This is a genomic window from Streptomyces sp. NBC_01498, from assembly GCF_036327775.1.
In the GTDB taxonomy this organism is placed as follows: Bacteria; Actinomycetota; Actinomycetes; order Streptomycetales; family Streptomycetaceae; genus Streptomyces.
The window spans coordinates 4,885,926-5,001,268 of the sequence record NZ_CP109598.1 but is presented as its reverse complement, the minus strand read 5'-3'; the positions used below and the strand labels follow the sequence as shown (position 1 = coordinate 5,001,268).

Sequence of the window (115,343 nt, the reverse complement as noted above, 5' to 3'; positions counted from 1 at the left end):
AACCCGGCCCGGCTGTACGTCGAGGTGTGGGACGGCGCCGGGGACTTCCTGGCCGCCGCGCGGGCGCCCGGTCCCGACGACGAGGGCGGGCGGGGGCTGCTCCTCGTCCAGAGCGTCGCCTGCGACTGGGGCATCGTCCGGCCGCCGGTCGGAGGGAAGATCGTGTGGGCCGAGCTGGCGCTCTTCGGCGCGCCGCAGCTCACCACTCGTCGGCCGGCGCTGCCGCATCGCGTGCCCACGAATGTCCGCGTACCCCCGGGCAAGGCCCGGGAGCAGGTCGAAACGGCCCTGATGGAAAGGCTGTTGGGCGGGCTGCGGGCCTGGGAGTGAGGCCGGCGTTACGGCCCCCGCCGGTCCCCGGTCCCGTTGGAGCGGGGACCGCGGCTCAGGCGGTCGGCAGGCCCAGTGCGCGCAATGTCCCCGGGCTTGGTGTCGCCCTTTGGAAATCATGCGCAGACAGTACCCAGAGCTACGAACAGGGCACGTTGAGCGACAGAAGCGCCGACTCCCCACCCTTCAGGCGCAGTTCCGACACCGCCCCGTTCCGCAGCCCCGGGAACACCCGGCGGTAGTCGCTCAGCGGGATCGACAGCAGGTCGCAGAGCACCAGCCGCAGCAGGGTGTTGTGGGCCACCACCAGCACCCGGCCACCCGCGTGCGCTGCCGCGATCCGGCGCAGGGCGCCGACGCCGCGGGCCGCCGCCGCGCGGGGGTCCTCCGCGCCCGGGAAGGGGTTCAGCACCGGGTCGGCGCGGAAGGCCGCCGCGCCCGTCGGGTCCTCGGCCTCGAACTCGGCGAGGGTACGGCCCTCCAGCACCCCGAAGTCGCATTCCCGCAGGTCGTGTTCGCGTTCCGGGACCAGGCCCAGCGCCCGGCAGGCGGGCTCGGCGGTGGCGATCGCGCGGGAGAGCGGTGACGTGCGCACCGCGTCGATCGGCGCGCCCGCCGCGGTCTGCCGCCCGGCCCACTCCCCCAGCCGGGCCGACTGGGCGCGCCCCTCGTCGGTGAGGCCAATGTCGCTCACGCCCGCGTAGCGGTTCTCGGCGTGCCAGAGCGTCTGGCCGTGCCGGGCCAGCAGCAGGGTCGTACTCACGGAGCCTCCGGGTCGCCCGGGTCGTCGGCGCGGACGGGCCGGGCGGCGCGCGTCCGGGCGTGCGCGGCGACCGGGGCGGGGAGCCAGCCGCGCTGTTCCAGTTCGCCGACCATCTTCAGGTACGGCTCCAGGAAGCGCGCGGTGCGGGCCGGTCGGGGGCGCAGGACGTGGCCGGTTCCGACCATGCGCGTGGCGGCGTCCGCGAGGGTGGGGGCGGCGCCCGCGCCGTACGCGGCGAGGACGGCCATGCCGAGTGCGGGTTCGCTCTGCCGGGGGAGGTGCACGGTGCGGCCGAGGACGTCGGCGCGCAGCTGGTTCCAGTACGCGCTGCGGGAGCCGCCGCCGGTGAAGGTGAGCGGGCCGTCCTGGGGGGCGCCGAGGTGGTCGAGGTAGTCGAGGCAGAGGCGTTCGGTGTGGGCGACGCCCTGGAGGAGGGCCGCCCAGTGGTCGGCGGCGGACCGGGGTTCGCCGAGCAGCAGGGCGGTGGCGTCGGGTGCGAGGAAGGGGAACCGCTCGCCGTGCGAGACCAGCGGGTAGGCGAGCGTGGTGGCCGGTTCGTGGTGGTGGGCGAGGGCGTCGAGGCGGGCCGGGTCGGCGTCGGGGAAGGCCCTGCCGAGCGCCCCCGCGCCGACGTTGGAGGCGCCGCCGGGCAGCCAGCCGCCGTCGGGGGAACGGTGGTTGTAGACGACGCCGGTGCTGTCGTGCACGGGTTCGGGGGTGACGCCCTTGAGGACGAGCGTGGTGCCGAGGACCGAGTTCCAGGATCCGGGGGTCAGTGAGCCGGAGGCGATCTGGGCGGCGCAGCCGTCGGTCATCCCGGCGACGACGGGGGTTCCGGCGGGCAGTCCGGTGACCGCCTCGCCGGCGGCGCCGATCTCACCGAGTCTGGTGCCGGGCCGTACGACCTGCGGGAACATCTCCGCGCCGAGACCGAGCGCGGCCAGTTCCCGGTAAGGCCAGGTGTCGCCCGCCAGGTCGTAACCGGTCTTCAGGGCGTGGCTGGAGTCGGTGGCGACGGGGCGGCCGACCAGCCGGGAGACCACGAGGTCGGTCTGGTGGGTGACGCGCACGCCGGTTGCCCCCGCGTGCTCCTCGGCCCCGGCGTACTCCTTGAGCAGCCACATGACCTTCGGCAGTGCCCAGGTGGGCTGGACGCGCAGCCCCCGTTCACGGGCGAGGGCGGCCTCGGCGGTGGCGCGTCCGTCGTCGTACATCAGGCCGGGGGTGAGAGGGCGGCCCGCGCCGTCGGTGAGCAGGACCGTGCCCGAGGTGCCGCACACCGCGAGGGCCCCGACCCGGCGGGAGCGGCCGGGCGGCACGGCCGCCAGGGCGCCGCCGATCGCGGTGCGCACGGCCTGCCACCAGTCGTCGGGCGACTGCTCGTGGCGTGCCCCGTCGCGGCTGCCGGTCAGGGGCGCCGCCCCCGCGCCGAGCGTCTCGCCGTCGTCGCCGGCGAGCACCGCGCGGACGCCCTGTGTCCCGAGATCGACACCCATCCACATGTTCGGCTCCCTCCGCGAAATTCCCACTGTGCACCCGGTTGTTCCGTTGCGCGTGGGATTGACGCGCAACTACCGGTGTTACAGGCTCGGTTAACCACTCGAAGGAACGCGTCGTCCGGCGCGTGCGCCGGGGCGGGACGTCCACGGCCGGATCACGGGGCCGCGCCGCCCGGCGTCCCGCGGCGGTCCGGGGGTCCGTCCGGCGGACCGGGGCTGACCCGGGCGGGTGAGTGGGGGGCCGGGACCGGGGACACCGGGCGGGACGCGGACCCGGGGGACGGCGTACGGGCTACGGTCGGCGCCCATGAGCCGTTCCTGGAAGGGCGACACCGTGCGCGTCACCGCCGGCCACCAGCGTACGCACGTGTCCGACGCCGAGACAGGAGACGACCAGACGTGAAGATCCTCGCCGCGGGTGACCACTTCGTCCTCAACTCCCTGATCACCGACGCGATCACCGAGGCCCTGCGGCGCGAGGGCGCCGCCCCGGCCGAGATCACCGAACTCACCCTCCCCTGGCCGCTCGCCCCCTTCGGCCCGGTCGCCGAGGTCGAGGAGGCCGACGACTCGGAGGACGCGCTGATCGAGGCGCTGGACGGGGTCGAGGTCTGTGTGACCCAGATGGGCCCGTTCACCGAGCGGGTGCTGGCGGCGGCGCCCGCCCTGCGGATGATCGCCGTGTGCCGGGGCGGCCCGGTCAACGTCAATGCCGAGGCGGCGCGGGCGCGCGGCGTGAAGGTCTGCTTCGCGCCGGGGCGCAACGCGGCGGCCACCGCCGAGTTCACGGTCGGGATGATGCTGGCGGCCCTGCGGCGGATCCCCGAGGCGCACAACTCCCTTGCCCTGGACGGGAAGTGGGACGCCACGCACTACACGTACGAGCGGTGCGGCCCCGAACTGGAGGACACCCCGGTCGGGCTGATCGGGTACGGCGCGGTCGGCAGCCGGGTCGCGCGGGTGCTGACGGCGTTCGGCGCGGAGGTGGAGGTGTACGACCCGTACGTACGCGGTGACGTGCACGGCATGCGCGCCCCGTCGCTGGACGCGCTGCTCGCCCGGTCGGCGGTCGTCAGCCTGCACGCCCGGCTCACCCCGGAGACCCGGGGGCTGATCGGCGCGGCCGAACTCGCCCGGATGCCAGGGGGATCCACCCTGGTGAACGTGGCACGCGGCGGGCTGCTCGACACCGACGCCCTGTGCGACGCGCTCGACGACGGGCAGCTCGCGGCGGCGGCGCTCGACACGTACGAGCAGGAGCCGCTGCCCGCCGACTCCCGGCTGCGCCGCACCCCCAACGTGGTGCTGACCCCGCATCTGGGCGGCGCCAGCAGGGCCGTGGCGCGCAAGGCGGCACGGATCGCGGCGGCCGAGGTGGCGCGCCACGCGAAGGGCGAGCCGCTCGCGCACTGCCTGACCTGAGCGCGCTCGCCGCGCCCCGGAATCTGAGGAGAGCGGATGTACGTCGGGATCGATGTCGGGACCTCCGCGGTGAAGGCCGCGGCCTTCGGCACGGACGGGACGGCGCTGGCCGTCGAGGCGCGCCCGGTGCGGCTCGGCATCCACGGCGGCCGGGTCGAGCAGGACATGGACGAGCTGTACGGCGCGGTGCTCGACGCCTACGACACACTCACGGCCGCCCTGCCCGGACCGGTCGAACTGGCCGGGCTCACCGGGCAGGGCGACGGGGTCTGGCTGGTCGACGCGCGGGGGCGTCCGGTGCGGCCCGGGATCTCCTGGATGGACGGCCGGGCGTACGCGTTCGTGGACGAGTGGCGGGCCTCCGGGGTCTTCGAGTCGGTGTTCCGGCGCAGCGGCAGCGCGATGTTCCCCGGCTGTCCGGGGCCGGTGCTGGCGTGGCTGGACCGGCACGAACCCGCCGCGCTGGAGGCGGCGGAGACGGCGCTGTACTGCAAGGACATGGTCTTCCAGCGGCTGACCGGGGTGCGGGCGACGGATGTCTCCGACGCGTCGATGCCGTTCCTGGACCCGAGGACGCGCGCGTACTCCGCCGAGGTGCTCGCGGAGTTGGGGCTGTCCCACCGGGCGTCGCTGCTGGCCCCGGTGAGCGATCCGGTGGCGACCGGCGTGCTGCCCTCGGGGGTGCGGATCGCGAACGGGCCGTACGACCTGCCGGCGAGCGCGCTCGGCGCGGGCGTCACCGAACCGGGCGACGGGCTGCTCATCATCGGCACCTGTCTGGCGTCGCTGGTCGCGACGGACACCCTCGGCCTGGACGGCGAGCCGGGCGGGCTGCACATCTCGACGGACCGGCCGGGGCACTGGCTGCGCGCGATGCCCGCGATGGTGGGGACGGCCGCGCTGGACTGGGTGCTGGCGACGACGGGCCGGCGCCACGAGGACGTCGACGCGCTGCTCGACTCCGTGGAGCCGGGCGCGGGAGGCGTCCGGGTGCTGCCCTACTTCGCCCCGTCGGGCGAGCGCGCGCCGTTCGTCGACCCGGCGCTGCGGGCCCAACTGACCGGCGTCTCCCTGGAGTCGACGCCCGCCGATCTGATCCGCGCGACCTGCGAGGGCATCGCGTACGCCGCCCGGCACTGTCTGGAGGCGGCGGGGCTGACGGGCACCCTCGCGGTGTGCGGCGGCGGCACCCGGAGCCCGGCGTGGACGCGCCTGTTCGCGGACGTGCTGGGCAGGCCCCTGCGGATCGTGGAGGGCGAGGTGGGCGCACGGGGCGCGGTCCTGGCGTCGGCGGCCCGGCACGGGGTGCCGCTGGACGTGGCGGCGTGGACGGCCCCGACGACGGTGGTGCACCCGGACCCGGGGCGGGCGGCGTACTACGCGCGGGGGTACGAGGACCATCTGGCGCGCCTGGGGGCGGCGCGGGCGGGGCACGACCGACCCCGGGCCGTGTCCGACACGTAGTGCCTGGCGCGCGACGCCCGGCACGCACGCTCGCCGTGTGGGCGGGGTCGGGGTCGGGATCGGGCGGACACGTGGTGCCGTCCGCCCTCAGGGCGGGAGTGCGCCCGTCGCGGAGCGGCTGATGTCCCCGCCGGTGCGTGCCATCGCCAGGCGGCGGACCGGCGTGGTGGACGGCCGGGCGCACTCGGACACGGCCCGGGTCCGGCCCCTGGCCTCCGGCTCCCGGCTCCCGGTGAACCCTCCGTGTCCGTGTGCCGCACAGCCGATGAACCGGCGCGGCCCGGCGTGCGGCCCCGTCTATCGTTCCGGGCGCCGACCACGAGCCTCACGAGGGAGATCCGTATGTCCGCGTCCGCACAGCCCAGGCGTCGTTCGTTACTCCTCGCCGCCGGCGCGGCCACGGCGGCCACCGCCGCGGGCGCCGTCAGCGCGCTCCCCGCGGCCGCCGCGAGCCCGCGGCGGCCGGGCGGTTCCCGGCGGCCGGTCGTCATCGGTCACCGGGGGGCCGCCGGCTGGCGGCCCGAACACACCGCCGCCGCCTACACGTACGCCGTGCGGAACGGCGCCGACTGGATCGAGCCCGATCTGGTGGCCACCAAGGACCATGTGCTGGTCGTCCGGCACGAGAACGAGATCTCGGGGACCACGGACGTCGCGGCGCACCCGGAGTTCACCGGGCGCCGGACGACGAAGACGGTCGACGGGCGGGCGGTGACGGGCTGGTTCACCGAGGACTTCACGCTGGCCGAGCTGAAGACGCTGCGCGCGGTCGAGCGGCTGCCGCTGGTCCGCAACCGCAACACCGTCTTCGACGGCCGCGAACCGGTGATGACCTTCGAGGAGGTCGTGCGGCTGGCCCGCGCGCTGTCCCGACGCCACGGCCGCCGGATCGCCGTCTTCCCCGAGACCAAGCACCCCACGTACTTCCGCTCGCTCGGGCTGCCCCTGGAGCCGGCGCTGGCGCGGATCGTGCGGCGGTACCGGCTGGGCGCCGAGGACTGCGTGGTCCAGTCGTTCGAGCCCACCAGCCTCGCGGCGTTCGCCGGGGAGCGGCTGCGGCTGCCGCTGTGGCAGGCGCTGGGCACGAGCGGCGCGCCGTACGACCTGGTCGCGGCGGGCGACCCGACCACGTACCGGGACATGATGACGCCGGAGGGGCTGCGGAGGATCGCGCGGTACGCGGACTGGATCGGCCCGGACAAGTCGTCGGTCGTGGAGCCCTTCACCCTGCTGGCGGACGCGCACCGGGCGGGGCTGAAGGTGGGGGCGTACACCTTCCGGGCGGAGAACCAGTACCTGCCGGCGCGGTTCCGGCGCGGCGGCGACCCGAACGCGTTCGGGGACGCCTTCGCCGAGTACGCCCTGCACTACGGCCTGGGTGTGGACGCGGTGGTCACGGACTTCCCGGACATCGCGGCGATGGCGCGGGACACCGCGGACACGCCCTGACGGCCGGGAACACACGACCTCCGGAACGCATCGCGACGGCCGGGGACAGACAACCGCCGGGCGCATCGTGACGGCCGGGGACAGACAACCGCCGGGGGCATGGTGACGGCCGGGGACACACGCGGGTCGTAGGTCCGAAGCCTGATCAACAACGGGCCCTCTTGCTGTTAGCGTGCAGTTGCATAAGATGCGCAATAAGCAGCAGGAGGGCTTGTCCATGGCCATCTACACACTCCCCGAACTCCCCTACGACTACGCGGCGCTCGAACCCGTGATCAACCCGCAGATCATCGAGCTGCACCACGACAAGCACCACGCCGCGTACGTGAAGGGGGCGAACGACACCCTGGAGCAGCTGGACGAGGCGCGCGACAAGGGGTCCTGGGGCGCGGTCAACGGTCTCCAGAAGAGCCTCGCGTTCCATCTGTCCGGCCACATCCTCCACTCGATCTACTGGCACAACATGACGGGTGACCACGGCGGCGGCGAGCCGCTGGCGGCCGACGGGGTCGGGGACCTGGCGGACGCGATCACCGAGTCGTTCGGCTCCTTCGAGGGCTTCAAGGCCCAGCTCACGAAGGCCGCGGCCACCACGCAGGGCTCCGGCTGGGGCGTCCTCGCGTACGAGCCGCTCAGCGGGAGGCTGATCGTCGAGCAGGTCTACGACCACCAGGGCAACGTCGGGCAGGGATCGGTGCCGGTCCTGGTCTTCGACGCCTGGGAGCACGCGTTCTACCTCCAGTACAAGAACCAGAAGGTGGACTTCATCGAGGCGATGTGGCGCGTCGTCAACTGGCAGGACGTGGCGAAGCGTTACGCGGCGGCCAAGCAGCGGGACGACGTCCTGCTGCTGGCTCCCTGACGGGACTCGCCCCGGCCCGTCGCCCCCACAGACGTCCTGCTCGTGATCGTCTTCTCAGCCTTCACCTGCGGACGGAATGACGAAGGACCCCCGCGAGGACATGACTCGCGGGGGTCCTTCCAGGTATTCGAAAGCGGGTCCGGACCGGGTCCTTCCGTGCGCCCGGAAGCAGGTCCGGACCGGGTCCGGCCGCACCGGGCCCGGCCGCATCGAGCCCGGAGCGGGCCTCAGTCGAAGACCGGGCCCTGCGTCCGGGTGCGCTTGATCTCGTAGAAGCCGGGGATCGAGGCGACCATCAGCGTGCCGTCCCAGAGCTTCGCGGCATCCTCGCCCTTGGGCGCGGGCGTCACGACCGGACCGAAGAAGGCGATCTGCTCGCCGTCCGCGCCGGGGACCGCGATCACCGGGGTGCCGACCTCCTGGCCGACCTTGTCGATGCCCTCCTTGTGGGAGGCGCGCAGCTCGGCGTCGTAGGTGTCCTTGTCCGCGTAGTCGGCGAGGTCCGCGGGCAGGCCCGCGTCCGCGAGCGCCGCCACGACGGCCTCACGGGTGTTGCCCTCACCCCGGTTGTGGAACCGGGTGCCCAGGGCGGTGTAGAGCTTGCCGACGACCTCGTCACCGTGCAGCTGCTGGGCGGCGATCACGACACGCACCGGGCCCCAGGCGGCCTTCAGGCCCTCGCGGTACTGCTCCGGAAGCTCGTCGAGCTTCGGCTCGTTCAGCACGGCCAGGCTCATCACGTGCCAGGTGACCTCGACGTCCCTGACCTTCTCCACCTCCAGCATCCAGCGGGAGGTCATCCAGGCCCATGGACAGACCGGGTCGAACCAGAAGTCGACCGGCGTCTTGGTGCTCGTCTCACTCATGGGCGTGTCTCTCCTCGTGAAGAAGCGGTGCGGTCCGGCGTTACTCCACCTCGGTCAACACCGTCGGTCTCCCCCGCCATTCCCCGCACGGGCCGGACGGTCGGCGCGTGGGAGAATTCGAACCGTTGTCGGCAAAGAACACGCAGAGGATTTGCACGAAGGAGTGCCCGTGCCCGGTGAGAATCTGTCCCGCGACGAGGCCCGTGAGCGGGCCGGTCTGCTGTCCGTCGACGGGTACGAGGTCGCCCTCGACCTGCGCTCGGCGGTCGACGCCGCGCCGGACGCGGTGCCCGGCCGCGGGCCGCGCGCCGGAGGGGACGACGGACCGGACGGAACGGGCGACGGGCCGAGCGCCGGAGCGGGTGCGGGTGCGGGCGCGGTGCGCACCTTCCGTTCCGTGACGACGATCCGCTTCCGTTCGGCGCGGCCGGGTGTGGCGACCTTCGCCGACCTGCTGGCGCCGAGTGTCACGTCGGTCACGCTGAACGGCCGCTCCCTCGACCCGTCCGTCGTCTTCGACGGTTCGCGTATCGCGCTGTACGGCCTGGCCGAGGACAACGTCCTGGTCGTGGACGCCCAGTGCGCGTACAGCCGTACGGGCGAGGGCATGCACCGCTTCGTCGACCCGGAGGACGGCGAGGTCTACCTCTACACGCAGTACGAGCCGGCCGACGCCCGCCGCGTCTTCGCCACCTTCGAACAGCCCGATCTGAAGGCGCCGTTCAGCTTCGAGGTGACCGCGCCCGAGGGCTGGACGGTCTGGAGCAACGGCGCGCCGACCGGGGACGGCGGGAGCACGGGCGTCTGGACGTTCGAGCAGACCCGGCCGATCTCGACGTACATCACCGCCGTCGTGGCCGGTCCCTACCACCACGTCACCGATGTGTACCGGCGGGAACTCCCCGACGGCGGCACCCTGGAGATCCCGCTCGGCGCGCTGTGCCGCAAGGGCCTGGCGAAGCACTTCGACGCCGACGACATCTTCCTGGTGACCAAGCAGGGCCTGGACTTCTTCCACGAGAACTTCGACTACCCGTACCCCTTCGGGAAGTACGACCAGGCGTTCGTGCCGGAGTACAACCTGGGCGCGATGGAGAACCCCGGCTGTGTGACCTTCCGCGAGGAGTACATCTTCCGGGGCAAGGTCACCCAGGCGTCGTACGAGCGCCGGGCCAACGTCATCCTGCACGAGATGGCGCACATGTGGTTCGGCGACCTCGTGACGATGCGGTGGTGGGACGACCTGTGGCTGAAGGAGTCGTTCGCCGACTTCATGGGCGCGCTGTCGCTCGCCGAGGCGACGCGCTTCGGCGACGCGTGGGTCACCTTCGCCAACAACCGCAAGGCGTGGGCGTACCGGGCCGACCAGCTGCCGTCCACCCACCCGATCACGGCCGACATCCGTGACCTGGAGGACGCCAAACTCAACTTCGACGGCATCACCTACGCCAAGGGCGCGTCGGTGCTGAAGCAGCTCGTCGCGTACGTGGGGCGCGAGGCGTTCCTGGAGGGCGCGCGGCGCTACTTCACCCGCCACGCGTACGGCAACACCGAACTGGGCGACCTGCTGTCGGTCCTGGAGGAGACGTCCGGGCGCGACCTCGGGTCGTGGTCGCGTTCCTGGCTGGAGACGGCCGGCGTCAACTCGCTGACCCCGGCGGTCACCTACGACGCCTCGGGGCGCGTGACGGAGCTGGCGGTGCTCCAGGAGGCCGCCGCGTCGCACCCCGAGCTGCGCCCGCACCGGGTGGCCGTGGGGCTGTACCGGCGTACGGGCGTGGACGCCGAACTGGTCAGGTACGCGCGGGCGGAGGTCGACGTCGACGGGCCGCGCACGGTCGTCACGGAGCTGGCCGGGGCCGAGCGGCCCGATCTGGTCCTGGTCAACGACGACGACCTGACGTACTGCAAGATCCGTTTCGACGAGGGCTCGCTGGACACGCTGCGCGCACACCTCGGCGAGCTGACCGACCCGCTGGCGCGGGCGCTGTGCTGGTCGGCGCTGTGGAACCTGACGCGCGACGCGCTGATGCCCGCCCGGGACTTCATCGCCCTGGTGCTGCGTTTCGCCGGGCGCGAGTCGGACATCGGTGTGCTCCAGATGCTGCACGCCTGGGCGCAGGGCGCGCTGATCCACTACGCGGCCCCGGACTGGCGCGAGGCGGGCGCGCGGGCGCTGTCGGAGGGCGCGCTGGGCGAGCTGCGGCGGGCCGAGCCGGGCAGTCAGCACCAGCTGACCTGGGCGCGGTTCTTCGCGTCGGTGGCCGCCTCGGACACCGACTTCCAGCTGCTGCGGAGCCTGCTGGGGAACACGGCGAAGATCGACGGTCTCGATGTCGACCAGGAGCTGCGCTGGAGCTTCCTGCGTCCGCTGGCCGCGCACGGTCTGGCCGACGAGTCGGTGATCGCGGCGGAACTGGCCCGCGACGACACCGCGTCCGGCAAGCGCCACCAGGTCCGCTGCCTGGCCGCGCGGCCGTCCGGGGAGGTCAAGGCGGGCGCGTGGGCGGCTGTCGTGGAGTCCGACGCGCTGTCCAACGCGCTGGTGGAGGCGACGATCGCGGGCTTCGCGCAGCCGGGGCAGCGGGAGCTGACCGCGCCGTACACGGCGAAGTACTTCGAGGCCATCGGGCGGGTGTGGGCCGAGCGTTCGATCCAGATCGGCATGGACGTGGTGCGGGGGCTGTACCCGAGCCTCCAGGACCGCCCGGAGACGCTGCGCGACACGGACGCCTGGCTGGACGGGCACCCGGACGCGCCACCGGCCCTGCGCCGGCTGGTACTTGAGGCGCGGGACGACCTGGCGCGCGGGCTGGCGGCGCAGGCGTGCGACACGGCGGCCGGGGCGGCGTCGGTCTGAGCCTTACGGGTGGATGAGCGGGGCGGCCCCGGACCGGTTCGGTCCGGGGCCGCCCCCTTCCGGACCGGTCGGGCGGCGGCCGTGGAGGGAGCGGGCGAGCGCGCCACCGAGGGGACGCCGCCGGGGAACGGGAAGGGCACGGGCGGGACACGGGCAGGACACGGGCGGGTCGAAAGAAGCCCTGATATAAGGCGATTGGTCCTCGATGGCGGAATGCGTGTGGTGGCGGATGTATGCCACCGCCATGTCCTGAGCCTGACAGCTCTCCACAAACCCTGGTCATTTGGGCCAAGCTGAGCGGTCATCCGGTACCGAATTCCGGACTGTCTCTTTCACAACCAGGGATGCTGATGACCTCCGAATCCGAGAGCTCCAAATCCGGGCCGAGACGGGTGGCTCGGATCGCCGCCGCCACCGGCCTGGTCGCCGCGCTGATAGCCACCGGCGCGATGCCCGTCCTCGCCGCGCCGGCTGCCGACGACCCGGCCGCCTCCGCTCCAGTGAAATCCGCCAAGTCCGCCACTGAGAAGCTCGGTTCGGCCGACGTCGACCTGCTCGACAAGGCCGTCGCCGAGGGCGACAAGAACGTCACCGTCATGGTGGCGACGGCCCCGGGCCAGACCGAGCAGGTCGCCGACCAGTTCGACGCCGTCTCCGGCGCCGTGGTCGGCAAGACGTACGACCAGCTCGGTTACGTACGGGCGACCCTGCCCACGGGCAAGGCCGAGGCCGCGCTCAAGGCGGCGCAGAAGCTCTCCTCCGTGCACGGCATCGACCTCAAGCACGAGATCGAACTGGACGACCCGACGCCCGCCGCCGACACGGTGAAGGGCGCGGCGAAGGCCCAGGGCGCCGCCGCCTCGACGGCGCCGGGCAAGAACACCCCCGCGAAGAACCCGTACAACCCGTCCTTCGAGACCGGTGCGGTGGACTTCGTCAAGGAGAACCCGAAGGCCGACGGCCGAGGGGTCACCATCGGCATCCTCGACTCGGGCATCGACCTGGGTCACCCGGCGCTCCAGAAGACCACCACCGGCGAGCGCAAGATCGTCGACTGGGTCACGGCGACGGACCCGGTGGCCGACGGTGACGGCACCTGGCGTCAGATGCAGTTCGACGTCAAGGGCCCGTCGTTCACGGTCAACAACCGCGCGTACACGGCCCCCGCCGGCAACTACAAGTTCAACCTGTTCGCCGAGTCCGCGACGCGCGGCGGCGACATGGCCGGGGACCTGAACCGCGACGGTGACACGACCGACGTGTGGGCGATGCTGTACGACGCCGGCACCCGGACCGTGCGCATCGACCTGAACAACGACGCCAAGTTCGGCAACGACACGATCATGAAGCCGTACCGCAACGGCTTCCAGATCGGCCACTTCGGCGAGGACAACCCGAAGACGGAGATCGTCGAGAGCATCCCGTTCGTGGTCGAGGTCCGTGAGGACGTCGTCTACAACGCGGCGGGTGCCAAGGCGGACTACGTCAACATCGGTGTCATCGAGGGCTCGCACGGCACGCACGTGGCCGGCATCACCGCGGCCAACAGCCTGTTCGGCGGCAAGATGAACGGCGCGGCGCCCGGCGCCAAGCTGGTCTCCTCGCGCGCCTGCACCTGGAGCGGCGGCTGCACCAACATCGCCCTCACCGAGGGCATGGCGGACCTCGTCATCGAGCGCGGCGTGGACATCGTCAACATGTCCATCGGCGGACTGCCCGGTCTCAACGACGGCAACAACGCCCGCGCCGAGCTCTACACCCGGCTCATCGACACCTACGGCGTCCAGCTGATCATCTCGGCGGGCAACGACGGTCCGGGCACCAACACCATCAGCGACCCCGCGGTCGCGGACAAGGTCATCTCCGTCGGCGCCACGATCTCCAAGGAGACCTGGGCGGCCAACTACGGCTCGGTCGTCACGACCGACTACGACATGATGCCGTTCTCCGCCCGCGGACCGCGTGAGGACGGTGGCTTCGCGCCGATCATCTCGGCCCCCGGCGCCGCCATCAACACCACGCAGACGTGGACCGCCGGCGGCCCCGTGGCCGAGGCCGGCTACTCGCTGCCGTCCGGCTACTCGATGCTCCAGGGCACCTCGATGGCCTCCCCGCAGGCGACCGGAGCCAGCGCGCTGCTGCTCTCCGCCGCCAAGCAGAAGGGGATCGAGCTGACCCCCGCGAAGCTGCGGACGGCGCTCACCTCGACCGCCACCAAGATCGCCGGCAAGAAGGCGCACGAGCAGGGCGCCGGTCTCATCGACGTCGTCGGCGCGTGGGACGCGATCAAGGACGGCGCGAAGGCGTACGAGTACAACGTCAAGGCGCCGGTCGACACCTCGATCGACTTCGCGCTGAAGACCCCGGGCTTCGGCCAGGGTCTGTACGACCGTGAGGGTGGCCTCCAGGCCGGCAAGGGCCGGACGTACGACGTCACGGTCACCCGTACCACCGGTCCCGCGGGCCTGGTGCAGCACTCGCTGAACTGGAAGTACAACGACGGCACCTTCAAGCTGCTCAGCAGCAAGAAGGTCAAGCTGCCGAAGAACCAGCCGGTCACCGTGACCGTGCAGGCCAAGGCGGACCAGGCCGGCGCGCACAGCGCCATCCTGGAGCTGGACGACACCGCCACCACCGGTGTGGACAAGCAGATCCTCGCCACGGTGGTCGTCTCCAAGAAGCTGGCCGCGCCGTCCTTCGCGTACTCGTCGCTGGGCTCGACCGAGCGCAACGAGACCGCGTCGTACTTCGTCACCGTCCCCGAGGGCGCCAAGACCCTCGAGGTCGCGCTCGGCGGACTCGCGGCGGGCAGCCAGACCCGCTTCATCAGCCTCCACCCGCAGGGTGTGCAGATGGAGGACAGCGCCACGATCAACTGCTACCCGAACTACAACAACCCGGCCAACACCTGCCGTCCGGACCTGCGTTCGTACACGGACCCGACGCCGGGCGTCTGGGAGATCGAGGTCGAGTCGCGTCGTACGTCGCCGCTGCTCAACAACCCGTACAAGCTGGATGTCAGCGTGCTCGGTGCCACCTTCGACCCGGCGGTCACCACGCTGCCCGAGGCGAAGATCGGTACACCCTCCCCGGTCGAGTGGACCGTGACCAACGGTGGCGCCGCCATCGACGGCAAGCTCGCGGGCGGCTCGCTCGGCTCGGCCAAGGTCGGCCGGCCGACGATCGCCGACGGTGAGAGCCAGGAGACGACCGTCACCATCGGTGCGGGCGTCGAGCGTCTGGACGTCGCCATCGGCGGCGTCTCCGACGCTGCGGCCGACCTGGACCTCTCGGTCTTCCGGGACGGCGTGCTCGTCGGCCAGGCGGCCGACGGGGACTCCGAGGAGGCCGTCAGCCTGGTCTCGCCGGCAGCCGGTGTCTACACCTTCGTGGTGGACGGCTACTCGGTTCCGGCCGGGACCACCGCGTACGACTACCGTGACGTCTTCTACTCGGCCTCGCTCGGCGAGGTCACGGTCGGCGACGCTCCGGTCAAGCTCGCCAACGGCGCTTCGGCGGAGGTCTCCGCCGAGGTGACGGTGGCCGGCGCGGCTCCCGAGGGACGTCAGTTCTTCGGCGAGGTGCGGCTGCTGAACGCGCGCGGTACCGCCGCGGGCACCGGCAGTGTCGTGATCGAGAAGGTCCTTCCGTAACGGTCCCGCCGTGACGGGTTCCGTAAGGAAGTGACACGTACGAAGGGGGCGGGCGTCCGCGAGGGCGCCCGCCCCTTACGTGTGTCCCGGCGCCCGCCCCTTACCTGTGTCCCCGGCGCCGCCCGTGCGCCCGGTGCACCCGTTGGTGTGACCGATGCCGCACCCGTCCCGACCTGCGGAACGGATTGGACAAGGCGGGTTCGGTCAGACGCATCATGGACGCGGCACCCGGGCCGCAGGTACGTAGCGAGGAGTCACTGTGAAGGTCGGAATCGTCGGAGCCACCGGTCAGGTCGGCACAGTCATGCGCGCCATCCTGGCCGAGCGGAACTTCCCGGTGGACGAGCTGCGGCTGTTCGCCTCCGCGCGCTCCGCGGGGACGTCCCTCGACTGGCGGGGCGAGCCCGTCACCGTCGAGGACGCGGCCGACGCCGACTACACCGGCCTGGACATCGTGCTCTTCTCCGCGGGCGGCGCCACCTCGCGCGCGCTCGCCGAGAAGGTGGCCTCCCAGGGCCCCGTGGTGATCGACAACTCGTCCGCCTGGCGCGGCCACCCCGAGGTCCCGCTGGTGGTCTCCGAGGTCAACCCGCACGCCGTCGCGAACCGCCCCAAGGGCATCATCGCGAACCCGAACTGCACCACCATGGCCGCCATGCCCGTGCTGCGCCCGCTGCACACCGAGGCCGGGCTGACGGCGCTGGTGGCCACCACGTACCAGGCGGTGTCCGGCTCCGGGCTCGCGGGCGTCGCGGAACTGCACGACCAGGCCCGCAAGGTCGTGGAGAGCGCCGACCGGCTGACCTTCGACGGCGAGGCCGTGGACTTCCCCGAGCCGGCCGTCTACAAGCGCCCGATCGCCTTCAACGTGGTGCCGCTGGCGGGCTCGCTCGTCGACGACGGCTCCTTCGAGACGGACGAGGAGCAGAAGCTCCGCAACGAGTCCCGCAAGATCCTGGAGATCCCGGAGCTGAGGGTGTCCGGGACCTGTGTACGGGTGCCGGTCTTCTCCGGGCACTCCCTCCAGGTCAACGCCCGCTTCGAGCGGCCGATCAGCGTGGAGCGGGCGTACGAGCTGCTGAAGGACGCCCCCGGCGTGGAGCTGTCCGAGATCCCCACCCCGCTCCAGGCGGCGGGCAAGGACGCCTCCTACGTAGGACGCGTCCGGGTGGACGAGACGGTCGACCACGGGCTGGCGCTGTTCGTCTCCAACGACAACCTGCGCAAGGGCGCCGCGCTCAACGCGGTGCAGATCGCCGAACTGGTCGCCGCCGAACCACGCTGACCGGCACCCGCCGGACATCCGCCGGACATCCGCCGACAGACTCCCGGGCCCCGCGCGACCGCGCGGGGCCCGGCGTTTTACCGCCGGGCGGTCGACCGGGTCCGCATGGAAGGATGGGCGAAAACGTACCGATCCGAGGAGATGACCGGGTGCCTGGCACAAATCTGACCCGTGAAGAGGCGCAGCAGCGGGCGCGCCTCCTCACCGTTGACTCGTACGAGATCGACCTCGATCTCAGCGGCGCGCAGGAGGGCGGGACCTACCGGTCCGTCACGACGGTGCGCTTCGAGAGCGCGGAGGCCGGGGCGGAGACCTTCATCGACCTGGTGGCCCCCGCCGTGCACCAGGTGGTGCTGAACGGCGAGACGCTGGACGCGGCCTCGGTCTTCCGGGACTCGCGCATCGCGCTGCCGGGGCTGCGGCAGGGCGCGAACGAGCTGACGGTGACCGCCGAGTGCGAGTACACCAACACCGGTGAGGGGCTGCACCGGTTCGTCGACCCGGTCGACCAGCAGGCGTACCTGTACACGCAGTTCGAGGTGCCGGACGCGCGCCGGGTGTTCGCCTCCTTCGAGCAGCCGGACCTCAAGGCGGCGTTCCGGTTCACCGTGACGGCCCCCGAGGGCTGGACGGTGATCTCCAACTCCCCCACGCCGGAGCCCGAGTCGAACGTGTGGCGGTTCGAGCCGACGCCGCGGATCTCGACGTACATCACCGCGCTGATCGCCGGCCCGTACCACTCGGTGCACAGCACGTACGAGAAGGACGGTCAGTCGGTCCCGCTGGGCGTCTACTGCCGGCCCTCGCTCGCCGAGTACCTCGACGCGGACGCGATCTTCGAGGTCACGCGGCTGGGCTTCGACTGGTTCCAGGAGAAGTTCGACTACGCGTACCCGTTCGCCAAGTACGACCAGCTCTTCGTGCCCGAGTTCAACGCGGGCGCGATGGAGAACGCGGGCGCCGTCACCATCCGCGACCAGTACGTCTTCCGCTCGAAGGTGACGGACGCGGCGTACGAGACCCGCGCCGAGACGATCCTGCACGAGCTGGCGCACATGTGGTTCGGCGACCTGGTCACCATGGAGTGGTGGAACGACCTGTGGCTGAACGAGTCGTTCGCGACGTACACCTCGATCGCCTGCCTGGCGCACGCGCCGGGCTCGCGCTGGCCGCAGTCGTGGACGACGTTCGCCAACTCGATGAAGACCTGGGCGTACCGGCAGGACCAGCTTCCGTCGACGCACCCGATCATGGCGGACATCCGCGACCTGGACGACGTGATCGTCAACTTCGACGGGATCACGTACGCGAAGGGCGCCTCCGTCCTCAAGCAGCTCGTCGCCTATGTCGGGCAGGACGAGTTCTTCCGGGGCGTGCAGGCGTACTTCAAGGCGCACGCGTACGGCAACACGCGCCTGTCGGACCTGCTGGGCGCGCTGGAGGAGACCTCCGGGCGTGATCTGAAGACCTGGTCGACGGCGTGGCTGGAAACGGCCGGCATCAACGTCCTGCGCCCGGAGATCGAACTGGACGAGGCGGGGCGCGTGGCCTCCCTGTCCGTACGGCAGGAGGCGCCCGCGCTCCCGGCGGGCGCCAAGGGCACCCCGGTGCTGCGCCCGCACCGCATCGCGATCGGCTGCTACGACCTGGACGCGGCCGGGGCGCTGGTCCGCACCAGCCGGATCGAGCTGGACGTCGAGGGCGAGCTGACCCGGGTGCCGTTCCCGGAGAACACCCCGCGCCCGGCGGTGATCCTCCTCAACGACGACGACCTGTCGTACGCGAAGGTCCGGCTGGACGAGGAATCGCTGCGGGTCGTGACCGCGCACCTCGGGGACTTCACCGAGTCGCTGCCGCGCGCGCTGAGCTGGGCGTCGGCCTGGGACATGACACGCGACGGCGAACTGGCCACCCGTGACTACCTGGCGCTGGTGCTGTCGGGCATCGCCAAGGAGAGCGACATCGGTGTGGTGCAGTCGCTGCACCGCCAGGTGAAGCTCGCGCTGGACCTGTACGCGGCGCCGGAGTGGCGCGAGGCGGGGCTGGCCCAGTGGACCGAGGCGACCCTGGCGCATCTGCGCACGGCGGAGCCGGGCAGCGACCACCAGCTGGCGTGGGCCCGCGCGTTCGCGACGACGGCCCGTACGCCGCAGCAACTGGACGTGCTCCAGGGGCTGCTGGACGGTACGGAGTCCGTCGAGGGCCTGGCGGTGGACACCGAGCTGCGCTGGGCGTTCGTCGAGCGGCTGGCGGCGGTCGGGCTGCACGACGAGGAGGAGATCGCGGCGGAGTACGAGCGCGACCGCACGGCGGCGGGCGAGCGGCACGCGGCGACGGCCCGCGCGGCGCGGCCGACCGAGGAGGCGAAGGCCGAGGCGTGGGCGTCGGCCGTGGAGTCCGACAAGCTCCCCAACGCGCTTCAGGAAGCGATCATCAGCGGCTTCGTCCAGACGGACCAGCTCGAACTGCTCGCGCCGTACACGGAGAAGTACTTCGCGGCGGTCAAGGACGTGTGGGACCAGCGCAGCCACGAGATGGCCCAGCAGATCGCGATCGGCCTGTACCCGTCGCTCCAGGTCGCGGAGGCCACGCTGGAGGCCACGGACGCGTGGCTGGCCTCGGCGGCCCCGAACGCGGCGCTGCGGCGTCTGATGTCGGAGTCCCGCGCCGGCGTCGAGCGCGCCCTGCGCGCCCGAACGGCGGACACCACGTCGGCCTGACGGCGAGGGGGCCGGGGGCGGCGTTACGGGGCGCCCCCGGCCCCGCGTGCGTATCGGGCGGGTGAGCGGGGCGGGGTCCGGCGGAGCCGGAGGTTCGGGCGGGTGGGCGCCGAGGGCACGCCGGTACGGGTGAAGGGGCGGGCCGCACCGTACGGGTCCGGGAGCCCCGGGAGCGGCGCGGCTCGGCGCGCGGCGTGGCGGGACCCCGGGGACGGGCCGGGCGCCGAGGGCACGCCGGTACGAGTGAAGAGGCGGGCCGCACCGTACGGGTCCGGGAGCCCCGGGAGCGGCGCGGCTCGGCGCGCGGCGTGGCGGGACCCCGGGGACGGGCCGGGCGCCGAGGGCACGCCGGTACGGGTGAACGGGCGGGCCGCACCGTACGGGTCCGGGAGCCCCGGGTTTGGCGCAGCGCGCGGCGTGGCGGCCCCCGAGGCGGGGTGCGCCGGGGGCGCGTCGGTACGGGTGAACGGGCGGGCCGGTCGTGGCGGGGCCGGCTCCGGCCACGGGCCGGTCGGGTTCGTGGCCCTCGGCGGGGCAGGAGGTTCGGGCGGGCCCGCCGTAACGATGTGCGGGCCGGCCGCACCCCGTACGGGTTCGGAAACGCGCGCGTCGTGCGCCGCCCCGAGCGACGGGCCCCGGGCCGGACATGCCGGAGCGCCGCGGGGCACCTGGGCCGCGCGGCGTCTGCGGGAGAGCGGGGGACGCGGGAGCCGGTCCCTGGGTGTCAGGCTCGCTGCTGCTTGCGGGACTTGTCGAGGACTACCACCAGTCCGGCGATGATCGCGAAGATCACCAGCGGCATGGCCACGTACAGACCGAGGGTCTCGGCCACGGTGAGGCCCGGACCCGGGTCGTCGCCGTCGTCGCGGCTGACGGCGAGCACGGGGGACGACATGAGCAGCGTCATCAGCGTCGTTCCGGCCACGAGGGCGCCGGCGCGCAGGGTGTTCTTCTTGTCCACGGTGCCAACGTAGCGAACGCGCGGGACCCCCGCGCGCGCGGGGGTCCCGTACAAGGGGTCACATCGGTACGGAGGGCCGCAATACGCCCATCAGGCCGTGCAGCCGGGGCGAGGCGGCCAGGTCCTCCAGCGTCACCGGCCGGCCCTCCGCGTCGGCGACGGGGAGCCGCCAGTTCGGGTACTGGTCCCAGGTGCCCGGCAGGTTCTGCGGCCTGCGGTCGCCCACCGCGTCCGGCAGCCAGACACCGACCATCCGGGCGGGGGTGCGCAGCAGGAAGCGGTAGACCGCGCGGATCCGCCCCTCCTCGTCGCCCCCGCCGGCCGGCAGCAGGCCGAGCGCGCCGAGTGTGGCGAGCCAGTCGGTGACCTCGGCGGAGTCCTCGCGCCGCTCCTCCTCCAGCGGGCGGCCGAGCAGCCCGAGCCGGTGCCGCAGTTCCACGTGTTCGCCGCTCAGGCGCGCGGCCGTGGAGGGCAGGTCGTGGGTGGTGGCGGTGGCGACGCAGTCCTCGCGCCAGCTCTCCGGGGCCAGCGGGCGCCCGGTGCCCTGCCAGTCGCGTTCGAACCAGAGCACGGACGTGCCGAGCACACCGCGCCGGTGCAGTTCCTCCCGTACGCCGGGCTCGACCGTGCCGAGGTCCTCGCCAATGACGACGGCGCCCGCCCGGTGGGCCTCCAGGACGAGGACGGCCAGCATCGCCTCGGCGTCGTAACGCACGTACGTGCCCCGCGTCGGGTCGGCGCCCTCGGGCACCCACCAGAGCCGGAAGAGGCCCATCACGTGGTCGATGCGCAGGGCGCCCGCGTTCCTGAGCAGGCCCCGGAGCAGGCCCCGGTACGGCGCGTAGCCGGAGTCGGCGAGGACGTCGGGGCGCCAGGGCGGCAGCCCCCAGTCCTGGCCGTGGGCGTTGAAGGCGTCGGGCGGGGCGCCCACGGACATGCCCTCGGCGAACGCGCTCCGCTGCGCCCACGCGTCGGCTCCGCCGGGGTGCACGCCGACGGCGAGGTCGTGGACGATGCCGACGGCCATGCCCGCGTCGCGGGCCGCCCGCCCGGCCGCGGCGAGCTGTTCGTCGGTGAGCCAGGCCAGCCGGCAGTGGAAGTCGACGCGGTCGATGAGTTCGTGCCGTGCCCGGCCCGTCTCGGCGGAGCGCGGGTCGCGCAGCGCCTCCGGCCAGTCGTGCCACTCGGAGCCGTGCACCTCGGCGAGGGCGCACCAGGTGGCGTGGTCCTCCAGGGCCTGGCCCTGCTCGGCCAGGAAGTGGTGGTAGGCGGCGCGGCGGCCGGGGCCGAGCGGGACCTCGCGGACGATCTCCAGGGCCTCGCGCTTGAGCCGCCACACGGCGTCCCGGTCGATCAGCTCGCCCTTGTCGAGGACGGCGGAGCGCAGCGTGGCGCCCTGTTCCCGGAGGGCGGCGAGCCGTGCCGCGCCGGGGCCGGTGACGTACGCGTACTCGGGGACGGCCTCGACCCGCAGATGGACGGGGTCGGGGAAGCGGCGCGAGGAGGGCCGGTACGGGGAGGGGTCGGTGGGCGCGCCGGGGACGGCGGCGTGCAGGGGGTTGATCTGGACGAACCCGGCGCCCAGTTCCCGCCCGGACCAGACGGCGAGGTCGGTGAGGTCGCCGAGGTCGCCCATGCCCCAGGAGCGGCCGGACAGCAGGGAGTAGAGCTGGACCAGGAAGCCGTGCGTACGGGGCGGTGGCTGCGGGACCTCGCGGGGGGCGACGACGAGCACGGCGCCCGCCGTACGGCCGTCGGGGGCGACGGCGGCGAGGCGGTGGACGCCGAGCGGCAGACCGGGCCAGGAGCGGCCCGTGGAGCCGCCCGCGACGGCGTCGGGCGCGGCGACGGCGTCGGGGGCGTCGTCGGCCGGGGTCGTGGCGTCCGTGGATGTGGCGACCGGGCGTGCGCCGGTGGCAGACGTGCCGGAAAGGCGCGCGCCGGAGTGCGGGGTGCCCGGCAGGGGCCCGCCGGGCGGGAGCGTGTCGGCCCCCGGCCAGTCGACCGTCTCGCCCTGCTCGGTCTCGACCCGCAGGACCGTGCCGGGCGGCAGTGCGGCCAGGGCGGCGGGCAGCGCGGGCGGCAGCACCGCCCCGGAGGCGGCGGCGCCGTCGGGGTCGTGCGCGTCGCCGGGAGTGGTCCAGACGACCACGGTGGGCGGCAGCAGGCGGTTCGCGGCGGCGGACTCGGCGGCGGCCAGCGCGGCGCCGACGGCGGCGTCGGTGGACGCGTCGACGCCCAGGGCGGCGAGCACGGCGACGACGGTCTCGTCGGGTACCGGTACGGCGACGTCGGGGCCGGGTGAGTGGACGGTGGCGACACCGTGCAGCGCCGCGAGCCTGGCCAGGCCCATTCAGACTCCTGAGAACTCCGAGCCACCGGCCGTACCGGGCGCGGTCGGCTCGCTGGTGAGGGGGGCGGCCTCGGCGAGCGGGGGCTCGCTGGTGAGGGGGGCGGCGTCGGCGAGGGGCGGTTCGCTGGTGAGCGGGCCCGGGATGTCACCGGTCAGCGGTCCGGGCAGGGTGACGGTGAGGGGTTCCCCGTCGGCGGGCTCACCGGGAACCACCTGTTTGGAGAGGGCGGAGAGAAGCAACTGCGCGGATGCGGCCATGGCGGCGCCTCCAAGAACGGCTCGGACTACGGGACACATCAGCCCTACCCCGTCGGCACGCCCGCAGACGTGCCGACCGCCTTTACGTGCCCCGGGGTCACGGTGCGTCCCCGAGCGGGAGTTGATCCTCCCTGCCTATCACAGGACGGCAAATGGGGCAGAACGGCCGCGCGCATTGACACCTCCTGCCCGGGGTGGTGGGCTCGTCCGCGATCGGCCGGACCACGTGGGGCCCACGAGGGGAGCAGAGCGTGCAACTCGGGCGCGGACAGCGGACGGCGACGGCGGTCGTGGCCGCCGTGATCGGCGGGCTCCTCGGTACGGCGCCCGGCGCGACGGCGGCTCCCGTCGACCCGGGCTCCCCGGCGGCCAGCACACCGGACGGCGGGACGCGGTCGGGCCCGCCCGCCGTGTGGCCCCGCCCCCAGTCGCTGAGAACGCACGGCGCGGCCGTCGCCCTCGGGGACCACGTGACGATCGTGGCGGCCACCGACGCGGACCCGTACGCCGTCGACGCCCTGACGGACACGCTGCACGAGGCGGGGGTCCGTACGGTGCGCACCGTCGCCCCGCCCGTCGCCGGCCGCCCGGCCACCCCGCCGCCCGCCACCGGCACGGTCGTCCTCGTCGGCGGGAGCGGCGCCCAGGAGGCGCTCAGGGCCCTGCGGGCGCCCGAGCGGGCCGATCTGCCGCCCGGGGGCTACCGGATCGCCGTGGGCACCGTCGGCGGCCGGGAGACGATCGCGCTCGACGGCGCCGGCGACGACGGCCTCTTCCACGCCGCGCAGACACTGCGGCAGCTGATCACGGGCGCGCCGGGCCGGGCGAAGGTCCCCGGCGTCCAGGTGCGCGACTGGCCGGGCACCGCCGTACGGGGTACGACGGAGGGGTTCTACGGGGAGCCCTGGGGTCACGCGGAGCGGCTGGCGCAGCTCGACTTCATGGGGCGGACCAAGCAGAACCGCTATCTGTACGCGCCCGGCGACGACGCCTTCCGCCAGGCGCGCTGGCGCGAGCCGTACCCGGCGGCCCGGCGGGCCGAGTTCCGCGATCTGGCCGCGCGCGCGGCCCGCAACCATGTGACGCTCGCCTGGGCGGTCGCCCCGGCGCAAGGCATGTGCATGACCTCCGCCGACGACGTCCGGGCGCTGAACCGCAAGATCGACGCGATGTGGGCGCTGGGCGTGCGGGCCTTCCAGCTCCAGTTCCAGGACGTCAGCTACAGCGAGTGGCACTGCGACAGGGACCGGGACACGTTCGGGTCGGGTCCGGACGCCGCCGCGAAGGCGCAGGCGCGGGTCGCCAACGCGGTGGCCGGGCATCTCGCGGCGCGGCACCCGGGCGGTGAGCCGCTGACGGTGATGCCGACGGAGTACTTCCAGGACGGCGCCACCGAGTACCGCACGGCGCTGGCGCGCGCGCTCGACGGCCGGGTGCAGGTCGCGTGGACCGGCGTGGGCGTGGTGCCGCGCACCATCACCGGGCGTGAACTGGCCGGTGCGCGCGAGGCGTTCGGGCACCCGCTGGTGACGATGGACAACTACCCGGTCAACGACTACGAGCAGGGCCGGATGTTCCTCGGCCCCTACACCGGCCGGGAGCCCGCTGTCGCGTCCGGTTCCGCCGCGCTGCTCGCCAACGCGATGGAGCAGGCGTCCGCGTCCCGTATCCCGCTGTTCACGGCCGCCGACTACGCGTGGAATCCGCGCGGCTACCGGCCGCAGGAGTCGTGGCAGGCGGCGATGGACGATCTCGCGGACGGTGATCCGAAGGCGCGTGCGGCCATCGGGGCGCTGGCCGGGAACGAGTCCTCGTCGATCCTGAGCCCGACGGAGTCGGCGTATCTGCGCCCGCTGCTGGCGGAGTTCTGGAAGGCCCGGACCGGGGCGCGGGCGGCGAAGGACCCGAAGGGGAGGGACGCGGCGGCGGGCCGGCTGCGGGCGGCCTTCTCCGTGATGCGGGAGGCACCGGAGCGGCTGTCGGGCCCGGCGGACGGGCGGCTGGACGACGAGGTGCGTCCGTGGAGCGAGCAGTTGGCGCGCTACGGCCGGGCCGGTGAGCTGTCGGTCGACATGCTCCAGGCGCAGTCGCGGGGCGACGGCGACACCGCCTGGCAGGCGTCGCTGGCCCTGGAACCGCTGCGGAAGGCGCTGGACGCGAGCCCGGTCACGGTCGGGAAGGGTGTCCTGGACCCGTTCCTGGACCGGGCGGCCGAGGAGTCGGCGGCGTGGACGGGCGCCGGGCGCCCGGCCGGGCCGCAGGCGCGGGCCACCCGCAGTACGGAGGCGTACACGGTCGGCGTGGGCCGCCCCCGCCCGCTGGGTGTCGTCACGACCATGACGGAGCCGGGCACCGGCGACGGCGCCTCGGTGGAGGCGCATGTGCCCGGCGAGGGCTGGCGGACCCTGGGCCCCGTGTCGCCGACCGGCTGGACGCAGACGGACGCGAAGGGGCTGCGGGCCGACGCCGTACGGATCAGCTGGCCGGACGTGCCGGGCCGGACGGCGCCCTCCGTACGGAGCGTGGTGCCGTGGTTCACCGACGAGCCGCAGGTGGGCTTCGAGCTGGCCCGGGACGTGGTGGACGCCGAGATCGGCGGGGAGCCGGCGACGGTCGGGGCCGAGCTGGAGGCGCGGCGCCCCGGCCCGGTCAGCGGCCCGCTGACGGCGAAGGCACCGGACGGTGTGGAGGTGGCGGTGCCCGCGCGGGTGACGGTGCCGCGCGGGGTCCGCACGACCGTGCCGGTGCGGGTCACCGTCCCGGCGGGCACCCCGGCGGGCAGTTACCGGGTGCCGCTGTCGTTCGGCGGCGAGGAGCGGGTCCTGACGGTGCGGGTGTCGCCGCGTACGGCCGGGCCCGACCTCCTGGGGAGGACGGCGGTGGCGATGTCGTCGGGCGACGAGACGCCCGCGTTCCCGGCCGCCGCGGCGACCGACGGCGACCCGGGGACCCGCTGGTCGTCACCGGCGGAGGACGGTGCCTGGTGGCAGGCGGAGCTGGCGGAACCGGCCCGGCTGGGCCGGGTGGTGCTGCACTGGCAGGACGCGTACGCGCGCGCCTACCGGGTGCAGGTGTCCGCGGACGGCCGGGTATGGCGGGACGCGGCGCGCGTCACGGACGGCGTGGGCGGGGTCGAAACGGTCCGGACGGACGCGAAGGACACCCGCTTCGTACGGATCCAGGGTGATCGCCGCGCGACGGAGTTCGGTTACTCGTTGTGGTCGGTGGAGGCGTACGCGATCGCGGAGGCGGCCCCGCCTGCGTAAGGAGGCCGCAGGTTCCGCCTCCGTAAGGAGGCCGCGAGCCCCGGCCTGGGCGAGGGCCGGGGACGCGAACGAGCCCCGGCATCCGCGAAGGCCCGGAACTCCCCGGGCCCCGGCATGACAAAGGCCCGGTCTCAGGCGGAAATGCCGTCGATCCGGGCCACCGCGTCATCGGCGCCGAACGGTTGGAGGTACGGCATCCAGCGTGGATCGCGGTGCCCGGTGCCGATGATCCGCCAGGCGAGGCCGGACGGCGGGGCGGGCTGGTGGAGCAGTCTCCAGCCCAGTTCCCGCAGGTGCCGGTCGGCCTTCGTGTGGTTGCAGCGGCGGCAGGCGGCCACCACGTTGTCCCACACGTGCTTGCCGCCCCGGCTGCGCGGAATCACGTGGTCGACGCTGGTGGCGACACTGCCGCAGTACATGCAGCGCCCGCCGTCCCTGGCGAACAGCGCCCGCCGGGTCAGCGGGACGGGTCCCCGGTACGGGACGCGGACGAACCGCTTCAGCCGTACGACACTGGGCGCGGGCAGCACCCGGGTCTCGCTGTGCAGGAAGGCGCCGGACTCCTCAAGGCAGATCGCCTTGTTCTCCAGGACGAGGACGAGCGCGCGACGGAGCGGTACGACGCCGAGCGGCTCGTACGACGCGTTGAGGACCAGAACATGTGGCACGGTGCCTCCTTGTACGCCGGCGGCGCGTGGCTCGCGCCGGGACGATCTGTCTCAGTCTCTCCTCATGGCCGGTCGAAACGCCACCACGTCTTGGTAACGGGCTCGGAGTGTTTTCGCGCACACCCCCTGCGCGGCCCCGAACAGCGGCCTTCCACGCCCCGTACCTTCCTGCGGCTTCGTCCCGCGCCGGGCGTGAGGAGCGTCTCTTGCCGCCGCACGGCGGCCGGGCGGACGCGATGCCCCGTTAGTGTGGTTGGTCCCGCCCGTGTTCCCAGGAGGTTTCCGACGTGTCCCTGTCCGCCGACCCGGTCCCGGCCCCGTCGTCAGGGACCGTCACCCTCGACGAGGCGGCACAACACGCCAACGACGCCGCGGGCTGGGTGGAGCAGAACTGGTCCACCTGGCTGAGCGTCGGCCTGCGCATCCTGCTGATCCTGGTCATCGCGCTGGTCCTGCGGCATGTGCTGCGGCGCACCATCACCAAGCTGATAGAGCGGATGAACCGCAGCGCCACGGCCGTCGAGGGCACGGCTCTCGGCGGGCTGCTGGTCAACGCCGAGCGGCGCCGCCAGCGCTCCGAGGCCATCGGGTCGGTGATGCGGTCGGTGACCTCGTTCACGATCCTCGGCACGGCCGCGCTGATGGTGCTCGGGGCGCTGAACATCAATCTGGCGCCCCTGCTGGCGTCGGCGGGCGTGGCCGGTGTCGCGCTGGGCTTCGGCGCCCGCAACCTGGTCACCGACTTCCTGTCCGGGGTCTTCATGATCCTGGAGGACCAGTACGGGGTGGGCGACACCATCGACGCGGGTGTGGCGTCCGGCGAGGTCATAGAGGTCGGGCTGCGGGTGACCAAGCTGCGGGGCGACGACGGCGAGATCTGGTACGTGCGCAACGGCGAGGTGAAGCGGATAGGCAACCTCAGCCAGGGCTGGGCCACGGCCGGTGTCGATGTGACGGTGCGGCCGAGCGAGAACCTGGAGCGGGTGCGCGACGTCGTCACCGCGGTCGCGGAGAAGATGGCGAAGGAGGACCCCTGGGCCGAGCGGCTGTGGGGTCCGGTGGAGATCCTGGGTCTGGACTCGGTGCTGATCGACTCGATGACGCTGCGGGTGAGCGCGAAGACCATGCCGGGCAAGGCCCTGGGCGTGGAGCGCGAGCTGCGCTGGCGGATCAAGCAGGCGTTCGACGAGGCGGGGATACAGATCGTCGGCGGGCTGCCCCTCGCGGGTACCGAGGCGGCGCCGGCCGATCCGTCGGCGGGCGTGGCCGCGCCGTCGGCGCTGGCGAGCCCGACGTCGCCGCAGTCCCTCGCGGCGTCCCCGATACCGCCGCAGCAGGGCGCCCAGCAGAGCCCCGGCCTCAATCCCAATCTGACCAAATAGGGCTGAAAATCCGGCGGAGACGTCCGGTTCCGCTCGAACACCGCTCGTACGCGCGCCCCCGCCGGTAACGCTTTGGTTGCCACGGGGGCGTTGCGCGCCGTACGGGTATTGACTGCTCAGCGAACCCGGCCTAGCTTTCCCCCCATCAAACAGGAAACTTTCCTAACAGTGTCGCGAACATGACACCGGGAGAGATGTCGCCGAAAGGCAGGTTCACCCGTCGTGAGCGACCCGTCCACGCCGTCCCCGGGCACCCCCCGCGTGCTGCGCGCGATGAACGACCGCGCCGCGCTGGACCTGCTGCTGGCCCACGGAACCCTCTCCCGGACCCGCATCGGCAAACTGACCGGTCTCTCCAAGCCCACGGCGTCCCAGCTGCTGGCCCGGCTGGAGGCCGCCGGCCTGGTCGTCGCCACCGGCACCACCGAGGGCCGGCCGGGACCCAACGCGCAGCTGTACGCGGTGAACGCCGGCGCCGCCCACGCCGCCGGGCTCGACGTCAACCCGGGGCGCGTGCTCGCCGCCGTCGCGGACATCACCGGCGCCACCGTCGGCCGCTTCGAACTGCCCACACCGGGACGCCGGCCCGCCGAGGCCGTCGTGTCCCAGGTGACCCGCGCGCTGGAGGGCGCCGTCAAGGACGCCGGACTCACCCGGGGCGACCTGCACCGCGTCGTCATCGGCACACCGGGCGCCTTCGACCCGTCCACCGGTCGGCTGCGCTACGCCTCGCACCTGCCGGGCTGGCACTCCCCCGCGCTGCTGGACGAACTGGCCGCCGCCCTCCCGATGCCCGTCGAGTACGAGAACGACGTGAACCTCGCCGCCGTCGCCGAACAGCGGCTCGGCGCGGCCCGCGGCCACGACGACTTCGTCCTCCTGTGGAACCAGGAAGGTCTCGGCGCCGCCCTGGTCATCGGCGGCCGGCTGCACCGGGGCTTCACCGGCGGCGCCGGCGAGGTCGGCTTCCTGCCGGTGCCGGGCACTCCCCTCGTACGCCAGGTGGTCCGGGCCAACAGCGGCGGCTTCCAGGAACTCGCCGGTGCCCAGTCCGTGCCGCGTCTCGCCCGCGAACTCGGCATCGAGACACCGGAGCAGCCCTACGCCGACGTCGCCGCCGGGCTGCTGGCGCGGGCCGCCGCCGGGCACGGGGAGGACCCGCTCCTGGCCGAGCTGCTGCGGCTGTTCGCCCAGCGCCTGGCCACCGGTCTCGCCTCCGTGACCGCCGTGCTCGACCCCGAACTCATCGTCCTGGCGGGCGGGTTGACCGCCGCCGGGGGCGAGCCCCTGCGCGCCCTGGTCCAGGCCGAACTGGCCGAACTGGCCGCCTCCCGGCCCCGGCTGGTCGTCGGCGAGGTACGGGAGAACCCCGTGCTGCGCGGCGCGCTGGAGAGCGCGCTGGCGACCACCCGCGACGAGGTGTTCGACACCTCCCGCTGACCCGCCCGCCCCGCCGGGCCCGGCACCGTCCCTCCAGACCCCCCAGCGTCCCCTGTCCCCCCGTCAGCACCGACCCGTCAGCACCGACCCGACAACGGGAGTTCCGTCATGCCCAGAAACCGCCGTCTGACCGCCTCCGCCGTCGCGGTCGCCGCCCTCTCCGTCCTCACCGCCGCCTGCACGGGCCAGTCCGGCGGCGCCGCCTCGGACGACCCCGGCGCCCGTACGACGATCACCTTCTGGCACGGCTGGAGCGCGCCCGCCGAGGTGAAGGCCATCAAGGAGAACATCGGCCGCTTCGAGGACGCCCACCCCAACATCAAGGTCGACGTCGTCGGCAACATCAACGACGACAAGCTCAACCAGGCGCTGCGCGCGGGCGGTTCCAAGGGCCCGGACGTGGTGTCGTCCTTCACGACCTCCAACGTCGGCAAGTTCTGCTCGTCCGGCGCCTTCGCCGACCTCGCCCCCTTCATAAAGAAGGACAAGATAGACCTGGCGAAGACCTTCCCGAAGGTGCTGCTCCAGTACACCCAGTTCGAGGGCGACCGCTGCGCGCTGCCGCTGCTCAGCGACGCGTACGGGCTGTACTACAACAAGGACGCCTTCGAGGAGGCGGGCGTCACGGCCCCGCCGAGGACGATGTCCGAACTGGCCGCCGTCGCCAAGAAGCTCACCGAGCCCAAGGGCGACAGCTACGAGCGGGTCGGCATGATGCCCACCTACCACGGCTACGAGACGGTCGTCGACCACTACATGTCGAGCTGGGACCACGCGTACTTCGACCAGGACGGCAAGTCCAACGTCGCGAAGGACCCGGCGTTCGCCAAGATGTTCACCTACCAGAGGAAGCTGGTCGAGGACCTCGGCGGCTTCACGAAGCTGGAGAAGTTCCGCAGCACCTTCGGTGACGAGTGGGGCGCCACGCACCCCTTCCACACCGGTCAGGTGGCCATGCAGCTCGACGGCGAGTGGCGGCTCGGCATGGCCGAGGACGCGGGCGTCGACTTCGAGATCGGCGTGGCGCCGATGCCCGTCGCCGACGACGAGGCCGACAGCTACGGCAAGGGCTTCCTCTCCGGCACGATCATGGGCATCGCGCCGCGCAGCCGGAAGCAGAACGCCGCGTGGGAGCTGGTGAAGTACATGACCACCGACACGAAGGCGGTCGTGGAGTTCGCCAACGGCATCCGCAACGTGCCCTCCACGCTCGCCGCGCTGAAGTCGCCCGACCTCGACTTCGACCCGCGCTTCAAGACGTTCCTCGACATCGCCCAGCACCCGGCGTCCAGCACCCCCGACGGCGCGGTCAACGGCGCGACGTACCAGCAGATCCTTCAGGACTTCGGCTACCAGTACGAGAAGGGCGCCGTGAAGGACCTCCAGGAGGGCCTGGAGAAGACCGCGGCGCAGATCGACCGTGACATCGAGCAGGCCAAGTAGCGGGCCGGGTCGTCCGCCGATGTCCGCCAACACACTCCGTTCGAAGCGCCGCAGGGGGGCGCTGCGGACCGCCGCGTTCATGTCGCCGTGGCTGATCGGGTTCTCGGTCTTCTTCGCGTACCCGCTCGTGTCGACCGTGTACTTCTCCTTCATGAAGTACGACGGCTTCAACGCCCCCGTCTGGAACGGGCTCGGGAACTGGTCGTACGTCTTCTCCGACTACCCGATGTTCTGGCCCTCGCTGCGCAACACCCTGTGGCTGGTCGTGGTGATGGTGGCCTGCCGGGTCCTCTTCGGGCTCGGCGTCGGCCTGCTGATCACCCGGATCAAGACGGGCACGGGGGTCTTCCGGACCCTGTTCTACCTGCCGTACCTGGCGCCGCCCGTCGCCGCCACGCTGGCCTTCGTCTTCCTCCTCAACCCCGGTACGGGGCCGGTCAACACGATCCTCGGCGATCTCGGGCTGCCCGCGCCGGGCTGGTTCAACGACGCCTCCTGGTCCAAGCCCGCGCTCACGATGCTGGCGGTCTGGGGCATCGGCGACCTGATGGTGATCTTCATGGCGGCGCTGCTCGACGTGCCGAAGGAGCAGTACGAGGCGGCCGAGCTGGACGGCGCGTCGGCCTGGCAGCGCTTCCGGTTCGTGACGCTGCCGAACATCTCGCCGATCGTGCTGTTCGCGGTGGTCACCGGGGTGATCCAGGCGATGCAGTACTACGCGCAGCCCCTGGTCGCGGGCAAGGTCGCCTCCGGCATCATCGGCGGCTCCGGCCAGCAGTTCGAGCCCGGCTACCCGGACAAGTCGACGCTGACCCTGCCGCAGCTCGTCTACAACCTCGGCTTCCAGCGCTTCGACTACGGCGCCGCCTGCGTCGTCGCGCTCGTCCTGTTCGCCCTGGCCATGGGCTTCACCGCGTTCCTGATGCGGCGGCGCGGCGGACTGATCGGAACGGGTGACTGACCATGTCCCAGCAACTCCTGGACGCGCCCGGCCGGCCCGTGAAGCCGTCCGCGGGGCACACGCCCGCGGCGCGGACCGCGCGCCGCCGCGCGGCGCTGCACTGGATAGGCGTGCACGCGCTCGGTGTCGCGGCGGCACTGTTCTTCGTACTGCCCTTCGTCTTCCTGTTCCTGACCTCGGTGATGAGCGACCAGCAGGCGCTCACCCGGGACCTCACCCCGAACAGCTGGGAGTGGGGCAACTACGCCAAGGTCCTCGACACACCGGGCTTCCTGACCTGGTGGAAGAACACCCTGCTCTACGCGGGCCTGGGGACGCTCCTGTCGGTGGTCTCCTCGGTCCCGGTGGCGTACGCGCTGGCCAAGTTCCGCTTCCGCGGACGGCGGTTGTCGCTGATGCTCGTGATCTCGATGATGATGCTGCCGCCCCAGGTGATCATCATTCCGATGTACCTCTTCTGGGCGAAGCAGTTCGACCTGTCGGGCACGCTCTGGCCGCTGATCATCCCGATGGCGTTCGGCGACGCGTTCTCCATCTTCCTGCTGCGGCAGTTCCTGCTGACGATCCCCGACGAGTATCTGGACGCGGCCCGGGTGGACGGCTGCGGCGAACTGCGCACCCTGCTGCGGATCGTGCTGCCGATGGCGAAACCGGGCATCGCGGCGGTGGCGCTGTTCCAGTTCTTCTACGCCTGGAACGACTACTTCGGGCCACAGATCTACGCGTCGGAGAACCCGGCGGCCTGGACACTGAGTTACGGGCTGGAATCCTTCAAGGGCGCGCACCACACCGACTGGAACCTGACCATGGCCGCGACCGTTCTGGTCATGGCCCCCGTGATCCTCGTCTTCTTCTTCGCACAGAAGGCGTTCGTCGAGGGAGTCACACTGACCGGAGTGAAGGGCTAGCGGACACACATGAAACTGACGGTAGTGGGTGGCGGGTCCACCTATACACCCGAGTTGATCGACGGCTTCGCCCGGTTGAGGGACACGCTCCCGATCAGTGAACTCGTCCTGGTCGACCCGGCGGCCGACCGGCTGGAGCTGGTGGGCGGCCTCGCCCGGCGCATCTTCGCCAAGCAGGGCCATCCCGGCACGATCGTCACCACGTCCGACCTGGACGCGGGTGTGGCGGACGCCGACGCCGTCCTGCTCCAGCTGCGGGTCGGCGGGCAGGCCGCCAGGCAGCGGGACGAGACCTGGCCGCTGGAGTGCGGCTGCGTCGGCCAGGAGACGACGGGCGCGGGCGGTCTCGCCAAGGCGCTCCGTACGGTCCCGGTGGTGCTGGACATCGCCGAGCGGGTCCGGCGCGCCAACCCGGACGCCTGGATCATCGACTTCACCAACCCGGTGGGGATCGTGACCCGCGCCCTGCTCCAGGCCGGGCACAGGGCGATCGGGCTGTGCAACGTCGCGATCGGCTTCCAAAGGAAGTTCGCGGCGCTGCTGGACGTCGCGCCGTCCGAGGTCCATCTGGAGCACGTCGGGCTGAACCATCTGACCTGGGAGCGCGCCGTCCGGCTCGGCGGGCCCGACGGCAAGGACGTGCTGCCCGAGCTGATCGCCACGCACGGGGAGGCGATCGCGGCGGATCTGCGGCTGCCGCGCCGGGTGCTCGACACACTCGGGGTGGTGCCCTCCTACTACCTGCGCTACTTCTACGCGCACGACGAGGTCGTCCGGGAGCTGGGCACGAAGCCGTCGCGGGCCGCCGAAGTGGCCGAGATGGAGGCGCGGTTGCTGGAGATGTACGGCGACCCGGCGCTGGACGAGAAGCCGGAGCTGCTGGCGAAGCGGGGCGGCGCCTTCTACAGCGAGGCGGCGGTGGACCTGGCCGCGTCGCTGCTGGGCGGCGCGGGCGGCGGCAGCCCCGTCCAGGTCGTCAACACCTACAACAACGGCACGCTGCCGTTCCTCGCCGACGACGCGGTGATCGAGGTCCAGGCGCGGATCGACGCGTCGGGGGCCGTGCCGCTGGACGTGCCCGCGCTCGACCCGCTGTACGCGGGGCTGATCGCGAACGTCACCGCGTACGAGGACCTGGCCCTGCGGGCGGCGCTGGACGGAAGCCGGGACAACGTCTACAAGGCGCTGCTGGCCCACCCGCTGATCGGGCAGGACGCGTACGCCGAGGGATTGACCGACCGTCTGATCGCGCACAACCGGGAGCACCTCGCGTGGGCATGAGCCGGGGCGGACCGGCGGCGGGGCGCGGCAGCGTCCTGGCTGTCGACGCCGGGAACAGCAAGACCGACGTGGCCGTGATCGGCGCCGACGGGTCGGTGCTCGGTTCGGCGCGCGGCGGTGGCTTCCAGCCGCCGGTGGTGGGCGTGGAGCCGGCGATCGACGGGCTGGCGGCGATCGTCGCCGACGCGGCGGCCGACGCCGGCCTTCTTACGGAGGACGGCGGCGACGGCCTCGTCACGGTCTCGGGGGGCGTCGCCGGGCATGTCTCGGCCTGTCTGGCCAACGCGGATCTCCCCGTGGAGGAACGGGAGTTGGCGGCGGCGCTGCGGCGGCGCGGCTGGGCCCGCAGTACGGAGGTGCGCAACGACACGTTCGCGATACTGCGCGCGGGGCTGCCCGCCGGCGCCGAACCGCGCGGGGTCGCCGTGGTGTGCGGCGCGGGCATCAACTGCGTGGGCATGCTCCCCGACGGCCGTACGGCGCGCTTCCCCGCCATCGGCCGGATCTCCGGCGACTGGGGCGGCGGTTCCGGGCTCTCCGAGGAGGCGCTGTGGTTCGCGGCGCGCGCCGAGGACGGGCGGGGCGAGCCGACGGAGCTGGCGCGCACGGTGCCGGGGCACTTCGGCCTCGACTCGGTGTACGCGCTGATCGAGGCGCTGCACCTGGGGCGCATCCCGTACGCGCGCAGGCACGAGCTGGCGCCGGTCCTGTTCGCGACCGGCGCGGCGGGGGACGCGGTGGCCAGGTCGCTGGTGGACCGGCTCGCCGCCGAGGTCGTGGCGCTGGCCGGGGTGGCGCTGGAACGGCTGGGGCTGCTGGACGAGGAGGTGCCGGTGCTGCTGGGCGGCAGTGTGCTGGCGGCGCGTCATCCGCAACTGGACGACGGAATCAGGGAGTTGCTCGCCGCCCGCGCGCCGAAGGCCGTGGTGGACGTGGTGGTGGCGCCGCCCGTGCTCGGTGCCGGGCTGCTGGGGCTGGACCACACGGCCGCGCCTGCGGAGGCGCACACCCGGCTGAGGGCGCACTACGGCGGCTGAGGGGCGTACGCGCCGGGCGGACCCGGGCGGGACGGGTGACCGGACGTGCACGCTCGGGAACCGATCACCGGTTTCGGGCGTATTGACTGGAGGGAGCCCGTCGGGGAGTTGACACTCCGTCGGCGGGTTTCGTCCGGACAAGATCCAGTCAGGTCTTGTGTGGAGGCCGGTGCCTGCGGCCATACTGCTGGCCGGGAGAGGCCCCGTGCCCGCCGAGGGGCCCGACGCCGTCCACAAGACCCAGGGGGAGGTCGAGTGACACACCCGCCGAACGCGCGCCCGGCGCCCGCACCGGCGTCGGTGCCCGCACCGGCGCCGACGCACCCGCCGGCAACCCCGCCTGCCCCGCCGTCCGCACGGCCGCCGGCGCGCCACGGCGCGTGGGCCGAGGGCCGGGAGCGGCTGCGGGCGGCGGCGACGACCGAGCCGGGCCGGCTCCAGATCATCGGCGCCCTGCTGGCCCTGCTGGTGGTGGTGTCCGGCGCGCTGACGGCGTTCGAGGTCACGGACCGGGCCTCCGCCGCCGGGGACGTCGTCGGGCGCAGCCAGCCGCTGAGCGCGGACGCGGCGAACATCTACCGTTCGCTGGCCGACGCCGACACGGCCGCCGCGAGCGGCTTCCTGGCGGGCGCGCAGGAACCGGCACCGGTGCGCGAGCGGTATCAGAAGGACATCGAGACCGCGTCGCGACTGCTGGTCAAGGCCGCGACCTTCACCGAGAGCACGGGTGAGTCGGGCCGTCAGATCGCCACGCTCAACGAGCAACTCCCGCGCTACACCGGCCTGATCGAGCGGGCGCGGGCCAACAACCGGCAGGGACTGCCGCTCGGCGGCGCCTATCTGCGCTACGCCAACCAGCAGATGACGAAGGAGATCCTGCCGGCGGCGGAGAAGCTGTACGAGTCGGAGACGGCCCGGCTCGACCGGGACCACGACGACGCCCGGGTCTGGCCCTTCCTCGCGCTGACCGCCGGGGTGGCCGCGCTGGCGGTGCTGGTGTGGGCGCAGCGCCGTACCTACGCGCGGACGAACCGGGTGTTCAACCACGGTCTGCTGGCGGCGACGGCCGCGTCCACCGTGGTGCTGCTGTGGCTGGCGGTGGGGCACACGGTGGCGCGTATGCAGCTGGACGACGCGAACGCGCACGGCCAGGCGTCGCTGAAGGTCCTCAACGACGCCCGGATCAGCTCGCTGAAGGCCCGCGCGAACGAGAATCTGACCCTGGTCGCCCGGGGCGCCGTCCTCACGAAGGACGGCAAGGGCGACCAGTACGAGACGGACCACCGGGCCGACATGCGGGCTCTGGGCGCGTCGCTGGCGGACGCGCGGCGGCTCGCCGACGACGGTGCCGGGTCGCGGCCGGTCGAGCGGGCCCGCGCGGCGGCCACCGAGTGGGGTGAGCGGCACCGGTCGGCGAACGCCACCGACAGGGCGGGCGACTACGAGGGCGCCCTGGCCAAGGTCATCGGCGGCGCGGACTCCACGGGCGAGTCCTTCGACCGGGTGGACACCGCGCTGGCGGAGGCGATCGGGCACGAGCAGGCGGAGTTCAGCGCCTCCGCCGGGAGCGGCCGTGACGCGCTGTCCGGCCTGGCGGTCGGCGCGGTCGTGCTGGCCCTGCTCGGCGCGGTCGGCGCGATCCTGGGCATCAACCGCAGGCTTTCGGAGTACCGGTGACAGGGGGAGGAATGACCAACCACGCCGACACCGGGGGGACGACGTACCCGGACGGCCCGCGCGGGCCGGGGCGGCTCCGCCGCCGTACGGGCGTGACGGTCGCCGCCGCCGTCGCGCTGACGGCCGCCCTCGCGCTGCTCCCGGGGACCCGGGAGAACCGCGCGGAGGACGCCCCGCGGGGGCTCTCCGCCGGGGCCGTGCCCGCCGTCGAGGCGGCGCCGGACTGCGCGGCCCCGGAGCGGAGCCTGCGTCCCTCCACGGCGGACGGACCGAGCATCGCGGCCATCAGGAAGCGCGGCAGTCTGGTCGTCGGCGTCGACCAGAACAGCTTCCGCTGGGGCTACCGCGATCCCGCCACCGGCACCCTCGAGGGCTTCGACATCGACCTGGCGCGGGCCATCGCCGCGGACATCCTGGGCTCCCCCAACGACATCATCTTCCGCGCCATCCCGACCAACCAGCGGGTCGGCGCCCTGGAGAACGGCACGGTCGACCTGGTCGTGCGGACCATGACGATCAACTGCGCCCGGATCGAACAGGTCGCCTTCTCCACCGCCTACTTCGAGGCCGGCCAGCAGGTCCTCGCGCCCCGGAACTCGGGCATCACGGGGTTCGACGCGTCGCTGTCCGGCAAGCGCGTCTGTACGGCGGAGGGCTCGACGGCGTACGAGGCGCTGGCCGAGAACTCGTACGGGGCGATCTTCAAGGACGAGGCCGACGGGACGGACGCGGACGAGGACCGGCTGACGGTGCCGAACCAGCTGGACTGTCTGGTCCGGCTCCAGCTGGGCGAGGTCGACGCGGTCGTCACCGACAACGCCCTCGCGGCCGGGCAGGCGGCCCAGGACCCGGCGGTCGAGCTGGTGGGGAAGCCGTTCACCCAGGAGTACTACGGCGTCGCCGCCAAGCTCGGCAACAACGACCTGGTGCGCCGGGTCAACCAGGTGCTGGTGGAGTACCGGGCGGGCGGCGCGGGCAGCCCCTGGATGCGGTCGTACGAGAAGTGGCTGAAAGCCGGGCTGCCGGACATCACCGCGCCGCCCGCGGCGACGTACCGGGACTGAGAACCGGGTAGCGGGACCGGGGAGAGCGGAACGCGCACGGACGGACAACCGCACCGGTGACGGGGGCGGTCGGGGCAGAGCGGAGGAGTGATCGATGGGCGACGCGGGCTCCTTCCCCGGCGTGACGGGGAGGTCGGCGGGTGCGGTCATGGACCGGGACGAGGCGGACCGTGCTCTCGCGCGCCTCGGCGCCGAGCACGAGGCCGTCGAGACGTCCCTGCTCGCCCTCCAGGACCACGCGGGCCGGCGGCTGCTCGAAGGGGCCGCGCTCACCGGGGTCACCCAGGACCGCTGGGCCGCCACCGAGCAGACGATCTCCCTGCTGTGGAGCTACTTCGACGCCTACTCCGCCGGTCTGAGGAGCGCCCGTGAGGCGCGCGCCCGGCTGCGCCGGCTCAATCAGCAGGATCTGGTGGACCTGACGGAGAAGCTGCGCGGGCGCAGCGTCACGGTCGCGGGTTCCGCCGGTGCCGCCGCCTCCCTCACGGGTCCGGCCCGGCTCTCCGAGGAGTTCACGCTGGCCGAACTGGTCGCGCGGATGAACGAGTTGTACGCGCGGTCGCTGGACATGGTGGTGGCGTCGGACGCGGTCTGGTCGGCGCTGCCCGCCCGGATCGATCTGCTCGCCGCCGAGCTGAACCGCACCCGTTCGCTGGCGCGCTCCGCCGGGGTGCGGCCGGGCGAGCACCCGGCCGGTGACGAGCTGGAGGAGATCACCGAGGAGCTGACCGCGCTGCGCGCCCGGGTGATCTCCGATCCGCTGGCCTTCTGGCAGCCGGTGCACGGCAGTTCGGCGCCCGGCGGTGGCCGGCCCGACACCGGGCGCTACGACCGGGCGGCGCGCGCCCTGGAGGACGTACGCCGGGAGATCGACGCCGTTCTGACGGTACGTCAGGATTCCGAGGCGCGGCTGCTGCGGGTGCGGGACGTGCTGTCGCGGGCCGACCGGACGCTCACCGAGGCGCGGGCGGCCCGCGGCGAGGTGCTGGCGAAGATCGCCGCCTCGGAGGTACCCGCGGTGAGCGGTCCTTCGACGGCGCTGCACGAGCGGCTGTCGGCGGCGGCCGAGCACCGCAGGCACGCGCGGTGGCACCGGCTCTCCCCGCTGCTGGAGTCGCTGGAGCGGGAGGCCGACGACGAACTGCTGCGGGCGCGCGAGTCGTTGACGGCCGTCACGGCGCCGCTCGCGGTCCGGGCCGAGCTGCGCGGCAGGCTCGACGCGTACAAGGCGAAGGTGGCACGGAACGGGCTGGCCGAGGACACGGTGCTGACCGAGCGGTACGACGCGGCCCGCCGGATGCTGTGGAGCGCGCCCTGCGATCTGCGGGTGGCCGAGCAGGCGGTGCTGCGCTATCAGCGTGCGGCGGCCGAGGCGCTGGCGCAGGAGCGGCCGGGGCCCGGCGACGGTGTGAGCGAGCGGGGGGAACGATGAGCGGGACGAGGCGGTGCCAGCGGCCCGGCTGCGAGGGGTCGTACGAGGACATGGGCGGCGGTGAGCTGTACTGCGACACCTGCGGTCTGGCGCCGGTCGTCTCACCGACCGGCATGGTGTCCTCCCCGCCCACCGGGATCACCGGGGGCGGCGCGGAGAAGGGCGGCGGCAAGGGAAGAGGCGGTACGGGCACCGGCACCGGCACCGGCACCGGCCGGGGTACGGGCGGGAGTTCGGGCGGCTCCCGGTCCGGCGGCGGCTCGGCGGGCAGCGGCTCCGGCGGCGGGTCCGGGTCCGGTGACTCGACCCGCGCGTCCTCGCGTTCCTCCTCGCGCTCGTCGACGTCGCGGCGCTCGGTGTCGGGACGGCTCTCCCGTTCCCTGTCCGGCCCGCTCTCCACCCGCTCGGTCTCGGTGCGCAGTTCGGGCGCCGCCACCGGCAGCTCGGCGCGCAACCGGCTGGGCGCCGGTCTGGTCTCCGTACCGGACATCCCCAGGTCCGACCCGCACGCGGCGGTGATGACGAGCGCCGAGGTGCCCGAGCGCAAGCGGTACTGCTCGCGCTCCGACTGCGGGGCGCCGGTGGGCCGTTCGCGCGGTGAGCGGCCGGGCCGCACGGAAGGCTTCTGCACCAAGTGCGGGCACCCGTACTCCTTCGTGCCGAAGCTGCGCGCGGGCGACATCGTCCACGGGCAGTACGAGGTCGCGGGCTGTCTGGCGCACGGCGGACTCGGCTGGATCTATCTCGCCGTCGACCGCGCGGTCTCCGACCGCTGGGTGGTCCTCAAGGGCCTGCTCGACACGGGCGACCAGGACGCCATGGCGGCGGCGATCTCCGAGCGCCGCTTCCTCGCCGAGATCGAGCACTCCAACATCGTCCGCATCTACAACTTCGTGGAACACCTCGACCAGCGCACCGGCTCCATGGACGGGTACATCGTCATGGAGTACGTCGGCGGCAAGGCGCTCAAGGAGATCGCCAACGAACGGCGCTCCCCCGACGGCAGGCGCGACCCGCTGCCGGTCGAGCAGGCGTGCGCGTACGGCATAGAGGCGCTGGAGGCCCTCGGCCATCTGCACAGCCGCAATCTCCTGTACTGCGACTTCAAGGTCGACAACGCGATCCAGACCGAGGACCAGCTCAAGCTCATCGACATGGGCGCGGTCCGCCGGATGGACGACGACGAGTCGGCCATCTACGGCACCGTCGGCTACCAGGCGCCCGAGGTCGCCGAGGTCGGCCCGTCGGTCGCCTCCGACCTCTACACGGTGGCGCGCACGCTCGCGGTGCTGACGTTCGACTTCCAGGGCTACACGAACGTGTTCGCGGACTCGCTGCCGGACCCGGACAACATCGACGTGTTCCGGTCGTACGAGTCCTTCTACCGGCTGCTGGTGCGCGCCACGGACCCCGATCCCGCGCGGCGGTTCGCCTCGGCGCAGGAGATGGCCGAGCAGCTGACCGGGGTGCTGCGCGAGGTCGTGGCGCTCCAGACGGGGCGGCCCCGGCCTGCCCTGTCGACGCTGTTCGGGACGGAACCGCGCGTCACGGACACCCGGTTGTTCGCCGACACCGGCAACCACGTGTCGCGGCTCGGGCCACGGCCGGAGCCGGTGCGCACGGGACTGCTCGGGCGGCGCGGCAAGGGCGCGGGGAGTGCGGGGAGTACGGGTGCCGTCGCGCGGGCGGTGCCGGCCGGTCCCGGCGGCGCCCCGGCGCCCGGGGGCCGCCCGTTCCCGGGCCGGGCCGGGAGCCCGTTCACCGGTCCGGGTGTGCCCGCGCCGCCGCCCGGCGCCCCGGTGCTCCAGCCGCCCCCGCCGCCCTTCGGGGCGCCGCCCCCGCTCCCGCCCGGCGCTCCCTGGAGCACCGGGGAGATCCTGGAGACGGGCGCCCCGCTCGCGCGCGTCGACGCGCCCGCCACCGCACTGGCGCTGCCGGTGCCGCGTGTCGACGCGAACGACCCCAACGCCGGTTTCCTGGCCGGTCTGATCGCCGCCGCCCCCGCCGAGCTGATCGCCGCGCTCGCCTCCGCGCCCGCCGACTCCGTCGAACGCCGGCTGCGCGAACTGCGGGCCCGGCTGGAGATGGGCGATCTGGTCACCGCCTCCGGGACGCTGGCGGAGCTGGAGGCGCGCCACGCCGACGACTGGCGGGTGGTCTGGTACCGGGGCCTGGCCTCGCTCGTGGCGGGTGAGAACGAGCTGGCCGCGCTCTCCTTCGACGCGATCTACGACGCCTTCCCGGGCGAGGCGGCCCCGAAGCTGGCGCTCGGGGTCTGCGCCGAGGTGCTCGGCCAGTTGGACAACGCGGCGGAGTACTACCGCCTCGTATGGATGACGGACCCGAGCTATGTCAGTGCCGCCTTCGGTCTCGCCCGGGTGCGGAACGCGGCCGGTGACCGGGCCGGAGCCGTACGGACGCTGGAGTCGGTCCCCGAGGCGTCGATCCACTACACGGCGGCCAGGATCGCGGCCGTACGGTCCCGGCTGCGCCGTCCTGACCTGCGCGCGCTGTCGCCGCTGGCCACTCCCGGAGCCGCGCCGGAGACACCGCTGATCGACGATCTGCGGGCGGCGGCCGACCAGGTTTCGCGGCTGGGCCAGTTCGGTCTGGACGCGATGCGGCGCGAGCAGCTGTCGGCGGAGGTTCTGGGCACCGCTCTGGACTGGGTACTCTCCGGTGGTCCGGGGAAGCCGCCCGGACAGACCTCGCTGCTCGGCTGTGAACTGGACGAGCGCGGTCTGCGCCTGGGCCTGGAACGCTCGTACCGGGTGCTCGCCCGGCTCGCTCAGCGTGGCGAGGAGAGGATCGACCTGGTGGAGCGGGCAAACCGTTTCCGCCCCCGGACGTGGGTGTGAGTGATGTCGCAGATGCACCAGCCGACAGCCCTTTCGAGGTGTCCCGGTTGCGAGGAGCCACTGGAGTCCGGCGACCTGTTCTGTGGTGTGTGCGGGTACGACCTGTCGGCCGTGCCCCCGCCTCCGCAGGACCACCCCACGATGGTCATCAGCGGCGCCGGGGCGTTCGCCGGGTCCGGAAGGGACCACGGCGGGGGCCCGGACGCGGGTGGTGCGGCGGGTTCGGTCGACTGGCCGTCGGCCGCCGGGACGGCGGGCGGGGCCGCCCAACTGCCCGGTGAGCTGCCGGGGCTGGACTCGACCGGGGTGCCGCTGTCCGGGCCCACCGGGGCCGGGCCGCTGCCTGCGGCGTGGGCCGCCACACCCGACAGGCCGGCGGCCTCGGGTGAGGCCGGACTTCCCGCGCCCACACCGGCGCCCGGGTCCGTGCCGGCACCGGCCGGCGCCGTCCCCCATGTCACCGATGTCCCCCCGGCCGAGCCCGCCGACCCGCGTACGGCGCCGCCCGTCGCCCCGGCCGGGACGAAGCTGTGCGTGGCCTGCCGGGCCGGCCGGGTCGACACCGACGGCTACTGCGAGAACTGCGGCCATGCCCAGCCCCGCGAACGCGACCATGTGGAGCAGGAGTTGGACGCGGTGGCGGCGGTCAGCGACCGCGGACTGCGCCACCACCGCAACGAGGACGCGTTCGCCGTGTCGTCGGCCGCGCTGCCCGACGGTTCACCGGCCGTCGTCGCGATCGTCTGCGACGGCGTGTCGTCGGCGACCCGCCCCGACGAGGCGTCGGCCGCCGCCTCCGCCGCCGCCAACGAGCTGCTGCTGACGGCCCTGCCGCGCGGCACCCACCCCCAGCAGGCGATGCACGAGGCGATCGTCGCCGCCGCCGAGGCCGTCAACCTCCTGGCGGGCGGCCCGGACCGGGCGGGCGAGGAGCCCGCGCACCGCGCGCAGAACGCGCCCGCGTGCACGATCGTCGGCGCCGTCGTGGCGGGCGGGCTGCTGATCGTCGGCTGGGTGGGCGACAGCCGCGCCTACTGGGTGCCGGACGACCGCTCGGGCCCGCCGGCCCGGCTCACCGAGGACGACTCCTGGGCGGCCCAGATGGTCGCCGCGGGGCTGATGAACGAGGCGGAGGCGTACGCGGACGAACGCGCCCACGCCATCACCGGCTGGCTCGGCGCCGACGCCTATGAACTCGAACCGCACACGGCGGCCTTCAAACCGGACCGCCCCGGGGTGGTCGTGGTGTGCACCGACGGTCTGTGGAACTACGCGGAGAGCCCGCACGACATGGCGCGGGTCCTTCCGCCCGACGCCGCGAGGCGGCCCCTGCACAGCGCCCGGGTGCTGGTCGGCCACGCGCTCGACGGCGGGGGCCACGACAACGTAACGGTGGCTCTGCTGCCGTTCGCCCTGCCGCGGCAGGGGGCAGGATCGGGCTACCACCCGGCCTGAGCACCCACTGCCCGGACCACCTTGAGCGGACGGCCCGACGGTCGTCCCGCCCTTCTTTCGTTGTGCCAGTGGAGCGTCAAGGAGCCGATACAGATGGCGAAGTTCTCCAAGTCGAGCGTGCCGCGGTTCTCCGTCGAGGTGTACCAGAACGAGTTCCTGCCCGAGGGCGGGCGCGAGGTGAACGCGATCGTGACGGTCACCGCCACCGGGGGCGGTACGACCGGCGGGATACCGCTGCCGGGAGCGTCCTCGGGGCCGGCCGACCCGCCCGGCCGGAACCCGGACGCGGCCGTGGTGATCATGGTCGACTGCTCGGGGTCGATGGACTACCCGCCGACGAAGATGCGCAACGCGCGCGACGCCACCTCCGCCGCCGTCGACACCCTGCGCGACGGTGTCGCCTTCGCGGTGGTGGCCGGGACGCACGTGGCCAAGGAGATATATCCGGGCGGCGGCGGGCTCGCGATCGCGGACGCCGCCACCCGCGCGCAGGCGAAGAACGCCCTGCGGAAGCTGAGCGCGGGCGGCGGCACGGCCATCGGTACCTGGCTGGGTCTGGCGGACCGGCTGCTGTCCTCGGTGGACGTGACGATCCGGCACGGCATCCTGCTGACCGACGGCCGCAACGAGCACGAGACGCCGGAGGAGCTGCGGGCCGCGCTCGACGCCTGCGCGGGCCGCTTCACCTGCGACGCCCGCGGTGTCGGCACGGACTGGGTGGTGAAGGAGGTCACCGCGATCGCCTCCGCCCTGCTCGGCACGGCCGACATCGTCGCCGACCCCGCCGGTCTGGCCGCCGACTTCACCGCGATGATGGAGAACGCGATGGGCAAGGAGGTCGCGGACGTCTCCCTGCGGCTCTGGACACCCGTCGGGGTCGAGATCCTGTTCGTCAAGCAGGTCGCGCCGACGGTCGAGGACCTGACGGAGCGTCGTACGGAGGCCACCGTCCGCGCCGGGGACTACCCGACCGGCTCCTGGGGCGACGAGTCCCGCGACTACCACGTGTGCGTCCGGGTCCCGGAGGCGGGCCTCGGCCAGGAGATGCTGGCGGCCCGGGTCTCGCTGATCCTGCCCGCCCCCGACGGCACGTCACCGCCGCTGCCCCACGGTCTCGTACGCGCGGTGTGGACGGACGACATGGCGGCGTCGACGGCCATCAACCCCCAGGTCGCGCACTACACCGGCCAGGCCGAGCTGGCGCAGGTCATCCAGCAGGGCCTGGAGGCACGGAAGTCGGGGGACATCGACGGGGCGACCGCCAAGCTGGGCCGCGCCGTCAAGCTCGCCTCGGACTCCGGGAACACCGATACGGCGAAACTGCTTTCGAAGGTGGTGGACGTGGTCGACGCGGCGACAGGTACTGTGCGACTGAAGGCGAAGGTGGCGGACGCGGACGAGATGACCCTGGACACTCGTTCGACGAAGACCGTCCGCGTCAAGAAGTAGCGTCAGGGCGTGCGCCGCAGGACGGCGCGCGCCCGTACACAGTGATCAGCGGCGGCCTGCGGGCCGGACGAGGAGAGGGGGAAGCGCCGACATGCCGACCTGCCCGAACGGACACCAGTCGGGTTCCGACGACTGGTGCGAGGTCTGCGGCCATCGCATGGCCGGAGCCGGAGCCCCGGCCGGTTCGGTGCCGCCACCGCCTCCGCCACCACCCGCGCCCGGCTACGGGTATCCGCAGGACCCGGGCGCGACGGCGCAGGCCCAGCTGTGCCCGCAGTGCCGGACCCCGCGCGAGGGCAACGCCCTGTTCTGCGAGGAGTGCCGGTGGAACTTCCTCACCAACACGGCGACCTCGTACACCCCGCTGGCACCGCAGCACCAGGCGCCCGGTGGCGGGCCCGGGGGCCCTCCGCCGCCCGGACTGAACCTGCCGCCGGGGTTCCAGGCGCAGCAGTCGCCGCCCCGGCCGCCGGAGTCGTACGACTACCAGGGCTCGCGCCCCTCCCAGGTGAACCGGCCCGCCGAACCGCTGAGCCCCGACCAGCAGGGCCGGCCGGGCGGTCCCGGTCCGCTGGGCGGCCCCCCGGGTCCGCCCGGTCCCCCCGGACCGCACCACGGCCACCAGGGACCGCCGCCCCCGCCGTACCAGCAGCAGGGCCCGCCGTCACCGCCCTCGTTCCAGCAGTCGGGTCCCCCGGCGCCGCCGCAGCAGACCGGCGGGGACGACTGGGTGCTGCCGCCGCCCTCGCAGGCGCAGGCGTCGGCGCCCCCGGGACACTTCCAGCAGGGCCCGCCGCCCCAGCAGCACCAGCAGCAGCACGACCCGATGCGGCAGCAGCCGCCGCACCAGTACCAGCCGCCCGGCAACTGGACGGCGGTCGTCGCACCCGACCGTGACTACTTCATGGCGATGATGCAGCGCAGCGGCCCCGAGGCGACGGGCCTCAACCTGCCCGCGTACTCACCGGAACAGCACCTTCCGATGACGGGCAGCCAGATCACCATCGGCCGGCGGCGGCACTCCACCGGGGAGTCGCCCGACGTCGACCTGTCGGTCCCGCCGGAGGACCCGGGCGTCTCGCACCAGCACGCGGTACTGATCCAGCAGCCCGACGGCAGCTGGGCGGTGATCGATCAGAACTCCACCAACGGCACGACGCTGAACGGCGCCGAGGACCCGATCCAGCCGTACGTGCCCGTCCCGCTCAAGGACGGGGACCGCGTACACGTCGGCGCCTGGACGACGATCACGATCCGCCGAAGCTGAACCCGCCGGGGCTGAGCGGCCAGACGTACGGCCCCGAGGGGTCGTCCAGCCAGGCCCACTGCCGGTCCGGGCCGACCGTGAGGCCGAACCTCTCCCGCTGCGGGCGCCCCTCGCGCTCCCAGAGGGAGAGGGTCTCGTGCGGGTCCATCCTGCCCGCCGTCAGCGCCAGCATGAAGCGGAAGAGATCGTTCTCCAGCGCCCGCCGGGGCAGTCCGCCGATCCGCGGGACCACGGCGGGCGGTCCGGGCTCGCTCACGCCGCCCCGCAGCGGGACGAAGAAGGCGGACGTGTGCAGGAAGCGCCCCTCCGCGTAGCGGCCGTACGCGTCCTCACCCACGTCCAGCGCGATCAGGCCCGTGGCGAGCGGCGCCAGGACGCGCGCGCCCGGGGCGCACTGCTCCAGCCAGCCGGACGGCACCGAGGGCAGCGTGCAGGTGGCGATGATCCGGTCGAACGGGGCCCGCGCCCGGCAGCCGACCGCCCCGTCCCCGGTGACGACCGAGGGCCGGTATCCGGCGGTGGCGAGATGCGTGCGGGCGGACTCCGTGATCTCCGGATCGAGATCGACGGTCGTCACCCGCCGGTCGCCGACCCGGTGCGAGAGCAGCGCCGCGTTGTAACCGGTGCCCGCGCCGATCTCCAGGACGTTCTGCCCGTCGCGCACGTCGAGCTCGGCCAGCATCCGGGCCATCAGGGAGGGCTGGCTGCTGGAGGAGATCAGTTCGCCGTCCCGTACGCGGGTGGCCAGCGCCCCGTCCACGTACGCGCCGCGCAGCCAGCTCAGCCGCCGGACCGGGTCGGGGTCCTCGCACCAGAGCCGGTCGTGGCCGCCGGGCCTGCTGACGAAGTAGTACGGCACGAACAGATGGCGCGGCACCTCCTCGAACGCCGCGCGCCAGGCCGGGTCCGCCAGCTCCCCCTCGTCCCTCATGGCCCGCACCATGGCGGCACGCGCCTCGACGGCGACGGCTTCCTCCTCGCCCCGCCCGTACACCTGGTGCTGCTCGCGGTGAACGCCCATACCCCCACTGTCCTGTCTCCCGCGCGCGGAAGCGAGCGATCCGACTCCGCTCCGAAAAGTCCCGCCCGTTCCGAGCGCCGGGCGGATTTCGGGTGAGGGCTTCCGTGGACCCAGGGTCTGTCGTTTGGATCAGGCCGGATCAGTGAGCGGGGTCTGGTGCCGTGGATCGCAAGGCGGAGGAGGGAGGCATGGCGGAGCCATGCCGACTGACGACAACGCGGCGAGGCGTGGTGCCAGGGCATGCGAGCCCGGCAAGATCCAGACGACAGGCCCTAGGTCCCAGGTCCTCGGCCGGTGGGTCTGAGACCATGGAGGGGTGAACGAGATTCCGCGCGGCACGCTTTCGGAGCAGACCTTCTACGAGCAGGTCGGCGGCGAGGAGACCTTCCGGCGCCTGGTGCACCGCTTCTACCAGGGGGTCGCCGACGACCCGCTGCTGCGGCCCATGTACCCGGAGGAGGACCTGGGCCCGGCCGAGGAGCGGTTCCGGCTGTTCCTGACGCAGTACTGGGGCGGTCCGCGGACGTACAGCGACAACCGCGGCCATCCCCGGCTGCGGATGCGGCACGCGCCGTTCAAGGTGGATCAGGCGGCCCACGACGCGTGGCTGCGGCACATGCGGGCGGCGATCGACGAGCTGGGGCTCCCCGAGCAGTACGAGACGCAGCTCTGGGACTACATGACGTACGCCGCGGCCTCGATGGTCAACAGCTGACCGAGGGGCGTACGCGGCCTGTCCCGGGTGGCGTGGAGGTGTCGGCCGGGGCGGCTGCGGCGTGCGCGGGCCGCTCTTCGCGGGCGCGGGCGGCGGGGTGTGCGGCCGGCGTTGTACGTACCCGGGTTCGGCGGGTCGCGAAGGCGCCCGCCCGCCCGCCGCCTCGGGAACTACCACCACCCCGGCGGGGTGCTGGCTCACCGGCAACGCGCCCGGCAGGGCCTACGCCGGGGTGACGCTGAGGCCGCCGACCGTCGCCGCGCCGTCCGCGCGCAGGGCGATCGAGCCGTACGGGGTACGCAGGCGCATCCAGGCACCGGCCCTGAGCAGGGCCACGGGAGCGTTCTCCGGCATCGGGCGCAGGAAGCCGACCGACTGCGCCGCGTGGACGGCACGCAGCGGGAGGCCGGTGTCCCCGACCGGGCGGGACCAGATCTCGCGGCCGATCCTGTCCCGTTCGGCGCGGTCCCGGTGCGCGGCGGGCAACGCCTCGTCACGCGTGCGGAATTCGGCGACGGCCGCCGCGACCGCCTGGCGCAGCCCGGCCGGTGACGGCAGGCCGGGCACGGGCTGCCAGCCACCGCGCGGGGGCAGCACCCCGGTCCACGGCGGGCCGGTGACGGCGGCGGGCAGCGCGAACGCGCCCGCCGACTCGTCGACGGTTTCGAGCAGTTCACCGGCGGAGACGGTGATGTCCCGTTCACCCGTCCCGGGCCCGAGCCGCGCCGTACGGATGGCGAGCACCTCGAACGCGGGCGGGCGGCCGAACACCGCCAGTGCCCCGCCGCCCATCTGGAGACGCACCGCGGCCGCCCGGTCGTAGCGGATCAGCCGGCCGAGGAAGGCGGCGAGATCCGCCGCCTCCGCCGTGTCGGCGAGCCGCAGGGTGCTCGCGGTGGTGGTCGTCATGCCGCGAGAGCCCCCGCGCCGTCCAGGTACTTCACCAGGAAGGACCGCTCCTCGGCGGTGATCCGCCGGGGCCGGCCCGCCTGGAGGTCGTACGGCACGATGACCGTGGAGGCCCGCACGTACACCTGGTCCCCGTCCTTGATCTCGTACGCGATGGTGAGCGTCGCCGCGCCGATCTTCGTCACCCACAGCTCGACCGTCACCGGCTCGTGCCGGTGGACCAGCGGCAGCTTGTAGTCGATCTCGTGCCGGGCCACGACGGACCCGCCCGAGAAGGACGGCGAACCGCCCCCCGGTGCCAGCCGGAACATGAAGTCGATGCGCGCTTCCTCCAGGTACCGGATGAAGACGACGTTGTTGACGTGCCCGAAGGCGTCCATGTCCGACCAGCGCAGGGGGCAGCTGTAGAGGTGGCGGGCCATGTCAGCCTCGGGTCAGCTTCTTGTACGTGGCGCGGTGCGGCCGGGAGGCGTCGGCGCCCAGCCGTTCCACCTTGTTCTTCTCGTACGACTCGAAGTTGCCCTCGAACCAGAACCAGGTGGAGTCGCCCTCGTACGCCAGGATGTGCGTGGCGACCCGGTCCAGGAACCAGCGGTCGTGGGAGATGATCACGGCCGCGCCGGAGAACTCCAGCAGCGCGTTCTCCAGGGAGGACAGCGTCTCGACGTCGAGGTCGTTGGTCGGTTCGTCGAGGAGCAGCAGGTTGCCGCCCTGCTTGAGCGTCAGCGCCAGGTTGAGGCGGTTGCGCTCACCACCGGAGAGGACCCCGGCCGGCTTCTGCTGGTCCGGTCCCTTGAAGCCGAACGCGGAGACGTAGGCGCGCGAGGGCATCTCGACGTGGCCGACGTTGATGTAGTCCAGCTCGTCGGAGACGACGGCCCACAGCGACTTCTTCGGGTCGATGTTGGAGCGGCCCTGGTCGACGTAGCTGATCTCGACGGTCTCGCCGACCTTGATGGAGCCCGAGTCCGGCTGCTCCAGGCCCTGGAGCATCTTGAAGAGCGTGGTCTTGCCGGCGCCGTTGGGGCCGATGACTCCGACGATGCCGTTGCGCGGCAGCGAGAAGGAGAGGTCGTCGATCAGCACCTTGTCGCCGAAGGCCTTGTGCAGCTTCTCGACCTCGACCACGACACTGCCGAGCCGGGGCCCCGGCGGGATCTGGATCTCCTCGAAGTCCAGCTTCCGCATCTTGTCCGCCTCGGCGGCCATTTCCTCGTAACGGGCCAGCCTGGCCTTGGACTTGGCCTGGCGTCCCTTCGCGTTGGAGCGGACCCACTCCAGCTCGTCCTTGAGCCGCTTGGCGCGCTTGGCGTCCTTCTGGCCCTCGACCTTGAGCCGTGCCTGCTTGGTCTCCAGGTACTTGGAGTAGTTGCCCTCGTAGCCGTGGAGACGGCCGCGGTCGACCTCGCAGATCCATCCGGCGACGTTGTCGAGGAAGTACCGGTCGTGGGTGACGGCGACGACGGCGCCGGGGTACTTGGCGAGGTGCTGCTCCAGCCACTGCACGGACTCGGCGTCCAGGTGGTTGGTGGGCTCGTCGAGGAGCAGCAGGTCGGGCGCCTCCAGCAGGAGCTTGCAGAGCGCGACGCGGCGGCGCTCACCGCCGGAGAGGTTGGTGACGGCCCAGTCGCCGGGCGGGCAGCCCAGCGCGTCCATGGCCTGCTCCAACTGGGTGTCCAGGTCCCACGCGTTGGCGTGGTCGAGGTCCTCCTGGAGCTTGCCCATCTCGTCCATCAGGGCGTCGGAGTAGTCGGTCGCCATCAGCTCGGCGACCTCGTTGAACCTCCTGAGCTTGCCCATGGTCTCGGCGGCGCCGTCCTGGACGTTCTCCAGCACCGTCTTGGTCTCGTCCAGCGGCGGCTCCTGGAGGAGCATGCCGACCGAGTACCCGGGCGTCAGGAACGCCTCGCCGTTGGACGGCTGCTCCAGCCCGGCCATGATCTTGAGCACGGTGGACTTACCGGCGCCGTTGGGGCCGACCACACCGATCTTCGCGCCCGGCAGGAAGCTCTGCGTCACGTCATCGAGGATGACCTTGTCGCCGTGCGCCTTGCGCGTCTTGCGCATCGTGTAGATGTACTCAGCCAAGAGAAACCGTCCGGCAGATCGAGAAGGGCCAATGTGCGGCTCCACCGCGTGAGGGCAGATGCATCCATCTTGCCGCACGTGCCTCCCTGGGGAGAAACCGTGTGTCCAGCTCTCGGACAGACCGTCCCGGCCCCCGGTCCGGCCGGCCCGCCCGGTGCCGGGCGGGCCGATGTGCGTGCGCTGTACGGGGGGCGGCGGTCAGTCCTCGGTGGAGGGCGCGCCCTTCTTACGGAAGAAGAAGACCGCCGCGCCGCCGAGTACGACGAGCCCGATCGCGACGCCCGCGATCACCGGGGTGGCGTTGGACGCTCCCGTCTCGGCCAGGTCCAGTCCCTCGGTGCCCGCCACGCCGCCCGCGGTGGCCGGGGCCAGCTGGGTGCTGGTCCCGTCCTCGGGCGCGCCGGGGTCCCCGGTGGTCCGGCAGTCGAGCACGCCCTGGAAATTCTCGGTGAGGCCGCCGGGCCCGGTGATCGTGAAGTCGTACGCCTGGTCCTCGGTGACCGGGACGGTGACGGTCCGCGAGGCGCCCGCCTCGACCGTGTACTCCTGACCGGCGAGGGTGAAGGTGAACGGCTTGTCGCCCTTGTTGGCCGCCGTGACGTCCACGCCGCCCTTCGCGCAGTTCTTCTCGGCGGTGATCGCCGGTATCGCGCCCTTCGCGGCCCAGGTGGCGGTGGCCGTCGCCGAGACGGTGGACTCGCTGGAGCCGGCCAGGATCTGCGTCTGGCTCTTGGTGACACCGGCGAACGCCCGGCCCACCGGTACCGAGGTGGTCGCCTGCACGCTCAGCGCGGCGGTGCCGTCGGCCGTGTCCTCGGGGACGTCGAAGTACAGCTGGGCGCCGTCGGACACCTGGGTGACGGGCTTGCCGTCCTTGTCGGTCACGCCGATGCCCAGGGCGGCGGCGTCGGCGGGCGGGGAGACCTCGACCGTGTCCGCGTCGGTGCGGACGGTGACCGGGCCGATGCGCTCACCGCTGCGGCCCGAGACCGCGCCCGGCTCCAGGGTGAGTGACGCCCTGGGCTCGCCGAGGTGGTCGGCGCTGCGCTCCAGCCAGTCGGCCAGCTTCTCGGCCTGGGGGTCGACGGCGTCGACGTCCGCGTTGTCGGAGTGGCGCCAGATGGCGACCTGCGTACCGGCCGCGGCGGTCTGCGCCGTGAGCGGCCCGGTGCCCGCGCTCCTGGCGAGCGCCGCGAGGTCGTCGACCTGGGGGTAGGAGTTCTGAAGGATCCAGCGGATCCTGCCCGCGTTCTTGTTCGCGCCGAGCGAGGTCTGCGCCCAGGGGGTCTCCAGATACTTCGCCTGGTCCTGGGTGGGGTTGTGGATGTCGATGCAGTACGTCTTGAGCTTGCCGCCGCCGTCGACGGTCATCTCGAAGAGTCCGGCGGGCAGTTCGTGCTGTTCGCCGTCGGTGGTGAGCACCGCCTTGTCGAACGTGGTGAGGCCGTCGAGTGTGGCGGCGGCGCCGCCCCGGTGCTGGAGCGTGTCGTCGGCCGCGGCCGTACCCGCGCCGGCCACGGCGCCCGCGACGACGAGGCCCGAGGCGGCGATGGAGGCGGCGAGACGGGCGGCGGCCCGCCTCCGGGCGGTGGGAGCGAAGAACTCGGACAGCGCAGACAACACAGATTTTTCCCTCCGAGCGAGGTCCTCCGCGTGGGAAGTGTGGGGGGATTGCCTCGCCAGCAGACTCAAGTGCCCCATGAGTACCCGGGAATCCTATGAACGGCGAACACCCCCCGTGCCCCTTCCCGTGGTCGGACAACCGTTCCGAATCGGAATCGTTATCGCCCACACCTTCGAACATGTGGGTCTGTCGACAAATCCCCTCGGCTCCCGGCTCAGGACGGTCCGGCCGGCCACCCGACCGGTCCGGCGGGCGTCGGTGAGTCGTCCGGTACGGGCAACCAGGGTTGCGCGGGCCGCGGTTCATCCGCCGCTCCGCCCCCGGCCGGACCCCGGCCCGCACCCCCGCTTGCACCCGCGCCCGCGCCCACCCGCTCGCCCGCTCCCGCGCTCGCACCGGCGCCCGTGGCGGCGTTCGCGGCCGTGGCCGCCGCCGACGTGGCCGCCGGACGCTCCGTCAGCGTCGGATCGGCCCGCGCCACCCGCTTGAACGCCGAGGTCCCCCAGGTCAGATCGTGACCGATCGACACCGCGTCGATGTCCACGAACGTCCTGCGCTGCCCGTCCTTCGCTTCTTCCCGCACCCGCAGCCGGCCGTGCACGACCAGTGGATCGCCGACATTGACCGACGCGGTGAGATTCGCGCCGAGATTCCGCCACGCGCAGACCGTGTAGAAGCTCGTGCTCCCGTCCGCCCAGGCGGAGTTCCGGCGGTCCCAGCGGCGCGGAGTCACCGCGAACCTGAACCGCGCCACCCCGCCCGTCGGTGTTTCCCGGTACTCCACGCCCGTCGCGGCGTTTCCGACCAGCGTCACCACGGTGTCGTTCATGACAACCCCCATTTCCCCGGCCCCGTCGACCGACCCCCTCATGCTGGACCGGAACGAAATTCCCCGCCGAAGCCTGTGGATTACTCACCAGTTGTGAATAACTCCGCCACCCGTTCGTGGCAGCCCCGCCCGGCCATTGACGCCCGCTCACCCGCTGCCCCGGCCGGCCCCGCCCCGGGGGCCCGGCGGCTATCTCCGTACGCCCGACACCGTCGAGAACTGCTCCCGCACCTCCCGGTACCGCATCAGCTCCGCCGCGACCGGATCGAGCACCTTGGCCCGCCCGCATCCCGCCGCCGCCTCGCGCAACCGCCGCTCGGCGTCCTGCCCGTACCGCCGCGCCGGTCCCCGCGCCGCCGCCACGCACGTCCACTCCACCAGCGGCCCCCCGACGATCCCGGCCAGCATCACCAGCACGGGCGGGATGATGCCGGGCTGGAGCATGCCGACGATCTGGCCGACCAGCCACAGTCCGCCGTAGATCTGAAGCAGCGTCATGGACGCCTGGGCGAGCACCGCCGCCGGCCACCACGCGGGACGGGCCGGGCGCCCGCTCGGTGGCCCCGCCGTCAGCGCCAGCTCGTCCAGGGCCTCCGGCAGCCCCTCGGCACCGCGTACCGCCGCCTCACGCACCGCCTGCGCCCAGGGCCGGGGAAGCCCGGCCGCCGCGTCGTCCGCGACCGTACGGACGGCCTGTTCGACCCGCTGCCGGGCGGTCAGTTCGTCCTCCACGATCACCTGGGTACGGGGTGCGCCGCCGCCGGGCGTCCGGGTGCGCTCGTACCAGCGCCACAGCCGCAGCCAGGGCGTGCCGCAGGCGCGGCCCGCGTTCCGGCGCCACTCGCGTTCGGCCGTCTCGCCCGCGGCCACCGCGCCGACCGCCCAGGCGAGCCGTTCGGCGAACTCCTCACGGGAGCGCTCGCCCAGACCGGTGCGCCCGTCGGCCACGTACACCGGCCGCAGCCGCGCGGCTGCCGCGTCCACGTCGGCGGACAGCCGGCGGGCGGCGGCGTTGCGCTCCTGCACGAACCGGCCGATCAGTTCGCGCAGTTCACCCACGCCCCGGCCGGTGAGCGCGGAGATGGGGAGCACCGTCGCGCCCGGCTCGCCGTGTTCGCCGAGCGCCATCCCGTCCTCGTCGAGCAGCCGGCGCAGATCGTCCAGGACCTGGTCGGCGGCGTCCCCCGGCAGCCGGTCCACCTGGTTCAGTACGACGAAGGTGATCTCCGCGTGACCGGCCAGGGGCCGTAGATAGCGCTCGTGCAGCGCGGCGTCCGCGTACTTCTCCGGGTCGACCACCCAGATCACCGCGTCGACCAGGGCCAGCACCCGGTCGACCTGGTCCCGGTGCGCCACGACGGCGGAGTCGTGGTCGGGCAGGTCGATCAGGACCAGGCCCTTCAGTTCCTCGTCGCCGTCGCCGCCCGCGAGTGGCCGCCGACGCAGCCTCCCAGGGATGGCGAGCCGGTCGAGCAGCCCGGCGGCGCCCTCGGACCACACGCAGGCGATGGGCGCGGAGGTGGTGGGCCTGCGCAGGCCCGTCTCCGAGATCGGCACCTCCGCCAGCGCGTTGAAGAGCGTCGACTTGCCGCTGCCGGTGGCGCCCGCGATGGCGACGACGGTGTGCCGGGACGAGAGCCGCTGCCGTGTGGACGCCTCGTCCAGCAGCCGTCCGGCCTCGGCGAGCGTGGTTCCCTCGATACGGGTACGGGAGAGCCCCACCAGCTCGCGCAGGGCGTCCAGCCGTACCCGCAACGGACCTTCGTAGGCGCCCCCGATGGGCTGGTGACCCTCCGCCCCGGCCGAGACGTCGTCGTCCCCGTCGATGCCCTCCACACCGACGGTGACCGCGGTGCCGTTCGCACCCTTGCGGCCGGCCGCGTGACGGGCGATCAGCCCGTCGTTCCAGCGCCGTCCCCCGCCGTCCGCCGCGCCCTCCTTGGGAGGGTGCGCCTCTCCCTCCGCTCCGGTCGCGCCGTTCGCCCCCGCCGTGCCCTCGGCCCCGCTCGCGGTCCCGGTACCGGTCTCGCCCGGCCCCTCCGGCAGTGTCGCCACGTCCGTCACGTCAGCCATCTCTGGTCACATCTCCTTCTGGAGTACGGAAAGCGCGGCGATCAGCTCCGCCTGTGGCTCCGGCGCCACTTCGAGCGCGTCGAGAGGGGCCAGCCGCCGGTCCCGTTCCTCACGCAGCACGTCGTCGATGTACGTCTCCACCAGCTCGCCGCCCTTGTCGCGCAGCCGCAGCGCGCCCTGTGCGCCGATGCGCTCGGCCAGCCGCTCGCCCGCGACCCGCGTGCGGTGCCCGCCCAGCAGGGCGGCGGCCAGCAGTGCCGCGACGGTCTCGGAGTCGGGCGCGGCGTTGCGTTCGAGGAGCCGCACCTCGTCCTCGGCCAGTTCCTCCACCACCCGCCGCCAGCGCCGCACGGCCATCCCGATCCGCTCGGACACCTCCCGGTCCGGTCCTCTTCTGAGGACCGCCCCCGAGGCCGGCTCCCGCCGCCACGCCTCGGTGACCCGTTCGTCGGCGGCTGCGACGGCGCACTGGAGCAGCGCGGCCAGGCTCTCGACCAGCGAGTCGAGCAGTTCACGCGCCGAACTGTCCCTCGGGTGCCCGCGCCAGCGGGTCCGCGCGTCCCCGGCGAGCACGGCTCCGGCCTTGACCCGCTGACGCACCCGTTCGCGTTCGGAGGCGTACGCCTCCTCGACGGCGCCGGTGAGACGGACGGCGGCGGCGTACTGCGCCGCGACGGCGCCCGCGAGTTCCGGCATCCGCACATTGAGCGAGCCGATGACCCCGGCGGCCGTACGGACGACCGCCTGCTGACGGGCCGCCGGGTCCCGCACCCGGTGGGTGAGCCAGTCGAGCAGCGGGGCGACGGCGGAGACGGGCAGCAGTCCGCTTCCGCCGCCCGCCGATTCGGGGAGTTCGGGGATGGTGAAGCGGGGTACGTCGCCGAGACCCGCCTTGGTGAGCAGCGCGGCGTACTGCCGTGACACCTCGTCGATCACCTGGTGCGGTACGCGGTCCAGGACCGTCACGAGCGAGGCGTCGTACTCCTTGGCCGTACGCAGCAGGTGCCAGGGCACCGCGTCGGCGTACCGGGACGCGGTGGTGACCATCACCCACACGTCGGCCGCGCAGATCAACTCGGCGGCGAGGACGCGGTTCCGTACGACCAGGGAGTCGATGTCGGGCGCGTCGAGCAGCGCGAGGCCGCGGGGCAGTGCCACGGCGGTGTCGATGCGCAGCGCGTTCTCGTCGTCCCCGCTCCAGGCCCCGGCCCCGCCGTCCTCCTCCTGCTGGGTGAGCCAGACGCGGGTCAGCTGCGGCAGGACCCGTACGCCGTCGAACCAGTGGCAGTCGTCGGGGTGGCACACCAGTACGGGCGTACGGGTGGTCGGGCGCAGCACGCCGGCTTCGCTGACCCGGCGCCCCACAAGGGAGTTGACGAGTGTCGACTTGCCGGCCCCGGTGGATCCGCCGACGACGGCGAGCAGCGGCGCTTCGGGGTCGCGCAGCCGTGGCACCAGATAGTCGTCGAGCTGGGCGAGCAGTTCCTCCCTGGTCTGCCGGGCGCGCGGCGCCCCGTCGAGAGGGAGTGGAAGACGCACGGCTGCGACACGGTCGCGCAGTGCGGTAAGTGCGTCGATCAGCTGAGGCCGTACGTCCAAGGTCACCACATGCGAAGAATGCCCAATTTTGGAGCCTTTTTGAAGCGTATGGGCATCTCCTGCGCGCCGGTCGGAGGCGGGGGACAGACAGGACGAGTGGGGCACAGGCATAACGAGTGCACAACACCCGTAGCTTCAGGCGGGAAAAGCACTGCGGGATTCGCACCTGCCTGCGATTATCGGTTCGCTTCACCGAACCTCCACATCGTGCCACGCAGGTGAAGCAACCGGGTCAGGGTGAACGGAGCCCTATCCTTGTCCCGGCACAGGTCACGGACCGCAGGGAGCGCCCCACCGGCACTCCGGCCCGGGACCGCCACCGGCCCCCGTAGCTCAGTGGATAGAGCAGGCGCCTTCTAAGCGCTTGGCCGCAGGTTCGAGTCCTGCCGGGGGCGCCACTGACACTCCGTCAGTTCGGCGATGTTCGACCGGACCCGGGCGATGTCCGGCAAGATTCCCGCGGCGGCTCTCGCGGGGTCCCTCCCGCCGGGTCTCTCGCGGGGTCGCTGCGGCGGGGAACCCGCCCGGCCTGCCGTGTGACGCGCTCCGCTACGACAGCGCCCCGGCAATCACGGTGGCCGCTTCCGCGATCAGCCTGTCGTCGGGGGCGGCGTCCTTCGCGGCGCGGTTCGACAGGACGGCCATGACGATCGGCGCGGCGTCGGGCGGCCACACCACGGCGATGTCGTTGCGGGACCCGTAGACGCCACCGCTGCCGGTCTTGTCGCCGACCACCCAGCCCTTGGGCACACCGGCCCGGATGAGCGTGTCTCCGGTGGTGTTGGTCTTCAGCCAGGTGGCGAGTTGTGCGCGTTCGCCGGTGCCGAGGGCGTCTCCGAGGACGAACGCCCGCAGGCCGCCGGCCCACGCGCGGGGTGTGGTGGTGTCTCGGGTGACTCCCGGCTCCCACTGGTTCAGTTCCGGCTCCCGGCGCTCCACCCGGGTGACGGTGTCGCCCACCTCACGGAGGGCGGCCTCCAGGCCCTTCGGGCCGCCGAGCGCGTCGAGGAGAAGATTCGCCGCGGCGTTGTCGCTGTGGCGGACGGCGGCGTCGCACAGCGCGCGGAGCGTCATCCCGGTCCCGACGTGTTTCTCCGTCACCGGGGAGTGGTCGATCAGATCGTCCCGGGAGTACCTGATCACCCTCTCCATGCCGCTCGGGGAGTACCGGTCCAGTACGGCGGCCGCCGCGAACGCCTTGAAGGTGGACGCGTAGCCGAACCGCTCGTCGGCGTTGTGGGCCACCTCCCGCCCGGTGCCGGTGTCGACGGCGTAGACGCCCAGCCGTGCGCCGTACTCGCGCTCCAGCGCCCTGAGATCACCGGTGGCCGACGGTTTCGCCGCGGCATCGGACGTCGCCGTCGCGGCAGGGGGTGTCGGCGACGCCCGGGGGCCGTCCTGGGAGCAGGCCGCGGCCGGGAGGACGGCGAGCGCGGCGAGCCCGCCGAGGGCCGCGCGGCGGGCACGTCCACGTCCATGTCCACGTTGACGTTGACGTTGACGTTGACGTCCACGTGCGTACTGCATGGTTCACACCTCCAGGTGACCCCGCGCTCCGGGCGCGGAGGGAGAAGAACCCGGAGCCGGACACGCGGGGTCAGCCGAAGCGGCCGTTCACGTAGTCCGACGTACGGGAGTCCTGGGGGGAATTGAACATGGCGTCGGTCGTTCCGTGTTCGACGATCACGCCCGGTGTGCCCTGCTCGGCCAGAAAGAACGCGCAGTGGTCGGAGACACGGGCCGCCTGCTGCATGTTGTGCGTGACGATGACGATCGTGACCTCCTCCTTCAGTTCGGCGATCGTCTCCTCGATACGCCGCGTGGAGGTCGGGTCGAGGGCGGAGCAGGGCTCGTCCATCAGCAGGACCCTGGGGCGTACCGCCAGTGACCGCGCGATGCACAGGCGCTGCTGCTGGCCGCCGGAGAGCGCGCCGCCGGGCTGCCGGAGGCGGTCCTTGACCTCGCGCCAGAGGCCCGCCTTCGTCAGGCACTCCTCGACCAGGTCGTCCTTGCCAGAACGTGCGGCTCTGATGCCGTTGAGCCTCAGGCCCGCGAGGACGTTGTCGTACAGCGACATCGCGGGGAACGGATTGGGCTTCTGGAAAACCATGCCGATCTCACGGCGGGCCCGGGTGATCCGGCGGCCCCGCTCGTAGATGTCGTCGCCGTCGAGCAGCACGCGGCCGGCCAGGGAGGCGGAGCCGATCAGCTCGTGCATGCGGTTGAGGATGCGCAGGAAGGTCGATTTGCCGCAGCCGGAGGGCCCGATGAGGGCGGTGACCTCCAGGGCGGGCATGGTGAGCGAGACCCGGTCGAGGACCTTGTGGTCGGCGAACCAGGCGGAGACCTCTTCGGCTTCGAGCGTCGCGGAGGACCCCGCGCCACCCTGGGCCGCGTTCGTGGGCAGGGGCATCGTGTCGGCGGCCATCTCGGTTGGACTCCCTTGTCGGAGACGATCTTTGTCGGAGCGGGGCTTCGGGACGGGGCTCTGGAACGGGGCTTCGGAGCCAGCTTCGGAGCGCGTCGTCGAAAAGCGGGACGGGCTTCAGAGCAGGTTGGGAAGGACGCGGGTGGCCGCGCCCGCGACGGCGACGCCGAGGGCGGCGAGTACGGGTCCGGCCGCGATCCAGGTCTGCCAGCGGCCCCACACCCGGTGGAGCCAGACGGTGAGAAGGGCGGCGATCAGCAGCGCCTGGGTCCAGAGCGCGATCGCCGTCCAGGCACCGTTCTCACCACCCAGGGCCTCCTCGGCGGGCCCGATCCACCCACCGCGGAGCGGCCGGGGCGGGCTGGGCTGGACCGGGGTGGTGAGCGCCGCGTCGACGCGCAGCACCCCGTCCGGGGTGTACGGGGCTCCCGACGCGGTCATGAGGGTGAGCCGGCCCCGGCCCTCGGCGAGGGGCGCGGGGAGCCTGTCGCCGGGGCGGCGGACGCCCAGTACCTGGTACACGGACTTTCCCTGACCGGTCGTCACCTCGATCGAGGCGCCGGGCGGGAGACGTTCCAGGTCGTTGAACGGGCTTCCGTAGCCCCACTGACGGCCCATGATCACGCTGGTGCCCTCCTGGCCGGGGAGCGCGGTGTCGCGCCGGTGGCCGGGGCCCGACATGAGGACACCGGAGGTGGTGCCCTCGGCGACGACCTCGCGCAGTCCGAGCGAGGGGACGCGCAGGAGCGCGACGGGCGCGCCCATGGGCAGGGGCTTGCCGTCGAAGGTCCGCTGTCCCACCGGGGCGGTACCGAGGGCGAGTTGCTCGCGGAGTTCGTCGTACCCGGTCCGCTGGTCGCGGGCGTGCTGGAGATGGCCGACGACGGTGAGGTTGGCCGCGAAGCCGAGCAGGACGGCGGCGAGCACGCACAGGGCGGCCCCGGCGAATGCCAGACCGGGCCGGGCCGGGGGTGGGGACGGGTCCGCGCCCGAGTCCGGTCGCGGTGCGGCGGTCACGGCGGGAGGGGGCGGTGGAGTGAGCACGGTCGTCATGTCGGGGCGTTCCTCGCGGGAGGGGAGTGGGGGGTCCGGGGCACACGGCGGGCGGACCGGGGACGGGACCGGGGCGGGCGGTTCCGGGCCCGCCCCGGTCCCGGGGCGGGGGCGGACGCGCGTACGGGCGACGCGCCCACCCCCGCCGCCGCCTCAGAACCTGAGCAGTCCCCCGCGCCGGGCGCGCAGCACGAACGCCGTACCGAGCCCGCACAGGAGCACCGAGGCGAGACCCAGCGTCAGGGCGTTGACGCCCGTCGACGCGAGGCTTCCCGTGCCGCCTCCGCCGGAGCCTCCGGAACCGGCCGAGCCGCCGCTGTCGCCGCCGCCCGTCGATCCCTCGGTCGCGCCCCCGTCGCCGGCACCGCCGTCCGCGCCGGCCGAGTCGCTCGGGCTCGGGCTCGGGCTCGGACCGGGGCCGGGCGCGTCGCCGATGCCGAAGAGGAACTCGACGCTGTGGCCGTCCGTGGCGTCCTCGGTGAGCGTGAGCGTGTACGAGCCGTCCGCCAGCGGGTCCGGCACGGTGAACTCGTAGTCGGCGACGGTGCCTTCGGCGTCGGCGGTGGCATCGGGGAAGGTGGCCTCGCTGCCGGTGAGTACGGCCTTGACCACGGCGCCCTCGCCGTAGCCCCGGGCGGTGACGAGGACCGTCTGCCCGGTGGTGAGCGTCGGGTTGACGTCCAGCGGGGTGCCGTCCTCGTCGGTGACGTCGAGGTCGGGGGGCGTGTCGGTCTCGCTGGGGTCCGGCGAGGGCGAGGTGCCGGTCCCGGTCACCTTGTAGCCGGAGGCCGGTGAGTCGGACGGGAGGTACGCGGCGGGGTCGGCCGGGGTGAACGTCGCGGTCAGGGTGTGGTCGCCCGCGGCGAGCGCCGACGTCTTCAACTCGGCGGTGCCGGAGGCGACATCGACCGCGCCGAGCACCTCGGTGCCGTCCAGGAACGTCACCTTGCCCGCGGCGTCGCCGGGGGTGACGGCGGCCGTCAGGGTGACCTCCGCGCCGACGGGCGCGGTGCGGGCCGGGGTCGGGGTGAGGGTAGTCGTGGTCGGGTTGGCGGCGGCGGCCTTGACCGTCCAGGAGTCACCGGTGACCTGGATCCGGGTGGTGAAGTAGTCGGAGCCGATGTTGCCGGAGTCCCGGCAGAAGAGCCGGATCTCGTACTCGCCGTCGAACGAACCGCTGGGGATCATCGTGCGCAGGCGCGCCTCCAGCGCCGTACCGGCGGGGAAGTCGGCCGCCACGGGGCCCTGGTCGTACGGCGCTCCGGCGGACGTCCTGCCGAGCAGGTACGTGCCGCCCGTCGCGTTGACGTTGACCAGGGACAGCTGGAGCTGCTGGGCGTGGTCGGCGGGGCACGCCGCCTCCGTACCCACCCTCGGGAAGGTCGGGTTGTCCGCGATCCTGCCGGACGTCGTCGCGAACGTCAGGTCGCCGAGCTCCCCTTCCGCCCGTGCCTGGGGGGCGAGGCCGAGGACGGCGGTCGCCGCTGCCAGCAGCAGTGAGCAGCAGATCAGCAGGGCGGTGGTCATTCTGCGTGGTGCGGTGTCTCGCATGGTGGGTTGCCCCCCAATGGGTCACGGGTCATGGGTCGGTCGGGGTACGGAAGTCGGTCGGGGTACGGGAGTCGGGGCCGTCCGTGCGGAAGGACGGCGGGGCGGAAGGTGGGCGGTGGCGGGGCCGTCGCCCGGGACGGCGTACGCCGTGGGGCCGGGCACCCCGAAGGGCGCCCGGCCGTCGCGCGGTCAGTGGAGAGTGATCAGCTCTCGCCCTTCAGGACGGTGCTGCCGCAGTTGGCGATGGTGCCGAAGCCGTAGTCGTTGATGACGGCCGTCTGCTGGCAGACCTTGGAGGTCCCGCCGACGAACGTGTCGGCGATGTTCGCGGTGGTCAGCTTGTTGGTCGGGACGACGTTGTAGACGTCACGGTTGTAGGGGAAGGCGGTGTTCAGCGCGCCGCCGGTCACCGGCTGGACGCCGTCCACCGAACCGAGCACGGAGGCACCGCGGCGGTCGGCCACGTCGCCGGGCTGGTTGGTCTGGGCGATGTACTGGGCGATCGAGTACGGGGCGATGTCACCGGCGCTGTTCAGCGCCTCGCCGTTGTGCTCCTGGACGGTGTCGTCCACGCAGCTGCCGAAGGTGTCCTCCGTCAGGCCCAGCGCGCCGAGGAAGAAGGAGCGCGTGCCGGAGCCCGCCTGGGGCAGCAGCGGGGTGAGCGCGACGCCGTTCAGCGAGGTGGTGTCGCAGGTGTAGATCGAGGTGAGCTGAGCGGTCGTCAGCGCCTTGGGCAGCGCGCTGTTGCCGCGGACCGCGAAGGTCACCGCGTCCTTGCCGAACGGGATGAAGGTCAGGTCGGTGGTCGAGCTGTTGGAGACGCCGCGCGAGGAGCGGGCGAAGTCCAGACAGCCGGTGTTGTTGTCGACCGCGTTGCGCAGCGCGTTGATACCGGCCGAGGAGCCGTTGGGGCGCGGGATCACGCAGTTCGTCGCACGCGTCTTGATCGTCGTCGAGCCGGTGGCGTTGTACGAGGCGACGAGGGAGCCGGAGTTGATGCTGGTGCCCAGGCCGTTGAACACGTCCTGGGTGGTGTCCGAGCCGACACCCGCGAGCACCCGGTAGTTGGGGGTGCCGTTGGAATTGGGGGCCGGGTCGGCCGAGGCCGGGGCGGCCAGGGCGCCGAGGGCGAGGGCGGCGGCACCGACGACAGCACCGATACGTACGCGGGACTTGACGTTCACTTCTGTTCTCCTCCGACTTTACGGATTATGAGGAATGGACGCTCAAGCGGAAACGCGGTGGTGCGGTGGAACATGAACACGTGACGAGGAACTCCGAATTCGGCATTCGAAACCCGGTGACTTCTTTGACTTCGGCGACTTTCGTCACCACCGGCCCGTCGACCGGCCGTTCATTACCTTTCCGTATCCGACTCGTGGCGACCACCAACTCATCCGGTTGATCAGGTTACGAATCGATTTACTGGACGACTCCTGGAGCACCCGCGCGCGGCTGTCGCACCACGTCATCCGGCGCCCGCCGATTTCCGTGCCGAAAGGCGCAGCAGTACGGGGCCCGAAATGGCCGCCAGTCCGCCCGCGAGCAGTACGCCGAGCAGCACCCAGCGGATGATCCCGAGCACCGTGGACGGGGTCAGTCCCGCCGGGGCGGCCACGCTGCGGGCCGGGGCGGGCGCGGTGGCGGACGCGCTCGGCCCGGCCGCACCTCCCTCGGCGGCGGGATCGGTCCCGCCCGTGGACCCCCCGGATCCGGGCGCCCCGCCGCCGGACCCGGCTCCGCCGGTGAACGCGCCGCCGGCCGCGGAGCCCGCCCCGTCCGCCCCGCCGCCGCCCGCACCGCCGGAGGGGTCGCCGCCCGCTTCGCCGGCCTTGGCGTTCTGCAACCGGTCGGCCGCCGCGAGCGCCTGGGTACGCATCGCCGCAGGGAGCGGCGCGTAGCCGGGCGGGAGTTGCCCCGGCGAGACGCCGGGCGACTGCCCGGGGCCGGCGGCGTACCGGACGAGCGCCGCGTAGTCCTTGCGTTCGGCCGCCGGAGTGCCGGTGAATCCGGCCGCGTAGACCACCGAGGCGAGCGGATAGGCGTCGCCCTCGGCCGCGCCCGGGTCGGTCGCCAGGACGCCGGGCACCGGGGAGTTCCTCATGGCGGCGACCCCGGCGAGCAGGGAGTCGGCGGTGGGGGTGACGAAGGTCCCGTCGGCGTTGCGCAGGGCTGCGGTCTGGAGGCCGTAGCGGGCCGCCGACGCGGCGTCGACCAGGGCGAGGACCATCCGCTGGCCGGGCAGCGGCGGGGTGTTGATCAGCTTGGCGGGCGAGCCGTTGCTGCTCGCGTCGGCCGTGGTGGTGGCGCCGTTGTTGCCGCGCCGGGTGCGCAGCGCGCCGTCGTGCATGTCCTGCACGTAGGGGGCGACCTCGGTGGTCCCGTACTCCAGGGTGTCCTCACCGATGGTGACCGTGGTGCGGGTGGGGTCCGCCTTGGGGAAGTCGGACACGGACGTCTCGGTGGCGAGAGCGAGGTCCGCGAAGTACGGATTCATCTTTGTACCCCACGGATCTGCGGCGCCCGAAAGGAATTCCCTGGCCTCGCGGTCCGAGCGGAGCCACTGCCAGGCCATTCGGGTGGTGTCCGAGTTCGCGAGCTGAACCATGAGACTCATGGGCGGCAGAGAGGTCGGTTTCCAGTCCTCGAACTCCGGATTCAGCTCTTTGAATTCCGGGTCGTGGAACAGGCTGAGCGGATTGTCCTTGATGTGCTCGGGAATTTCGCGGCGCCCGCGTGTCACGTCCTTCTGGTACGAGGAGGTGAGCAGTTTGGCGAGCAGTCGGGGGGTGATTCTCATCGACGCGAGCTGACCGGAGCCGGGGAGTTCGACGAAGAATCCGACCGCGAGACCGCTGACCGCCACGGGCGCGTGCACGACGGAGCCGGAACCACCCTCCCCGGCGTCCCCCGCGTTCTCCTCCGCCGCGACCGGATCGACGGTGAAGGCGAGTCCGGGCGCACCGGCGACCGGCCGGGAGATCGTGTCCCGGGCGCTCTCCTCGCCGCTCTGGCTGAAGGCGAACTTGGCGCCGCCCTCCGCCGAACAGACCGCGGGCTGCCACGACGAGATCGCGTCGGTGACCAGCTCCGAACCGATCACCCGGCGCTCCGCCCGGTCGGCCGGGCAGCTGTTGCCCACCGGCAGGAAGTCGAGCCGGACGGCCATGCGCTGGGCCCAGTTGGAGGCGGCGAGCGGGGACGACTGGAGCGGGTTGCCCGCACCGGTGGCACCGTCGACGTCGTGCTCCCCGCGCGGGACGATCACCAGCCAGCACGACCGCCCCCGGACCGAGGCGCCCTCCGCCACCGGGGCGCCGCAGCCGAGCTGATCGGCCTCCTGGTCGGTCAGCATCGGGAAGGTGAACTCGCCGGTGCCGTCCGAATGGGTGACGGCGTACGGCTCCTCGTTGGTGTCCAGGGAGCCGAAGTAGGTCCAGTCGCGCGAACCGGTCGTCGGCTGCTCGCCGTTGGCGGGCCGGAAGGGTACGTACGACTCGTCGTTCCCGTTGCCGATGTACTCCGTCTCGGCGGGATCGGGGACGGCGTCGATCTGCCGCAGCGAGGTCCAGGAGCCGCTCTGCCGCACGCCGCTGCCGCCGAACTGGCACTGGTCACGCCGGGGCCCGTCCCTGTCCTCGCCCCAGCACTGCATGAGCTGGAGGTAGTTGTGCGCGAAGCCGGTCTCGGTCGGGCGGCCTCCGGTCCAGCTGACGCGTACGCCTTGGGCGCGCAGCTGCGTGGTCTGGTGGACGGTGACCTTGAGGGAGGAGAAGTCGTCGTACTTCCCCTTCGTGCCGGTCACGGTGACCGCCGAGTCCCCGGCCGCGGGAGCCCGTACGGCGGCGGGGGTCACCGCCCGTGCGGGGGCGGTCGTCGGGGCGGGCGCCGGGAGCAGCGCGACCACGAGGGCGGCCAGCAGCGCGGCGACGCCGACGGCCGCCGTACGTCGGGGCGCCTCCGTACGTGCACGCGTCCGCGTACGGCTCGGCGCCTCCGCGCGGAGGTGCACCCGTGTGCGGCTCGGCGCCTCCTTACGGAGGACCGCGCGTGCGGCCGTACGTATGGCCGTGTGCGCGGCCGTACGGAGGCGCGTGCGTACGGTCGTGCCCACGGCCGCGAGCGCGAGCGCGCGTGTCGAACCGGCGGGGCGTCTCATCGGGAGCCCTCCTTACGCCGACCGCGCGCGGCCAGCGCGCGGGCCGTGAGCGGCGGTCCGACGACCACACCGATCAGCAGAACCGCGGACAGGGCCATCAGCGCCCCGCGCAGCCCTCCGGACTCACCGGCCGCCAGCGTCACCGGATTGGCCGCGACCGAGGTGTCCCCGGCGCCACCGACCCCGATCAGCTCGCCGGTGTCCGGGTCGACGACGCCTCCCCCGGTGGCGCTTCCCGCCGTGTCGCCGGCGGCTCCGCCCGCGCCCGTGGCACCTCCGGTGGAACTGCCCGCGCTCCCGGCCGTCGCCGCGCCGCCCGTGGCACCGCCGGAGGCCGTACCCCCGCCGTCACCCGCACCGCCGCCGCCGTTCGCGCCGCCCGAACCGCCGCCCGACGCTGCGGGCTTGACCGGGGTCTCCTCCTTGGCGCCCGCCGTACCGTCGGAGCACTGCGTCGGCCCCCGCTTGTCGCACGCCTTCGGGTACGGGGCGTTCTTGGCGAGGGTGTTCGAGCCGTCCGAGGAGAAGGTGGGGTTGCGGCACTTCGTGATGTCGATGGAGCCGGTGGGTGCTCCGGGAATCCTGCGGACCTGCGCGAATCCCGCCTCCACGAGGTTCTTCGGCAGCGGCGAGTAGCCCAGCTCCTCGGCCTGTTGCTGGCCGTCGCAGAGGAAGTAGTTGGCGAAGGTGCCCAGTGTCCTGCCCTTCGCCGTGGTGAACGGCTGTTCCGCCTTGGTCGGCACGACCATGTAGCTGTAGCTGGAGAGCGTGTAGGTGCGGCGGTCGGACGACCGGTAGACGCCGTCGAGGATCTGGGTCAGATAGTTCTCCGAGTTCCGGTCCTCGTTGATGCGGGCCTTCAGCAGGGCGACGGCGACGCTCGACGCGGTCGGTTCGACGTAGTACCCGGCCGCGTTGAGCAGCTTCGCCACCGGGAAACCGGTCGTGGTGGCGTACGAGTACTCGACGTAGGTGATCGCCCCCTCGGCGTGGCCCTGCTTGGTGAAGCCGGAGACGCCGAGCGATCCCGACTTGGCGATGTGCGACGAGCCGGGCACGAGGGGAAAGTACGAGGTCATCCCGCAGGGGGTGGAACGGCCCGCCCGGCGGCAGTAGTCGTTCCACAGGCCGCCGTGCTCCTTGGCCATCCAGGTGGTCAGCTGGGCCGTCGTCCCCGAACCGTCGGAGCGCACCACCGGGACGACCCGGCGCGCGGGCAGATCGAGGCCGGGGTTGTCCGCCCGGATCTCCTGGGCGTTCCACATGCTGATCTTCCCGGTGAAGATCTTGGTGACGACCTCGCCGGAGAGGCGCAGGTTGGTGACCTTCTTACCGCCGATCCTGAGGTTGTACATGAAGGCGGTGCCGCCCGCGACGATCGGCATGTACGCGTAGCCGCGCTTGGGCGGCGCGTCCCTCGCCCCGCCCTCGGTCAGCCCGTAGGGGATCTCGGAGACGGCGAAGTCGGCGGTGCCGTTCTTGAACTGCTCACGGCCCACCGAGGAGCCGAGCGCGGCGTAGTTGACGGTCATTCCGCTGTTGGAGGCGACGTTGCGGCGCCACTGGTCGAGCGCGTTGGAGCTCCAGGTGGAGCCCGCGCCGCTGATCTTGGTGTACGAGGCGGCCTCGGCGGCCGGCGGGTGGAAGGCGAGCAGCAGGCACATCAACGCGGCTGCCGCCATGGTGAGTCGGGAGACGGTGGCCGGTCTCACGGGGTGCTCCTTCGGGGGGTACGGGGTGAACGCGGCTGCTTGGTGAGGAAGCCGGGGCGGGGGCCGGGGCCGCCTTGGTCGCCGGGGCCGTGTTCGCCCCCGGCCGGGACGTCGTCGCCGCGGGCGGCGATGTCGCCGGTGTGGGCGCCGGCGCGGGCGGCGAACCGTTCGGCGTCCTGCCGGGAGGCCCGCACCCGCCGGTGTTCCTGACGACGTGTCAACTGACCCGGCCCGCGCCCGCCGACGACACGGGCGACCACGAACAGCACCAGGACCAGGGCCATCAGCACCGCCGCCGTACCGAACCCCCGCGCGATCATGGTGGGTTCGGGCGACTTGACGAACTCGAAGGCCGCGAGCGGCAACGAGACCTGCGCTCCGGAGAAGGGATCGATGTTGGCCTCGGCGGTGAAACCCGCCGTGAGCAGCACCGGTGAGGTCTCACCCACCCCGCGTGCGGTGCCGAGGATCACCGAGGTCGTCAGACCGGAGCGGGCCGTCGGCAGCACCACGTGCCAGACGGTGCGCCAGCGCGACGTACCGAGCGCGTACGCCGCCTCGCGCAGATTTCCCGGCACCAGCCGGATCACCACGTCGGCCGCCCGGATGATGATCGGCAGCATCATCACGGAGAGCGCGAGGGAGGCGGCGAAGCCGGAGCGGTCGTGGCCGAGCGCCAGGATCACCGTCGCGTAGATGAACAGTCCGGCGACGATCGACGGGAGCGCGGTCATCGCCTCGACGACGGTCCGTACGAATCGGGCGAAGCGGCCCGGGACTTCGTTGAGGAAGACCGCGCAGAGCAGCCCGGTCGGCACGGTGATGGCGAGCGCGATGGTGATCTGTTGCAGGGTGCCGAGGATCGCGTGCAGGATACCGCCCGTCGTCAGCGGGTCGAGCGGTCCCGCCACGACCATGTCCTCGACGAAGAAGTTCAGGTGCGGCAGCGCCTTGCGGCCCTCCCACAGGGTGTAGACGACGACGCAGACGAGTGCGGCCACCATCACCAGGCCGAGACTGCGCACCACGACCCCGGCGATCCGGTCGCGCACCGCCGGTCCGTCCTCGTCGAAGGAGACCAGCAGGCCGTAGAGCGGCAGGAAGAGGAGATACGCGACCACCAGGAAGCCGACGGAACCGCTGAACGGCAGCAGTCGGGTGAACAGCAGCCCGGTGAGGGACAGCGCCGCGGCGGCGGCACCGAGCAGGGCGTACACGTCGGTCGCGCGCAGGTGGCCGGGCGAGCGCCGCCGCTCCCCCGCGAGGGGTGAGCGCCCGGTCCCGCCGGGAGCCGCCGGATACGTCCCCGCCCGCGCCACGGCGGGCACCGTGGCGGGGCCCGCCGCGGAACCCGCGTCGGGCGGCGTGTCAGGCAACGCGTCAGACACTGGCGGCTCCGGTTCCGGTGCGCGTCTTCCGGGCGCGACGGTCATCTGTGGTGTCCCCTCACTCACTCGACGCACCGGACCTGCTGCGGGCGACGATCGACGACGCGGCGAAGTTGACGACGAGCGTCATCATGAAGAGGGCGAAGCCCGCGGCCATCAGGGCCGACATGCCGAACTCGCTGGCCTCGCCGTAGCGCAGGGCGATCAGCGCGGCCACCGAACTGGCGCCGTTCTGGAGCACATGGGGCTGGATCTCGAAGACCGGCGAGATGATCAGGTAGACGGCGATGGTCTCGCCGAGCGCCCGGCCGAGTCCGAGCATCGTGCCGCCGATCATGCCGCCCTTGCCGAAGGGCAGGACGACGCTGGAGATCATGCCCCAGCGGGTGGCTCCCAGCGCGTACGCGCCCTCCCGTTCCCCGACCGGCGCCTGCGAGAAGACCTCCCGCATCACCGAGCACGCGATCGGCGCGACCATCAGGGCCACGACGACGCCCGCGATGAACGTCGACGACGTGTAGACGGTCTCCGGCGCGAGCGGGTCGGCCGGGTCGGCCCCGGTCACCCGGAAAAGCGGGATCCAGCCCAGATAGGTGGCGATCCAGCGGGCGGTGGGCAGGATCTGCCCCTCGAAGAAGAACAGGCCCCACAGTCCGTAGACGACGGACGGTACGGCGGCCATCAGGTCGACCACACCGATCAGCGTCTGGCGCAGCCGGGGCGGTGCGTACTCGGAGATGTAGAGGGCCCCGCCGACCGCGAGCGGTACGGCCACGACGATCGCGACCACCGCGATCAGCACGGTCCCGACGAGCACGGCCGCGATCCCGAAGCGGCCGGCGTCCGGCTCCCACGCCTCGGTCGTCAGGAACGACCAGCCCGCCCTCGACAGGGCCTGCCACGCCCGGTACAGGAGGAATCCGCCGACCAGCAGCATGACGGCGAGCACCAGCCCGCCGCCGCCACGGGCGACCCCCCTGAAGACACGGTCGGGCAGGCCCGGATCCGCGTACAGCCTCCGGGGCGCCGCTTCGACCCCACTCGCTCTTCTCGTCACACGGCCGACGCTCTCGGTGCGCAATTGACGCGCGCGCACCGAGATGTGAACACGATGTGCCCTACGGGCAACTTCCCGTTACCTCGACCTTTCCGGCGAGCAGGGCGCGGAACCGCTGCCAGGCGGAACGGCAGGTCGAATGCCGTTCGTACGGTCGCGCCGAAACGGCGACAACGGTGTCGTCGCCGTCACGTAATAACCACATCCAGCCGTTGCCTCCCGCGGTGTGCTGCACGGCGCCGGTGAGTTCGACGTGCGTACGGCACAACTTCTCGAAGGCGCTACGGCAGTGGCCGTACTCGCCGAAAGGCTGGGCGGACACCGCGACCACCCGGCCGTTCTGCGCGACCACCCGCCAGTTGTACCCACCGTCCGCGTCGACGTGTATCCGGCAGCGCGCCCCGCCCGCATCGGATCTTTCTCCCTGGCTCCCGCCCTCGGAAACCATCATGTCGATCCACCCCCCGCCGTCCCCGTCGGAGAGTGGGGCGGCAGGCGCAACTTATTGAGACGGACGTGACAGTTGACGCCACAAACCCGACAACGCTGTCGGGATTCACCGCGAAGTTGCCCGTAGGACGCCCGCCGTCCATCGCGGGTAAGCCCTTTCTCCGTGGTCAGGCCGTTTCCCGGTGGCTCCTCCCCCGGCGGGCGGGCGTCTCCCCGGGCCGACGGGCGGCGCTACTCTCCGGACGGCCCCCGGAGACCGAGCGGCCACACGGCGAAGCCCGTTCCCTTCGCGAACGCCACCAGTTCGCCGACGCGTCCGGCGGACAGGCACGCCACCGGGTAGCAGTCCGACTCGATGTCGAGGACCACGAGCGCGGCGCCGACCTCGCGGTAGTGCCGGCCGCACGCCTCCAGGAAGTCGTGCGTCCACAACTCCCTCTCGCCGGCGTCGAACAGCGGCCAGGGGTCGACGGACGGGGCGGACGCCAGACGCTTCAGCCGGTGCCGTATCTCCTCCGCGTCCTCCTTCCAGTCGAACTCCGCGAGGAGCCGGTGCTCGTCGAGGGCGTCCACGAGGGCTATCCACGCGAGACCCGGGAACGGCTCGTCCACGCCACGGTCCTCCAGCCGGTCCGCGTACGCGCGCACATAACCCTCGGGGTCCTCGTGGGCCTGCCGCACCTGTGCCACGACGGCCGGGAGGCCGGGCGCCAGCAGCGTGGCCACGGCGGTCAGGGAATCGAGGACTCCGCCGGAGGCGGGGGCGGGTCCGGCACCGGACATGGGTGTGCTCCTTCTGCGGGCAGGGTCGGCCACGGGACGGATGCGCGTCGTGACGGCACCCGGAAAGCACCCTGCCACAGGGGTCCGACAACGGCCCCGGCCGCCGCTACGCCGAGGCATCCCGCCCCGGATCTCGCCCCTCCGCCGACCGTTCCGCCGACACCTCACGCTCCCCCGGCCCGTCCGGTTTCGTGGATGTCGGCGCGCCGGTCACCCGCGTTCCGGGATGGAAATACGAACACACGAACGCCACCGCGAGCGCGAGTGCCATCCCGTAGAAGACCCACCGGTTCGCTTCCGCGAAGTCCATCCGGATCGCGTCCATCGAGTCGCGCACAGTCCGTGCGATCGGTCCGCCGCCGGTCGGCCCCCGGGTGTCGGCCTGCCCGGACACGGCCTCCGCGACACCACGGGCGGCGTCCCGCGCGTCCCCCGCCGGTACGCCCTTCGACCGAAGGGTCTCGGTGACCCGGTCGGTGGTGACATGGGTGAGGACGGTGCCGAAGACGGCCAGGCCCACGCTCGCCGCGAAGTTGCGGATGGTCTGGGTGATGCCGGTGACCTCTCCGTAGGAGGCGCCGATCGCGCGATTGATCGCGTCGGTGGACGCCGGGGCGAGGAGCAGCCCGATACCGGCGCCCGCCAGCGCCACGTACGGCCACTGGTCGTGCATCGACAGGTCCGTCGCCTTCGACGCCCACAGGGCGAAGCCGAGCGCCCCGATCGCGGTGCCGAGCCGCATGGCGGGCCTGGCTCCGTGCTTGTCCAGGACGCGCCCACCGATCTGCGAGGCGAGGGCGAAGCCGACGAAGAGGTAGAGGAGGAAGAGCGCGGCCTGGTTCGGCGAGGCGCTCAGCGAGACCTGCGCGTACACCGACGCGAAGAAGAACACCGGGACGAACGCGAGCATGGCGAAGAACAGCACCGCGGAATCGACCGCGAAGGCCCGGTCCTTGAAGACCTCAAGCCTGATGAGGGGGTCACGGACACGCAGTTCGAGGAGACAGAACACGACGAGCACGAGCACACCGCCGACGACGCACCCCCAGGTGGCCGCGCTGCCCCAGCCCCAGGCGGACGCCTGCTGGAAGCCGAGCACACTCAGCCCCATCCCGACGGCCACCAGCACGGCACCGGGCACGTCGAGCCTCTCGCGGCGCGGGGTGTCCTTGATGTGGGCCATGGCCGTCAGTACGAGGGCGATCAGGGCGACGGGGACGTTCACCCAGAAGATGGCCCGCCAGGTCCAGTCGGTGAGCCAGCCGCCGAGCAGCGGTCCCACGGCGGTGAGTCCGCCGGAGAGCCCGAAGAAGAGCGCGAGGGCCCGGCCCCGCCGCTCCACGGGGAAGACCGCGACGACCACGGCGAGCGCGGCGGGGAACATGAGCGCGGCGCCGAACCCCTGGAGCGCCCGGAAGACGACGAGCCAGGTCTGCGCGACGCTCCCGCTCGGCACGCATCCGCACAGGACGGACGAGATCACGAAGACGAGCGTGCCGACCACCATGATCCGCCGGTGCCCGACGATGTCGGCCAGCCGCCCGCCGAACGCGAAGAACGCCGCCAGCGTCAGCAGATAGGCGTTGACCACCCACTGCATCCCGGAGGCCGAGAGGCCCAGTTCATGGATGATGTCCGGCGCGGCGATCGCGACGATCGTCTGGTCGATGAACGTCATCGAGACGGCGAACAGCATGGCCGCCAGAGCCACGGTCTGTCTCGGTGCCTCCTCGGTACGGAGGGGCTCGCCGGAACGGGGGGTATCGCCTCTTTCACTCATGGACGGGATCTTTCTCCCGTTTCCCCGTGACGCGCGCACGCGGCGCGCGCCTCCTACGGAGCCTGCGCGTCCGCGGGACCGTCCGAGTGATCCACCGGAGTGGTCCGCGCCACATGAATTCCCATGTGTAGCCGGCTGACCGCAGGGCATTCGCACTCCAGGTCCCGCCGCGTTTCCCCCGTCGCGGCGGGGCCGCTCACGTCTCCGGACGGCTCGTACGTCCCGGATCCCTCACGTGTCCGAAGCGCTCACAAGTCCGGGGCGGTGGACCGTCCCGCCTCCGGAACAGTCACGGATTCGGGGTGCGGCAGGACGGTGGAGACGTAGTCCTCGATCGTCGCGTCCCGGCCCACGTCGTGCCCCGCGCGCTCGGACAGGTACCACCGGTGTTCCAGCACCTCGTGGTAGATCTGCGCCGCGTCCGCCCTGCCGCGCAGCTCCAGCGGTACGGCCCGCACGGTCGGCCGGAACACGTCGCGCACCCAGCGGTGCGCCAGGACCTCCGGGCGGGCGCCCAGCGGGTCGCCCGGCACGTAGTCGTCCTGGCCGGCCATCCAGCTCTCCAGGTCGTTGAGCAGGCGCCGCGCCTGGTTCTCCTCCGCGTCCAGGCCCGTCAGCCGGAGCAGTTGGCGCTGGTGGTGCCCCGCGTCGACCACCTTCGGTACGAAGGTGACGGTGTCGCCCCTCGGCGACCGCTCCATCTGCATCTCCGCCACATCGAAACCCAGTTCGTTGAGCCGGCGGATCCGGCGGTCGATGTAGTGGCGTTTGTCGACCGGGTAGACGGACTCCCGCGTCAACTCGTGCCACAGATCCTCGTAGCGCCTGACGATCGCCGCCCCGAACGGCACCGGGTCGACGGACGGATGGAGCGAACCGGACGCCTCCAGGTCCATCAGCTCCCCGGCGATGTTCACGCGCGCCAGCTCTATGTCGTAGTCGCGCTGGCCCCGGCTGAGCGCCTGCTGGATCTGGCCGGTCTCGGCGTCCACGAGATACGCGGCGTACGCGCCCGCGTCGCGCCGGAAGAGCGCGTTGGACAGCGAGCAGTCGCCCCAGGCGAAGCCCGCCAGATGCAGCCTCACCAGGAGGACGGCGAGCGCGTCCATGAGGCGGTTGACCGTACTGGGGCGCATGGTCGACTCGAACATCGACCGGTACGGCAGGGAGCCCTTGAGGTGCCGGGTGATCAGGGCGGACTCCAGCGGGGTGCCGTCGGCGCCGACGCGCCCCGTCACCACCGCGACCGGGTCGACCGCCGGTATGCCCAGCCGGTGCAGATCCCTCAGCAGGCCGAACTCGCGCACCGCCGGGCGCTCGGCGATCTCCTTGACTGCCAGCACCTCGGACCCGGCCGCCGCGAACCGTACGACATGGCGTGAGATGCCGCGCGGGAGCGCCACCAGGCAGTCGTCGGGCCACTCTTCGAGCGGGATGCTCCAGGGGAGGTCGAGGAGCACGGCCGGCTGCTCCGGGTTGGTCGCGCTGATCTGGAGCGCCATGACACCTGCCTCCGGGGTTGGTTCGTCGCTCGAACGTCCGCTTGTTCGTGCGCCTTGTTCGTGCGTCTTGTTCGTGCGCCCTGGGTGTTCGTCCGCCGGTTCGTTCGGCTGCCCGCCTGGATCGCCCCGGGGCGTCGGTGGACGGTCAGGGCCGGACCTGGACGAGGCCGTGTGTCCCGCTCGTCCGCCACGACCCGCTCGCGCCGGCGCCCGCCTCTTCTTCGAGCCGCGCCACGATGCGCGGGGTGAGGCCGACGATCACGTCGGACTTCAGGGTACGCAAGGCGGCCACCGGTCCCGGGAAGTGGGCCGTCCGCTCGGCGAAGGACGTGGTGGGCGGCCAGAGCCGGTCACCCACGAGACGGCGGTAGTTGAGGTCGCCCTTCACGATCGTCAGGGCGGCGCCCGTGAACTCCTCCCGCAGATCGGCGGGCATCGCGTCGTACCCGAACGGCGCGCAGAAGAAACCGTGCGTCCGTACGGTGAGCCGCCCGTCGCCCATCGCGGCCCAGAGCCGTGCGCCCGCTTCCCCCGCCCTCCCGGGCGCCCGCACGACACGGCGCGCGCAGTCCACGACGTCGGCCGTGGTGGCGTCGGAGACGTAGTACGGATACGGCTTCACGTGCAGGACGACGCCGTCCGCGCGGTCGGTCGTCAGCAGGTGGTCGACGAGGAGCAGGTCGGGGATGAGCTCGCGGCCCGCGTTGTCGGCGACGAGGTGGACAGTCCGCGTACCGGCGGAGGGCCCGCCTTCGGGCAGCAGCGACCAGAGAGCGGCGCTGTCGTCGGCGACGAGGGGCGGCGGGGCGTCGACGGCGGTGGCGCCCCCGGAATCCCGCGAACCGGCCGTGAAACCGAGGTCCGCGCGATTGCCCCAGAGCGAGCCCCGGAGGTACGCGGCGGCCCGCTCCTCGGCCGGGCGGGGGGCGAGCGCGTCCAGCGCCGCGAGTTCGTCGTCCACGAGCGGTCCGCTCAACTCCGCCCGCTTGAACGGCGCGAACGGGTCGATGCCCTGCCAGGGGCCGGGCTCGAAGTAGCGGAGGGCGGCGAGAAGCCGGCGATAGAAGTAACTCTCGGACCACAGGAACGGCACGTCGAACCAGGACCGGCCGACGTACTCGGCGCTCCAGGTGTCCCACTGCTCACGGTCGTGCGCGCCGGGCTCCAGCGGTTCGATGACGCCCTCCGTGCAGGAGCTGAGCAGCGCGTCGAGGGCACGGTGCCGTTCCGGGGGCCACGGGAAGGCGTCCCGGACCTGCCGGATGAGCGCGGGATGTCGCTCGGCCAGCACGCTCCTCGCGAAGGAACCCGGTGCGCTGCTCACGATCACGGGTGCGTCGTCCGTCTCAGGCATGGCTTCCCTGTCCTCCGGAACGGCCGGGTGTCGGGCCGGTCGGTGCGGTCGTTGTGGTCTGTGCGATCGGTGTGGTCGGCGTGGTCTGTGTGGCGGTGGGGCTGGTCGGTGCCGATGTGCGGGTTCGGGTTCGGGTTCGGGTTCGGGGGGAGCGTACGCAGAACTACTCATCCGCCGCCCGAGTAGCCGCACGGATACCGAGGCCCGCGCTCCGGGACGACCCTGATCCGCATGACGAAGACGAGCGGCACACAGACGGGCAGCACGAGCACGGGCGGCACGAGCAGGATGAAGACCACCGACGCGAAGACCGCCAGGGCGAAGACGGCCAACGCCCCGCACCCCGGGGGTGACCGGCGCCCGGTGTCCCGGCCCCGGAACGGCCCGGTGAACCGCGCCCGTTGGGCCGTGACGCGGGCCGTCCTCGGCACTCTCGGCCGCGCGAGCACCGGCATCCGCATCGGGTACCGGCACGGCTTCGACAGCGGCCAGATGCTGGACTACGTGTACGTCAACAAGGCAGGCGGCTTCCCCCTTGTGGGGCATCTCATCGACCGCGTCTATCTGAACGCCGTCGGCTGGCGTGCCATCCGGGCCCGCCGCGAACTGCTGAAGGACGTCCTCCGTAAGGAGATCGCGCTGCGCGCGGGCGCCGAACGGCCCGAGGGGCCGGTGCGGGTGCTGGACGTGGCGTCGGGTCCGGGACGCTACCTCCAGGACCTGCTTCCGGAGTACCCGCCCGGCGCGGTCCAGGTCGCGTGCCGGGACCTGGACCGCGCCGGGCTCGCACAGGGTGAGCGCCGGGCGGCCGAGCGGGGCCTGACGGGGATCTCGTACGCGTACGGGGACGCCCTCGACCCCGCGCCCCTCCCGCACGCGCCCGACGTCGTCGTGGTGTCGGGGCTCTACGAGCTGCTGCTGGACGACTCCGTCATCGAGGCGTCCGTCGCCCGGCTGCGCGGGATGCTCGCTCCGGGCGGGGTGCTGGTCTTCACCACCCAGACCCGGCACCCTCAGTTGGAGTTCATCGCGAACGTCCTGCCGAACCGGGAGGGCGCCCTGTGGGAGATGACGTGCCGTCCCGTGGAACTGGCCGAGCAGTGGGCCCGGCGGGCCGGTTTCACGGAGGTCACGAGCCGGCGGGAGACCGTGGGGCTGTTCACGGTCACGACAGCGAGGCACTGACGATCAGCGCGAAGCCCCCGACGGCGAGAACCGTGCGGACGGCGTGGAGGCGGTTCCAGCGGCGCTCGAAGGCCGCGCGGACCACGCTGTCGGGGTGGATCTCCGGCGAGGTCTCGGAGGCCGCCAGGGCGTTGTTGAGCGGGATGTTGCCCGCGACGGTCACGAGGTGGTTGAGGACCACGCAGACCAGGCCGCCCAGCAGCAGCCACCGGTCGGTGTCCGAGCGGCCGTCGACGGGCACGGCGAGCGCGGCGGCCGGGAAGGCCACGACGGCGAGGAACACCGCCAGGAACAGTCCGCGCGGGACCTCCTCGTTGACACGGCGCATGGCGGTCACGAACTGACTGTCCGTGAGCCGGGCCATCGCGGGCATGATCCCGGTCAGGAAGATGAGCATGATGCCGGCGTACAGACCGGTGGAGACGACGGCGAGCGCGAGCAGGACGGTGGCCATGCCACCCATCATGGCTCGTGGGGAGGGCGGGCGCAGCGGCGTTTCCGCCGGGGCTTCCCCCGGGCGCCCGCCGTGCCGCGCCACGTCCTCCCCGCGCCTTGTTCGGGGCCGGGCCGGGACGGTTCGGGGCCGGGCCCCGAGCCGTTCCGGTGCCCGAGCCGTCCCGGTCCCGGCCCTCGCGGTCAGTCCCGGGCGCGGTCCGCCCTGTCGATGGCCTCCGCCAGGTCCGCCACCGACCGGTCCTCCGTGGCGTCGGCCAACACCCTTGCCCGCTCCTCCAGTTCACCGAGACCGGGCGCGGTGGGAAGCGCGCTCTCCCGCGCATCGCCGTCGTCCCCCGGCGCCCGGCCGCCGCGCAGTGCCTCGGCGAAGTACGCGGCGACGGCGGTGACCTGGAGCCGGGGCTTCGCGTCGCCCCAGAGCCGCCCGTCGACCGCGCTCGCACCGACCGAGCCCGACCGCTCGCGGGGCGCCCGGGTCCCGGGGTCGAGCCAGCGCACCGTGGCCTTCGCCACCTGGCCACTCGCACCGGGCCGCAGCTTGACCGCGTACAGCGCCGTCACCGTGTGCCCAGGCCCGACCTCGCCGCCGTCGACGCCGTCGTTACGGAAGTCCTCGTCCGCGACGGCCCTGTTCTCGTAGCCGATCAGCCGGAACCGCTCCACCGTGTCCCTGTCGAACGCCACTTGCGCCTTGGCGTCCCTGGCACGCAGGTCGAGGCTCATGGGGAGCTGGTCGACGAAGACCTTCCTGGCCTGCTTCCTGTTCGAGACGTACGTCGTGTGCCCGTCGCCCTTGTCGGCGAGCTGTTCCATCAGGGCGTCGCCGTAGTCGCTTCCGACGCCGACACCGAACAGGGTGATGCCGTGCTCCTCCCGGGCCTCCGCGACGTGTTCGAGGATCACGTCCGCCTCCGTCTCGCCGGTGTTGGCGAGCGCGTCGGACAGCAGGACGACGCGGTTGGTGGCGCCCTTCCGGAGGCCGTCGACGGCCTCGGCGTAACCGGTCTCGACGCCCGCCCCGACGTTGGTCGACCGGGCCGGTGCCAGCTCCGAGATCACGTCGCGGATGCGTGCGCGGCTGTCGCCGACACGCGTCATCGGCAGCCTGGTCTCCGCCTCCTCACTGAAGGTGACCAGGGCGATCGAGTCGTCGCCGCGCAGTTCGTCCGTAAGGATGCCGAGTGATTGCTTGACGAGGTCGAGGCGGCCGGGCTCGGCCATCGACCCGGAGATGTCGATCACGAACGTGAGCGCCGCGGGCGGGCGTTGGCCCGCGTGGTCGGCCGGTCGGGTGGCGAGACCGACGCGCAGCAGCGACCAGTCGTCGTCCGCGCCGGGCGCCGCCGCGCCGTCCACCGTGACGGAGAAGCCGTCGCCCTCGGGCGGTTCGTAGTCCTGGCGGAAGCTGTTGACGAACTCCTCCGGCCGTACGGTGGCGGGATCCGGCAGCCGGCCCTCGCCGAGCGTACGGAGCGCGTATCCGTAGGAGGCGGTGTCGACGTCCAGGGCAAAGGTCGACAGGTAGTCCGGTTCCGGCGCGAACTCCCCCTCATCCGCCGTGTCGCGCTTCTTCTCTTCGCCGTCCGGCTGTCCCCCGCCCTCTTCGGCGCGGTCGGCGGGGCCCGCGGTTCCCGGACCGGATCCGGGTCCGCCGTCCGCGCCGGGCCCGCCGCCGATGGCCGATCGTTCTGCGGACTTGTTCGAGTCCGCGGCGTCCCCAGCCGAGCAGCCGGTGAGCAGCAGGCCGCCCGCCAGCAGCACGGCCGTCGCGGCTCGGTACGCCTTCGGGTGCGGTTGCGTCCTTGTCCTTGGTTTCGTCAGCTTCGACAGCCTCGTCAGCTGCTTCATGGTCCCCCCTGGTTTCTCCGCCACGTGTGAATGTGACGTACGAGGGGGTCTGTGGGATCGCGACGGGACATTGCGGATGAATCTCAATGCGGCAACGGAGAAGGGGAGTTGTCCTTCCGCACCCGCCACGCCGGCCGGCTCCGCGTGACGTGGTGGGCGGACTGTTGCCGTTGATTCGTGGGGCGACGCGATTGGCATGGAGTCGCCACTCACCGAACTTCACTTGTCACGGTACGCAGTCTCATGAGTACATGGAGTGGCGTACGGCTCCGAGGGGATGGCGGGGGTGGTCAGCCGTGGCACATGTTCCTGGCTCCGTGCTGAACAGGTCGGCGCTACCGAGAAGCGCACTGCGGGGGGACGCGGTGGAGAGTCTCCGACCGGCGAGCCGGCCGGTCCGCGGCACCCATCAGGTCGCCGCCGCGCTGGCGGCGCTCGTGCGTTCCGCGCGTCGCGAGTTGCTGACGTTCGACGATCCGGGCAGTTCACCGGGGAAGGGGCTGCCCTTGCCCTTCGTGGAGTTCGCCCACGCGTGCGTCCGCGCGGTCGCGGAACGGGCGGACCCGGAGGCGCGGCCCGAGACCCGCGCGGGCTCCGGCCCGGGTTCGGGTGCCGGTCCGGGCCCACGCGCCGGGCCGGGTGCCGGGCAGGGCCCCGGTGTTGGACACGGTGCGGGTGCCGGTACGGGTGCGGGTGCCGGGCTGAGGTCCGTCGCCGGGACGGCTCCGCTGCCCGCGGTTCCGCTCACGGTCCGCCGGATCGTGCCGCGTCGTGGCCTGGCGGGGCTGCCGTACGAACTGCGCGCGCTCGCCCGTGGAGCACGGCAGACGGAGTCGATCCCGTTCAAGATGGTCCTCGTGGACCGTACGACGGCCGCGCTTCCCCTGGACTTCGACTTCCACTTCAACGGGCTGCTGCTGATCCGGGACCCGGTCGTCGTCGGGGCCCTGGTCCGTATCCATCAGCACTGGTGGGACAGCGGCGAGGAGCTTCCCCTGACGGGGCACCCGGCGGACGGTTCGGCGGGCGGGTCCTCGCCGGGCCCGGCGCCGGTCGACACTGTGCCCCATCAGGGTTCCGCGCCCGAGGCCGACACCCTGTCCCCTCACTTGCGGCCCGTGCTCGACGCCCTGTTGTGCGGGCTCACCGACGAGGCGGCGGCGGCCCGGCTCGGTATGTCACCCCGTACGTACAGCAGACGGGTGGGTGAACTGCTGACCGCGCTCGGCACGACGAGCCGCTTCCGCGCGGGGGCGGAAGCGGCTCGCCGGGGCTGGCTGTGACTGCCGCCGGGAGGCGGCCGGCTCAGGGCGCCGCCCCGACGGACCCTGCCGTGCGACCGGGGGCCTGTCTCAGGGGCTCAACTCACGATGTCCTTGCGGGAGAAGTTCCGGAACGCGAGCGCGAAGAGCACCAGCGCGTATGTCACGGAGATCGCCGAGCCCTTCAGCATGCCGCTCCACTCCAGCTGGGGCTGGAGCGCGTCCGCCCACGCGAACTGCCAGTGCGCGGGCAGGAAGTCCCGCCAGGTCCCGAGCGCCGTGACCTGGTCGAGCACGCTGCCGATGATCGTCAGCCCGACCGCGCCGCCGACCGCGCCGAGCGGGGCGTCGGTCTTCGTGGAGAGCCAGAAGCCCAGACCTCCGGTGACCAGTTGGGAGACGAAGATGAACGCGATCACGAGCGCCAGCCTCGGCACGGCCTCCGCCGTACCCAGGGACCCTCCGGTGGGCAGCGCCAGTGGCCCCCAGCCGTACGCGGCCGTGCCCGCCGCCAGCGCCACGACCGGCAGCAGCACCATCGCCGCCAGGCTCATGAGCATCGCGACGGCCAGCTTGCTCCACAGCAGCCGGGCGCGGGGCACCGGAGCGGCCAGCAGATAGCGCAGCGACGACCAGCTCGCCTCGGAGGCCACGGTGTCGCCGAAGAACAGCGCGACGGGCACGACCAGCAGGAAACCGGCCGAGACGAACAGGCACACGGCGGCGAAGTTGGCCCCGGACGCCGTCGCGGTGTCCATCAGGTTCAGCCGTCCGCCACCATCCCCGTCCCCGTCGCCGTCGGAGCCCGGAGTCCCGCCGATGGCGAAGGCCACGATCATGACGAAGGGCAGGATCGCGAGCACCGCGCCCATCGCGAGGGTCCGTCTGCGCTTGAGCTGTCGTACGAGTTCGACCCGGAGCGGCAGGGTGCGGCCCGCCCGGTAGCCCGGAGCGGATTCGGTCAGCGCGCTCATGCGGAGGCTCCAGAGATGAGAGTGAGGAAGGCGTCCTCCAGGCGGCGGTGCGGTCCGACGCCGGTCAATGTCACATCGAGCCGGACGAGTTCGGTGACCAGGGTGTTGGTGTCGGCGCCGTCGAGCCGTACCAGCAGTCCCTCGTCCGTACGGATGGCGGACCCGATACCGGGCAGCGAGCCGATCTTCTCGACGACGGGTTCGGGCACCTCCCCTGCGGTGGTGACGAGCACGGTGTCACCGGAGCCGGTGATCTCGGCGACGGGCCCCGCCTGCACGAGCCGGCCGCGATCCATGACGACCAGATGCGTACAGGTCTGTTCGACCTCGGAGAGGAGATGGCTGGAGACGATCACGGTCCGTCCGGCCGCCGCGTAACGGATCATCACGTCCCGCATCTCACGGATCTGCGGCGGGTCGAGGCCGTTGGTCGGCTCGTCCAGGATGAGGAGGTCCGGCAGACCGAGCATGGCCTGGGCGATCGCGAGGCGCTGTCGCATGCCTTGGGAGTAGGTGCGCACGGCGCGGGCGAGGGCGTCGCCGAGCCCGGCGATCTCCAGGGCCTCCTCGATGTGGGAGTCCTCGGCGGGGCGGCCGGTGGCCTGCCAGTACAGCTCCAGGTTGTCGCGCCCGGACAGATGGGGCAGGAAGCCCGCGCCCTCCACGAAGGCTCCGACATGGGACAGCACCGGGGCGCCGGGCCTGATGGCGTGCCCGAAGACCCGGATCTCACCGGCATCGGGGGTGATGAGCCCCATCAGCATGCGCAGGGTCGTGGTCTTGCCCGCGCCGTTCGGCCCGAGGAGTCCGAGCACCTGTCCCCGCTCGACCCGGAAGGAGAGGTCCCGTACGGCGTAGCGGTCGACGGACTTGGCATAGCGCTTCGACAGGTCCGTGATCTGGAGTGGGACGTCGGCCAGTGCCGGATCGGGCGCCGGTGCGCCGACCCGGCGGCGCGCGGTGAACAGCAGCGCGCCCGCGATCGCCACGCCCGCCAGGGGCAGGCCCCACACCCACCAGGCGAGGGTGGCTGTGGCCGTGGCCAGGCCGGGCGCGGTGGGGACGGACAGTTCGCCGTCCAGCGCGACGGTATAGGTGGCGGGTGTGACGGGTGAGGCGTGGGCGAGGTCGGTGGAGGCGAGGACGACGCGCAGCCGGTGCCCCGGTTCCACCTGGTGGTCGATGGCGGGCAGGGTCAGTTCGACGGTCCTGCCGCCGTTCTCGAGTCCGTCGATCCGCACCGGTGCGACGAGTTGGGAGGGCAGCACCTGGCGCCGGCCGTCGGGCCCGACGTCGTAGACCTTGCCGAAGAGGACCGCTTCCCCGGTGTCGGAGCCGACGGTGACCCGGACGGTCGGTGAGCCGGTGATCTGGAGGGGCCGGTCGAGCGGCCGGGAGTCGAAGCGGGCGGACTGTCCGGGGTGGTCGAGGGCGAGGCCCATGCCGAACGAGGAGAGTTGGGACAGTCCGGCGCCGACGCCCGGCACGCTGGAGATGGCCGGCGGGCTCGCCCCGGCCGGGTTGCCGAACGTCTGGGTACGTCCGGAGAGCGGGACCGCCGTCGTCCCGCTGCGCAGTCCGGGATAGCTGTCGCGGCTCGCTCCGCGCAACGTCGCCCGCCCGTCGGTGGAATCGACGCCTCCGGTCCGGGTGACGCGGAACGCGGGCCCGGTGTCGGCACCGGCGTCCTTGGTGAGGTAGTGGTCGAACCAGGCGGAGATACGGCTCTCGATGCGGGTGGTCTCGGCGTTCCCGCCGTCGTGACCGCCCGCCATCCAGTCCACGGCGACGGGAGCGCCGTTGGCCTTGATCGTTTTCGCCATGGCGTCGGACTGGGCGAGGGGGAAGAGGGAGTCGGTCTGGCCCTGGATGATCAGCGCGGGGACCTTGATCCGGTCGCCGACGGCGGACGGGCTCCGCTCCTCCAGGAGCTGTTCGGCGGCGGCGTCGGGCTTTCCGGCGACGGCGACCCGCTCGTACATCTCGCAGAGTTGCTTCTCGAAGGTGTCGCAGCCGCCGCCGGTGGTGAAGAAGACCCCGGCCCAGAGCTTCTTGAAGACGCCTTCGGGGAACAGGGAGTCGGCGAGATTCCAGTAGGTGATCACGGGGGCGATGGCGTCGACGCGCGGGTCGTGGCCGGCGCCGAGCAGGGAGATGGCACCTCCGTAGGAGGCTCCGGTCATACCGACACGTGGGTCGCCCTCGGCATCGCGCTGGACCTCGGGGCGCTCGGCGAGCCAGTCGATCATCCGGGAGACGTCTTCGACCTCGTGGGCCGGGTCGTTGAGTCCGATGGTGCCGGTGGACTTCCCGAACCCCCGCGCCGACCAGGTCAGTACGGCGAACCCGTCACGCGCGAGCTTCTCGGCCTGGGCGCGTACGTCGTTCTTGCTGCCGCCGAAGCCGTGGCCGAGCAGGACGGCGGGCCTGCGGCGGTCGTCGTCTCCGGCGGTGAAGTACGAGGTGTCGATCCGGGCGCCGGGCATCTCCATGATCCGGTCGGCCCGGTGCACGGTGGGCGCGCCGTCCGAGGCGACCGCGGTCCAGGTTCCGGCGCCGAGGAGCAGCACGGCGGCGGCCGCGCCCGCGAGCCATCGTGTGCGCGGCCGTGGCCGTCGGGGGGTGGGGATCTCCATGATTTAACCCTAAACGGCCCCGTGGGCCGTCCGTGTGGACGCCGGTCGGAACTCAGGGGCCTCCTTGAGGAGTACGGGGTAGCGTCGGCATACACCAGGCGCGGTACACGGGCCCCTGAGGTGCGGCGCCGACGTGCCCGCGCGAGGGGGCACGGGTGACGGGCCACGGTCGAGGAGAAGCGAGGCCGTATGACGGACATGGAGATCCGCCGGGCGACGACGGTGGGCGAACTCGTCGCCGCGCAGCATCTGTACGACGGTCCGGCCCGGCGGGAGTGGGCGGAGCGTTTTCTGGCCGCGCCGGGGCATCTGCTGCTGATCGCCTATGCCGACGGAATCCCGGCCGGATTCGTCTCCGGAATCGAGATGCTGCATCCGGACAAGGGTGTGGAGATGTGCTTGTACGAACTGGCGGTGGACGAGCCGTACCGCCGGCGTGGCATCGGGCGGGGGCTGGTCGACGCGCTGGCGGCGGTCGCGCGCGAGCGCGGCTGCTACGACATGTGGGTGGGTGTGGACACCGACAACGAACCGGCGCTGGCGACCTACCGGTCGGCCGGGGCCCGGGACGAGGGGCACTTCGCCATGCTGACCTGGGAGTTCCCGAAGGTGTAGGCCCCGTGCGCCCCGGGGGTGTCCTTGGCTCACGGGCGCTCGGCGGTGACGAGCCAGAGGCGGCTGGTCAGCCGTACGCCCTGCCGGGTCTCGAAGGCGTGGAACGCCTCCGTGGCGGCGTCGTGCACGCGGGTGCGCGTCCGCTCGTCGGCCTCGGCCTCCGCGAGCCAGTGCTGAAGAGGGCCCCAGCCCATCAGGAAGGCCGAGGCGTCGGAGGCGTCCTTGCCCCAGTGCTGGGTCAGCGCCAGGGCCCGGAGCCCGATGCCCTTGAACCCCGCCTCGCCGAGCACCCGTTCGGTGTGCGCGGGATCGGCGAAGGAGGCGGGCTGGTGCCTGCTGTCGTCGTGGAGGGCGGGCAGGGTGACCTGCGTACCGATGGCGGCGAAGATCACGGCCTGGTCCATGAGGCTGAAGGACTGCGGGCAGACGAAGGCGAGCCGTCCGCCGGGCCGTAACGCCCGTCCGATGTTGCGGAACGCGGCGGCGGGATCGGCGAAGAACATCACCCCGAAGCGGCTCACGGCGATGTCGAAGGACGCCTCCTCGAAGTCGTGCACCTGGGCGTCGCCCTGGACGAACGTCAGGTCCTCGATGCCCTCCGCCGCGGCGCTCTCCCTGGCCCGCGCCAGCATGGGCGCCGACAGATCTATCCCGACGGCCCGCGCCCCGCGTCGCGCCGCGAGCCGCGCGACCCGTCCGTTGCCGCACCCCACGTCGAGGAGGCGGTCGCCCTCCCTTATGCCTGCCGCTTCGAGCAGCGGAGCATTGGCGGCATCGTTAAGATTGTCGTACCGATCTTGGTGTTCCGCCCAGTGCTTGCCCTCGTAGCCGTTCCACGCAGCGGCCTGGGCCGAGTTCACCATGTCCGTCATGCCTTCCATACTGCCGCTCCGCCCGTCCTGGGCCCACAGCATGGCGAGAACTCGACGCGCACGGCGCGCCTGCTTCACAGAACGGGGTTCCACCGGACGCGCGCGGAGCCGCGCCTCAACTCCCGCTTCCACGAGGCCCGGTAGGTGGACGGCGGCCCGCGCGGCACGGAACTGCCGGGCGGGCCGCCCGTGGTGGCGTGGCGTGGGTGGGTCAGTGGTTGCGGGGGAAGCCCAGGTCCACGCCCGTCGGGGCGTCCGCCGGGTCCGGCCAGCGGGTGGTGACGACCTTGCCGCGGGTGTAGAAGTGCACGCCGTCGTTGCCGTAGATGTGGTGGTCGCCGAAGAGCGAGTCCTTCCAGCCGCCGAAGGAGTGGTAGCCCACCGGCACCGGGATCGGCACGTTCACGCCCACCATGCCCGCCTCCACCTCCAGTTGGAAGCGGCGGGCGGCGCCGCCGTCTCGGGTGAAGACGGCCGTGCCGTTGCCGTAGGGGGAGGCGTTGATGAGGGCGACGCCCTCGTCGTACGTCTCCGCCCGCAGGACGCACAGCACCGGGCCGAAGATCTCGTCGCGGTAGGCGTCGGAGTCGGTCGGGACGTGGTCGAGGAGCGACAGGCCGATCCAGTGGCCGTTCTCGAAGCCGTCGACACGCAGGCCCGTGCCGTCCAGGACGACCTCGGCGCCCTGCGCGGCGGCGCCCGTCACGTACGAGGCCACCTTGTCGCGGTGGGCCGCCGTGATCAGCGGGCCCATCTCGGAGGCCGGGTCGGTGCCGGGGCCGATGGTGATCTTCTCGGCGCGTTCGCGGATCTTCTGGACCAGTTCGTCGCCGATCGCCCCGACCGCGACGACCGCCGAGATCGCCATGCAGCGTTCCCCGGCGGAGCCGTACGCCGCCGAGACGGCCGCGTCCGCCGCCGCGTCCAGGTCGGCGTCCGGCAGCACCAGCATGTGGTTCTTGGCGCCGCCGAGCGCCTGGACGCGCTTGCCGTGGGCCGACGCGGTCGTGTGGATGTGGCGGGCGACGGGCGTGGAGCCTACGAAGGACACCGCCGCGACGTCCGGGTGGGTCAGGAGCGAGTCGACGGCCACCCGGTCGCCGTGGACGACGTTGAGCACGCCGTCCGGCAGCCCTGCCTCGGCGATGAGTTCGGCCAGCAGATTCGCCGGCGAGGGGTCCTTCTCGCTCGGCTTCAGTACGAAGGTGTTGCCGCAGGCGATGGCCAGCGGGAACATCCACATCGGCACCATCGCGGGGAAGTTGAACGGGGTGATGCCCGCGACGACGCCCAGCGGCTGCCTGATCGACGAGACGTCGACCCGCTGGGAGACCTGCGTCGACAGTTCCCCCTTGAGCTGCGTGGTGATCCCGCAGGCCAGTTCGACGATCTCCAGTCCGCGCGCCACCTCGCCCAACGCGTCGGAGTGGACCTTGCCGTGTTCGGCGGTGATCAGCGCGGCGATGTCGTCGCGGTGCGCGTCGAGCAGCGCGCGGTAGGCGAACAGGACGCCGGTGCGGGCGGAGAGGGAGGACGTGCCCCAGGTCGTGTACGCGGCCTTCGCCGCCGTGACCGCCGCGTCCACCTCCTCGGCGGAGGCGAGCGCGACCCGGGTGGTGACCGCGCCGGTCGCCGGGTCGGTGACCTGGCCCCAGTTGCCCGAGGTGCCCTCGACGGTCCTGCCACCGATCCAGTGGTCGACAGTCTTCATTGCCTGCTCCTTCGGGTCCGTCGGCACGGGGGGTGAACCGGGTCAGAGGTGGCGGCGGCGGGCCGCCGCCTCGCGGTCGTACTGCTCGCGTGCCGTGACGGCCGCCGCGCGGGTCGCCGTCTGCGCCACGGGAACATCCCACCACGCCTGGGCGGGAGGCGCGCCCGACACTGTGTCTGCCGTTTCGGTCTCCGTGTAGACACATGTGGGCACGTCGGACGCGCGCGCGACAGCGAGGGCTTCGCGCAGGTCACGGATGGTTTTGGCACGCAGCACGCGCATCCCGAGCGAGGCCGCGTTGGCGGCGAGGTCGACGGGGAGCGGGTCGCCGGTGTACGTCGGCGAGCCGACGGTGTCGGCCTCCCGGTAGCGGTACGCCGTACCGAACCGTTCCGCGCCGACGGACTCCGAGAGACCGCCGATCGACGCGTAACCGTGGTTCTGGAGAATCACCAGCTTCAGGGGGAGACGCTCCTGGACGGCGGTGACGATCTCGGTGGGGTTCATCAGGTAGGTGCCGTCGCCGACCAGTGCCCAGACGGGGCGCCCGGGGTCGGCGAGCATCACACCGATCGCGGCCGGGATCTCGTAACCCATGCAGGAGTAGCCGTACTCGACGTGGTACTGGTCGCGGGAGCGGGAGCGCCACAGTTTGTGGAGGTCGCCGGGGAGCGATCCGGCGGCGTTGACGACGATGTCCTCGTCGGTGACGAGTGCGTCGAGCAGTCCGAGGACCTGCGGCTGGGTGGGGCGCAGGAGGTCCTCGGAGGTGTCGAACGCGGCGTCGACCCGGTGCTCCCAGCGTTCCTTGTCGTCGGCGTACTCGGTGGCGTAGGCGGCGTCCACGCGGTGGCCCGCGAGGGCCGCGGTCAGCTCCACGAGGGCGGTGCGGGCGTCGGCGACCAGGGGCGCGGCGGCCAGTTTGTGGGCGTCGAAGCCGGTGACGTTGATGTTGAGGAAGCGGACGGCCGGGTTCGTGAAGAGGGTCGCCGAGGCAGTGGAGAAGTCGGACCAGCGGGTGCCGACGCCGATCACCAGGTCGGCGGTGCGGGCCAGTTCGTCGGCGGTGGCGGTGCCGGTGTGGCCGATGCCGCCGACGTCCGCCGGGTGGTCGTGGCGCAGCGAGCCCTTGCCGGCCTGGGTGGAGGCGACGGGGATGCCGGTGGCCGTCACGAGGGCGGCGAGCGCGTCCTCGGCCGCGCTGTGGTGGACTCCGCCGCCCGCGACGAGGAGCGGGCGGCGGGCGGCGCGGATCGCCTCGGCGGCGTCGGCGAGTTCGTACGGGTCGGGGCCCTGCCTGCGGACGCGCCAGACCCGTTCGGCGAAGAACGCCTCCGGCCAGTCGTACGCCTCCGCCTGGACGTCCTGCGGCAGGGCGAGGGTGACCGCTCCGGTCTCGGCGGGGTCGGTGAGGACCCGCATGGCGGCGAGCGCGGCCGGGACGAGGGCCTCGGGGCGGGTGACGCGGTCGAAGTACGCGGAGACGGGGCGCAGCGCGTCGTTGACGGAGATGTCGCCGGCGTGGGGCACTTCGAGCTGCTGGAGGACGGGGTCGGCGGGGTGGGTGGCGAAGATGTCGCCGGGGAGCAGCAGCACGGGCAGCCGGTTGACGGTGGCGAGGGCGGCGCCGGTGACGAGGTTGGTGGCGCCGGGGCCGATGGAGGTGGTGACGGCGTGGGTGGCGAGGCGGTTGCGCTGCCGGGCGTAGCCGACGGCGGCGTGCACCATGGCCTGTTCGCTGCGGCCTTGGTAGTAGGGCATGTCGGGGCCGGCCTGGACGAGGGCCTGGCCGATGCCCGCCACGTTGCCGTGGCCGAAGATGCCCCAGGTGGCGTCGATCAGCCGGCGGCGGTTGCCGTCGCGTTCGGTGTACTGGCGGGACAGGAAGGCGATCAGTGCCTGGGCCACGGTGAGGCGGCGCGTACTCATCGGGGGGTCTCCTCGTCCTTGTCCGTGGTCGAGTCCGTGGTCGAGTCCTCATAAGGAGGGCGACTCGGCGGGGCCTCGTACATCGGCAGCCGTGGATCGACCGCCTGGCCCGCCCAGGTGTCCCGGATCCAGCCGTGGTCGGGGTGGTCGCGGATCAGCCACTCCCTGGCCGGGCCGGGTCCCGCCATCACGTTGAGGTAGTACATGGCGCGGCCGGGGGCGGCGACGGACGGGCCGTGCCAGCCGTCCGGGACGAGGACGGTGTCGCCGGTGCGGACCTCGGCGAGCACGTCGGTGCCGCCGGGCCGGGAGGGTGAGACGCGGTGGTAGCCGAGGCCGCCGTCCTCGATCTCGAAGTAGTAGATCTCCTCCAGCACGGACTCGACGCCGGGGTGGTGCTCGTCGTGCTTGTGCGGCGGGTAGGAGGACCAGTTGCCGCCGGGGGTGAGCACCTCGACGGCGATGAGCCGGTCGCAGTCGAACGTGTCGGCGGCGGCGAAGTTGTTCACCTGGCGGGAGCAGTTGCCGCTGCCCCGCAGTTCCACCGGAACCTCCGGTGCGGAGCCGTAGCGAGCGGGGAGTCGTCGCTCGCACTTCGCTCCTGCCAGGGCGAAGCGGCCCCCCGCACCGGAGGCGATCTGGGCGTGGGCGTCACGCGGTACGTACGCGAAGTCCGTGACCGAGCTGAACACGCTTGCTCTGCCCAGCAGTTCAAAGATCTCGCCGTCGGTGTGCACCGTACAACCGCCGCTGAGCGGAAGCACGATCCACTCGCTGTCACCGCTGTCCAGCGTGTGTGTACCACCGGGCGGCAGGTCGAGGACGCGCAGGGTGCTGTGGTGCCAGCCGGCCCGTCGCGGTTCGATGTCGAGCGCGTACGGTCCGTTCGCCGTGCGGCCCGCGCGCACGTGCCGTTCCAGGAGCTCCCCGTCGGAGCCCGTGTCCGTGCCGAACGTGCCGGACATGCCGTCCGTGCCGGTGTCGCCGGTGTCGCTGCCCGTCGTCATGGTCGATCCGTTTCCCTCCGCGTGTCCGCCTACTCCCGCCGCGTCCTTCGTCCGCTCCCCTGCTCCCCCGCGCCCCGCTCCGTCTGCGCCGTGCGGGTGTGCCGTCAGAGGAGGCTCACGGCGGTGTCGACGGCCGCCGCGACGTCCCCGTCCACCGGATAGAGGAGCGAACGCCCCACCACCAGGCCCTGCACCGTGGGCAGCCGCAGCGCCCGGCGCCACTTCTCGTACGCCGCCTCCTGGTTGTCGCCGATCTCGCCACCGAGCAGCACGGCGGGCAGGGTGGACGTCTCCATCACCCGTGCCATGTCGTCGGGATCGTCGGTGACGGGCAGTTTCAGCCAGGTGTACGCCGAGGTGCCGCCGAGGCCGGAGGCGATGGCGATGGAGCGGGTGACCGCCTCGGCCGTCAGGTCGTTGGTGAGCCGTCCGTCCCTGCGGTGGCAGAGGAACGGCTCGACGAAGACCGGCAGTCGGCGCTCCGCCATGGCGTCCACGGCGCGGGCGGCCGACAGGAGGGTGTCCGCCGAGCGGGGGTCCTCGTAGTCGACGCGCAGGAGCAGCTTGCCCGCGTCGAAGCCGAGCCGGGCGATGTCCTCGGGGCGGTGGCCGGTGAAGCGGTCGTCCAGTTCGAAGGAGGCGCCGGCCAGACCGCCCCGGTTCATCGAGCCGACGACCACCCGGTCCTCCAGGGCACCGAGGAGCAGCAGGTCGTCGAGTATGTCGGCGGTGGCGAGGACGCCGTCGACGCCGGGCCGGGAGAGCGCGAGGCAGAGCCGTTCCAGCAGGTCGACACGGTTGGCCATGGCGAGCCGGCGGTTGCCGACGGCGAGGGCGCCACGGGCCGGGTGGTCGGCCGCCACGATCATCAGCCGGCCGCCGCGGCGCAGCAGGGGGCGGCGGGCGCGGCGGGCGGCGGCCTCGGCGATCGCCTCGGGGCGGTGCGTACGGAGCCGGACCAGCTCCGACGCGTCGACCCGGGTCACCGGGCGGCGTCCGGTGGGGGTGTTCCCGGGGTGGGGACCGGGCCGCCGGCGAGGACCTGGGCGACTTCCCGGGGGTACGGCATCGCGGAGGAACAGGCGAGCCGGGCGGCGACGATGGCGCCGGCGGCGTTGGCGTAGCGCATGCAGCGCTCCAGGTCCCAGCCGGACAGCAGGCCGTGGCAGAGGGCGCCGCCGAAGGCGTCCCCGGCGCCGAGGCCGTTGACGACCTCCACGGGGACGGGGGGCACCTCGGCGGTGGTGCCGTCGCGGTGCACGGCGAGGACTCCCGCTGGTCCCTGCTTGACGACGGCCAGTTCGGGTCCGGCGGCCAGCAGGGCCTGGGCGGCGGCGTACGGTTCGCGCTCGCCGACGGCGACTTCGCACTCGTCCAGATTGCCCACGGCGACGGTGGCGTGGCGCAGGGCGCGCGCGTACAGGGGCCGGGCCGCCGCCATCAGCGCCCGCTGATCGCCGCGGGCGTCGGGAGCGCCGCCGGGGCCGTCGGCCGGTGCCCGCCAGAACATGGGGCGCCAGTCCAGGTCGAAGACGGTGACGGCGTTTCCGGGGCCGCGCCCGGACGGGCGCCGCTCCTCGCCGCGTGCGCTCAGGGCCGTCAGCGTGGCCGTCCGGCTGGGCTCCTCGCACAGGCCGGTGCCCGTCATCCAGAAGATGCGCGCGGCCCGGACGGCGTCCAGGTCCAGTTCGTCCGGGTGGATCTCCAGGTCGGGTGCCTTGGGCTGCCGGTAGAAGTAGAGCGGGAAGTCGTCCGGGGGGAAGATCTCGCAGAACGTCACGGGCGTGGGCCACCGGTCGACCGGGGTCACCCACCGGTCGTCCACGCCGAACTCCCGCAGGGCGTGGTGGAGATAGTCGCCGAACGCGTCCCGCCCGGTGCGGGTGATGACCGCGGTGCGGCGGCCGAGCCGGGCGGCGGCCACCGCCACGTTCGTCGCCGAGCCGCCGAGGAACTTCCCGAAGGTGTCGACCTGCGCCAGCGGGACTCCGACACGCAGCGGATAGAGGTCCACGCCGATCCGCCCCATGGTGATCACGTCGTACGGCTCCGGCATACGTGTCCCCTCGTTTCGACGGCCGACCCCAGGTGTAGTGGTCTCTCCCGACCCTGTCAACGTTTTGTCCTTACATTCGGACGAACGCTTGACACTCTTCTCGGACGGCCGGGAGGCTGCCCGTATGACCTCCTCCGTGCCCCCGCCGAACCGCATCAGGGTCGGGTCGGCCCCCGACTCCTGGGGCGTGTGGTTTCCCGACGATCCGCGGCAGGTGCCGTGGCGGCGTTTCCTCGACGAGGTGGCGCTGGCCGGGTACGAGTGGATCGAGCTCGGCCCGTACGGCTACCTCCCGACCGATCCGGCCCGCCTCGCCGAGGAGACGGCCGCGCGCGGTCTGAAGGTCTCGGCGGGCACGGTGTTCACCGGGCTGCACCACGGGCCGGCGGTGTGGGACAGCACCTGGGCGCATGTCGCGGACATCGCGGCCCTGACCCGGGCGATGGGCGCCGACCACCTGGTGGTCATCCCGTCCTTCTGGCGTGACGACAAGACGGGTCAGGTCCTGGAGGACCGGGAGCTGACCGCCGCGCAGTGGCGTGATCTGACCACCCAGACCGAGCGTCTCGGCCGGGAGGTGCGGGACCGCTTCGGGCTGACGATCGTGGTCCACCCGCACGCCGACACCCATATCGACGACGAGGACAACGTCAGCCGTTTCCTGGACGCGACCGATCCGGCCCTGGTGTCGCTGTGCCTGGACACCGGGCACTACGCGTACTGCGGTGGGGACAGCGTCAGGCTGATCGAGACCTACGGGGAGCGGATCGGCTATCTGCACCTCAAGCAGGTGGATCCGGAGATCCTCGCGGAGGTCGTCGCCGGGGGGATTCCGTTCGGGCCGGCCGTGGGGCGGGGGGTGATGTGTGAGCCGCCGGGCGGAGTGCCCGCGCTGGAGCCGGTGCTGAAGGCCGCGCGGAAACTGGACGTCGATCTCTTCGCCATCGTGGAACAGGACATGTATCCCTGTCCGCCCGACAAGCCCTACCCGATCGCCGAGCGGACGCGCCGTTTCCTGCGCTCGTGCGGCGCGTAACCCGGCGCTCCCGTCGAACAATTGGGCCAGAGGCGCAGATGTCTCCCATGACATGATTCTGTGACAGACATCCTCCTGACGTCACGCATGTCTCCATTACACGGGTTTTCCGTCACAGGGGCGCGACAGACCCTCCCCCGTCGTCACTCTGCGTCGTTCAAAGGGGCACAGGCTCAGTGATCACCAGCGTCCTCGTCGCAGCTCTCCAGACGGCCCCCCGGCCGCCGCTGCGGCCGGCGCAGGGAGGTGCCCCGCATGACGGACAGAAGTCTCTGGTCCTACAAGGAAATCGCCGCACACATCCGGGTACAGCCGGACACCGTCCGTTCGTACCGCAAGCACGGTCTGCTTCCGCCGCCGGACCACGTGGAGAACGGCAAGCCCTTCTGGTACGCCGATTCCGTCCGCGCCTGGGTGGCCAAGCGCCCGGGAAACAGAGGCCGCAGGGAGTGAGACGCGGGAGCTGAACCCGGACCCGTCGCCGGCCGGCCGGCTGTCGAGGGCCCCGGCGCGTCCACCACCGGTGGGGCGCGGGGCCCTCGGTCGTGTCCGGCCTCAGACCCCGACCTTGTCCCGTTCCCCGGGCCCCGGCACCGCGCCGCCCGCCCCGCCGGCCCCGTGCGCCGTCTCGGGATCGACCGTCGTGGGCGCGGCCCCGCCCTCGCTCACCCCGAACCGGTCGTGGAGGCGGCGCAGCGGCCCCGGCGCCCACCAGGTCGCCCGGCCCGTCAGCTTCATCACCGCCGGAACCAGCAGACTGCGCACCACCATCGCGTCCATGATCACCGCGAGCGCGATACCGAGGCCGAGCATCTTGGTGTTGGTGACCCGCGAGGTGCCGATGGCGACCATCACCACCGCCAGGATCACCGCCGCCGCCGTGATCAGGCCGCCGGTGCGCCGGAGTCCGAAGACGACGGAGCGCTCGTGGTCACCGGTGCGGTCGTACTCCTCCTTGATCCGGGATATCAGGAACACCCCGTAGTCCATGGAGAGTCCGAAGGCGACGCAGAACATCAGCACCGGAAGCGTCGTCTCTATGTCGCCCGTGGGTGTGAAGCCGAGCAGCCCTGACAGGTGGCCGTCCTGGAAGACCCAGACGACCGCCCCGAACATCGCGGTGAGACTGAGCGCGTTGAGCGCCACCGCCTGGATCGGTATGAGGACGCTGCCGGTGAGCAGGAAGACCAGCAGCAGGGTCACGACGACGATGACGGCCCCGGCCAGTGGCAGCCGGTCCGCTATGGAGTCCTTCGAATCGACCAGCACGGCGGCCGTGCCGGTGACGGAGGTGTCGAACGCGGCGGGCTCGGCGCGCAGTTCACCCACCAGCCGTTGGGCGTCCGCGCCCACCGCCTCACCGCGCGGCTGCACCGTGAAGTACGCGTGGTCGCCGGAGACGACCGGCCCCTCGACCCGCAGCACGCCCGGCAGTTTGGCCACCCGCGCGCGGTAGTCCGCGTACTCGGCCTCGGTGGCCGCGCCTTCGCCCAGCACCTCCAGCCCGCCTCCGGGGCTGCCGGGGAAGCCGCTCCTGATGTCTTCCTGGACGACTCGGGCCTCGGCGTCGGCGGGCAGTTGCCGGTCGTCGGCGGTGCCGAACGTGACGCCCAGGAAGGGCAGTCCGAGCAGCACCAGACCCGTGGCCGTCGCGACGGCGAAGAGCGGAGCGCGGCGCATCACCAGGACGGCCGTCCGTCCCCAGCCGCCGCCCTCGTCCGCCGGCGTTCCCGGTCCGGACCCGGCGGCCGTACCGACGGTGGCGGCGGGACGCCCGCGCCGCCGGGTGAACAGCCGCCGCAGATCGAACGAGTTGACCCGGTGCCCGAGCAGCGTGAGCGCGGCCGGCAGCAGGATCAGCGCCGCCGCCGCGGCGAGCAGCACCACCGCCATCCCGGCGTAGGCGAACGAGCGCAGGAAGTACTGCGGGAAGACCAGCATCGCCGCGAGTGACACCGCCACCGTCAGCGCGGAGAACAGCACCGTCCGGCCCGCCGTGCGCAGCGTGGTGCCCACCGCGTCCCGCACTTCCGCGCCCTCGGCCAGCTCCTCCCGGAATCGGCGCACGATGAACAGCGCGTAGTCCACGGCCAGTCCGAGCCCCAGGGCCGTGGTGAGGTTCTGCGCGAAGACCGAGACGTCCGTGAACTCGGTGATGCCGCGCAGCACGGCGTTGGTCCCGAGGATGGCGACGATCCCGATCCCCAGCGGGAGCAGGGCGGCGACCGCGCTGCCGAAGACCATCACGAGCAGGACGAGTGTGACCGGAAGCGCGATCAGCTCGGCCCGCAGCAGATCCTCCTGGATGGTGGTCTGCATCTCGTGCCGGACGGCGACCGGTCCGCCGACGGAGACCTCCAACACCCCCTGTGTGCCGCGCAACTCGGGGGCTATCCGCTCCAGGGTCTCGCCGGCCTCCTTCTCCTCCCCGAGGATCCTGGCGGCGATCAGCGCCTCGCTCCCGTCCTCGGCGCGCAGCGCGGGCGCCCGCGTCTGCCAGTACGACCCGACGCCCGTCACGCCCTTCTCGGCGGCCAGCAGCTCGGTGAGCCGGCGGGCCTCGGCGGCGACGGCGGGATCGTCCACCCCCCGGGCTCCCGCGTCGACGAGCAGCAGGAGATTCGGCTGGGAGGCGGGGAACTCGCGCTCCAGCGCCTGTGTGGCGTACGAGGACGAGGCGGCCGGGTCCTGCCAGCCACCGCTGCCCATCCGGTCGCCGACCCCGCTCCCCGCGAGGACGGCCAGCGCCGTGATCACCAGGGCGGCCAGCAGCGAGAGCCGTGGACGCGCCGTGACGAACCGGGTCCAGCCGCCGGTTCTCGACCTACCGTTGACGTCGGACATGGTGCGGTGTCCCCTTCACCGTGACCCGGGGCACGGGTCGGCGACTGCCGTGGAGTGGCAAACACGAGCGATCGCTCGCATTGGACAAGAATGCGAGCGACCACTCGCGTTTGTCAATCGACACCCACCGATCGAGGGATCCTGGAGGTTCACGTGCCGGAAGCGAGGAGAGGCGGAGCCGTGGAGCGAGGCGTCCAGGACAGCGCGGCCAAGGACGAGGACGCGGCCGACGGCACGGGCAGGCCGCGCCGCCGCCAGGCCCGCGGCGAGCGCCGTATCGCCCAGCTCCTCGAAGCCGCGGGCCGCGTCTTCTGCGCCAGCGGCTACACGGCGGCGAGCACCAACTCCATCGCCCGCGAGGCCGGGGTCTCACCCGGCACGCTCTACCAGTTCTTCCCGAACAAGGAAGCCATCGCGGTCGAGCTGGGCGATGTCCTCCTGACCCGCTGGCGGACCACGTACGGCCGGGCGTTCACCCCCGCCCATCTGAATCTGCCGCTCCCCGAGATGCTGGAGGCGATACTCGATCCGCTGATCACCTTCAACTGCGAGAACCCGGCGTTCAGCGTCCTGATGCACGGGTCGGAGGTCCCCGGACGGGTGGCCGAGGAGCACGACACCCTGCACTCCACGGTGCTCGTGCGGGTCCAGGAGATCCTCGGGGACTATCTCCCCGGCACCCCGCCGGCCGAGCGCGCCAGGACGGCGGACTTCATCTTCGTCCTGTTCAAGGGTGGCCTCGATCTGATCCTGTCGCACGAGGGCGAGGAGCGGGAGGCGTACGTACGGGAGCTGAAGACCGCCATGTTCCGCTATCTGGACCCCCTGGTGGGCGACGCGCTTCCGCACTGCCGCCCCCGGGCGGAGGCGGCCCCGGAGCACTGATCTCCCCCCGCGACCGGCGGCGGCACCCGCCGCAGCGGACCGGGTGGCGGTCCACGACTCGCCTTCATACCCCCTAGGGGTATATCCTCGACAGGCCGGGACCCGCGACACCCAGCCGCGCTCCCCGCGACGCGCCCGTTCCGCACGCCCACCCCCGGAGGAGAACCCCATGGCAGCAGAGACGACGACCCAGACGGAACACGGCCAGACCGCCCGGCCCGCCGGCTCCTGCTGCTCGCCCGGGGGCTCCTGCCACGACGGCACCGCCGGGGCGGAGACGGCGGCGGCCGGCGCGGCGGCCGAGGTGACCACCGTGTACGAGGTCACCGGCATGACGTGCGGCCACTGCGAAGGCGCCGTCACCGACGAACTCTCCGCGCTGACGGGTGTGACCTCGGTGAAGGCGGAGGCCGCCACCGGCCGGGTGACGGTGGTCTCGCAGGTCCCGCTGGACGAGGACGCCGTACGCGCGGCGGTCGACGAGGCGGGTTACGAGCTGTCCGGCCGGTCCTGAACGACCGCGCCGGAGAGGGTCCGCCGGGCCGCCCGGGGTCGCCGGTTGCCGTACGCGAAAAGATTTTCTTCGCCGACGCCGGGCGGCCCCGCCGCTTTTCCGGCCGACTCCGACCGCCGCCGTCCGAACGGCCCCGACAAAAGCGCTGGTCAGCGATCCGACCGGAAAACTCGGCGGACGATGTTTTCGTCTGTTGTCGTAGTAACCGACACTTTGCGCCCCCGCTCCTTCACATGAGGCACAGGACCTTCACAAAGAGATCCAGATCACATAGATTGAGGGGTAACCATCCGGGCAGCTCGCGAGTCTAAGAGGCGATGCCGAGAACGTCTTGGGGGACGTTCATGAGATGTCTTGGGGGATGTCTCAGGCAAGCGTTGGCCGGGGGACGTGCAGCTGGGGAGCTTTGAGCGGCCCCCCTGGTTCGTACGTACCCCGGCAGACCGCGTGGAACTGGCTTCTGCCGGCACCGCAGACGCCCGGCCCGGATCCCGTGGGGGGAATCCGCACCGGGGATATGGGAAGCGCCCCGCTCACCCGACCCGTGGGGGGATCGGAGGCGGGGCGCTTTCTGTTGTTCTGCCGTGCGGGACCCGGAGCCCGTCACGCGTACCGGGTCCGGCGCGCGGCGCCCTCGAAGGGACCGCGCGGGACCCGGCGGGGCCGAGGGCTCAGCGGCTCTCGACGGGAACGAAGTCGCGCAGGACCTCGCCGGTGTAGATCTGGCGCGGACGGCCGATCCGGGAACCGGGCTCCTTGATCATCTCGTGCCACTGGGCGATCCAGCCGGGGAGCCGGCCGATCGCGAAGAGCACGGTGAACATCTCGGTCGGGAAGCCCATGGCCCGGTAGATCAGACCCGTGTAGAAGTCCACGTTCGGGTAGAGGTTGCGCGAGACGAAGTAGTCGTCCGACAGCGCGTGCTCCTCCAGCTTCAGCGCGATGTCGAGCAGCTCGTCGGACTTGCCGAGCGCCGAGAGGACATCGTGCGCCGCCGCCTTGATGATCTTCGCCCGGGGGTCGAAGCTCTTGTAGACGCGGTGGCCGAAGCCCATCAGACGGACGCCGTCCTCCTTGTTCTTCACCTTGCGGATGAAGGAGTCGACATCGCCGCCGTTGGCCTGGATGCCTTCGAGCATCTCCAGGACCGACTGGTTGGCGCCGCCGTGCAGCGGACCCCAGAGGGCGCTGATGCCGGCGGAGATCGAGGCGAACATGTTCGCCTGCGACGAGCCGACCAGGCGCACGGTGGAGGTCGAGCAGTTCTGCTCGTGGTCCGCGTGCAGGATCAGCAGCTTGTCCAGGGCCGAGACGACGACCGGGTCCAGGTCGTACTCCTGGGCGGGAACGGAGAACGTCATCCGCAGGAAGTTCTCGACGTACCCGAGGTCGTTGCGCGGGTAGACGAAGGGGTGGCCGATCGACTTCTTGTACGCGTACGCCGCGATCGTCGGCAGCTTGGCCAGCAGCCGGATCGTGGAGAGGTGGCGCTGCTTCTCGTCGAACGGGTTGTGGCTGTCCTGGTAGAACGTCGACAGCGCGCTGACCACGGAGGACAGCATCGCCATCGGGTGCGCGTCCCGGGGGAAGCCGTCGAAGAAACGCTTCACGTCCTCGTGGAGCAGGGTGTGCTGGGTGATCTCGTTGCGGAAGGACGACAGCTCGTCGACCTTCGGGAGTTCACCGTTGATGAGCAGGTAGGCCACCTCGAGGAAGGTCGAGCTCTCGGCCAGTTGCTCGATGGGGTAGCCGCGGTAGCGGAGGATGCCCTGCTCACCGTCGAGATAGGTGATACCGGATTTGTAGGCGGCCGTGTTGCCGTAGCCGCTGTCCAGTGTCACCAGGCCGGTCTGGGCCCGCAGCTTCCCGATGTCGAAGCCTTCGTCGCCGACGGTGCTGTTGATCACCGGGTAGGTGTACTCGCCATCGCCGTACCGCAGTACTACAGAGTTGTCGCTCACGTCATCCCTCACCGACGTAGTGCCTCTTCTTCGAGGTGCCCTGACTGTCTCTACCATCCCCCATTTGGCTCAGGAGAGTGCACTCGGGGTCGACCATTGGGCCTATTCGCGGCACTGAGTGCCGCGAACTTCCACATCCTGCCCCGTTCGCCCCGGTTCCGAAAGTCCGGGGTGGGCATTGGATGCGCCGGGCACTCGTTCGGGCGGGGCATTCCGCCCGAACACACCCACGCGGGCGGCTCCGCGACCGCGCCCGGCTCTCGCTCCGGCGCACTCGACCCGCGCCGCCGACCGACGGCGGTCGGTGATCGACGGCGGGCGCCGATCACCGGTGGGCGCCGGTGGGCGGTCGGCGGTCACTGGTCGGCGATCGGCGAGGCCCGCTCAGAGGGCGGCGGGCCGGAGGCTGCCCGAGAGCCGGTGGTCGAGGGCGGTGAAGCGGCGGCCGGCCGAGACCGTACGTACCGCCTGGCCTATCGCCTTCCGGGAGCCGACCAGGACGACGAGCTTCTTGGCCCGGGTCACCGCCGTGTACAGCAGATTCCGCTGGAGCATCATCCAGGCGCCCGTGGTGACCGGGACGACCACCGCCGGATACTCGCTGCCCTGGGAGCGGTGGATCGTCACCGCGTACGCGTGCGCCAGCTCGTCCAGCTCGTCGAAGTCGTACGGCACGTCCTCGTCCTCGTCCGTCCGCACCGTCAGGCACTGGTCGTCCAGGTTCAGCGAGGTCACGACCCCGACCGTGCCGTTGAAGACCCCGTTCCGGCCCTTGTCGTAGTTGTTGCGGATCTGGGTCACCTTGTCGCCGACCCGGAAGACCCGCCCGCCGAGCCGCTTCTCCGGCAGCTCGGGCCGGGCGGGGGTGATGGCCTGCTGGAGCAGGCCGTTGAGCGTGCCCGCGCCGGCCGGGCCCCGGTGCATGGGCGCCAGTACCTGGATGTCGCGCCGCGGGTCGAGCCCGAAGGTGGCGGGGATGCGGCGGGCCGCGACATCCACCGTCAGCTTCCCGGCCTCCTCCGTGTCGTCCTCCACGAAGAGGAAGAAGTCGCTCAGGCCCTGGGTGAGCGGCTGGACCCCGGAGTTGATCCGGTGCGCGTTGGTGACCACGCCCGACTGCTGGGCCTGCCGGAAGATCCGGGTCAGCCGCACCTGCGGCACCGGCCCGCCTTCCGCCAGCAGGTCCCGCAGCACCTCCCCGGCGCCCACCGACGGCAGTTGGTCGACATCCCCGACGAGCAGCAGATGCGCACCGGGTGCCACGGCCTTCGCGAGTTTGTTGGCGAGCAGCAGATCCAGCATCGACGCCTCGTCGACGACGACCAGATCGGCGTCGAGCGGCCGGTCCCGGTCGTACGCGGCGTCCCCGCCCGGCTTGAGCTCCAGCAGCCGGTGAACCGTGGACGCCTCGGCGCCGGTCAGCTCCGCGAGGCGCTTGGCCGCGCGGCCGGTGGGCGCCGCCAGCACCACCTTGGCCTTCTTGGCCTTGGCCAGCTCCACGATCGAGCGGACCGTGAAGGACTTGCCGCAGCCCGGCCCGCCGGTCAGGACGGCGACCTTACGGGTGAGGGCGAGCCGCACCGCCGCCTCCTGCTCGGGGGCCAGCTCGGCTCCCGTACGGCCCGCGAGCCAGGGCAGGGCCTTCTCCCAGACGACGTCCTGGAAGGCGGGCATCCGGTCCTCCCCGGCCCGCAGCAACCGCAGCAGCTGTGCGGACAGCGACAGTTCGGCGCGGTGGAAGGGCACCAGATAGACGGCGGTGACCGGCTCGCCCCCGTCGGGGCCCGGCACCTTCTCCCGGACGACTCCCTCGTCCTCGGCGGCGAGTTCGGCCAGGCAGTCGATGACCAGACCGGTGTCGACCTGGAGAAGCTTCACCGCGTCCGAGATGAGCTGCTCCTCGGGAAGGAAGCAGTGGCCCTGGTCGGTGGACTGGCTGAGCGCGTACTGGAGTCCGGCCTTGGCGCGGTCCGGGCTGTCGTGCGGGATGCCCACGGCCTGGGCGATGCGGTCGGCGGTGAGGAAGCCGATGCCCCAGACGTCGGCCGCCAGCCGGTAGGGCTCGTTCCGTACGACGGAGATCGAGGCGTCGCCGTACTTCTTGTAGATGCGGACCGCGATCGAGGTGGAGACGCCGACGCCCTGAAGGAAGATCATGACTTCCTTGATGGCCTTCTGCTCCTCCCAGGCGGCGCCGATCATCTTCGTCCGCTTCGGGCCGAGGCCGGGCACCTCGACCAGCCGCGCGGGCTCCTTCTCGATGATCTCCAGGGTGTCGACACCGAAGTGCTCGACGATCCGCTCGGCGATGCGCGGGCCGATTCCCTTGATCAGGCCGGAGCCGAGATAGCGGCGGATGCCCTGGATGGTCGCCGGCAGGACCGTCGTGTAATTCTCGACCGTGAACTGTTTGCCGTACTGCGGGTGCGAGGCCCAACGGCCCTCCATCCGCAGGGACTCGCCCGGCTGCGCGCCGAGGAGCGAGCCGACCACGGTGAGCAGATCGGCGCCCCGGCCGGTGTCGACACGGGCGACGGTGTAGCCGTTCTCCTCGTTGCTGTACGTGATCCGCTCAAGAACGCCTTCGAGCACGGCCAGGTTGGACATGATCCGACGCTACCGCCCGGGTCCGACAGTCCGCGCGCCCTGTGGACAACCGCCCTGTGGACAACTCCCCGGCGCGCGCCGTTCCGTGCCCGTGCCCGTGCCCGTGCCCGGAAAAGCCTCAGGGGCCCGGTCCACCGACCGGGCCCCACGCGCTCCCCCCTCCGAACAAGGCTTCCCGATCCCCCCGGACCCCTCCCCGGAAGCCTTGACACCCTGTACGACAGCCGTCACCCCCAAAGGGTTGCACGGTTGCCGACAGTTGTTCCGGGCTCGTGTCCCGGCCCCTCACAGCGCGTGCTTCACATACCGCTCCGCCACCTCGGCCAGCAGCTCCGCGCCGTCCCGCGCCCACAGCGCGTCGTTGAAGAGTTCCACCTCGACCGGTCCGTCGTACCCGGCCGCGTCGACCCGTTCGCGCCAGGCCCGCAGGTCGATCGCGCCGTCGCCGATCAGGCCCCGCCCGTTCAGCACCCCGGCGGGCAACGGCGTGGTCCAGTCGGCCAGTTGGAAGGAGTGGATCCGGCCCGCCGCCCTGGCGACCGCCGCCGGGGCCCGGTCGTCCCACCAGACGTGGTAGGTGTCCACGACGACCCCGACCTGCTCGGCCGGGAAACGTTCCGCCAGTTCCAGCGCCTGGTCGAGCGTGGAGACGACACAGCGGTCGGAGGCGTACATCGGGTGCAACGGCTCGATCGCCAGCCGCACTCCGCGCTCCCCGGCGTACGGCGCCAGTACGGCGAGCGCGTCCGCGATCCGCTCACGCGCCCCGTGCAGGTCGCGGCTGCCGGGCGGCAGCCCGCCCGACACCAGGACCAGGGTGTCGGTGCCCAGCGTCACGGCCTCGTCGACGGCCGCGCGGTTGTCGTCCAGGGCCTCTTCCCGCGCCGCCGGATCGCTCGCGGTGAGAAATCCGCCCCGGCACAGGGTGGTGACGGTCAGCCCGGCGTCGCGTACGAGTGCGGCGGCGGCCTCGGTGCCGTACGCCCGTACCGGCTCGCGCCACAGCCCCACGCCCGGTACACCGAGGCGGACGCACGCCTCGGTCAGTTCGGGGAGGGTGAGCTGTTTGACCGTCATCTGGTTGATGCTGAACCGGGCGAGGCCACGCGGCGGTCCGGGCGTGTCGGGGGCGTCGGGCGCGTCGGAGGCGTGGGTCACTGGTCCACCCCGTACACCCCGAGCAGGGACCTCATGCGGGCCTCGGCCACCGCCGGGTCCGGGAACAGGCCGAGCCCGTCGGCCAGTTCGTACGCGCGCGCGAGGTGCGGCAGGGAACGGGCCGACTGGAGGCCGCCGACCATGGCGAAGTGGTCCTGGTGCCCGGCCAGCCAGGCGAGGAACACGACGCCCGTCTTGTAGAAGCGGGTGGGGGCGCCGAAGAGGTGGCGGGACAGCTCGACGGTGGGGTCGAGCAGTTCCCGGAAGCCCTCCGTGTCGCCGGTGTCCAGGACGCGTACGGCCTCGGCGGCCACCGGGGCGAGCGGGTCGAAGACACCCAGCAGGGCGTGGCTGAAGCCGCGTTCGTCGCCCGCGATCAGCTCCGGGTAGTGGAAGTCGTCGCCCGTGTAGCAGCGCACCCCGCGCGGCAGCCTCCGACGGAGGTCGACCTCGCGACGCGCGTCCAGCAGCGAGACCTTGACGCCGTCGACCTTGTCCGGATGCTCCGAGACGACCTGGAGGAACGTCTCGGTGGCCGCGTCGAGGTCGGTACTGCCCCAGTAACCGTCCAGTTCGGGATCGAACATCGGGCCGAGCCAGTGCAGGACGACGGGTTCGTCCGCCTGGCGCAGCAGATGGCCGTAGAGGGCCAGATAGTCCTCGGGGCCCCCGGCCGCGCCGGCGAGCGCCCGTGAGGCCATCAGGACGGCCCGTGAACCGGTGTCCTCGACGAGTGCCAGCTGCTCCTCGTACGCGGCCCGCACCTCCGCCAGGGAACGCGTCCCCGGGGCGAGCTGGTCGGTGCCCGCCCCGCACACCAGCGAGCCGCCCTCCGCGCGGGCCTCCGCCGCCGAGCGGCGGATCAGCTCGGCGGCGCCCGCCCAGTCCAGGCCCATGCCGCGCTGCGCGGTGTCCATGGCCTCGGCCACCCCGAGGCCCCGTTCCCACAGGTGGCGGCGGAAGGCGAGCGTGGTGTCCCAGTCGACGGCGGCCGGCGCCCCGGGGCCGCTGTCGGCGTACGGGTCGGCCACGACGTGCGCGGCGGCGAAGACCGTACGGGAGACGAGAGGGACGCCGTCGGTCGGCCTCCTGAGGAAGGGGGCCGGTTCACGGCGGGGACGGTACGCGCGCAGCGTGCCGTCCGCGTCCGGGAGCCGGAGCGCCGGGCTCCTTACGGAGGACGCGCCGGGCGGTGGTGCGGCGGCGGTGGTCCGGGTGGTCACAGCGACAGCTCCGGCACCGTGAGGCGACGTCCCTGGGAGGAGGACCTGAGGCCGAGTTCGGCGAGCTGGACGCCCCGCGCGCCGGCGAGGAGGTCCCAGCGGTAGGGCTCGCCGAGGGCGACATGACGCAGGAACAACTCCCACTGCGCCTTGAAGCCGTTGTCGAACTCGGCGTTGTCCGGGATCTCCTGCCACTGGTCGCGGAAGGACTCCGTGACGGCCAGATCCGGGTTCCAGACGGGCTTGGGGGTGGCGCCCCGGTGCTGGACCCGGCAGCGGCGCAGTCCGGCGACGGCCGAGCCGTGGGTGCCGTCGACCTGGAACTCGACCAGCTCGTCCCGGTTGACCCGCACCGTCCAGGAGGAGTTGATCTGCGCGACGACGCCGCCCTCCAGTTCGAAGATCCCGTAGGCGGCGTCGTCGGCGGTGGCCTCGTACGGCTTGCCGCTCTCGTCCCAGCGGCGCGGCACGTGCGTGGTGATGTGCGCGGAGACGGAGGTGACCCGGCCGAACAGCTCGTGCAACACGTACTCCCAGTGCGGGAACATGTCGACGGTGATGCCGCCGCCGTCCTCACTCCGGTAGTTCCAGGAGGGGCGCTGCGGCGCCTGCCAGTCGCCCTCGAAGACCCAGTAGCCGAACTCGCCTCTTACGGAGAGGATCTCGCCGAAGAAGCCGCCGTCTACGAGTCGCTTCAGCTTCAGCAGCCCCGGCAGGAAGATCTTGTCCTGGACGACGCCGTGGCGGACGCCGGCGCTCCGCGCGAGACGGGCCAGGTCGAGGGCCCCTTCGAGGTCGGTCGCGGTCGGCTTCTCCACGTAGATGTGCTTCCCGGCGGCCAGTGCCTTCTTGACTGCCTCCACGCGCGCGGAGGTGACCTGCGCGTCGAAGTAGATGTCGACGGTGTCGTCGGCCAGGACGGTGTCGAGGTCGGTGGACCACTCGGTGAGGCCGTGCCGTTCGGCGATCTCCCGGAGGGCGTGCTCGCGGCGGCCGACGAGAACGGGCTCGGGCCAGAGCAGGTCCCCGTCGCCGAGGTCCAGTCCGCCCTGCTCACGGATCGCGAGGACGGAACGCACCAGATGCTGCCGGTGGCCCATCCGCCCCGTGACGCCGTTCATGGCGATCCGCACTGTCCTGCGTGTCACGAAGTTCCCTCCATACGGCCGTAGCAAGCGCTTTCTATAGGATATGAAGCTAGCCTGCCGAAAGCGACCGGACAAGGGTCCGGCCCCGATCCACCGCCACACCCACCATCCGGAGGAACCCGATGACGATCACCCTGGCCGATGTGGCGGCGCGCGCCCGGGTGTCACCCGCGACCGTCTCCCGTGTGCTGAACGGGAACTACCCGGTCGCCACCTCCACCAGGGAGCGGGTACTGCGGGCGGTCGACGAGTTGGACTACGTGCTCAACGGGCCTGCCAGTTCGCTCGCCGCCGCCACGTCCGACCTGATCGGCATCCTGGTCAACGACATCGCCGACCCGTTCTTCGGGATCATGGCGGGGGCCGCGCAGACGGAGATCGGCGGTCAGGAGGGGACGGGCCGGGCCGGGGGCGAGAAGCTCGCCGTCGTCTGCAACACGGGCGCCTCCCCGGAGCGCGAACTGCGCTATCTCACCCTCCTCCAGCGTCAGCGGGCCGCCGCCGTGATCCTCACCGGGGGCGCCCTGGAGGACCCTACGCACATCGCGGCGATGTCGGCCAAGCTGACCAGGCTCGCCGACGCCGGGACACGGGTGGTGCTGTGCGGGCGGCCCCCGCTGCCGGGCAGCAGCGCGGTCCTCGCGTCGCTGGCCTTCGACAACCGGGGCGGCGGGCGGCGGCTCACCGAGCATCTGATCGCCCTGGGACACCGGAGGATCGGATACGTCGCGGGCCCGGCCGAGCGCACCACGACCCGGCACCGGCTGGAGGGACACCAGACGGCCCTGACGGCCGCCGGCCTGACGGAGGACCAGGGCCCGCTGACGGTCCACGGCCCCTACGACCGGCGGTCGGGCTACGAGGCGACGCTGGAACTGCTGCGGCGCGCGCCGGATCTGACGGCGGTGGTCGCGGCGAACGACACGGTGGCGCTGGGCGCGTGCGCGGCGGTGCGCGACCGGGGGCTGCGCATTCCCGAGGACGTCTCGGTGGCGGGCTTCGACGACCTGCCCTTCTCGGTCGACGCGGTGCCGGCGCTGACGACCGTACGGCTGCCTCTTCATGAGGCGGGTGCGCGGGCCGGCCGGCTGGCGATGGGGGCGGAGGCACCCCCGCCCGGCGGGATCGCGACGATCACCGCGGAGCTGATGGCACGGGCCTCGACGGCGCCGCCCCGGAGCTGAGCCCGGAGAGGGCTGGGACGGGTCCGTTCCGGAGCCGAGCCCGGAGAGGATGCGGCGGGCCGTCCCCGGTGTCGTGCGGTGGTTCGGGGTGTTGGGCCGCACGGAGCGGTCCGGGGCGTTGACCGTGGGGCCGTGACGGCGGGGGTCCCGGGTGCGGCCCTGGGGCGTGGAGCCGGGCATGGACCCGGAGCTGAGCTCCGAAGGGGCCGTGACGCGCCGCCCGAGCGCCGGTGCCGGGCGGTCTAGCAGCCCGGTCCGCTCTGCGGAGTTGACCGCAGGCGCTGTCGACCGTCGGAGCCGTGACGGCGCCCTTCTCGGACGTGGCTGTGGGCCCGGCCGGGCGAATGAGGCACGGTGACGGTGGGTGACCCCGGCGATGCGGGGTAACGGGAGGTGGTGCCGTGCCCCGATGTCGCCCTCGCCGCCGACCGGAAGCCGTACGCGCGGGCACGGCCTCGTCCGGCACGTGGGCGCGGGTCCGCGTCCGTGTACGTGTCCGCCGTACGGAGCCGTTCCCCGGAATGGACCGGACCCGGCCGGGGCAGGACCGGCCGGACAGGAGCGGCGGCCCCCGCCCGTCGACGGGTCCCTCGCCGGACTCCCCTCGTGAAAGGAACCACGGAGTGAACCTCGCCTTCTCGACCCTCGGTGTCCCCGGTCTGCCGATCCCCGAGGTCGCCGCGCTCGCCGCCCGGACCGGCTACCAGGGCGTGGAGTTGCGCGCCCACCCGGAGGAGCCCGTACACACCGGTCTCGACGCCCGGGAACGGGCTTCCGTGGTCGAGGAGTTCGCCCGGCACGGAATCCGCATCCTGACTGTCGCGGGCTACGCGCGCGTGGCGGCCGAGGACGCGGACGAGCAGTCGAAGGGCCGGGAGCTGGACGACCTGGTCCTGCTGGCGCGCGACCTGGGCGCGCCGTACGTACGTGTCTTCCCGGGCGGCGGCGAGCAGGACCCCGAGGCCGCCGACGCGACGGCCGCCCGCCGGCTGGCCGCGGCGGCGCCGCTGGCCGCCGAGTCGGGCGTACGGATCCTCCTGGAGACCCACGACTCCCACCGCACGGGCGCCGACGCGATGCGGGTCCTGGGGCTGGTCGGTCATCCGCAGGTGGGGGCGATCTGGGACGTCATGCACACCTGGCTCGGCGGGGAGCGCCCCGTCACCAGCCACGCCTCGCTGTCGCCGCACCTCGGCTACGTCCAGGTGAAGGACATCGCGTCGGCCGACGACACGACTCCGCTGCCGCTGGGCGCGGGGGTGCTGCCGTTGGGCGAGTGCGTCGGGCTGTACGCCGGGGACGGGGACGACGGGTGGCTGTGCTGGGAGTACGAGAAGCGCTGGTACCCGGACGCCCCCGACCTGCCCGGTCTGCTGACCGCCGGGCGCGCGCATCTGGAGGAGCTGCTCGCACAGGCCAGGTGACGGCGTCGGCGCCGGTGGCCCGGCGGCCATGGAGGTCGCGGGCGCCGGGGGATGTCGTGCGGCCGGCCCAGGGTCTGTCGTTCGGATCAGGCCGGATCGGTGAGCGCCCGCCGCGTCAGCGGCCGATGCCACGGTGGTGCCGTGGATCGCACGGCGGAGGAGGGAGGCACGGCGGAGGCCGTACCTCCCTCCGGTGCTGTCAACGGCGGCGAGGCGTGGTGCCGGGGCACGCGAGCCCGGCGAGATCCAGACGACAGACCCTGGGTCCCGGGCTCCGGGAGCGGCTTGCGGGCCAGGACGAGGGCGTGCGGTGTCGGGTCCGTCTCGTACGGCTCACGCAGGAGACGGGCGGTCGGCCGGAATCCGGCCCGCTCCAGCAGATCGAGGACCCGGTCGGGAGACAGCCTCCGGAAGTCCAGGTTGACGGGGTGGCCGAACGCCTCGTCGTAGTGCCGGGGCTCGTCGCCGACCTGGAAGGCGAGCAGCAGCCGGCCGCCGGGGGCCAGCACCCGGTGGAACTGCGCGAAGACGTCGGGGAGTCTCTCCGGGACGATGTGGATGATCGAGTACCAGGCGACGAGCCCGGCGAGAGCGCCGTCGGGGAGGGCGAGACCGGTCATGGACCCTTCCTCGAACCGCAGTTCGGGGTAGGTCCGGCGGGCCATCGCGACCATCACGGGCGACAGGTCGATGCCGGAGATGTCGAGTCCGAGCGTGTGCAGATGGGCGGTCATCTGGCCGGGTCCGCTGCCGATCTCGACCACGGGGCCGCCGCCGTCGGTCCGTACGTACTCCGCGAAGGTGCCGAGCATCGCCCGTCCCAGCGGGTCGTGTTCCGGGGCGGACCTGACAAGTTCGGCGTAGTCGGCCGCGATGGCGTCGTAGCCGGCCCGGGTGTCACGGATGAAGTCGGGTTCCGTTGCGGTCATGGGCGAGGAGGGTAGTACCCGCCGACGGAGGGTCGCGGTCCCGGGTGGCGGGGTCAGGTCGAAACAACGGGCGGGGCGCGCCGCGACCGGCCGGTGACGGGGAACGCCCCTTGACGGGAAGGCGGTTGTTCCGCTCCTCGGGGACGGCCGCACCGGATTCTCCGGCCGTAACGCCCCTTTTCCGGGAAAACGGCGGAATCTTCACTTCCCGGGAACCCGGTGCGCCGCCCGCGCGTCCTACGGCATGTGCTCCCGTCGACATTCCGCAGCGCGGTGTCGGCCCTCGTGCTCACTGGCTACGATCGCCGGCTCCCCTCTCCAGGCCGCTCTGCGGCCGGGCAGCACACCGCCACCGGTGCGCCCCCCTAGTTTGCGCCGGTGGCGGTTGCCGCTCACGGGCCGGTGACCTCACGGGCCACCGGCCCCCACGAACTGCCGACTGCTGACTACTGACTACTGACTACTGACGCAGTGTCGGCATCCGCTCCATGTCGCGCTTGTCGAGCTTCGCGTCGAACGCCGCCAGCGGCTTCGCCTTCGCGGCGTCCTGCTGCACGGCCGCCGGTGCGACGCCCGCCCAGTCGAGAATGCGGGCCGTGGCCTTGGCGTTCTCGTCGGGCACGAGACCCGCGACGTTGGCGCCGTGGTTGGCACCGGGCGCGGTGAACACGTGGCTGTCCTTCGCGCCGTGGCCGGGACGGAAGCGCTCCGCACCCCACGGGTCGTTCTCGCCGTAGACGAACATCATGCGGTTCGCGTGGTGGCGGACCCAGTTGTCGACCGACGCCATCTCCCACGGACGGAACGTCATGGGGATCTCGCGCGGCACGAAGTTCCGCGGCGGCTGGTAGCCGTAGCGGCTCAGGTTGCCCAGGTGGGGCAGCTTGACGGTGGGCGCGCCCAGTTCGGTACCCGCCTGGTAGTAGTACGGCGTGTACGTGGAGAGACCCTGGTCGGTGTAGAAGGAGAACCCGGAGATCGCGTCGATGATGTTGTAGATCTCCTCGTCCGACGCGGTGGCCGGCGGGATGCTCTCGCAGTCGCTCTCCAGGCTGTACTGCCAGAAGGCCCAGACGAAGTCCAGGACCACGGCCTCGTACGCCTTGTCGAGCGTGCCGACGGTGGTGAAGGTCGCGCCCTCGGCCTCGGCCCAGTCCGTGTACATCTTCTCCAGCGGCTCACGCCGGACCAGCGCCTCGCGCTGCACGGCGTTGAGCTTGGCGCGGCACTCCGCGGTGCCGACCTTCTCGAAGAAGCGGTCGTAGGCGGAGTCCTCCTTGTTCACCACGTCGTTGGGTGCGACGTAGGCGACGACGCCGTCCATGTCCTTCGGGTGGAAGCGCTCGTAGTACGTGGCGGTCATGCCGCCCTTCGAGCCACCGGTGGCGAGCCACTTCTTCGGGTAGATCTTCTTGAACGCGCCGAAGATACGGTGCTGGTCGGCCGCGGCCTGCTCGTAGTCGAGCGTCTTCCAGTCGGCCGGCTCGGGCCGGGACGGCGTGAAGAAGCGGTACTCCAGTGAGACCTGGTTGCCGTCGATGATCCGGGTCGGCTCACTGCGGCCGGGGTTGGTGGACACGCCGTACCCGCTCGTGAAGAACACGGTGGGACGGGTGGTGTCCTTGTGCAGCAGCGTGAGGCGCTGCTTGAAGGTGCCCTTCGACGGTCGCTTGTGGTCGACGGGCTGGGTGTAGTTGAGGACGAAGTATCGGTAACCGGGGTACGGCTTCTCCTCGATCAGGCTCATCCCCGGGATGGCGAGGATGCGGTCCTTGATGTCGGGGGCCGCGGATCCCGCGTTCCCGTCGGCGGCTGTTGCCGCACCGGCCACGCCCAGCGTGCCGACGAGCAGCACGAGGGACAGCAGCCATCTCAGCGCCTTGCGCATTCACACTCCCTGTGTTCATGTCAGACGCCCGCGAACCTAGCCGGGGAGGCACCCGCGCCGCCAGCCCCAAGAGGCCGCCGGCGCCCCGCCGGCCCCGGAAGGCGCCTCGCGCGTGCCGTCTACCCGCCCCCGGCCCGACCGACACGAACCGGCCGACGGTTACCGGCCTGAGGAGCCGACAGGCGGGAGCCGACCGACAGGGGCCGACCGACGGATGCCGACCGACAGGCGACGGGTACCGACAGCCAGCACCGCGCCGGTCGCCTCAGCGGCCTCGGCCACCACAGGGAAACCGACCGCCGCACCAGACCCGGCCGCCCCGGGGCGCCGCAGAGGGACCGGCCGCCGCACAAGAATCTGACGCCGCACCAGACCCGGCCGCCCCAGGGCGCCCAGAGGGAGCCGTCGCCGCAGTCGAGTCGGGCGCCCGCCGGGTGCGAAAGAGGCACCCCCGGCGCGTGATGCGGGCACGGCGGACGGCCCCGGGCCGAAAAAAGACTGTCGGGCCGCCCTTCCCCGCGCAATTCCGGACGGCCTCCCGGGCGGACTCAGGGCCCTCCACGGGCACTTAACACTCCCGCAACAACAACGGCGCCGACTTTCTCCGTGTAACCGGCGTGGCGCCCTTGCCTTGTCCGGAATACCGCCTCCCGTACGCGCTCCCGGATGCCTTCCGACCGGCCATTCGACCGTTTATCAACCCCGCCCGCGACGGCGCGAATTGGTTGCCCGAGGATCACTTCTTCCCTCGTCGGGGCCGGTTCCCGTGTCCGGCGTACGACCCTCGCGCGTTCGCGCCACCGGGTCGCCGGGGGGTCGTACGGGCCCGTTCGGGACGTCCTCCGCCGGACACCCGGCCGAGGTACCCAGTCGCGACTTTTCAGACATCAGGGCACCGAAGAGACTCCTGGCGACACCCAAAGGATGCTGTGATCTGCGTCACATTCCTTGAGGGTGTCACCTCGCCCCCGGAGGACCCCCGCGCGGACGGAAAACGAAGCTGGGAGACCGTTCGGGCGTCCTCGGGGAAGTCCGGTGACGGGTCGGCAGCACACGGCGATCACATCCCGCCCCGTTCACCTCACCCACCGGACCGTTTGAACATACGGAGTGGAGGCGAGGTGGAGGGGTGTCATGGCCGAAGGTGGCCGGTAGCCCGCCCACCTCGGACACGGGGAGGCAACTCCCGCGTCACGGGCGGACGGACCGGATTACCACTCCGGTCCGATGACAGGAACGGGGGCAGAATTGGCTGACGCATAGACCGGAAATCCGTACTTCCCGGACCATGCTCGATCGAACCGCGGAAAGCAGCTCGTCCGGCGACAGCACACGAACGGGCTTGTCGCTCCCGGCCGTCGAGCACCTCGGAATCCGGCGCCTCACCGCCGGACGACCGTGAGGTTGATACAGGTGAATACACGAAGTGTCCTCAGAGTCCCCCACCTCGGACTGGAAAACGATCACTTGAGAATCCTTCAACTTGTCTCGCAGGGTTGCACCATGGCGCAGGTCGCACGCCGGATGGGAATGAGCGACCGCACCCTGCGCCGGAAACTGCGGGCCATTTGCGACCGGGTCGACGTGGAAACGCCGATCGAAGCGGTCGTGTGGGCCGTTCGGCGAAGAATCGTCTGAGCGCCGACCCATGCACGATCCGGTGTACGAAGAAATAACGCACCGTGCGAACACGCGGTGCGGTGCCGCTCCAGACAGTCCGCACCACAGGCGGGCGACGAAAGAACAATTCGAGATTCGGAACACCGGGCCCCACGAACGGCGGTGGCGCGTGACGGTTAGCGGAGGAATCGTCACAGGCCGCTGTTCGCCGGCCCGAATCCCGAACCGCCTCTCACCCGGGCGTGGTTGTCACCACTGATCCGGATGAGGGCGGCCGTCGTCGGCCGGGGCCGGCCGTTCCGTTCGGGACGGCCGGCCCGCGGCGGCGACCCCACGGCGGTGCGCAGGCCGGTCAGGACCTGTCCACCGCCGTACGGCGTCCCCGTCCGGGGTCGGCCCGGCGGGCTCTCGGCCCAGTCGTCACAAGGGCTCCGGACGGACGGCGGACGGGACCCCGGGCCGCGTGCGAACGGCCTGCGAACGGAGTACGAAGCGGGCTCGGGCCCGGCCCGGGACCGGGCTCCCGACGCGCTGCGGGGCATCCTGGGGACGGCCCGCGAGGCGGCCCGCGCGGCGCGTCCGGCGTGGCGCGGCAGTTCTGCACGTTACCCCCGGCGCACGGCCCCAGTCAGGGGTGGCCGATGGCGGTCAATTCGTTGTCCGGCGGCTGCTTCCCGCGATAGGAAACGGCTGTGGCAGGCGAAAAGATTCAATACCCGCAGGGCCGGTCTTCCGCGTCGGCTGTCGACAGTCCCGTGGACGCATCGGTCGAACAGCTCCTCGTCCAGCTCGACTTGGGTTCACTCAACGCCTCGGAGGTCTTCTCCTATCCAGGCCGGAACGACAACTGGTCCGGTGTCACCGACACCGGCAATGCCGTATTCGTGAAGCGCCTCAAGGGAAATCCCAAGGAATCCCTCCGGCGCTACCAGCGGCTCATGTCATTCGAGCGCCTGATGAATCGCGGTCACTCTCCCTTCCCCCGCCCCGAATTCCTCGGCGGTGACGAGGAGGGGCGTCTGCTCGTCTTCGGGATGCTCGACGACATCCACTCGGGCAGCGAGCTCGCCGCGGAGGACGAGTTCACCGAGGCGACGTCGGCCGAGGCCGGCCGCACGGTGGCCGCCCTGCACCGACTGCCCTTCCTGCCCGAGGACTTCCCCGAGCCGGACCCGCACCCGTACCCGCCGGTCGAGGACCTGCGGTCGCTCCCGCTGGAGCACTACGTCACCGCCACCGGCGCCTTCATCCAGGGCTGGGGGCTGTTGCAGCGCGACGCCGCGCTGCTGGACGGGCTGGAGCGGCTCCGGGCGACCGAGGCCGAGGCGGCGCGGGTGCCGATCCACGGGGACCTGCGGCTGGACCAGTTCCTGGCCACCGACACCGCGCTGTACGTCAACGACTGGGAGGAATTCCGGCTCGGCGACCCGGCGCGTGACGTCGGGGCGTACGTCGGCGAGTGGCTGCACCGCGCGGTGCTGCGGATTCCCGCGCAGGAGACGGACGACGCCTTCTCGGCGACGCTGACCCACGAGGAGGTCGTGGCGCGCGGCACCGAGGAGCTGACCCGGGTGCTGCCGCTGATCTCCGCGTTCCACCGGGGCTACCGCGAGGGCGGCGGCCCCGACGACGACGGACTGGTCGTACGGGCCACGTCGTACGCCGGCTGGCATCTGATCGACCGGCTGATCGCTTCCACCAAGGAGAACGGCCGGCTGTCGGCCATCGTCCGCGCGGCGGCGGGAATCGGCCGGACCGCGCTACTGGACCCGCGGAGCTTCGTCTCCACGGTGGGACTCGGGGAGGCCGCATGAGCACGGTCACGGACACCAGCACCGGGACGGACACCAACACCGGGGCGGGCGCAGGCACGGCCACCGCCCCCGCGGAGCCGGAGCCGCTGCTCTCCCCCGGGCTGCGCGGCGCCCTGGAGACCGTCCGTATCGCGTCGGACGGCCTGACC

85 protein-coding genes and 1 tRNA gene (2 of these 86 cut by a window edge) are annotated in these 115,343 nt (G+C 72.4%); 38 read left to right on the top strand and 48 right to left on the bottom strand.

Features of this window, described 5'->3' with window-relative positions:
* Nucleotides 1-330, top strand: the 3' portion of a protein-coding gene (locus tag OG875_RS21360; RefSeq protein WP_330175825.1) for an ATP-binding protein. The gene continues 243 nt to the left of window position 1, outside the view; only the last 330 of its 573 coding nucleotides appear in the window; its start codon lies beyond the left edge, outside the window; it ends in the stop codon at nt 328-330.
* Nucleotides 331-469: 139 nt separating this feature from the next.
* On the opposite strand, the gene OG875_RS21355 is transcribed toward OG875_RS21360, so the two are convergent.
* Both OG875_RS21355 and OG875_RS21350 read right to left on the bottom strand, forming a co-directional pair.
* Complete coding sequence (locus OG875_RS21355; protein ID WP_330175824.1) at nt 470-1,093, bottom strand: histidine phosphatase family protein; 624 nt, start codon at nt 1,091-1,093, stop codon at nt 470-472.
* Nucleotides 1,090-2,595 carry an FGGY-family carbohydrate kinase gene (locus tag OG875_RS21350; RefSeq protein WP_330175823.1) on the bottom strand — a complete coding sequence of 502 codons (1,506 nt, stop codon included), beginning with the start codon at nt 2,593-2,595 and terminating at the stop codon, nt 1,090-1,092. The genes OG875_RS21355 and OG875_RS21350 overlap by 4 nt, the downstream gene beginning before the upstream one ends.
* Before the next feature lie 396 nt (nt 2,596-2,991).
* Here OG875_RS21350 and OG875_RS21345 point away from each other — a divergent pair, with 396 nt between their 5' ends.
* From OG875_RS21345 to OG875_RS21330, 4 genes are all read left to right on the top strand, one after another.
* Complete coding sequence (locus tag OG875_RS21345; RefSeq protein ID WP_330175822.1) at nt 2,992-4,014, top strand: 2-hydroxyacid dehydrogenase; 1,023 nt, start codon at nt 2,992-2,994, stop codon at nt 4,012-4,014.
* A 36-nt stretch (nt 4,015-4,050) separates the two neighbouring features.
* Complete coding sequence (locus tag OG875_RS21340; protein WP_330175821.1) at nt 4,051-5,478, top strand: FGGY-family carbohydrate kinase; 1,428 nt, start codon at nt 4,051-4,053, stop codon at nt 5,476-5,478.
* 342 nt (nt 5,479-5,820) lie between these two features.
* Nucleotides 5,821-6,927, top strand: a complete 1,107-nt coding sequence (locus OG875_RS21335; protein ID WP_330175820.1) for a glycerophosphodiester phosphodiesterase family protein — start codon at nt 5,821-5,823, stop codon at nt 6,925-6,927.
* Between the two features lie 217 nt (nt 6,928-7,144).
* The gene (locus OG875_RS21330) at nt 7,145-7,789 is read left to right on the top strand and encodes a superoxide dismutase (RefSeq protein ID WP_330175819.1); all 645 of its coding nucleotides are present in this window, start codon (nt 7,145-7,147) and stop codon (nt 7,787-7,789) included.
* 227 nt (nt 7,790-8,016) lie between these two features.
* Here the strand turns inward: OG875_RS21330 and OG875_RS21325 are convergent, their stop codons facing one another.
* The gene (locus OG875_RS21325) at nt 8,017-8,655 is read right to left on the bottom strand and encodes a mycothiol-dependent nitroreductase Rv2466c family protein (RefSeq protein WP_330175818.1); all 639 of its coding nucleotides are present in this window, start codon (nt 8,653-8,655) and stop codon (nt 8,017-8,019) included.
* 169 nt (nt 8,656-8,824) lie between these two features.
* On the opposite strand from OG875_RS21325, the gene pepN (OG875_RS21320) reads away from it, so the two are divergent.
* The 4 genes from pepN (OG875_RS21320) (at nt 8,825) to pepN (OG875_RS21305) (ending at nt 19,173) form a co-directional block, all read left to right on the top strand.
* Nucleotides 8,825-11,515 (top strand): aminopeptidase N, encoded by a 2,691-nt coding sequence (pepN, locus tag OG875_RS21320; protein ID WP_330175817.1) that lies wholly within the window; start codon nt 8,825-8,827, stop codon nt 11,513-11,515.
* A gap of 344 nt (nt 11,516-11,859) precedes the next feature.
* On the top strand, nt 11,860-15,168 hold the full coding sequence (locus OG875_RS21315; protein ID WP_330175816.1) for a S8 family serine peptidase: 3,309 nt from the start codon (nt 11,860-11,862) through the stop codon (nt 15,166-15,168).
* 259 nt (nt 15,169-15,427) lie between these two features.
* Nucleotides 15,428-16,453: an aspartate-semialdehyde dehydrogenase gene (locus tag OG875_RS21310; RefSeq protein WP_330175815.1), complete on the top strand. Its 1,026-nt coding sequence runs from the start codon at nt 15,428-15,430 to the stop codon at nt 16,451-16,453.
* 149 nt (nt 16,454-16,602) lie between these two features.
* Entirely contained in the window at nt 16,603-19,173 is a 2,571-nt protein-coding gene (gene pepN / locus OG875_RS21305; protein WP_330175814.1) for an aminopeptidase N, read from the top strand.
* Between the two features lie 724 nt (nt 19,174-19,897).
* On the opposite strand, the gene OG875_RS21300 is transcribed toward pepN (OG875_RS21305), so the two are convergent.
* From OG875_RS21300 to OG875_RS21290, 3 genes are read right to left on the bottom strand one after another with little or no spacing between them, the layout of a single operon-like run.
* Entirely contained in the window at nt 19,898-20,134 is a 237-nt protein-coding gene (locus tag OG875_RS21300; protein WP_330175813.1) for a hypothetical protein, read from the bottom strand.
* 58 nt (nt 20,135-20,192) lie between these two features.
* Entirely contained in the window at nt 20,193-22,487 is a 2,295-nt protein-coding gene (gene malQ, locus OG875_RS21295; protein WP_330175812.1) for a 4-alpha-glucanotransferase, read from the bottom strand.
* Nucleotides 22,488-22,745: a hypothetical protein gene (locus tag OG875_RS21290; protein WP_330175811.1), complete on the bottom strand. Its 258-nt coding sequence runs from the start codon at nt 22,743-22,745 to the stop codon at nt 22,488-22,490.
* Nucleotides 22,746-22,996: 251 nt separating this feature from the next.
* On the opposite strand from OG875_RS21290, the gene OG875_RS21285 reads away from it, so the two are divergent.
* Nucleotides 22,997-26,011, top strand: coding sequence for a beta-N-acetylglucosaminidase domain-containing protein (locus tag OG875_RS21285; RefSeq protein WP_330175810.1), 3,015 nt, complete (start codon nt 22,997-22,999; stop codon nt 26,009-26,011).
* A 131-nt stretch (nt 26,012-26,142) separates the two neighbouring features.
* Here the strand turns inward: OG875_RS21285 and OG875_RS21280 are convergent, their stop codons facing one another.
* Entirely contained in the window at nt 26,143-26,679 is a 537-nt protein-coding gene (locus tag OG875_RS21280; RefSeq protein ID WP_330175809.1) for an HNH endonuclease, read from the bottom strand.
* Between the two features lie 287 nt (nt 26,680-26,966).
* On the opposite strand from OG875_RS21280, the gene OG875_RS21275 reads away from it, so the two are divergent.
* The 14 genes from OG875_RS21275 (at nt 26,967) to OG875_RS21210 (ending at nt 46,333) form a co-directional block, all read left to right on the top strand.
* Nucleotides 26,967-28,061: a mechanosensitive ion channel family protein gene (locus OG875_RS21275; RefSeq protein WP_330175808.1), complete on the top strand. Its 1,095-nt coding sequence runs from the start codon at nt 26,967-26,969 to the stop codon at nt 28,059-28,061.
* Between the two features lie 273 nt (nt 28,062-28,334).
* Nucleotides 28,335-29,501 carry an ROK family transcriptional regulator gene (locus OG875_RS21270; RefSeq protein ID WP_330177845.1) on the top strand — a complete coding sequence of 389 codons (1,167 nt, stop codon included), beginning with the start codon at nt 28,335-28,337 and terminating at the stop codon, nt 29,499-29,501.
* A gap of 108 nt (nt 29,502-29,609) precedes the next feature.
* A complete protein-coding gene (locus OG875_RS21265) occupies nt 29,610-30,944 on the top strand; it encodes an ABC transporter substrate-binding protein (protein ID WP_330175807.1) in 1,335 nt (444 codons plus the stop codon).
* Nucleotides 30,945-30,963: 19 nt separating this feature from the next.
* Nucleotides 30,964-31,905, top strand: a complete 942-nt coding sequence (locus OG875_RS21260; protein ID WP_330175806.1) for a carbohydrate ABC transporter permease — start codon at nt 30,964-30,966, stop codon at nt 31,903-31,905.
* A gap of 2 nt (nt 31,906-31,907) precedes the next feature.
* Entirely contained in the window at nt 31,908-32,813 is a 906-nt protein-coding gene (locus OG875_RS21255) for a carbohydrate ABC transporter permease (RefSeq protein ID WP_330175805.1), read from the top strand.
* Between the two features lie 9 nt (nt 32,814-32,822).
* Nucleotides 32,823-34,094: a 6-phospho-beta-glucosidase gene (locus tag OG875_RS21250; RefSeq protein WP_330175804.1), complete on the top strand. Its 1,272-nt coding sequence runs from the start codon at nt 32,823-32,825 to the stop codon at nt 34,092-34,094.
* The gene (locus tag OG875_RS21245; protein ID WP_330177844.1) at nt 34,091-35,131 is read left to right on the top strand and encodes an N-acetylglucosamine kinase; all 1,041 of its coding nucleotides are present in this window, start codon (nt 34,091-34,093) and stop codon (nt 35,129-35,131) included. The genes OG875_RS21250 and OG875_RS21245 overlap by 4 nt, the downstream gene beginning before the upstream one ends.
* 255 nt (nt 35,132-35,386) lie before the next feature.
* The gene (locus OG875_RS21240) at nt 35,387-36,808 is read left to right on the top strand and encodes a hypothetical protein (RefSeq protein ID WP_443079162.1); all 1,422 of its coding nucleotides are present in this window, start codon (nt 35,387-35,389) and stop codon (nt 36,806-36,808) included.
* Nucleotides 36,809-36,819: 11 nt separating this feature from the next.
* Nucleotides 36,820-37,872 (top strand): glutamate ABC transporter substrate-binding protein, encoded by a 1,053-nt coding sequence (locus tag OG875_RS21235; RefSeq protein ID WP_330175803.1) that lies wholly within the window; start codon nt 36,820-36,822, stop codon nt 37,870-37,872.
* Nucleotides 37,873-37,966: 94 nt separating this feature from the next.
* Nucleotides 37,967-39,304, top strand: a complete 1,338-nt coding sequence (locus OG875_RS21230) for a hypothetical protein (RefSeq protein ID WP_330175802.1) — start codon at nt 37,967-37,969, stop codon at nt 39,302-39,304.
* The gene (locus tag OG875_RS21225) at nt 39,301-42,162 is read left to right on the top strand and encodes a serine/threonine-protein kinase (RefSeq protein WP_330175801.1); all 2,862 of its coding nucleotides are present in this window, start codon (nt 39,301-39,303) and stop codon (nt 42,160-42,162) included. Before OG875_RS21230 ends, OG875_RS21225 begins: the two co-directional genes overlap by 4 nt.
* Before the next feature lie 3 nt (nt 42,163-42,165).
* On the top strand, nt 42,166-43,617 hold the full coding sequence (locus tag OG875_RS21220; RefSeq protein WP_330175800.1) for a PP2C family protein-serine/threonine phosphatase: 1,452 nt from the start codon (nt 42,166-42,168) through the stop codon (nt 43,615-43,617).
* 93 nt (nt 43,618-43,710) lie between these two features.
* Nucleotides 43,711-45,066, top strand: coding sequence for a vWA domain-containing protein (locus OG875_RS21215; RefSeq protein ID WP_330175799.1), 1,356 nt, complete (start codon nt 43,711-43,713; stop codon nt 45,064-45,066).
* A 91-nt stretch (nt 45,067-45,157) separates the two neighbouring features.
* Entirely contained in the window at nt 45,158-46,333 is a 1,176-nt protein-coding gene (locus tag OG875_RS21210) for an FHA domain-containing protein (protein WP_330175798.1), read from the top strand.
* Here OG875_RS21210 and OG875_RS21205 read toward each other — a convergent pair.
* Complete coding sequence (locus tag OG875_RS21205) at nt 46,314-47,354, bottom strand: methyltransferase domain-containing protein (RefSeq protein ID WP_330175797.1); 1,041 nt, start codon at nt 47,352-47,354, stop codon at nt 46,314-46,316. The genes OG875_RS21210 and OG875_RS21205 overlap by 20 nt on opposite strands.
* 316 nt (nt 47,355-47,670) lie before the next feature.
* On the opposite strand from OG875_RS21205, the gene OG875_RS21200 reads away from it, so the two are divergent.
* Nucleotides 47,671-48,069: a globin gene (locus OG875_RS21200; RefSeq protein WP_330175796.1), complete on the top strand. Its 399-nt coding sequence runs from the start codon at nt 47,671-47,673 to the stop codon at nt 48,067-48,069.
* 222 nt (nt 48,070-48,291) lie between these two features.
* Here OG875_RS21200 and OG875_RS21195 read toward each other — a convergent pair whose 3' ends face one another.
* The 7 genes from OG875_RS21195 to OG875_RS21165 all read right to left on the bottom strand — a co-directional run bounded on the left by OG875_RS21195 (nt 48,292) and on the right by OG875_RS21165 (nt 57,191).
* The gene (locus tag OG875_RS21195) at nt 48,292-48,978 is read right to left on the bottom strand and encodes a hypothetical protein (RefSeq protein ID WP_330175795.1); all 687 of its coding nucleotides are present in this window, start codon (nt 48,976-48,978) and stop codon (nt 48,292-48,294) included.
* A complete protein-coding gene (locus OG875_RS21190; RefSeq protein WP_330175794.1) occupies nt 48,975-49,400 on the bottom strand; it encodes an acyl-CoA thioesterase in 426 nt (141 codons plus the stop codon). The genes OG875_RS21195 and OG875_RS21190 overlap by 4 nt, the downstream gene beginning before the upstream one ends.
* A 1-nt stretch (nt 49,401) precedes the next feature.
* Nucleotides 49,402-51,066: an energy-dependent translational throttle protein EttA gene (ettA, locus tag OG875_RS21185; RefSeq protein WP_330175793.1), complete on the bottom strand. Its 1,665-nt coding sequence runs from the start codon at nt 51,064-51,066 to the stop codon at nt 49,402-49,404.
* A gap of 198 nt (nt 51,067-51,264) precedes the next feature.
* Complete coding sequence (locus tag OG875_RS21180) at nt 51,265-52,689, bottom strand: Cys-Gln thioester bond-forming surface protein (RefSeq protein ID WP_443079161.1); 1,425 nt, start codon at nt 52,687-52,689, stop codon at nt 51,265-51,267.
* Nucleotides 52,690-52,904: 215 nt separating this feature from the next.
* Nucleotides 52,905-53,519: a single-stranded DNA-binding protein gene (locus tag OG875_RS21175; RefSeq protein ID WP_330175792.1), complete on the bottom strand. Its 615-nt coding sequence runs from the start codon at nt 53,517-53,519 to the stop codon at nt 52,905-52,907.
* Between the two features lie 189 nt (nt 53,520-53,708).
* Complete coding sequence (locus tag OG875_RS21170; protein ID WP_330175791.1) at nt 53,709-55,592, bottom strand: GTPase; 1,884 nt, start codon at nt 55,590-55,592, stop codon at nt 53,709-53,711.
* Between the two features lie 6 nt (nt 55,593-55,598).
* Nucleotides 55,599-57,191 (bottom strand): dynamin family protein, encoded by a 1,593-nt coding sequence (locus OG875_RS21165; RefSeq protein WP_330177841.1) that lies wholly within the window; start codon nt 57,189-57,191, stop codon nt 55,599-55,601.
* Nucleotides 57,192-57,513: 322 nt separating this feature from the next.
* Here OG875_RS21165 and OG875_RS21160 point away from each other — a divergent pair.
* A tRNA-Arg gene (locus OG875_RS21160) sits at nt 57,514-57,589 on the top strand.
* Nucleotides 57,590-57,740: 151 nt separating this feature from the next.
* Here the strand turns inward: OG875_RS21160 and bla are convergent.
* From bla to OG875_RS21085, 15 genes are all read right to left on the bottom strand, one after another.
* On the bottom strand, nt 57,741-58,718 hold the full coding sequence (gene bla, locus OG875_RS21155; protein WP_330175790.1) for a class A beta-lactamase: 978 nt from the start codon (nt 58,716-58,718) through the stop codon (nt 57,741-57,743).
* A 70-nt stretch (nt 58,719-58,788) separates the two neighbouring features.
* The gene (locus OG875_RS21150; protein WP_443079278.1) at nt 58,789-59,604 is read right to left on the bottom strand and encodes a phosphate ABC transporter ATP-binding protein; all 816 of its coding nucleotides are present in this window, start codon (nt 59,602-59,604) and stop codon (nt 58,789-58,791) included.
* Nucleotides 59,605-59,736: 132 nt separating this feature from the next.
* Complete coding sequence (locus OG875_RS21145; RefSeq protein ID WP_330175788.1) at nt 59,737-60,672, bottom strand: sortase; 936 nt, start codon at nt 60,670-60,672, stop codon at nt 59,737-59,739.
* 153 nt (nt 60,673-60,825) lie between these two features.
* Entirely contained in the window at nt 60,826-62,199 is a 1,374-nt protein-coding gene (locus OG875_RS21140) for an Ig-like domain-containing protein (protein ID WP_330175787.1), read from the bottom strand.
* A 227-nt stretch (nt 62,200-62,426) separates the two neighbouring features.
* The gene (locus tag OG875_RS21135; RefSeq protein ID WP_330175786.1) at nt 62,427-63,407 is read right to left on the bottom strand and encodes a hypothetical protein; all 981 of its coding nucleotides are present in this window, start codon (nt 63,405-63,407) and stop codon (nt 62,427-62,429) included.
* A 284-nt stretch (nt 63,408-63,691) separates the two neighbouring features.
* Nucleotides 63,692-66,382: a hypothetical protein gene (locus OG875_RS21130; RefSeq protein WP_330175785.1), complete on the bottom strand. Its 2,691-nt coding sequence runs from the start codon at nt 66,380-66,382 to the stop codon at nt 63,692-63,694.
* Nucleotides 66,379-68,094 (bottom strand): phosphate ABC transporter substrate-binding protein PstS, encoded by a 1,716-nt coding sequence (locus OG875_RS21125; protein ID WP_330175784.1) that lies wholly within the window; start codon nt 68,092-68,094, stop codon nt 66,379-66,381. The genes OG875_RS21130 and OG875_RS21125 overlap by 4 nt, the downstream gene beginning before the upstream one ends.
* Nucleotides 68,091-69,470: a phosphate ABC transporter permease PstA gene (gene pstA, locus OG875_RS21120; protein ID WP_330175783.1), complete on the bottom strand. Its 1,380-nt coding sequence runs from the start codon at nt 69,468-69,470 to the stop codon at nt 68,091-68,093. The genes OG875_RS21125 and pstA overlap by 4 nt, the downstream gene beginning before the upstream one ends.
* Nucleotides 69,471-69,540: 70 nt before the next feature.
* Nucleotides 69,541-70,539 carry a phosphate ABC transporter permease subunit PstC gene (gene pstC, locus OG875_RS21115; protein ID WP_330175782.1) on the bottom strand — a complete coding sequence of 333 codons (999 nt, stop codon included), beginning with the start codon at nt 70,537-70,539 and terminating at the stop codon, nt 69,541-69,543.
* A 61-nt stretch (nt 70,540-70,600) separates the two neighbouring features.
* A complete protein-coding gene (locus OG875_RS21110) occupies nt 70,601-70,990 on the bottom strand; it encodes a hypothetical protein (protein WP_330175781.1) in 390 nt (129 codons plus the stop codon).
* A gap of 230 nt (nt 70,991-71,220) precedes the next feature.
* A complete protein-coding gene (locus OG875_RS21105; protein WP_330175780.1) occupies nt 71,221-71,772 on the bottom strand; it encodes a DUF6630 family protein in 552 nt (183 codons plus the stop codon).
* Between the two features lie 106 nt (nt 71,773-71,878).
* On the bottom strand, nt 71,879-73,468 hold the full coding sequence (locus OG875_RS21100) for an MFS transporter (RefSeq protein WP_443079277.1): 1,590 nt from the start codon (nt 73,466-73,468) through the stop codon (nt 71,879-71,881).
* A gap of 332 nt (nt 73,469-73,800) precedes the next feature.
* Nucleotides 73,801-75,054: a DUF4032 domain-containing protein gene (locus tag OG875_RS21095; protein ID WP_330175778.1), complete on the bottom strand. Its 1,254-nt coding sequence runs from the start codon at nt 75,052-75,054 to the stop codon at nt 73,801-73,803.
* Nucleotides 75,055-75,199: 145 nt separating this feature from the next.
* Nucleotides 75,200-76,408 (bottom strand): damage-control phosphatase ARMT1 family protein, encoded by a 1,209-nt coding sequence (locus OG875_RS21090; protein WP_330175777.1) that lies wholly within the window; start codon nt 76,406-76,408, stop codon nt 75,200-75,202.
* A gap of 167 nt (nt 76,409-76,575) precedes the next feature.
* On the bottom strand, nt 76,576-76,740 hold the full coding sequence (locus OG875_RS21085) for a hypothetical protein (protein ID WP_330175776.1): 165 nt from the start codon (nt 76,738-76,740) through the stop codon (nt 76,576-76,578).
* A gap of 55 nt (nt 76,741-76,795) precedes the next feature.
* Between OG875_RS21085 and OG875_RS21080 the strand changes: the two genes are divergently transcribed.
* The gene (locus OG875_RS21080; protein WP_330175775.1) at nt 76,796-77,593 is read left to right on the top strand and encodes a class I SAM-dependent methyltransferase family protein; all 798 of its coding nucleotides are present in this window, start codon (nt 76,796-76,798) and stop codon (nt 77,591-77,593) included.
* On the opposite strand, the gene OG875_RS21075 is transcribed toward OG875_RS21080, so the two are convergent.
* Together OG875_RS21075 and OG875_RS21070 are read right to left on the bottom strand one after the other, a co-directional pair.
* Complete coding sequence (locus OG875_RS21075) at nt 77,574-78,047, bottom strand: anthrone oxygenase family protein (RefSeq protein ID WP_330175774.1); 474 nt, start codon at nt 78,045-78,047, stop codon at nt 77,574-77,576. The two genes, OG875_RS21080 and OG875_RS21075, sit on opposite strands and share 20 nt — an antisense overlap.
* A gap of 182 nt (nt 78,048-78,229) precedes the next feature.
* Nucleotides 78,230-79,897: a vWA domain-containing protein gene (locus OG875_RS21070; RefSeq protein WP_330175773.1), complete on the bottom strand. Its 1,668-nt coding sequence runs from the start codon at nt 79,895-79,897 to the stop codon at nt 78,230-78,232.
* A 365-nt stretch (nt 79,898-80,262) separates the two neighbouring features.
* On the opposite strand from OG875_RS21070, the gene OG875_RS21065 reads away from it, so the two are divergent.
* Nucleotides 80,263-81,180: a DNA-binding response regulator gene (locus OG875_RS21065; protein ID WP_330175772.1), complete on the top strand. Its 918-nt coding sequence runs from the start codon at nt 80,263-80,265 to the stop codon at nt 81,178-81,180.
* A gap of 77 nt (nt 81,181-81,257) precedes the next feature.
* On the opposite strand, the gene OG875_RS21060 is transcribed toward OG875_RS21065, so the two are convergent.
* Nucleotides 81,258-82,133 (bottom strand): ABC transporter permease, encoded by an 876-nt coding sequence (locus tag OG875_RS21060; protein ID WP_330175771.1) that lies wholly within the window; start codon nt 82,131-82,133, stop codon nt 81,258-81,260.
* On the bottom strand, nt 82,130-84,769 hold the full coding sequence (locus OG875_RS21055) for an alpha/beta fold hydrolase (protein WP_330175770.1): 2,640 nt from the start codon (nt 84,767-84,769) through the stop codon (nt 82,130-82,132). The genes OG875_RS21060 and OG875_RS21055 overlap by 4 nt, the downstream gene beginning before the upstream one ends.
* Before the next feature lie 198 nt (nt 84,770-84,967).
* Between OG875_RS21055 and OG875_RS21050 the strand changes: the two genes are divergently transcribed.
* On the top strand, nt 84,968-85,384 hold the full coding sequence (locus OG875_RS21050; RefSeq protein WP_330177840.1) for a GNAT family N-acetyltransferase: 417 nt from the start codon (nt 84,968-84,970) through the stop codon (nt 85,382-85,384).
* A 29-nt stretch (nt 85,385-85,413) separates the two neighbouring features.
* On the opposite strand, the gene OG875_RS21045 is transcribed toward OG875_RS21050, so the two are convergent.
* The 6 genes from OG875_RS21045 to iolC form a co-directional block, all read right to left on the bottom strand.
* Complete coding sequence (locus tag OG875_RS21045; protein ID WP_330175769.1) at nt 85,414-86,256, bottom strand: class I SAM-dependent methyltransferase; 843 nt, start codon at nt 86,254-86,256, stop codon at nt 85,414-85,416.
* A 211-nt stretch (nt 86,257-86,467) separates the two neighbouring features.
* Complete coding sequence (locus tag OG875_RS21040; RefSeq protein WP_330175768.1) at nt 86,468-87,967, bottom strand: CoA-acylating methylmalonate-semialdehyde dehydrogenase; 1,500 nt, start codon at nt 87,965-87,967, stop codon at nt 86,468-86,470.
* Nucleotides 87,968-88,009: 42 nt separating this feature from the next.
* Complete coding sequence (iolD, locus tag OG875_RS21035) at nt 88,010-89,896, bottom strand: 3D-(3,5/4)-trihydroxycyclohexane-1,2-dione acylhydrolase (decyclizing) (protein ID WP_330175767.1); 1,887 nt, start codon at nt 89,894-89,896, stop codon at nt 88,010-88,012.
* Nucleotides 89,893-90,861 carry a 5-deoxy-glucuronate isomerase gene (gene iolB / locus OG875_RS21030; RefSeq protein WP_330177839.1) on the bottom strand — a complete coding sequence of 323 codons (969 nt, stop codon included), beginning with the start codon at nt 90,859-90,861 and terminating at the stop codon, nt 89,893-89,895. Before iolB ends, iolD begins: the two co-directional genes overlap by 4 nt.
* A 146-nt stretch (nt 90,862-91,007) precedes the next feature.
* Nucleotides 91,008-91,889 carry a Cgl0159 family (beta/alpha)8-fold protein gene (locus tag OG875_RS21025; RefSeq protein WP_330175766.1) on the bottom strand — a complete coding sequence of 294 codons (882 nt, stop codon included), beginning with the start codon at nt 91,887-91,889 and terminating at the stop codon, nt 91,008-91,010.
* Nucleotides 91,886-92,959: a 5-dehydro-2-deoxygluconokinase gene (gene iolC, locus OG875_RS21020; protein ID WP_330175765.1), complete on the bottom strand. Its 1,074-nt coding sequence runs from the start codon at nt 92,957-92,959 to the stop codon at nt 91,886-91,888. The genes OG875_RS21025 and iolC overlap by 4 nt, the downstream gene beginning before the upstream one ends.
* Nucleotides 92,960-93,083: 124 nt before the next feature.
* Between iolC and OG875_RS21015 the strand changes: the two genes are divergently transcribed.
* Together OG875_RS21015 and OG875_RS21010 are read left to right on the top strand one after the other, a co-directional pair.
* Nucleotides 93,084-93,995 (top strand): sugar phosphate isomerase/epimerase family protein, encoded by a 912-nt coding sequence (locus OG875_RS21015; protein WP_330175764.1) that lies wholly within the window; start codon nt 93,084-93,086, stop codon nt 93,993-93,995.
* Between the two features lie 255 nt (nt 93,996-94,250).
* Nucleotides 94,251-94,448, top strand: coding sequence for a helix-turn-helix transcriptional regulator (locus tag OG875_RS21010; RefSeq protein ID WP_330175763.1), 198 nt, complete (start codon nt 94,251-94,253; stop codon nt 94,446-94,448).
* A gap of 102 nt (nt 94,449-94,550) precedes the next feature.
* Here the strand turns inward: OG875_RS21010 and OG875_RS21005 are convergent, their stop codons facing one another.
* Nucleotides 94,551-96,839 (bottom strand): MMPL family transporter, encoded by a 2,289-nt coding sequence (locus tag OG875_RS21005; protein ID WP_330175762.1) that lies wholly within the window; start codon nt 96,837-96,839, stop codon nt 94,551-94,553.
* Nucleotides 96,840-96,992: 153 nt separating this feature from the next.
* Here OG875_RS21005 and OG875_RS21000 point away from each other — a divergent pair, with 153 nt between their 5' ends.
* Nucleotides 96,993-97,724 carry a TetR/AcrR family transcriptional regulator gene (locus tag OG875_RS21000; protein WP_443079160.1) on the top strand — a complete coding sequence of 244 codons (732 nt, stop codon included), beginning with the start codon at nt 96,993-96,995 and terminating at the stop codon, nt 97,722-97,724.
* A 169-nt stretch (nt 97,725-97,893) separates the two neighbouring features.
* Nucleotides 97,894-98,238 (top strand): heavy-metal-associated domain-containing protein, encoded by a 345-nt coding sequence (locus OG875_RS20995; protein WP_330175760.1) that lies wholly within the window; start codon nt 97,894-97,896, stop codon nt 98,236-98,238.
* 671 nt (nt 98,239-98,909) lie between these two features.
* Here OG875_RS20995 and OG875_RS20990 read toward each other — a convergent pair.
* The 5 genes from OG875_RS20990 to OG875_RS20970 form a co-directional block, all read right to left on the bottom strand.
* The gene (locus OG875_RS20990) at nt 98,910-100,199 is read right to left on the bottom strand and encodes a citrate synthase (protein WP_330175759.1); all 1,290 of its coding nucleotides are present in this window, start codon (nt 100,197-100,199) and stop codon (nt 98,910-98,912) included.
* A gap of 384 nt (nt 100,200-100,583) precedes the next feature.
* A complete protein-coding gene (recD2, locus tag OG875_RS20985; protein ID WP_330175758.1) occupies nt 100,584-102,806 on the bottom strand; it encodes an SF1B family DNA helicase RecD2 in 2,223 nt (740 codons plus the stop codon).
* Between the two features lie 285 nt (nt 102,807-103,091).
* Nucleotides 103,092-103,883, bottom strand: coding sequence for a sugar phosphate isomerase/epimerase family protein (locus OG875_RS20980; RefSeq protein WP_330177838.1), 792 nt, complete (start codon nt 103,881-103,883; stop codon nt 103,092-103,094).
* A gap of 77 nt (nt 103,884-103,960) precedes the next feature.
* Nucleotides 103,961-105,187, bottom strand: a complete 1,227-nt coding sequence (locus tag OG875_RS20975; RefSeq protein ID WP_330175757.1) for a dihydrodipicolinate synthase family protein — start codon at nt 105,185-105,187, stop codon at nt 103,961-103,963.
* Complete coding sequence (locus tag OG875_RS20970; protein WP_330175756.1) at nt 105,184-106,335, bottom strand: Gfo/Idh/MocA family protein; 1,152 nt, start codon at nt 106,333-106,335, stop codon at nt 105,184-105,186. The genes OG875_RS20975 and OG875_RS20970 overlap by 4 nt, the downstream gene beginning before the upstream one ends.
* Before the next feature lie 122 nt (nt 106,336-106,457).
* Here OG875_RS20970 and OG875_RS20965 point away from each other — a divergent pair, with 122 nt between their 5' ends.
* Both OG875_RS20965 and OG875_RS20960 read left to right on the top strand, forming a co-directional pair.
* Nucleotides 106,458-107,519: a LacI family DNA-binding transcriptional regulator gene (locus tag OG875_RS20965; protein ID WP_330175755.1), complete on the top strand. Its 1,062-nt coding sequence runs from the start codon at nt 106,458-106,460 to the stop codon at nt 107,517-107,519.
* A gap of 623 nt (nt 107,520-108,142) precedes the next feature.
* On the top strand, nt 108,143-108,943 hold the full coding sequence (locus OG875_RS20960; RefSeq protein ID WP_330175754.1) for a sugar phosphate isomerase/epimerase family protein: 801 nt from the start codon (nt 108,143-108,145) through the stop codon (nt 108,941-108,943).
* 86 nt (nt 108,944-109,029) lie between these two features.
* Here the strand turns inward: OG875_RS20960 and OG875_RS20955 are convergent, their stop codons facing one another.
* Together OG875_RS20955 and OG875_RS20950 are read right to left on the bottom strand one after the other, a co-directional pair.
* A complete protein-coding gene (locus OG875_RS20955; RefSeq protein ID WP_330175753.1) occupies nt 109,030-109,872 on the bottom strand; it encodes a class I SAM-dependent DNA methyltransferase in 843 nt (280 codons plus the stop codon).
* Between the two features lie 460 nt (nt 109,873-110,332).
* The gene (locus tag OG875_RS20950) at nt 110,333-111,760 is read right to left on the bottom strand and encodes a S28 family serine protease (protein WP_330175752.1); all 1,428 of its coding nucleotides are present in this window, start codon (nt 111,758-111,760) and stop codon (nt 110,333-110,335) included.
* A 1,503-nt stretch (nt 111,761-113,263) separates the two neighbouring features.
* Here OG875_RS20950 and OG875_RS20945 point away from each other — a divergent pair.
* The 3 genes from OG875_RS20945 to OG875_RS20935 form a co-directional block, all read left to right on the top strand.
* Entirely contained in the window at nt 113,264-113,398 is a 135-nt protein-coding gene (locus tag OG875_RS20945; RefSeq protein WP_443079159.1) for a helix-turn-helix transcriptional regulator, read from the top strand.
* Between the two features lie 737 nt (nt 113,399-114,135).
* Nucleotides 114,136-115,194, top strand: a complete 1,059-nt coding sequence (lxmK, locus tag OG875_RS20940; RefSeq protein ID WP_330175750.1) for a class V lanthionine synthetase subunit LxmK — start codon at nt 114,136-114,138, stop codon at nt 115,192-115,194.
* A protein-coding gene (locus tag OG875_RS20935; RefSeq protein WP_330175749.1) for a T3SS effector HopA1 family protein crosses the window boundary here: on the top strand, nt 115,191-115,343 show its 5' portion. 972 nt of this gene lie beyond the right edge of the window; 153 of the gene's 1,125 nt are visible here — the first part of the coding sequence; the start codon lies at nt 115,191-115,193; its stop codon lies off the right edge, out of view. Before lxmK ends, OG875_RS20935 begins: the two co-directional genes overlap by 4 nt.

Excerpts from the sequence above, each read along its gene's own strand:
- OG875_RS21350 (WP_330175823.1), bottom strand. The coding sequence starts at position 2,595 with ATGTGGATGGGTGTCGATCTCGGGACACAGGGCGTCCGCGCGGTGCTC.
- OG875_RS21340 (WP_330175821.1), top strand. The coding sequence starts at position 4,051 with ATGTACGTCGGGATCGATGTCGGGACCTCCGCGGTGAAGGCCGCGGCC.
- OG875_RS21335 (WP_330175820.1), top strand. The coding sequence starts at position 5,821 with ATGTCCGCGTCCGCACAGCCCAGGCGTCGTTCGTTACTCCTCGCCGCC.
- OG875_RS21330 (WP_330175819.1), top strand. The coding sequence starts at position 7,145 with ATGGCCATCTACACACTCCCCGAACTCCCCTACGACTACGCGGCGCTC.
- OG875_RS21325 (WP_330175818.1), bottom strand. The coding sequence starts at position 8,655 with ATGAGTGAGACGAGCACCAAGACGCCGGTCGACTTCTGGTTCGACCCG.
- OG875_RS21315 (WP_330175816.1), top strand. The coding sequence starts at position 11,860 with ATGCTGATGACCTCCGAATCCGAGAGCTCCAAATCCGGGCCGAGACGG.
- malQ (WP_330175812.1), bottom strand. The coding sequence starts at position 22,487 with ATGGGCCTGGCCAGGCTCGCGGCGCTGCACGGTGTCGCCACCGTCCAC.
- OG875_RS21290 (WP_330175811.1), bottom strand. The coding sequence starts at position 22,745 with ATGGCCGCATCCGCGCAGTTGCTTCTCTCCGCCCTCTCCAAACAGGTG.
- OG875_RS21270 (WP_330177845.1), top strand. The coding sequence starts at position 28,335 with ATGAACGACCGCGCCGCGCTGGACCTGCTGCTGGCCCACGGAACCCTC.
- OG875_RS21265 (WP_330175807.1), top strand. The coding sequence starts at position 29,610 with ATGCCCAGAAACCGCCGTCTGACCGCCTCCGCCGTCGCGGTCGCCGCC.
- OG875_RS21260 (WP_330175806.1), top strand. The coding sequence starts at position 30,964 with ATGTCCGCCAACACACTCCGTTCGAAGCGCCGCAGGGGGGCGCTGCGG.
- OG875_RS21255 (WP_330175805.1), top strand. The coding sequence starts at position 31,908 with ATGTCCCAGCAACTCCTGGACGCGCCCGGCCGGCCCGTGAAGCCGTCC.
- OG875_RS21250 (WP_330175804.1), top strand. The coding sequence starts at position 32,823 with ATGAAACTGACGGTAGTGGGTGGCGGGTCCACCTATACACCCGAGTTG.
- OG875_RS21245 (WP_330177844.1), top strand. The coding sequence starts at position 34,091 with ATGAGCCGGGGCGGACCGGCGGCGGGGCGCGGCAGCGTCCTGGCTGTC.
- OG875_RS21235 (WP_330175803.1), top strand. The coding sequence starts at position 36,820 with ATGACCAACCACGCCGACACCGGGGGGACGACGTACCCGGACGGCCCG.
- OG875_RS21230 (WP_330175802.1), top strand. The coding sequence starts at position 37,967 with ATGGGCGACGCGGGCTCCTTCCCCGGCGTGACGGGGAGGTCGGCGGGT.
- OG875_RS21225 (WP_330175801.1), top strand. The coding sequence starts at position 39,301 with ATGAGCGGGACGAGGCGGTGCCAGCGGCCCGGCTGCGAGGGGTCGTAC.
- OG875_RS21220 (WP_330175800.1), top strand. The coding sequence starts at position 42,166 with ATGTCGCAGATGCACCAGCCGACAGCCCTTTCGAGGTGTCCCGGTTGC.
- OG875_RS21215 (WP_330175799.1), top strand. The coding sequence starts at position 43,711 with ATGGCGAAGTTCTCCAAGTCGAGCGTGCCGCGGTTCTCCGTCGAGGTG.
- OG875_RS21210 (WP_330175798.1), top strand. The coding sequence starts at position 45,158 with ATGCCGACCTGCCCGAACGGACACCAGTCGGGTTCCGACGACTGGTGC.
- OG875_RS21205 (WP_330175797.1), bottom strand. The coding sequence starts at position 47,354 with ATGGGCGTTCACCGCGAGCAGCACCAGGTGTACGGGCGGGGCGAGGAG.
- OG875_RS21195 (WP_330175795.1), bottom strand. The coding sequence starts at position 48,978 with ATGACGACCACCACCGCGAGCACCCTGCGGCTCGCCGACACGGCGGAG.
- OG875_RS21190 (WP_330175794.1), bottom strand. The coding sequence starts at position 49,400 with ATGGCCCGCCACCTCTACAGCTGCCCCCTGCGCTGGTCGGACATGGAC.
- OG875_RS21175 (WP_330175792.1), bottom strand. The coding sequence starts at position 53,519 with ATGAACGACACCGTGGTGACGCTGGTCGGAAACGCCGCGACGGGCGTG.
- OG875_RS21170 (WP_330175791.1), bottom strand. The coding sequence starts at position 55,592 with ATGGCTGACGTGACGGACGTGGCGACACTGCCGGAGGGGCCGGGCGAG.
- bla (WP_330175790.1), bottom strand. The coding sequence starts at position 58,718 with ATGCAGTACGCACGTGGACGTCAACGTCAACGTCAACGTCAACGTGGA.
- OG875_RS21150 (WP_443079278.1), bottom strand. The coding sequence starts at position 59,604 with ATGCCCCTGCCCACGAACGCGGCCCAGGGTGGCGCGGGGTCCTCCGCG.
- OG875_RS21145 (WP_330175788.1), bottom strand. The coding sequence starts at position 60,672 with ATGACGACCGTGCTCACTCCACCGCCCCCTCCCGCCGTGACCGCCGCA.
- OG875_RS21140 (WP_330175787.1), bottom strand. The coding sequence starts at position 62,199 with ATGACCACCGCCCTGCTGATCTGCTGCTCACTGCTGCTGGCAGCGGCG.
- OG875_RS21130 (WP_330175785.1), bottom strand. The coding sequence starts at position 66,382 with ATGAGACGCCCCGCCGGTTCGACACGCGCGCTCGCGCTCGCGGCCGTG.
- OG875_RS21110 (WP_330175781.1), bottom strand. The coding sequence starts at position 70,990 with ATGATGGTTTCCGAGGGCGGGAGCCAGGGAGAAAGATCCGATGCGGGC.
- OG875_RS21105 (WP_330175780.1), bottom strand. The coding sequence starts at position 71,772 with ATGTCCGGTGCCGGACCCGCCCCCGCCTCCGGCGGAGTCCTCGATTCC.
- OG875_RS21100 (WP_443079277.1), bottom strand. The coding sequence starts at position 73,468 with ATGCTGTTCGCCGTCTCGATGACGTTCATCGACCAGACGATCGTCGCG.
- OG875_RS21095 (WP_330175778.1), bottom strand. The coding sequence starts at position 75,054 with ATGGCGCTCCAGATCAGCGCGACCAACCCGGAGCAGCCGGCCGTGCTC.
- OG875_RS21090 (WP_330175777.1), bottom strand. The coding sequence starts at position 76,408 with ATGCCTGAGACGGACGACGCACCCGTGATCGTGAGCAGCGCACCGGGT.
- OG875_RS21075 (WP_330175774.1), bottom strand. The coding sequence starts at position 78,047 with ATGGCCACCGTCCTGCTCGCGCTCGCCGTCGTCTCCACCGGTCTGTAC.
- OG875_RS21070 (WP_330175773.1), bottom strand. The coding sequence starts at position 79,897 with ATGAAGCAGCTGACGAGGCTGTCGAAGCTGACGAAACCAAGGACAAGG.
- OG875_RS21060 (WP_330175771.1), bottom strand. The coding sequence starts at position 82,133 with ATGAGCGCGCTGACCGAATCCGCTCCGGGCTACCGGGCGGGCCGCACC.
- OG875_RS21055 (WP_330175770.1), bottom strand. The coding sequence starts at position 84,769 with ATGGAGATCCCCACCCCCCGACGGCCACGGCCGCGCACACGATGGCTC.
- OG875_RS21050 (WP_330177840.1), top strand. The coding sequence starts at position 84,968 with ATGGAGATCCGCCGGGCGACGACGGTGGGCGAACTCGTCGCCGCGCAG.
- OG875_RS21045 (WP_330175769.1), bottom strand. The coding sequence starts at position 86,256 with ATGACGGACATGGTGAACTCGGCCCAGGCCGCTGCGTGGAACGGCTAC.
- OG875_RS21040 (WP_330175768.1), bottom strand. The coding sequence starts at position 87,967 with ATGAAGACTGTCGACCACTGGATCGGTGGCAGGACCGTCGAGGGCACC.
- iolD (WP_330175767.1), bottom strand. The coding sequence starts at position 89,896 with ATGAGTACGCGCCGCCTCACCGTGGCCCAGGCACTGATCGCCTTCCTG.
- iolB (WP_330177839.1), bottom strand. The coding sequence starts at position 90,861 with ATGTCCGGCACGTTCGGCACGGACACGGGCTCCGACGGGGAGCTCCTG.
- iolC (WP_330175765.1), bottom strand. The coding sequence starts at position 92,959 with ATGCCGGAGCCGTACGACGTGATCACCATGGGGCGGATCGGCGTGGAC.
- OG875_RS21015 (WP_330175764.1), top strand. The coding sequence starts at position 93,084 with ATGACCTCCTCCGTGCCCCCGCCGAACCGCATCAGGGTCGGGTCGGCC.
- OG875_RS21010 (WP_330175763.1), top strand. The coding sequence starts at position 94,251 with ATGACGGACAGAAGTCTCTGGTCCTACAAGGAAATCGCCGCACACATC.
- OG875_RS21005 (WP_330175762.1), bottom strand. The coding sequence starts at position 96,839 with ATGTCCGACGTCAACGGTAGGTCGAGAACCGGCGGCTGGACCCGGTTC.
- OG875_RS20995 (WP_330175760.1), top strand. The coding sequence starts at position 97,894 with ATGGCAGCAGAGACGACGACCCAGACGGAACACGGCCAGACCGCCCGG.
- recD2 (WP_330175758.1), bottom strand. The coding sequence starts at position 102,806 with ATGTCCAACCTGGCCGTGCTCGAAGGCGTTCTTGAGCGGATCACGTAC.
- OG875_RS20980 (WP_330177838.1), bottom strand. The coding sequence starts at position 103,883 with ATGACGGTCAAACAGCTCACCCTCCCCGAACTGACCGAGGCGTGCGTC.
- OG875_RS20965 (WP_330175755.1), top strand. The coding sequence starts at position 106,458 with ATGACGATCACCCTGGCCGATGTGGCGGCGCGCGCCCGGGTGTCACCC.
- OG875_RS20955 (WP_330175753.1), bottom strand. The coding sequence starts at position 109,872 with ATGACCGCAACGGAACCCGACTTCATCCGTGACACCCGGGCCGGCTAC.
- OG875_RS20950 (WP_330175752.1), bottom strand. The coding sequence starts at position 111,760 with ATGCGCAAGGCGCTGAGATGGCTGCTGTCCCTCGTGCTGCTCGTCGGC.
- OG875_RS20945 (WP_443079159.1), top strand. The coding sequence starts at position 113,264 with ATGGCGCAGGTCGCACGCCGGATGGGAATGAGCGACCGCACCCTGCGC.